104 protein-coding genes and 1 tRNA gene (1 of these 105 running past the window's edge) are annotated in these 115343 nt (G+C 38.8%); 41 read left to right on the plus strand and 64 right to left on the minus strand.

Annotation, left to right across the window (positions count from 1 at the left end; genetic code table 11):
- Positions 1-1905, minus strand: a 1905-nt coding sequence (locus GJ691_RS09390; RefSeq protein WP_246200155.1) for a DUF11 domain-containing protein, incomplete at its 3' end; no start/stop codon positions are given.
- A gap of 181 nt (positions 1906-2086) precedes the next feature.
- Positions 2087-14446, minus strand: coding sequence for a T9SS type B sorting domain-containing protein (locus GJ691_RS09395; RefSeq protein WP_343033473.1), 12360 nt, complete (start codon positions 14444-14446; stop codon positions 2087-2089).
- A 6-nt stretch (positions 14447-14452) separates the two neighbouring features.
- Between GJ691_RS09395 and GJ691_RS19810 the strand changes: the two genes are divergently transcribed.
- Positions 14453-14578, plus strand: a complete 126-nt coding sequence (locus tag GJ691_RS19810) for a hypothetical protein (RefSeq protein WP_281351230.1) — start codon at positions 14453-14455, stop codon at positions 14576-14578.
- 55 nt (positions 14579-14633) lie between these two features.
- Complete coding sequence (locus GJ691_RS09400) at positions 14634-15716, plus strand: hypothetical protein (protein ID WP_154366207.1); 1083 nt, start codon at positions 14634-14636, stop codon at positions 15714-15716.
- Between the two features lie 87 nt (positions 15717-15803).
- Here the strand turns inward: GJ691_RS09400 and GJ691_RS09405 are convergent, their stop codons facing one another.
- The 9 genes from GJ691_RS09405 to GJ691_RS09445 all read right to left on the minus strand — a co-directional run bounded on the left by GJ691_RS09405 (position 15804) and on the right by GJ691_RS09445 (position 24672).
- Positions 15804-16862, minus strand: coding sequence for a nucleoid-associated protein (locus GJ691_RS09405; protein WP_154366209.1), 1059 nt, complete (start codon positions 16860-16862; stop codon positions 15804-15806).
- Positions 16863-16931: 69 nt separating this feature from the next.
- Positions 16932-17429 (minus strand): IS1096 element passenger TnpR family protein, encoded by a 498-nt coding sequence (locus tag GJ691_RS09410; RefSeq protein ID WP_154366211.1) that lies wholly within the window; start codon positions 17427-17429, stop codon positions 16932-16934.
- A gap of 28 nt (positions 17430-17457) precedes the next feature.
- Positions 17458-18492, minus strand: a complete 1035-nt coding sequence (locus tag GJ691_RS09415) for a COX15/CtaA family protein (protein WP_154366214.1) — start codon at positions 18490-18492, stop codon at positions 17458-17460.
- Between the two features lie 116 nt (positions 18493-18608).
- Positions 18609-19442, minus strand: a complete 834-nt coding sequence (locus GJ691_RS09420; protein ID WP_343033476.1) for a type IX secretion system membrane protein PorP/SprF — start codon at positions 19440-19442, stop codon at positions 18609-18611.
- Positions 19443-19451: 9 nt separating this feature from the next.
- A complete protein-coding gene (locus GJ691_RS09425) occupies positions 19452-20882 on the minus strand; it encodes a CCA tRNA nucleotidyltransferase (RefSeq protein WP_154366218.1) in 1431 nt (476 codons plus the stop codon).
- 52 nt (positions 20883-20934) lie between these two features.
- Complete coding sequence (locus GJ691_RS09430) at positions 20935-21507, minus strand: L-threonylcarbamoyladenylate synthase (protein WP_154366220.1); 573 nt, start codon at positions 21505-21507, stop codon at positions 20935-20937.
- A complete protein-coding gene (locus GJ691_RS09435; protein WP_154366222.1) occupies positions 21508-22377 on the minus strand; it encodes an N-acetylneuraminate synthase family protein in 870 nt (289 codons plus the stop codon).
- On the minus strand, positions 22367-23545 hold the full coding sequence (locus GJ691_RS09440; RefSeq protein WP_154366225.1) for an acylneuraminate cytidylyltransferase: 1179 nt from the start codon (positions 23543-23545) through the stop codon (positions 22367-22369). Before GJ691_RS09440 ends, GJ691_RS09435 begins: the two co-directional genes overlap by 11 nt.
- Before the next feature lie 68 nt (positions 23546-23613).
- A complete protein-coding gene (locus GJ691_RS09445; protein ID WP_154366226.1) occupies positions 23614-24672 on the minus strand; it encodes a glycosyltransferase family 52 in 1059 nt (352 codons plus the stop codon).
- Positions 24673-24893: 221 nt separating this feature from the next.
- Here GJ691_RS09445 and GJ691_RS09450 point away from each other — a divergent pair, with 221 nt between their 5' ends.
- The gene (locus tag GJ691_RS09450) at positions 24894-25727 is read left to right on the plus strand and encodes a glycosyltransferase family 2 protein (RefSeq protein ID WP_154366229.1); all 834 of its coding nucleotides are present in this window, start codon (positions 24894-24896) and stop codon (positions 25725-25727) included.
- Here the strand turns inward: GJ691_RS09450 and GJ691_RS09455 are convergent.
- On the minus strand, positions 25709-26503 hold the full coding sequence (locus tag GJ691_RS09455; RefSeq protein WP_154366231.1) for a glycosyltransferase family 2 protein: 795 nt from the start codon (positions 26501-26503) through the stop codon (positions 25709-25711). The two genes, GJ691_RS09450 and GJ691_RS09455, sit on opposite strands and share 19 nt — an antisense overlap.
- Before the next feature lie 243 nt (positions 26504-26746).
- Positions 26747-27562: a 2,3,4,5-tetrahydropyridine-2,6-dicarboxylate N-succinyltransferase gene (locus tag GJ691_RS09460; protein WP_154366233.1), complete on the minus strand. Its 816-nt coding sequence runs from the start codon at positions 27560-27562 to the stop codon at positions 26747-26749.
- Between the two features lie 104 nt (positions 27563-27666).
- On the opposite strand from GJ691_RS09460, the gene ruvX reads away from it, so the two are divergent.
- Genes ruvX through GJ691_RS09475 form a run of 3 tightly spaced genes read left to right on the plus strand, consistent with a single transcriptional unit; the run spans position 27667 to position 29151 of the window.
- The gene (gene ruvX / locus GJ691_RS09465) at positions 27667-28077 is read left to right on the plus strand and encodes a Holliday junction resolvase RuvX (protein WP_154366234.1); all 411 of its coding nucleotides are present in this window, start codon (positions 27667-27669) and stop codon (positions 28075-28077) included.
- Complete coding sequence (gene def, locus GJ691_RS09470) at positions 28078-28668, plus strand: peptide deformylase (protein ID WP_154366236.1); 591 nt, start codon at positions 28078-28080, stop codon at positions 28666-28668.
- 57 nt (positions 28669-28725) lie between these two features.
- Complete coding sequence (locus GJ691_RS09475; protein ID WP_154366238.1) at positions 28726-29151, plus strand: DUF5606 family protein; 426 nt, start codon at positions 28726-28728, stop codon at positions 29149-29151.
- Between the two features lie 79 nt (positions 29152-29230).
- On the opposite strand, the gene GJ691_RS09480 is transcribed toward GJ691_RS09475, so the two are convergent.
- A complete protein-coding gene (locus tag GJ691_RS09480) occupies positions 29231-30847 on the minus strand; it encodes a family 20 glycosylhydrolase (RefSeq protein ID WP_154366240.1) in 1617 nt (538 codons plus the stop codon).
- 27 nt (positions 30848-30874) lie between these two features.
- The gene (locus tag GJ691_RS09485; protein WP_154366242.1) at positions 30875-31525 is read right to left on the minus strand and encodes a GDSL-type esterase/lipase family protein; all 651 of its coding nucleotides are present in this window, start codon (positions 31523-31525) and stop codon (positions 30875-30877) included.
- A gap of 293 nt (positions 31526-31818) precedes the next feature.
- On the opposite strand from GJ691_RS09485, the gene GJ691_RS09490 reads away from it, so the two are divergent.
- Positions 31819-32151 (plus strand): DUF2853 family protein, encoded by a 333-nt coding sequence (locus GJ691_RS09490; protein ID WP_154366244.1) that lies wholly within the window; start codon positions 31819-31821, stop codon positions 32149-32151.
- 102 nt (positions 32152-32253) lie between these two features.
- Here the strand turns inward: GJ691_RS09490 and GJ691_RS09495 are convergent, their stop codons facing one another.
- The 8 genes from GJ691_RS09495 to GJ691_RS09530 form a co-directional block, all read right to left on the minus strand.
- Positions 32254-32832 (minus strand): PepSY domain-containing protein, encoded by a 579-nt coding sequence (locus GJ691_RS09495; RefSeq protein ID WP_154366246.1) that lies wholly within the window; start codon positions 32830-32832, stop codon positions 32254-32256.
- Between the two features lie 173 nt (positions 32833-33005).
- The gene (gene arsB, locus GJ691_RS09500) at positions 33006-34055 is read right to left on the minus strand and encodes an ACR3 family arsenite efflux transporter (RefSeq protein WP_154366248.1); all 1050 of its coding nucleotides are present in this window, start codon (positions 34053-34055) and stop codon (positions 33006-33008) included.
- A 2-nt stretch (positions 34056-34057) separates the two neighbouring features.
- Positions 34058-34687 (minus strand): arsenate-mycothiol transferase ArsC, encoded by a 630-nt coding sequence (locus GJ691_RS09505; protein WP_154366251.1) that lies wholly within the window; start codon positions 34685-34687, stop codon positions 34058-34060.
- A gap of 19 nt (positions 34688-34706) precedes the next feature.
- A complete protein-coding gene (locus tag GJ691_RS09510) occupies positions 34707-35594 on the minus strand; it encodes an arsenite methyltransferase (RefSeq protein WP_154366253.1) in 888 nt (295 codons plus the stop codon).
- A 45-nt stretch (positions 35595-35639) separates the two neighbouring features.
- The gene (locus GJ691_RS09515) at positions 35640-35969 is read right to left on the minus strand and encodes an ArsR/SmtB family transcription factor (protein WP_154366255.1); all 330 of its coding nucleotides are present in this window, start codon (positions 35967-35969) and stop codon (positions 35640-35642) included.
- A 112-nt stretch (positions 35970-36081) separates the two neighbouring features.
- Entirely contained in the window at positions 36082-36807 is a 726-nt protein-coding gene (locus tag GJ691_RS09520; RefSeq protein WP_154366257.1) for a glutamine amidotransferase, read from the minus strand.
- Positions 36804-37718, minus strand: a complete 915-nt coding sequence (locus tag GJ691_RS09525) for an SMP-30/gluconolactonase/LRE family protein (RefSeq protein ID WP_246200156.1) — start codon at positions 37716-37718, stop codon at positions 36804-36806. Before GJ691_RS09525 ends, GJ691_RS09520 begins: the two co-directional genes overlap by 4 nt.
- Before the next feature lie 6 nt (positions 37719-37724).
- Positions 37725-39194 (minus strand): TolB family protein, encoded by a 1470-nt coding sequence (locus GJ691_RS09530; RefSeq protein ID WP_246200157.1) that lies wholly within the window; start codon positions 39192-39194, stop codon positions 37725-37727.
- A gap of 135 nt (positions 39195-39329) precedes the next feature.
- Here GJ691_RS09530 and mazG point away from each other — a divergent pair, with 135 nt between their 5' ends.
- The 5 genes from mazG to GJ691_RS09555 all read left to right on the plus strand — a co-directional run bounded on the left by mazG (position 39330) and on the right by GJ691_RS09555 (position 44088).
- Positions 39330-40118 (plus strand): nucleoside triphosphate pyrophosphohydrolase, encoded by a 789-nt coding sequence (gene mazG, locus GJ691_RS09535; RefSeq protein ID WP_154366261.1) that lies wholly within the window; start codon positions 39330-39332, stop codon positions 40116-40118.
- Positions 40119-40251: 133 nt separating this feature from the next.
- Positions 40252-41619 carry an MATE family efflux transporter gene (locus GJ691_RS09540; RefSeq protein ID WP_154366263.1) on the plus strand — a complete coding sequence of 456 codons (1368 nt, stop codon included), beginning with the start codon at positions 40252-40254 and terminating at the stop codon, positions 41617-41619.
- Positions 41620-41630: 11 nt separating this feature from the next.
- Positions 41631-41858, plus strand: coding sequence for a hypothetical protein (locus GJ691_RS09545; protein WP_154366265.1), 228 nt, complete (start codon positions 41631-41633; stop codon positions 41856-41858).
- Between the two features lie 5 nt (positions 41859-41863).
- On the plus strand, positions 41864-42433 hold the full coding sequence (locus GJ691_RS09550) for a phosphatase PAP2 family protein (protein WP_154366267.1): 570 nt from the start codon (positions 41864-41866) through the stop codon (positions 42431-42433).
- Positions 42430-44088, plus strand: coding sequence for an ArnT family glycosyltransferase (locus GJ691_RS09555; RefSeq protein WP_154366269.1), 1659 nt, complete (start codon positions 42430-42432; stop codon positions 44086-44088). Before GJ691_RS09550 ends, GJ691_RS09555 begins: the two co-directional genes overlap by 4 nt.
- On the opposite strand, the gene GJ691_RS09560 is transcribed toward GJ691_RS09555, so the two are convergent.
- The 4 genes from GJ691_RS09560 to GJ691_RS09575 form a co-directional block, all read right to left on the minus strand.
- Complete coding sequence (locus tag GJ691_RS09560; protein WP_154366271.1) at positions 44082-44957, minus strand: lysylphosphatidylglycerol synthase transmembrane domain-containing protein; 876 nt, start codon at positions 44955-44957, stop codon at positions 44082-44084. The genes GJ691_RS09555 and GJ691_RS09560 overlap by 7 nt on opposite strands.
- Positions 44938-45897, minus strand: a complete 960-nt coding sequence (locus tag GJ691_RS09565) for a glycosyltransferase family 2 protein (RefSeq protein WP_154366273.1) — start codon at positions 45895-45897, stop codon at positions 44938-44940. The genes GJ691_RS09560 and GJ691_RS09565 overlap by 20 nt, the downstream gene beginning before the upstream one ends.
- 170 nt (positions 45898-46067) lie before the next feature.
- Positions 46068-46628 (minus strand): DUF2911 domain-containing protein, encoded by a 561-nt coding sequence (locus GJ691_RS09570; RefSeq protein ID WP_154366275.1) that lies wholly within the window; start codon positions 46626-46628, stop codon positions 46068-46070.
- 21 nt (positions 46629-46649) lie between these two features.
- Positions 46650-47558 carry an aldose epimerase family protein gene (locus tag GJ691_RS09575; RefSeq protein ID WP_154366276.1) on the minus strand — a complete coding sequence of 303 codons (909 nt, stop codon included), beginning with the start codon at positions 47556-47558 and terminating at the stop codon, positions 46650-46652.
- 102 nt (positions 47559-47660) lie between these two features.
- Between GJ691_RS09575 and GJ691_RS09580 the strand changes: the two genes are divergently transcribed.
- Genes GJ691_RS09580 through GJ691_RS09590 form a run of 3 tightly spaced genes read left to right on the plus strand, consistent with a single transcriptional unit; the run spans position 47661 to position 50179 of the window.
- Positions 47661-48203 (plus strand): RNA polymerase sigma factor, encoded by a 543-nt coding sequence (locus tag GJ691_RS09580; RefSeq protein WP_154366278.1) that lies wholly within the window; start codon positions 47661-47663, stop codon positions 48201-48203.
- Positions 48187-48771, plus strand: a complete 585-nt coding sequence (locus tag GJ691_RS09585; RefSeq protein WP_154366280.1) for a hypothetical protein — start codon at positions 48187-48189, stop codon at positions 48769-48771. The genes GJ691_RS09580 and GJ691_RS09585 overlap by 17 nt, the downstream gene beginning before the upstream one ends.
- Positions 48752-50179, plus strand: a complete 1428-nt coding sequence (locus GJ691_RS09590; RefSeq protein WP_154366282.1) for a DUF4097 family beta strand repeat-containing protein — start codon at positions 48752-48754, stop codon at positions 50177-50179. The genes GJ691_RS09585 and GJ691_RS09590 overlap by 20 nt, the downstream gene beginning before the upstream one ends.
- Before the next feature lie 84 nt (positions 50180-50263).
- Here the strand turns inward: GJ691_RS09590 and GJ691_RS09595 are convergent, their stop codons facing one another.
- The 3 genes from GJ691_RS09595 to GJ691_RS09605 form a co-directional block, all read right to left on the minus strand.
- Complete coding sequence (locus GJ691_RS09595) at positions 50264-51463, minus strand: Gfo/Idh/MocA family protein (protein WP_154366284.1); 1200 nt, start codon at positions 51461-51463, stop codon at positions 50264-50266.
- Between the two features lie 312 nt (positions 51464-51775).
- Positions 51776-52453, minus strand: coding sequence for a peptide-methionine (S)-S-oxide reductase MsrA (msrA, locus tag GJ691_RS09600; protein WP_154366287.1), 678 nt, complete (start codon positions 52451-52453; stop codon positions 51776-51778).
- Positions 52454-52535: 82 nt separating this feature from the next.
- Positions 52536-53255, minus strand: coding sequence for a dienelactone hydrolase family protein (locus GJ691_RS09605; RefSeq protein WP_154366289.1), 720 nt, complete (start codon positions 53253-53255; stop codon positions 52536-52538).
- 295 nt (positions 53256-53550) lie between these two features.
- Between GJ691_RS09605 and GJ691_RS09610 the strand changes: the two genes are divergently transcribed.
- The 3 genes from GJ691_RS09610 (at position 53551) to GJ691_RS09620 (ending at position 56022) form a co-directional block, all read left to right on the plus strand.
- Positions 53551-53757: a hypothetical protein gene (locus GJ691_RS09610; protein ID WP_154366291.1), complete on the plus strand. Its 207-nt coding sequence runs from the start codon at positions 53551-53553 to the stop codon at positions 53755-53757.
- Positions 53758-54324: 567 nt separating this feature from the next.
- Positions 54325-54603, plus strand: a complete 279-nt coding sequence (locus GJ691_RS09615; protein ID WP_154366292.1) for a hypothetical protein — start codon at positions 54325-54327, stop codon at positions 54601-54603.
- Positions 54604-55764: 1161 nt separating this feature from the next.
- On the plus strand, positions 55765-56022 hold the full coding sequence (locus GJ691_RS09620; RefSeq protein ID WP_154366294.1) for a hypothetical protein: 258 nt from the start codon (positions 55765-55767) through the stop codon (positions 56020-56022).
- A 453-nt stretch (positions 56023-56475) separates the two neighbouring features.
- On the opposite strand, the gene GJ691_RS09625 is transcribed toward GJ691_RS09620, so the two are convergent.
- The 9 genes from GJ691_RS09625 to GJ691_RS09660 all read right to left on the minus strand — a co-directional run bounded on the left by GJ691_RS09625 (position 56476) and on the right by GJ691_RS09660 (position 69004).
- Positions 56476-58995, minus strand: coding sequence for a M14 family zinc carboxypeptidase (locus GJ691_RS09625; protein WP_154366297.1), 2520 nt, complete (start codon positions 58993-58995; stop codon positions 56476-56478).
- A gap of 99 nt (positions 58996-59094) precedes the next feature.
- Positions 59095-60309, minus strand: a complete 1215-nt coding sequence (locus GJ691_RS09630; RefSeq protein ID WP_154366299.1) for a sensor histidine kinase — start codon at positions 60307-60309, stop codon at positions 59095-59097.
- A 255-nt stretch (positions 60310-60564) separates the two neighbouring features.
- The gene (gene secA, locus GJ691_RS09635; RefSeq protein ID WP_154366301.1) at positions 60565-63927 is read right to left on the minus strand and encodes a preprotein translocase subunit SecA; all 3363 of its coding nucleotides are present in this window, start codon (positions 63925-63927) and stop codon (positions 60565-60567) included.
- A gap of 308 nt (positions 63928-64235) precedes the next feature.
- Entirely contained in the window at positions 64236-64460 is a 225-nt protein-coding gene (locus GJ691_RS09640; RefSeq protein WP_013994285.1) for a DUF2795 domain-containing protein, read from the minus strand.
- A 112-nt stretch (positions 64461-64572) separates the two neighbouring features.
- Positions 64573-65148 carry a cob(I)yrinic acid a,c-diamide adenosyltransferase gene (locus GJ691_RS09645; RefSeq protein ID WP_154366303.1) on the minus strand — a complete coding sequence of 192 codons (576 nt, stop codon included), beginning with the start codon at positions 65146-65148 and terminating at the stop codon, positions 64573-64575.
- 23 nt (positions 65149-65171) lie between these two features.
- The gene (locus GJ691_RS19525; protein WP_179955080.1) at positions 65172-65321 is read right to left on the minus strand and encodes a hypothetical protein; all 150 of its coding nucleotides are present in this window, start codon (positions 65319-65321) and stop codon (positions 65172-65174) included.
- Between the two features lie 95 nt (positions 65322-65416).
- On the minus strand, positions 65417-65695 hold the full coding sequence (locus tag GJ691_RS09650; protein WP_154366305.1) for a hypothetical protein: 279 nt from the start codon (positions 65693-65695) through the stop codon (positions 65417-65419).
- 244 nt (positions 65696-65939) lie between these two features.
- Positions 65940-67817 carry an ABC-F family ATP-binding cassette domain-containing protein gene (locus GJ691_RS09655; protein WP_154366307.1) on the minus strand — a complete coding sequence of 626 codons (1878 nt, stop codon included), beginning with the start codon at positions 67815-67817 and terminating at the stop codon, positions 65940-65942.
- Positions 67814-69004 (minus strand): Lnb N-terminal periplasmic domain-containing protein, encoded by a 1191-nt coding sequence (locus GJ691_RS09660; RefSeq protein ID WP_154366309.1) that lies wholly within the window; start codon positions 69002-69004, stop codon positions 67814-67816. Before GJ691_RS09660 ends, GJ691_RS09655 begins: the two co-directional genes overlap by 4 nt.
- 237 nt (positions 69005-69241) lie before the next feature.
- Between GJ691_RS09660 and GJ691_RS09665 the strand changes: the two genes are divergently transcribed.
- On the plus strand, positions 69242-69997 hold the full coding sequence (locus GJ691_RS09665) for a CDP-alcohol phosphatidyltransferase family protein (RefSeq protein WP_154366311.1): 756 nt from the start codon (positions 69242-69244) through the stop codon (positions 69995-69997).
- Between the two features lie 5 nt (positions 69998-70002).
- Here GJ691_RS09665 and lptB read toward each other — a convergent pair whose 3' ends face one another.
- The 3 genes from lptB to GJ691_RS09680 all read right to left on the minus strand — a co-directional run bounded on the left by lptB (position 70003) and on the right by GJ691_RS09680 (position 72643).
- A complete protein-coding gene (gene lptB / locus GJ691_RS09670) occupies positions 70003-70743 on the minus strand; it encodes an LPS export ABC transporter ATP-binding protein (RefSeq protein WP_154366313.1) in 741 nt (246 codons plus the stop codon).
- A gap of 80 nt (positions 70744-70823) precedes the next feature.
- The gene (gene tatC, locus GJ691_RS09675; protein WP_154366315.1) at positions 70824-71678 is read right to left on the minus strand and encodes a twin-arginine translocase subunit TatC; all 855 of its coding nucleotides are present in this window, start codon (positions 71676-71678) and stop codon (positions 70824-70826) included.
- The gene (locus tag GJ691_RS09680) at positions 71678-72643 is read right to left on the minus strand and encodes a KpsF/GutQ family sugar-phosphate isomerase (protein WP_154366317.1); all 966 of its coding nucleotides are present in this window, start codon (positions 72641-72643) and stop codon (positions 71678-71680) included. The genes tatC and GJ691_RS09680 overlap by 1 nt, the downstream gene beginning before the upstream one ends.
- 193 nt (positions 72644-72836) lie before the next feature.
- On the opposite strand from GJ691_RS09680, the gene recQ reads away from it, so the two are divergent.
- Positions 72837-75050, plus strand: a complete 2214-nt coding sequence (gene recQ, locus GJ691_RS09685) for a DNA helicase RecQ (RefSeq protein WP_411556610.1) — start codon at positions 72837-72839, stop codon at positions 75048-75050.
- A 73-nt stretch (positions 75051-75123) separates the two neighbouring features.
- On the opposite strand, the gene GJ691_RS09690 is transcribed toward recQ, so the two are convergent.
- The 6 genes from GJ691_RS09690 to GJ691_RS09715 all read right to left on the minus strand — a co-directional run bounded on the left by GJ691_RS09690 (position 75124) and on the right by GJ691_RS09715 (position 82623).
- Positions 75124-76461 (minus strand): carboxypeptidase-like regulatory domain-containing protein, encoded by a 1338-nt coding sequence (locus tag GJ691_RS09690; protein ID WP_154366319.1) that lies wholly within the window; start codon positions 76459-76461, stop codon positions 75124-75126.
- Between the two features lie 258 nt (positions 76462-76719).
- Positions 76720-77460, minus strand: a complete 741-nt coding sequence (gene rluF, locus GJ691_RS09695; protein ID WP_154366321.1) for a 23S rRNA pseudouridine(2604) synthase RluF — start codon at positions 77458-77460, stop codon at positions 76720-76722.
- 51 nt (positions 77461-77511) lie between these two features.
- The gene (locus GJ691_RS09700; protein WP_154366323.1) at positions 77512-78747 is read right to left on the minus strand and encodes a DUF3999 family protein; all 1236 of its coding nucleotides are present in this window, start codon (positions 78745-78747) and stop codon (positions 77512-77514) included.
- The gene (locus GJ691_RS09705) at positions 78731-81097 is read right to left on the minus strand and encodes a DUF2339 domain-containing protein (protein WP_154366325.1); all 2367 of its coding nucleotides are present in this window, start codon (positions 81095-81097) and stop codon (positions 78731-78733) included. Before GJ691_RS09705 ends, GJ691_RS09700 begins: the two co-directional genes overlap by 17 nt.
- 128 nt (positions 81098-81225) lie before the next feature.
- Positions 81226-82368 carry a serine hydrolase gene (locus GJ691_RS09710; RefSeq protein WP_154366327.1) on the minus strand — a complete coding sequence of 381 codons (1143 nt, stop codon included), beginning with the start codon at positions 82366-82368 and terminating at the stop codon, positions 81226-81228.
- Between the two features lie 15 nt (positions 82369-82383).
- Positions 82384-82623 (minus strand): hypothetical protein, encoded by a 240-nt coding sequence (locus tag GJ691_RS09715; protein WP_154366329.1) that lies wholly within the window; start codon positions 82621-82623, stop codon positions 82384-82386.
- 290 nt (positions 82624-82913) lie between these two features.
- Between GJ691_RS09715 and GJ691_RS09720 the strand changes: the two genes are divergently transcribed.
- From GJ691_RS09720 to GJ691_RS09745, 6 genes are all read left to right on the plus strand, one after another.
- Positions 82914-83774, plus strand: a complete 861-nt coding sequence (locus tag GJ691_RS09720; RefSeq protein ID WP_317664508.1) for a peptidyl-prolyl cis-trans isomerase — start codon at positions 82914-82916, stop codon at positions 83772-83774.
- Complete coding sequence (locus GJ691_RS09725) at positions 83725-85209, plus strand: peptidylprolyl isomerase (protein ID WP_246200158.1); 1485 nt, start codon at positions 83725-83727, stop codon at positions 85207-85209. Before GJ691_RS09720 ends, GJ691_RS09725 begins: the two co-directional genes overlap by 50 nt.
- A gap of 5 nt (positions 85210-85214) precedes the next feature.
- A complete protein-coding gene (locus GJ691_RS09730; protein WP_154366331.1) occupies positions 85215-86168 on the plus strand; it encodes an AAA family ATPase in 954 nt (317 codons plus the stop codon).
- A gap of 174 nt (positions 86169-86342) precedes the next feature.
- Positions 86343-88610, plus strand: a complete 2268-nt coding sequence (locus GJ691_RS09735) for an aconitate hydratase (protein ID WP_154366333.1) — start codon at positions 86343-86345, stop codon at positions 88608-88610.
- A 110-nt stretch (positions 88611-88720) separates the two neighbouring features.
- Complete coding sequence (locus GJ691_RS09740) at positions 88721-89278, plus strand: TlpA family protein disulfide reductase (RefSeq protein WP_154366335.1); 558 nt, start codon at positions 88721-88723, stop codon at positions 89276-89278.
- A 7-nt stretch (positions 89279-89285) separates the two neighbouring features.
- Positions 89286-89846: a TlpA family protein disulfide reductase gene (locus tag GJ691_RS09745; RefSeq protein WP_154366337.1), complete on the plus strand. Its 561-nt coding sequence runs from the start codon at positions 89286-89288 to the stop codon at positions 89844-89846.
- Position 89847: 1 nt separating this feature from the next.
- Here GJ691_RS09745 and GJ691_RS09750 read toward each other — a convergent pair whose 3' ends face one another.
- The 7 genes from GJ691_RS09750 to GJ691_RS09780 all read right to left on the minus strand — a co-directional run bounded on the left by GJ691_RS09750 (position 89848) and on the right by GJ691_RS09780 (position 95243).
- Positions 89848-90300, minus strand: a complete 453-nt coding sequence (locus tag GJ691_RS09750) for a sterol desaturase family protein (RefSeq protein WP_154366339.1) — start codon at positions 90298-90300, stop codon at positions 89848-89850.
- A 1-nt stretch (position 90301) separates the two neighbouring features.
- Positions 90302-91141, minus strand: coding sequence for a phytoene/squalene synthase family protein (locus GJ691_RS09755; RefSeq protein WP_154366341.1), 840 nt, complete (start codon positions 91139-91141; stop codon positions 90302-90304).
- 8 nt (positions 91142-91149) lie between these two features.
- Positions 91150-92607 carry a phytoene desaturase family protein gene (locus GJ691_RS09760; protein WP_154366343.1) on the minus strand — a complete coding sequence of 486 codons (1458 nt, stop codon included), beginning with the start codon at positions 92605-92607 and terminating at the stop codon, positions 91150-91152.
- Positions 92608-92628: 21 nt separating this feature from the next.
- Positions 92629-93531: a MerR family transcriptional regulator gene (locus GJ691_RS09765; RefSeq protein ID WP_154366345.1), complete on the minus strand. Its 903-nt coding sequence runs from the start codon at positions 93529-93531 to the stop codon at positions 92629-92631.
- Between the two features lie 342 nt (positions 93532-93873).
- Positions 93874-93957 (minus strand) — tRNA-Leu (locus GJ691_RS09770).
- 80 nt (positions 93958-94037) lie between these two features.
- Entirely contained in the window at positions 94038-94982 is a 945-nt protein-coding gene (locus GJ691_RS09775) for a L,D-transpeptidase (RefSeq protein WP_154366347.1), read from the minus strand.
- A 24-nt stretch (positions 94983-95006) separates the two neighbouring features.
- A complete protein-coding gene (locus tag GJ691_RS09780; protein ID WP_154366349.1) occupies positions 95007-95243 on the minus strand; it encodes a hypothetical protein in 237 nt (78 codons plus the stop codon).
- 170 nt (positions 95244-95413) lie between these two features.
- Here GJ691_RS09780 and GJ691_RS09785 point away from each other — a divergent pair, with 170 nt between their 5' ends.
- The 5 genes from GJ691_RS09785 (at position 95414) to GJ691_RS09805 (ending at position 99278) form a co-directional block, all read left to right on the plus strand.
- Positions 95414-96196, plus strand: a complete 783-nt coding sequence (locus tag GJ691_RS09785; protein ID WP_154366351.1) for an MlaE family ABC transporter permease — start codon at positions 95414-95416, stop codon at positions 96194-96196.
- A 34-nt stretch (positions 96197-96230) separates the two neighbouring features.
- The gene (locus tag GJ691_RS09790) at positions 96231-96980 is read left to right on the plus strand and encodes an ABC transporter ATP-binding protein (RefSeq protein WP_154366353.1); all 750 of its coding nucleotides are present in this window, start codon (positions 96231-96233) and stop codon (positions 96978-96980) included.
- 4 nt (positions 96981-96984) lie between these two features.
- Positions 96985-97965 carry an MlaD family protein gene (locus tag GJ691_RS09795; RefSeq protein WP_154366354.1) on the plus strand — a complete coding sequence of 327 codons (981 nt, stop codon included), beginning with the start codon at positions 96985-96987 and terminating at the stop codon, positions 97963-97965.
- 43 nt (positions 97966-98008) lie between these two features.
- Positions 98009-98398, plus strand: coding sequence for a DUF302 domain-containing protein (locus GJ691_RS09800; RefSeq protein ID WP_154366356.1), 390 nt, complete (start codon positions 98009-98011; stop codon positions 98396-98398).
- 136 nt (positions 98399-98534) lie between these two features.
- Positions 98535-99278, plus strand: coding sequence for a slipin family protein (locus tag GJ691_RS09805; protein WP_154366358.1), 744 nt, complete (start codon positions 98535-98537; stop codon positions 99276-99278).
- Between the two features lie 81 nt (positions 99279-99359).
- On the opposite strand, the gene GJ691_RS09810 is transcribed toward GJ691_RS09805, so the two are convergent.
- The 5 genes from GJ691_RS09810 to deoC all read right to left on the minus strand — a co-directional run bounded on the left by GJ691_RS09810 (position 99360) and on the right by deoC (position 102719).
- Positions 99360-99869 carry a hypothetical protein gene (locus GJ691_RS09810; RefSeq protein WP_154366360.1) on the minus strand — a complete coding sequence of 170 codons (510 nt, stop codon included), beginning with the start codon at positions 99867-99869 and terminating at the stop codon, positions 99360-99362.
- A 263-nt stretch (positions 99870-100132) separates the two neighbouring features.
- Positions 100133-100774 (minus strand): WG repeat-containing protein, encoded by a 642-nt coding sequence (locus tag GJ691_RS09815; protein WP_154366363.1) that lies wholly within the window; start codon positions 100772-100774, stop codon positions 100133-100135.
- Positions 100775-100800: 26 nt separating this feature from the next.
- On the minus strand, positions 100801-101253 hold the full coding sequence (locus tag GJ691_RS09820; RefSeq protein WP_154366365.1) for a DUF2267 domain-containing protein: 453 nt from the start codon (positions 101251-101253) through the stop codon (positions 100801-100803).
- Between the two features lie 111 nt (positions 101254-101364).
- Positions 101365-102063 carry a purine-nucleoside phosphorylase gene (gene deoD, locus GJ691_RS09825; RefSeq protein ID WP_154366367.1) on the minus strand — a complete coding sequence of 233 codons (699 nt, stop codon included), beginning with the start codon at positions 102061-102063 and terminating at the stop codon, positions 101365-101367.
- 11 nt (positions 102064-102074) lie between these two features.
- Positions 102075-102719, minus strand: a complete 645-nt coding sequence (deoC, locus tag GJ691_RS09830) for a deoxyribose-phosphate aldolase (protein ID WP_154366369.1) — start codon at positions 102717-102719, stop codon at positions 102075-102077.
- A gap of 179 nt (positions 102720-102898) precedes the next feature.
- Here deoC and GJ691_RS09835 point away from each other — a divergent pair, with 179 nt between their 5' ends.
- The 4 genes from GJ691_RS09835 (at position 102899) to GJ691_RS09850 (ending at position 108071) form a co-directional block, all read left to right on the plus strand.
- Positions 102899-103765, plus strand: a complete 867-nt coding sequence (locus GJ691_RS09835; RefSeq protein WP_154366371.1) for a universal stress protein — start codon at positions 102899-102901, stop codon at positions 103763-103765.
- Positions 103762-104607, plus strand: a complete 846-nt coding sequence (locus GJ691_RS09840; RefSeq protein WP_154366373.1) for a universal stress protein — start codon at positions 103762-103764, stop codon at positions 104605-104607. The genes GJ691_RS09835 and GJ691_RS09840 overlap by 4 nt, the downstream gene beginning before the upstream one ends.
- Before the next feature lie 168 nt (positions 104608-104775).
- The gene (pta, locus tag GJ691_RS09845) at positions 104776-106866 is read left to right on the plus strand and encodes a phosphate acetyltransferase (protein ID WP_154366375.1); all 2091 of its coding nucleotides are present in this window, start codon (positions 104776-104778) and stop codon (positions 106864-106866) included.
- A gap of 17 nt (positions 106867-106883) precedes the next feature.
- The gene (locus tag GJ691_RS09850) at positions 106884-108071 is read left to right on the plus strand and encodes an acetate/propionate family kinase (protein WP_154366378.1); all 1188 of its coding nucleotides are present in this window, start codon (positions 106884-106886) and stop codon (positions 108069-108071) included.
- Between the two features lie 49 nt (positions 108072-108120).
- On the opposite strand, the gene GJ691_RS09855 is transcribed toward GJ691_RS09850, so the two are convergent.
- Positions 108121-108489 (minus strand): hypothetical protein, encoded by a 369-nt coding sequence (locus GJ691_RS09855; protein WP_154366380.1) that lies wholly within the window; start codon positions 108487-108489, stop codon positions 108121-108123.
- A gap of 190 nt (positions 108490-108679) precedes the next feature.
- On the opposite strand from GJ691_RS09855, the gene GJ691_RS09860 reads away from it, so the two are divergent.
- The 4 genes from GJ691_RS09860 to GJ691_RS09875 all read left to right on the plus strand — a co-directional run bounded on the left by GJ691_RS09860 (position 108680) and on the right by GJ691_RS09875 (position 110604).
- Positions 108680-109009, plus strand: coding sequence for a YtxH domain-containing protein (locus GJ691_RS09860; protein ID WP_154366382.1), 330 nt, complete (start codon positions 108680-108682; stop codon positions 109007-109009).
- A gap of 6 nt (positions 109010-109015) precedes the next feature.
- Entirely contained in the window at positions 109016-109360 is a 345-nt protein-coding gene (locus GJ691_RS09865; protein ID WP_154366384.1) for a phage holin family protein, read from the plus strand.
- Positions 109361-109466: 106 nt separating this feature from the next.
- Complete coding sequence (locus GJ691_RS09870) at positions 109467-109676, plus strand: DUF6327 family protein (protein ID WP_154366386.1); 210 nt, start codon at positions 109467-109469, stop codon at positions 109674-109676.
- A 127-nt stretch (positions 109677-109803) separates the two neighbouring features.
- Positions 109804-110604, plus strand: a complete 801-nt coding sequence (locus tag GJ691_RS09875; protein ID WP_154366388.1) for a patatin-like phospholipase family protein — start codon at positions 109804-109806, stop codon at positions 110602-110604.
- Positions 110605-110682: 78 nt separating this feature from the next.
- On the opposite strand, the gene GJ691_RS09880 is transcribed toward GJ691_RS09875, so the two are convergent.
- Positions 110683-111150 (minus strand): Hsp20/alpha crystallin family protein, encoded by a 468-nt coding sequence (locus GJ691_RS09880; RefSeq protein WP_154366389.1) that lies wholly within the window; start codon positions 111148-111150, stop codon positions 110683-110685.
- A gap of 182 nt (positions 111151-111332) precedes the next feature.
- On the opposite strand from GJ691_RS09880, the gene GJ691_RS09885 reads away from it, so the two are divergent.
- Together GJ691_RS09885 and GJ691_RS09890 are read left to right on the plus strand one after the other, a co-directional pair.
- Complete coding sequence (locus GJ691_RS09885) at positions 111333-112034, plus strand: RNA polymerase sigma factor (RefSeq protein ID WP_154366392.1); 702 nt, start codon at positions 111333-111335, stop codon at positions 112032-112034.
- Between the two features lie 377 nt (positions 112035-112411).
- Positions 112412-112903: a Dps family protein gene (locus GJ691_RS09890; RefSeq protein WP_154366394.1), complete on the plus strand. Its 492-nt coding sequence runs from the start codon at positions 112412-112414 to the stop codon at positions 112901-112903.
- Between the two features lie 274 nt (positions 112904-113177).
- Here GJ691_RS09890 and GJ691_RS09895 read toward each other — a convergent pair whose 3' ends face one another.
- Positions 113178-114209, minus strand: a complete 1032-nt coding sequence (locus tag GJ691_RS09895; RefSeq protein WP_154366396.1) for a helix-turn-helix domain-containing protein — start codon at positions 114207-114209, stop codon at positions 113178-113180.
- Positions 114210-114442: 233 nt separating this feature from the next.
- Positions 114443-115343, minus strand: partial view of an ATP-binding protein gene (locus GJ691_RS09900; RefSeq protein WP_154366398.1) — the final stretch only. Its footprint extends 1664 nt past the window's final position; the window shows 901 of its 2565 coding nt (coding positions 1665-2565); its start codon lies off the right edge, out of view; it ends in the stop codon at positions 114443-114445.

A 115343-nucleotide genomic window follows, 5' to 3' on the forward strand; every position in this document is an offset into this window, starting at 1 on the left:
ATAAATATTGTCCAAACTGGCCTTTGTTACCAAGGTCAATGTTTCCAAATCCCCGGGATCCATACTGCCAACGTTCCAGTCGGGATATGTAAAAGATCCTTTTGATATGGATGAGGATATCAATTCGAGTCCCGTCGGTAAAACATCGGTCAATACCAAATTGGAAACAGGGTCTATCCCCAATGTTTCAACGGTGATCGTGAAGGTTACCGTATCCCCGTCATTTACCGTATTCAGGTCAGCGTCTTTTTTCAGTACGATATCCGGGTCACAGTAATAGGCGGTCAAGGGTTGGGAATCATAAGTACAGCCCCCTTTGGTCACACGAACATAATAATCCCCTGCGTCGGTAGGTGTATAGGTGGCACTATTGGCACCGGCGATCATGCTCCCGTTTTCGAACCATTGGTAATCGTCGAAATTTGGGTCCACTACCTCTACTTGTGCAGTAGGAAGGCATCCACCTCCTGTAACCTGAAGGTCTACTTCGGGAACTGTATCGAAACCTGAGAAATACCCGGCGATACCCCTGGCACCGTTAAACCCAATGAAGCCGACTGCGATAGGACCTGTTGATTGAACACTGACATCCCCGGTCAAATTGGGAATATAAAAGGTTTTCCATAAGCTTGTTCCTGCTACGGTCGAAGCAGTTGGCAGTGTTACCGGTCCAGAATCGTCGGTAACCTGAATATTGGCATCAGGGGTAGAGGTAGAGGCAATTATCGTCACCCCTCCAGAAAGGGTGAAGCCCGCTACATCGGTGATATCGGGAATATTGTCCATTACATCGGGTAGAAGACAGTTTACGGGAGCGACAAAATTCAATCCTTGGGTGTAAATAGCACTAGAACCCGCCATACATTGATATGCATAGGCGTCTTTTGAAGTAGTAACATACATATTGGCTCCTACAGAATTGGAAGAATAATAGCTGCTAGGTATTTCAAAATAATCCCCATTGTTAATTGTGGCAATGGGTGTTGTGGAGCCGTTTACATATATTTCAGTACCGGTTTGGGTACCAATGATTATAGGGAATTCTGTTTCACCACCAGTTCCGCCATTACCTCTAACAAAAACATATTCCTTACCTAATTTGTTTTCGGGCACTGGTTGGTCTATACCCGCATCCCTGTTGGATGAGTTAGCTTGTCTACCATAATTCAGGGACCCATTACTTATTACAATGTTCTTGTCTGCTACTATCGAAGCACCGATCCAACCTTGACTTTGAGCGGTACTGAACGTATTGCCCATGTAGGCCTCGAATACAAAGGATTCATTTTTATTTAAAATTATTTGGTAGGAGTCGTCAGTTATCCCCGCTTGATTACTGCCCAACCGAAATACACAATCTGTATCATAACCTGATAAGGTTACAGTGGTGTTATTTTCCATGGCCATGATTCCCAAGGTATTGGATTTTGATATATGTGTTCCCAAATTTGGGACACCGCCCCACTTAAATTTGGTACCCATGGCAGCCCTACCCTTTGAGGTTAAAGAAGCGGCTTGTGAACCCGAAATACCTCTATAATTTACATAAAACTCATCACCACTGGGAGCTTCAAACCGTAACCCGCACCCCTTTAATACAACACCTGTGCTGTCATTTACAACCAAAGTTATGTTGTTGTCGCCATTGGCTAAGTTATACGTGACCGGTGTTGTTTTGGATAATGAGAAAGTTGTGAGTGGAGTATTGGATGTTCCCAAATAAGCATTTACGGTGAAAGCAGTAGTTTCCGGTGTGGATAAATATACGGCTTGCTGTTGGATAGCCTGATTGTTCCCACCCTGTTTTAATGGGGGAAGATAATGTAGGTCACTCAACTGGGAATATCCCATATGAACAAAAGCCAATAGAAAAAAGGAAACAAAAAAGCTGAGTTTCATTTTCATGCACTTCAAAACTTTAATCTTAATAGTTACTCATTGTACTAAATAACGGTGCTTTTACAAGGAGTGCAATTATTAGTTGTGAAACGTTGTATTGCTGTTGTAAATGCATTGTAAGTATTGTTTAGAAAAAAACCTAAGGCAGTTTTTTTGATACTGCCTTAGGGATATTTTTTCTTATAATTTAGCGATACAAGGTAAAGTGACCTACGAATTCCCTTTCGTCCGCTTCACCGTTTAATTTGATAATATACCAATAGTCACCTGTTGGTAATTCAGTATTGTTATAAAGTCCGTCCCAACCATCTTGGTTATCCTGGAACCTGTAAACCTTACGGCCATATCTATCAAAAATATGAATATAGATATCAGGGTATATCTCGATGTTGATCGGTGCCCAAATATCTTTGGTACCATCTCCATTCGGAGTAAAGAAGTTGGGTATCTCAATATCAATGAACTCCATATAAATTTCCTGGGTAACACTACAACCGTTTTCATCGGTAACACGAACTTCATAAGTATCGGTTCTATTGATCATGTATGTGTTGTCATTACCATTTTCCACACCATCGAAATAGTAGGTGTATTCTTCTTTACCTCCTGTAGTAGTGGCCGTGATTTCGTTAATGCCTTCTTGTGTTACAACAAGTGAAAGGGGTGCGTATTCAATAACTTCAAAATCAAATGTACGTATACAACCATTGGCATGCGCTATTGTAACATAATGGTCACCAGCAGACATATTAGCGAAATCAGGTTCAAGAACAAAGTCGGCCGGATCCGTTGAATCCAATGCATAAAGCACATCATCACCAACGCTTTCATCTTCTAGGGTTATACTAAGGCTATTGTTGGGAGTATCACCGGTACATTCATATATGACCTCTGTCGTAGCATTAAGGTTAGCGCCAACTTCAACAGTAATTATGTCATTGGTTGAACATCCGTTGGCATCTTTTACAAATACAGTATAAAAGCCTGCCGAAAGGTTTTCATATAACAGTTTGTCTTCTACAAAATCACTTGATTCGTTTGAATTTAAACTTGTAAAATATGGTGCCGTTCCTCCGGTGATATCCAAGGTGATCGAACCATCACTACTCTCGAAACAAATTTCGTTCTGTACGGTGTAATCCATTTCTAAGGTAGTTGGCTCCGTTATGGTAAATTCAATCACTTCATAACAACCAAGACTGTCTTGTGCAATTACCGTATAATCCCCGGGACTTAATTCATCAAAAGTATTCTCCTCAACAAATTGATTGAGATTTGGGGAAATTGCATACAAGTAATCACCTGTACCTCCACTTAAATTAATGGTAATACTACCATCGTCCTCACCATTACAGGTAACATCCGTAATATCATAATCCAGTGCTAATGGTATAGGTTCATCAATAATTATGGCATTGGAGACGATTTCACAATCCCTACTTTGGACCCTTACATAATATGTTCCACTTGGGAGGTCCGCAAAGGTTCCATTCGTTTGGTTTGCCCTTATTTCCGTAGTTGATGCAGCATCTCCAAATAAAGCATATTGATAACTGCCAAGACCACCATCCGCGTTTGCAATTATCAATGCGGAACTATCCCCTGAGCAATTAACTTTTGCTGCTGTGGTATCCACGGTCATGGTCAAATCTTCGATAGCGTTTACTGCTATTTCGTTGGAAATTACGGAGACACAATTATAGTTGTCCTTAATGTAATACCTATAAGTGCCAACAGGCATGTTCTGGAACAAATTGGTGTCTGATCCATTGATTTCATTCATGTTGTTATAGGTAATGCCATCCTCACTCCATGTATAAGGAGCCGTTCCGCCAGAAGCAATAAGCAAAAGGTCTGCTCCTACAAGGCAACTATTTGGGTTTTCCGTGATTAATATGGCATCTACATCCGTTGGTTCTACAATTTCAACAATCGTAGTTTCAAATGAACAACCTATATCATCGGTTACACTAATGCTATAGAAGCCTGAGCCAAGTTCAGTAAAGTCTGGGCTCGTTTGTAAAGCAGAATTGCGCAACAATGTGGTACCTGAAATGTCATCATACGTATTAAGGCTGTAGCTGTAATTCGGGCTTATATTTCTTGTAGGGTCGATAATAAAAGAAATCGAAGCGTCAGTATCTCCAGTACATACTAATGTAGTATTCGTAACCGTACCTGTTAAGGCATCTGGTTCTACGAGCTCAAAGGCATCTGGAAATATTTGGGAACAACCAAGCGCATCAGTAACCTGTACATCATAATGGCCAGCTTCCAATCCTTGGAAAAGATTCGTATTCACTTGAAGGGCATTGTATGTGGAACCTGTTGTGACGTTGGTTAATACAATATCATATAAAGCTTTACCTCCAAGCGGGTTAATGTTTGCTGTTCCTTCATTATTGGAACAACCTACATTGGACGTATCTATCGTATCCAAGGTTATTGTGGCAGAAGGTGTCGTAATCGTAAATGTACGCTCTTGACTACATTCCGGGAATGCAGCCTGTACCGCCCTTACAATATAATTACCTGCTGCTACTGGTATCGTTGCAGACGTTCCTGTTCCGGAGAAAGTACCTTCATCATCTATTCTGGCAGTAGGCGTGCCATCTGCATTTAAAACTTCCCAGTCAAAATCACCTGTATAGGTGGCATCTGCAAAGGTTATTTGTATGCTACCGTCGTCACCAAAGCAAACAACATTGGATAATACATCAACATTTATGTCGAACGTATTGGGTTCTTCCACAACATGTTCTTTTGTGATCGAACATCCCGTCGTAGTATTTGTAATTTGGATGGTATGGGTCCCGACCTGCAGATCTGCGAAAATATTTGATGTTTGGGCCGTTCCAGAGGGTAATAGCCTATACTCGTAATTTCCAGGATTCGATGTATATGTGTTATTGTTTGTTACAACATCAACCCTTATTCCTTCACCGGTATTCGTAGTGGCGCAACTGATTTGGGTAATAACATGCGTTGAAGCGGAAATGAAGGGGTCATAAGGATCCACGGCAACTGTTTGCTCGCTACTACATCCATTGTCATCAATAACACGAACGATTACATCACCACCGGCAAAATCAGTATAGTTATATGTAGCGGTTAATCCACTCTGTAAGATCGTACCTGAGGCAAAATCTTCAAATTCATATCGGGAATATGATAAACTGCCACCTGTCAATGAAGATTCATCCAGGGTGATTATAGCATTATTTGTTGTGTTATCCGATGTACAACCAAATTGGGTTACAGTTGGCGTAGTAAATGCGATTACATTTGGCTGATCTACTACTATTGATGCCCTAGTAGTTACACAACCGTTAGGTCCTGTTCCTATAACATCATAAGATCCTGCAGATAAACCAGAGAATGAATTTGTAGTGGTGTCATATGTAGCTACATTAGGAACCAAAGAATATGATAAAGGATTATTTCCATTATTGACTTCTGCGATTTTAATAACTCCATCTGTTCCACCATTACAAGTTACATCTGTTGGTGTAGCGGTAAAGTCTGGCTGTATTGCCGCAGGCACCACAACTGTAAATACACGCTCACATTCCGGGTTCGATGTATTTGTGTCATAAATGGTAACCGTATAGGTTTCAGCATTGGAAATCATCTCAGTAGCATTAGTTGTAAATGGAGTCAAAGAAGCTATAGGATTTCCTAAAGAATCTTCAATCTCATAAGCATAATTACCGGAACCAGATGATGCGCTAATCAATATTTCTGCATCATTGGTACAGCCCAAACTTTCTTCTAAAGTAGCCGTAGCCTGTAATGTAGGATATACTTCAGTGGTGTGTGAGTCTGTACAGCCATTACCATCTTTTACGAAAATGGTATATGTGTTAACAGCTACATTTGTAAAAACACCACCGTTGTCTACATAAGTAGAGCCCCCATCAATCGAATACAATAAGGTTGAAGAATCGCCCACTGTGGTATTAACGGTTATTGTTGGCGATGTGCTACAATTATCAACTACGATACTATCAATGGTCGGGTTAGCGGCCAACGACATGGTTACGGTTCCTAAAGAATACGTACAACCATACTGATCCTCCACGGTTATATTATATGTGCCGGCCGGTGAATTGGCCGGGATTTCAATAGGGTTATCACTAGTTGACGTGATGTTTGTGAATGGTGATGGTCCTGTTATGGTGTAGAGGTAGATTCCCCCTCCACCGGTGATGTCAGGTATCTCTATTAATCCAGGGGTTTCACAAGAAATGTCCTGTATTGATGCAGGTGTGCCTGAAATTATATCCAATTCACTTAATATGGCATTCTCACTGGCACTGATACATTGTGATGTACCGCCGCCGTCTACCTCTTGAATTACAATATAGTATTCATTTGCAGGAAGATTGGTAACACTAATCGTGTCATCGGTAGGACCATTGGTCCCTGAATCTATAATAGTACCATTAATATCGTATAATGTCCAATCTCTATCAAATCCGGAAGGAGCAAAATTTGAAAATATGGTATAATCAATGATTCCATTTGAAGCTCCATTACAGGATGGTGTGATATCTGCTGTAATATCCATAGGGTTAGTGATAATATCATTGACGTTAACACTACTTTGCCTTACACAACCTACTGCATCCCTTACATAAAAGGTATATGTTCTACCTGGTATAAGTAGTGGGAAGGTATGCGTGATTCCAGAAGCATATTGAATGGTCCACGGATTTACAGGGGTTACCGGGTCAAAATTGGCCGGGTCATCTGAATAGGTGTATTCATAAGGTGCCGTACCATTCTGGCCACGAACACTTACTTGTAGTTCATTGCAGTTTACGATGATAGGTAATACAGTTATATCCAAATCATCTAAAGGATATGGAATTGTATATCTTTCAAAATCCGTTTGGCAAATGGTATTGCCACTAACATCGACAGTACGTATGGATGGATTTACCTCTTGCCCAGAAAGATATCCTCTAAATTCATTAGAAGTTTGCCAAGTTATCCCACCGTCACTGCTAAATTCAATTGTACCCACAGACGAAGGATAATTTTCAAAATCAAAACCAAATTCACTTGCCATTCCTGTACAATTTGCTGGGGTAATTCCTTTGATGTCAGCAGTTAGCTCATCAGGATTATTAATGGTTACATTAGGGGTTCTTGTAACCGTACAGCCACTTGCGTCTGTAATGTTGATCGTATAATCCCCTGGATTTAGGTTGTAAAATGTTCTTGTATTACTGATAACGGTAGTAACTGTTTCATTAGAAGCGCCAGCGTTATCTATATCTATAATTTCATAGGTATATGGTGCAATGCCGGATGTTACTTCTACCTCAATTGTTCCTAATCCGTCATGACACTCTGGGTCTGTCGGCGTTGCTGTAAAAATCAAGGGTGTAGCAGGGTTTACAGTTACCGTTTCCTTAAATTCACAATGTGGGTCGGCTGCACCGTTGTCCCACACATAAACATCATATGAGCCAGCATCTGCCGCTGCAACTGTAAATGAACTTGTACTACTGAAATCTACTGCTGTTACAGGGGTCGTTGTCGGAACAAAGGCGTACGCTAAGTTTCCATCACCACCACTGGCAGTAACCGTAATGTTACCATCTCCACAAGAACTAATATCCGTAACGTCTACCGTAGCATTTAAATTTGGCTGAATCACAATTGTTTCTATAGCTGAGGTACAACTATAAGCATCGCTTACTTCTACATCATAACTTCCATTCGGTAAGCCTGAAAAAGTATAAGTGGTATCGGTTGTTGGGGTAGGGGTCTGCCATGCACCACCATTTATCCTGAAGGTGTAGTCACCATTACCAGAAGTTACATTAACGGTAATCGTAGCATTGTTCGCTCCATCATAACATGTTGTGAATGATGTGTCAAAACCAATGGTTTCGGGAGCTGAGACCGTTACCGGAGCTGTTGATAATACCTCACAGCCATTCGCATCTTTTATACGTATCAGGTAATCTCCGTCGGTAACGTTGTTAAAGATGGTACTGGTTTGATAGGTAACCACGGCAGTACCTGAAGTATCCTCCAATTGGTATTCGTAACCAGGAGTACCACCAGTTGCCGAAGCTTCCAAGGTTGCACCAGTGTTGAAACATGTATACTCAGCCTTTTGTTGTAAATCGGGAACTATAGTTGCCGGAGCTGTCAAAGTTACAGATGTGGCCGAAGTTGCCGTACAAGTATTATCGCTTACCTTACGAACCATAATGTCATAGGTTCCGTCCGCCAATGTTGAAGGTGTGGTAAAGATGGCCGTTGATTCTGCGGCCCAATTCGTACCGCCATCGGTAGAATATTCATAACCGGTGACCGTATCGAAATTCTTCACTTCAAAACGGATACTACCGTCACTAGTACCATTACAAGTTGGGTTTGTGCTACCTAAAATACTTACACTGAATTCTTTGTTATCCTCCACAACGATTGTCAAATCCTGTGTGGTTTCACATACTTCAGGAATTTGGGAAGCCTGAATATCGTCCAAGACCAAGAAATTCCCATTGTCGCTATCCAAGTTGGTACGTAAGACAACACCAACGACGGTGTTTGATCCAGGATTGAAAGTTACTTCTCTTAAATGCCAGTCATCGGCATCATTGTTTTTAGGTATTGCCGTAGTAGCGGTACTGTTGATTACGTTACCTGAAGCATCTATAAGCTCTACAAGTACTTCAGGGTCGTTACCTGATGCACTGTTGATTAAAATATTGTAGGCATAAAAGGAGATGGTAATATCTTGGTTGGCCAAAACATCCAATCCGGTCCTGGACCATAAGACGTTATTGTTGCCAGCCGAGGTACTTACCCCTATGGCCATGAACCTGCCATCCGTTAAACCGGTACGGTCGTTAGGGCTTCTCCATGAGGTATTGGGGTTGGTAACGGTATTGGTCACTGCATATTCACCATTGACCAAAATACCTGCGGGGCCTAAGTTGCAAGCGGTGTTGGAGCCATCTTGCGGTTCAAAACAATATCCAGGGCCTATTTCTCCAATTTGAGTGGTTATACCTGTTCCAAAGTTTTCTAGGAATAAGGTGCTCTGGGTGGGTGTTATGGCGCTTGAATAGCCTATGGTCACTGTATGAGACCCGGCATTTACATTGTTGAACACATTACTGTCCTTAGGGGTATTCGTAGTACTGTCAATTGTGTAGGTGTAATCAAAGTCCGTGGTATTGCTCGGTGTAACGGTTATTGTTCCAGATCCATCACAAGCATAATCGATTGCGCTATCGAAACTTGGGTCGGCAACAGGGGCATCAACCGTTATTTCCATATCATATGTACAACCTAAATTATCTTTTATGGATAAATTATAGGTGCCAGCTGTTAATCTTTGTTCATTTACGCCGGTATATGACGAACCACCATCAAAACTATAGGAGTAAGGAGCTTGTCCACCATTGGCATTCAATATTTTCACTAAAGCTCCCGAAGGGTCGCAGGAGACATCTTCCACAATTGCCGCCGAAGCAGTCAATCTAAATGGTTGGTCAATCTCATACGTTAATGTTTCGGTACATCTTGATGTTGATGTACCACTAGAATCCCTTACTGTAATGGTATAAGATCCCGCATTCAAGTTATAAAATACATTTGTAGTTTGGAAAGTGGTACCACCATCCAGGCTATATTCATAAGGTGCCGTACCTCCGTTTGCTGTGATTGTTAAACTCGATGTTGAAGAATCTGCACATACAATATCTGTGTGGGATGCGGAAATGGTTACTGGACCCAAATCTTGTAGGGTGACACTATTTGAAAGTGTACTACAACCATTATCATCAAAAACGATAAAAACATATGCTCCAGCATCTGTACTGTCGGGAAACAAAAAGTCATTAGTGGTTTGTAATTCAGTTGTCGGTACATCATCCGCACTTGCGTATAATTCAACTCCATCTATACTCCATATGGCCATGTCGTAATCAGGGTCTGGGTTTCCACCATTTGGTGTTAAGGTTATCAAGCCTGAATTACAAGTAATGTTTTCTGTAACGCTTGCAGATAAAACCAAGTCGGGGTATTCATCAACAGTAATATTTTGGGTGTCTGTACATCCGTCTTCCGTTGAGGTAATTACAATATAGTCACCAGGAGGGACGCTATTAAAGGTAAAGGTGTTATCGTCAATCGCGACCTCTTCTTGAAAGAATGTTCCCGCGCCACTATTGGTGCCGTCATCTAGACGAAGTTCGTAACTATAATCAGGCAATACATTCAAGGCTTGTATTGAAATTGTTCCAAAACCAGTACAATCGGCAAGGGTGGTTTCAATATTTACTTGGTAATCCATTTCTTGGATACCGATATCCTCGGTTTCAAAAATACATGCATTATCAATCGGGTCTCCAGATATTGGGTCTAGGGTTGTGATCTGTACTTTATAAGTTCCACTGGTCGTAATATCGAAATTAGGTCCATTATTGTCTGAAAAAGGTATTACGATATTATTTGTAGTGGCATTTACAAGTTGATAACCATAACTAGAACTTGGATTTGTAATTCTTATGTTTCCAGAAGTGTTACATAAGATATCCGAAGAAATATAATCGATATCCAATGTGTTTTTGAAAACATTGAAGTAAAAACGACTGAAGCAACCATTTTCATAATTGATCACTACTCTATATTTACCACTATCGGTTACGGTATAATTATTTTGAATGGCAAGGTTTGTCCATGAACAACCGGAGTTGGTAGTGGCGCAATCATCACCTATATCCGTACAGCTTGTTTCATCCAATAGTTCCCACACGATACTTTCTGCATCGGTTATCCCTAATTGCAATGTGGCTTCATCATTTTCCCCACATAGGAATATATGTGGCATTTCACTACCGTCAATGGAACAGGATACGATTTCCCCTTGTAAATCATTATCTGTATTTACGTCTGAGTTCACTTGATTGAAGTATGTGATTATAGGGTTGGTCTGAGTGGATCCAAAACGTTCCACTGTAATAAGTTCAACTAAGTCGGCACATCCTGTAGCTCCACTTTTTTCTACAATGTAATTACCGATTTCAGTAATTACCAATGTACTCGGGTCACTATCGCCATCATCAATTGGTGTTTCCGTTGCATCTATTTGACCGTTTCCATTGGCATCTATGGCCCATGTGTACGTTGTAAACCCGGAACCTGCGGTCAAGGTGGCGAAGTCACCACATAATTGTACGGTTCTGGCTGTATTACAGTTTTCTAAGTCAGTTAATAAACTATTCGTTGCTACGGCCGGAGTTGAACTACAACTTGGGGTATTCGTTGATCCCGGTTCGTCACTGAAAGTGTTGGTATTGGTAACCCCTTGATAGGTAGAATATGCCAGGTTCTCTATGGTTTCGGAACATGCATTTACAAATGCAGAACAGTTTGATGAAAGTGTTACCGTAATACGGATAGTGTATTTAGGGTCATTGACTTCCACAAGGTTGTCCGGTATTTCAAAAGTAATGATGTTGTTAACCGCATCATGACTGTACGTTGCAAAGTCTAAAGCGCCACTAGTATCAATATTATCAACGGTTACATTGGCTGGCAATACATCTCTAATCGTAAAGGATGTAGCATTGTCATTACCGGTATTTTGGAAACGAATTACATAATCAAAGGTTTCGCCAAGGCTAATATCCTGTCCGTTTATATCATTACCGCTCAAATCTTCGGTGGTGTTTTCCAAGTTGATTTCAGGTGAGGTGACCAGGGTATAAGACGCACCGATTACTGCTCCGGTATTCGAATCGACTACAGGGGTGCCCGTACCATATTCTCCACCATCATCACCATCTGCACTGTTATCTTTATAAAACTCATCGGCATCGGTACAACCATTATCATCACTGTCCAAATCGAGATTGTTTGGGTATCCATCACCATCTGAATCAATACAAGTCTCAGGAACTAGAATGTTTATTTTTACATCGTCGATGAAATTACCGATAGAAATACTTCCATTGGCCGTAGATACGGCTTCAAAAACGAAAACGGTATTCGTTTGACCTACAGGTACGGTATAGGTTCCTGAATATAGCACCCAAGCCGTATTGTCCGTGGTCATTGTTTCTTGTACGGTGGCACTGGCAAGATCCGCCCCGATTCTCAATTGCATCACATCGGTGCCGGCTCTACCCCTGTGTCTTACCGACCAGCTCATTTCGGTACCTGGTGTTAAGCATAAGTTTTGGTATAGGGCACCATAATTATTGGCGTTAAGTTCTACGTGTTGGTTGCCATCATAGGAATTTACACCCGAGTACCCTGATTCCCAGATTTCAATTTTCTTATCGGTTGCGGTTGAAAACCATCCAGGAACACTACTTTCATCAAGAATCGCCATATTTGAAATGTCCGGGTCTTCAAAACTTTCGTTCACTATGGATTCAAAACAAAACGCACCTTCGCATTCATCACTATCATAAATACCGTCATTGTCGTCATCGACATCCACAATATCTATAACACCATCATTGTCAAAATCGTTGTGTACAATAATATTGGCCGACATTATATCTTCCGTGATGTTTTCATCAACTTGGTCCTGGGTATGGGTAACAGTATTGGTAACGTTAATCAATGGTGCTACGTCAATTTCATCACCCACTACCTCAAGCTCTAAAAATACAGGCTCTCCAGGTTCAAGGGTTCCAATATTCCAAACTGTGCCGTTCCAGGTTCCCGTAGTAGTGGAACCTTTGACAAGTGTTAAACCGGCAGGAATGTTATCTGTTAGTTGTAAGTTGGTAACAGGTTCAAAGTTTTGATTCTCTACTCTAATTGTAAAAGTCGCGGTCTCCCCTTCAACGATTTCGGGCTTGTCCACTGTTTTATTTACAACGATATCCCCTTCACAGTAGAAAATAGTAATGGCTTGTGAATCGTAGGTACAAGGCCCTTTTGTTCCTCGAACATAGTAGTCACCCGCGATTGTTGCGGCATATTCGAATGTATTGGCCCCTTCAATCAATTGGCCGTCAAAAAACCATTGGTATGCATCAAAATTGTCATCTGAGGCCTCGAAAATGGTCGACCCAGAGAAACAATCCCCCACGGTACCCCCATTAATTTCAAGGACTACCTCTGGTACGGTATCAAAACCTGAAAAATAACCCGCTACACCTTGGGCCCCATTATATCCAAAAAAACCGATAGCCATTGGCCCGGTTGATGTTACGCTGATGTCACCATCTAGATTTGGAATAAAGAATGTTTTCCAGTCATCGGAACCTGCCACTGCATCGGATGCTGGTTTGGTGATTTCCACCCCATCTTGGAAAACCTTAATGTTTTCATCCGGCGTATTTACCGATGCGGTAATCGTTAAACCTCCGGTAACCGTGGATCCGGCAATGTTACGAATGTCCGGGATATTGTCCATTACATCTGGCAAAAGACAGTTTACGGGAGCAACAAAATTCAGTCCTTGCGTGTACAAGGCACTTGACCCTGCCATAGATTGATAAGCATATACATCTTTTGATGTTTGTACAAGCATATTTGCACCTACTGTATTAGAAGAATAATAACTGCTCGGTATTTTATAGTACTCACCATCATCTATCGTTGCTATAGGTGTAGTACCACCATTTACGAATATTTGTGTGTTATCAGCGATGGCAATGACAAGTGGAAATTCCGTATACCCGTTCGAATTACCATTACCCCTTACGAAAACATATTCCTTACCAAGTCTGTTTTCAGGAACAGGTTGGTCAATACCGGCATCCCTATGGCTTTGGCCAGATTGACTACCGAAGTTTATCATCCCGTTACTTATGACTATATCTTTATCCGAATCGATCGATGCACCGATCCAACCATCCTCATGTGCTGAGGTCGGAGAAGTACCGATATAAGTTTCAAAAACAAAAGACTCGTTAGCATTAAGTGTTATGGTATAAGAGTCAGCAGTTATACCGGCCCTGTCGCTGCCGACCCTAAATTCACAATCAGAATCATAACCTGATAATGTTACCGTTGTATTATCCTCAGTTGCCATGATACCCAAAGTGTTTGATTTAGAAACATGACTACCTAGGTTCGGAACACCTCCCCATTTAAACTTGGTGCCCAAGGCTTGTCGGCCCTTGGCAGTTAAAGAAGCTGCTTGTGAACTGGATTTTCCCCTGTAGTTTACATAGAATTCTTTACCACTGGGAGATTCAAATCGTAGACCACTATTGTCAAGAACGACCCCGGTATTACTATTGTCTACCAATGTAATGTTATTGTCCCCATTACCCAATGTCCAAATCACCGGATTGAGATTGTCAATATTAAAAGTGTTTATGGGAGAAGTATTTGTACCTCTGTATACATTTACCGTAAACGCGGTTGTTTCAGGAGTTGACAAATATATGGCTTGGTTTTGTATCCCTTGATTATTTGCCCCTTGCTTCAAAGGTGGTAGATAATGCAGGTCACTTAACTGGGCAGAAACCTTAATGCTTGCTAAAAGGACAAAAAGAAAAAGGAGAATACTCCTTTGATAGTTTGGTTTGGTTATAATGCTTGTATACACGAGGATATGGAATTTATACTTTACTACGAAAAAACCACCTTTTATTGGGATTTGCAGATAATTGTTGCCAATCAAAAAAAACAATATGTAAACGCTCTTATCGGTGTGGTTATAGATTTGTCCATAGCCTGAAATAATTGGTTTAGCACAGCATATGTTTTTTGTATCTTTAAACCAAACAAAGGCTATGACAGAAGAAAAATTAATGTCGAAGAAGAAACCGGCCTATCCGGTCAGTAAGGCGTTGGATGCTTATTTGGAAAGATATAGTAGAAAAATAGTGATACCCATTTGTTATGACGATTTACTGCGTTTTATAGGTTCAGTTGTAGTTTATGACTCCAATGATGAGGACACCCTTTGGGTAAGGGTGTATTATAATGAATATGACCGTCAAGAAATAGATACGAGTTTAAAACGGGTGTATTCACTTTTGCTTTCAGATGGTAGTGGACATATTGATCAATATTTGAATGTTGATTCGGTTGATTACTGTACTTTCGGTAATTCCAAACCTTTTAGAATTAAGGTCAGGAACGTGCTCAACGATAACTTTACTTATTTCTACGTGAAGAAGGCAGATGCTTCCAGAATCTATGGTTTGGAGTTAGAGCATATGCTTTCCCCATATAACCTCAATTTTTTGGTTTATGAAGATACCTTGATCGAGGAGCATATTGCCGGCATACCCGGTGATGTGTTCATTAAGGAAATGTTGCCCAAATGCACCGAAACGGAAAAAGCCCAATTGGCGAAAGAGTTCGTAAAGTTCAATGAGCGTTGTATGATCAGGTTGTTGGGTGACATGCGTTCTTATAATTATGTTATCGTGGCCACTCACGATTTTGATCATGTGGTCTATAGGATCAGGGCCATAGATTTTGACCAACAGTCTTTTGAAGGTAAATTGAAGGTCTATCGCCCGCAGTTTTTCAAAGAGAATTTTCAAATGGTGGAGTTGGTTCGAAAGAAATTGCTCAAAGATTCCATTGATCAGTATAAGTTAGAGGAAAGATCTATTGTCGCCAAACGTATTTTGAGTTCGGGAAACCGAATAAAATTATTGGATAAAGTCTGTAAAAAGGACGTGATATCATTGCCGGAAAATGTAGAAATGCTAAAAGGTCAGATATACGAGCTTACTAAAGATATACAATTTAAAAAATGTACTACCATGGGTGAAATCCTGGATCTGGCCTTGGATTTTGTCAAGCGAAACTATAAGGGGGTAAGTATGAAGCAGATCCTAGAGCACAAGATCAAAATATAAAATGGTATCATATCCCAAATAATAATATTAAAACACATGTTAATTTGTGTCTTTTTTATTATTTGGGATTTTATCGTTCAAAAGGTCTTAGCTTTTTTCCTCTTTATTGAAGTAGACCAGATAATAATACATTTGTCTTTCCTCATCCCATCCTTTTTCAACGAACTTTTCTGCTGACTCAGGATTTATAAAGTCCATTTTTATTTGGATATTGGTGTCCAGATTAATGACGTTCTTTATCTTTTTTCGTGCATCGGATACCGCTTTATTGGCGATGTCGAATGTTGAGACATCCTCTATACTGTATTTAGGTCCTTTCTCGACCTTATAGTGTTTAAATTCAGGTATAAGTTCCGGGTTCTCAAGGACCTCATTTAAAAAGTTGGTTTCTTCAAAAGCATCATTTTTGGCAAAGTGGTTAACCGCCTTGTTCATGAATAGCACCTCTTGTTGTTTGTCCTCTGCGGGTAAAACGACATCCTTAGCAAAATTCTGGCAGAATTTAAGATAGTTCTTGGTATAGAAATTTTCATCGGCAAGGGCATCAACATCCAAGAAGTTCTCTAACCAATATTTGGCATCATAACGGTTACTGTCAACAGAAAGTACCTTGTAGCCTTCTTCTTTGTTGACATTGAAAATAAGGCAGCCTTTGTCCAATTTATTAATATTGATCCCTTGCTGTACCACAAGGTCCAAATTACTTTCTTTTTCTTCGAATTGAAGAAAATCTTGCTTTAATTCGCTCTTGAAAATACCTACTGCATCTACTTTTTTGTTATCCAGTACAACATCGGATAAATAAGCAACATATACTTCCCCGCTTTTTATGTGTGGATGGTTTGATTGATCAAAAAGATGTGTTGCGATTCTTTTCGATTGATCGTGCACACATGCTGGATCATTAAAGATTTCAGTAACTATTTTATGTATTTCATTAAACTCCACGTCTACTTCGTTGGTAAGTTTAAAGTAGTTTTCTTCTTTTTCCCTAAATGGTTTAAAAAAATATTCTTTTAATAGTCCAGTCGTCTCATCATTAAGACTGAAAGGTTGGGCAGATAAAAATATACCTTCATTTTTATTCTTATTGCCTACTCGGTGCAAAGAAATACTTTCGATATGGGTAGGGTATAGATTTATCATTGTAATTAAGGATTAATGGTTAAACGTTGTTTTTTGTGGGTAGATCGTTAGATATGAACGGTTAGGAATTTAGTTCCAGTTTTCATCAAAATCAAGATCGTCGTAGTTTTCAAAAGTGTCATCAAAATCGAAGGCCGTGTTTTCAGCCTCGAATTTTTTTTCTGGTGGTGATTCCGGTAATTCCCCAAAACTGAAAAGAACATTCGGGTATGCCCTACCGGATTCCTTTTCTGTAATATCGGCCAATTCAACAAAGAACGTCCACATATTCAAAAAATCATAAACGTAAATCAACTTGGGGGTTTTTTCGGTAAGAACATCCTCTAAAAAGGTTTCGTTCATTAACCTAACGTCATCCCCCCCTTCACTCATATCAAAAAGAGCGATTTCCTCATCCTGTTTCCAGTCTTCATCACAGGTGTAAAAAGAAGCCATTTCAGTACCTAGAAACCCGAATGACTGGGCAATGGTGTTATGGAATTCTTCCATTGAATTATGTGCCTCAATTTCAATATCCCTAAAGATATCCTCATTGGCGTCCAAGATAATCCGGATTTTATATATCATTGACTCTAATTTTTGAAAGAGAGCAAAGTTACAAAGTTTTATGACTTCTATCGGCATTATAAGATTCCAATACCAAATAGAATTGGATACCGAATAAAAGAGAGGCCAAAACCAAATGCATGGTCTGACTCATAAAAGGAAAATCCCAATAGAACATGGCCATTCCCGAAATAACCTCAATAAGAAGAATGCTCAATACCCAATTGATTTTGGTAAGGCCCAAATTCAAATTGTAGATTCTGTACGCCAAATAAAGATTGAATAAAACCACCAAAATGGAAAATGAACGGTGAACATAAAATGCAATAAGCGGTTTTTGCAACCATAAGTTTTTGGCCGATTCACCTACAAGCTCAACTTGCTCATCCACAAACTGCCTAACTTGTGTGCCCAAAACTATTTGAATGAGGGTTAATACAAAAACTATGGATAGCAATACCATGGTTTTAGAATCGAACCCATGGTTTTTTCGTTTGTCTTTTGATATGAAGATAAGGTAAAGTAGCATGGCAACAATCAGTAATGCCATGACCATATGCACTGTAATCCTGATAGGTTCTAGTACAGAATAAACAACTGTTGCTCCTAACCAAGCCTGGAATCCCATGCCGAAAACCACTAGCCAGGATAATAGTGTCACCCTTTTTTTCTTTTTCCAATATCCAAAGGATATAATGGCCAATACCAAGGTGGCCAAACCAGCTAAAGCCCCGAAAAGACGATTAATGAATTCTATCCAAGTGTGCCAAGGGTTAAACTGGGCGTAGTCATGTTTCGTATAGGGTTCCCAATGATCCAAATTAAGCTTATCGCTACTGGCAAATTCCTCTTTTGCAACTTGTAATGATTCGTTCAGGATTATTACCTGTCCTTTTTGGTATACTTGTCCAGGTTTCCATTGTAGTTGGGATTCTTCAGTAGGTGGTATTAGATGACCAAAGCATTTTGGCCAATCCGGACATCCCATCCCACTTCCGGTCATACGAACAACAGCACCTGCAATTATCACCAAATAAACCAATACCAATGTGATTTTAGCTATTGAATGGTATTTTTTGAACATGTGGCAGAGTTAAGGACTACAAAATTAATGTTCTTTTCCAATTTTCATATACATTGAAGGATAATCCTATAAAAAAAGGGGCCAAATGTGCCCCTTTTTAATTTACTTAAAATCAGTTATTCTATGACAACAAATTCAGACCGCCTATTGGCTTGGTGTTTGACTTTTGAACAAGGTACGTTATTGCTACATTCATTCGTCAATTTGGTTTCACCAAATCCTTTTTGAACCAATCTATCAGGATTTATCCCTTTTTGGATAAGATACTCTATGGTCGAATTCGCCCTTTTTTGGGATAGGCTTAAATTATAACTATCAATGGCCCTTGAATCTGTATGTGAACTTACTTCTATTCGTACTTCAGGGTATTCATTCAAGAAGGTGATGATTTTCTGTAAGCTTATTTCAGCATCCTTTCTTACATTGAATTTGTCAAAGTCAAAATATATCGGTTTAATATTCAGATATGATATAAGTTCGGTATTAATTGGGGTTTTTCTTGTCTTCTCCAAAGCAAAGTCAACACCCGAAGTATCTTGGGCTTCTATAGCGGTAAATGTTTTATCATCCGTTTCATAATCCGATTTAGAAGCTACGATTTTATAGTCACTACCTACACAATTGCCCTTAACGTCGAAAGAACTATCCGTTTTCGTTTTTGTTTCGGCAACAATTTGATCGTTACTGTCAAAAATAACTACATCTGCACTATAAAGCGCATCACCGCTTTCTTTGTCATAGGCAAAACCAAACATAAGTTTATCACTTATTTGAAAGCCGAACAAAGCACTTACAGCGGCATCCCATCTATAGGCAGCACCAAGCGTAAATTTATCGTTCAACATGAAATTCGCAGAAACATCTAATTTCAAGGGAGCTCCTTGTTCGGCTTTTAATAATGAGGCCGGTTTAAATCGATGGATTGTGGTAATATTTACTTTAGGGAATATTGAAAAAAACTAATCGGATATTGGATTTAAACCTAATTCTTTTGCCTTGGTTAGCATGAATTCTTTTGCGTCCTTATGGTCGTTTGGGATTTCTCCTTCAAGAATCGCTTCCTTGATCGCAGCTTTGATAATGCCTATTTCCTTTGAAGGTCTTAGGTTAAAGGTTTTCATTATTTCTTCCCCTGAGATGGGTGGTTGAAAGTTTCTAACATGATCGCGTTCTTCAACTTCTATGATTTTCTCTCGAACGATCTTGAAATTGTTTTTGTACTTTTTCTGCTTTTTTGTGTTTTTGGTGGTAATGTCGGCCTCACATAGTGTCATAAGGTCATCTACATAATCGCCTGCATCGAAAATAAGTCTACGAACTGCGGAATCCGTTGCGAATTCTTCGGCCAGGACAATAGGCCTAGAACTCATCAAAACCAATTTCTGGACGTATTTCATTTTGTCGTTTAAAGGAAGACGCAATCTTTTAAATAGTTTAAAGACCATTTTTGAACCCACAAATTCATGGGCATGGAATGTCCAACCGATTTTTTTATGGAATTTTTTGGTAGGTGCTTTTCCAATATCGTGTAATAGAGCGGCCCATCGTAACCAAAGGTTGTCAGTTGTTTTGGATATATTGTCAACTACTTCAAGGGTATGCCAGAAATTATCTTTGTGGCGCTGGCCTTCAACTTCTTCAATACCTTCCAAGGCGGTTAATTCGGGTAGGATATAATCCAGAAGTCCGGTTTTGTGCAATAGGGATAAGCCAATGGACGGCTTTTTGCTAGCGATTATTTTATGGAGTTCGTCAACGATTCGTTCTTTAGACACAATCTGGATTCGATCTTTATTTTCGGTTATGGCCTGCAACGATTTCAATTCGATAATAAAATCCAATTGCGTGGCAAAACGAATGGCTCGCATCATGCGTAATGGATCATCGGAATAGGTTATTCCAGGTTCTAAAGGGGTTCTGATGATTTTGTTTTCCAGATCGCCTATTCCATCAAAGGGGTCCAAAAGATCTCCGAAATTTTTGCTGGAGAGTGAAAGGGCCAAAGCATTTATGGTAAAATCACGACGCTCTTGATCCTCTTGTAATGTGCCATTTTCTACAACGGGTTTTCGACTATTTCGGTCATAGCTCTCTTTACGTGCCCCTACGAACTCCAACTCCATATCACCATACTTTATCATGGCTGTTCCGAAGTTCTTGAAAATTGATATTTTAGGATTTCCTGATAGTTTTTGTGTTACTTTCTTTGCTAATTCGATTCCACTACCAACGGCCACAACATCAATATCTTTGGGGTTGCCTCGTTGAAGAAAATAGTCACGTACAAAACCACCAATAACATAACAATCGACCCCAAGCTCATCTGCTGCCTCTGAAAGGATTCTGAAAATCGGGTTTTGTAGCGCTCGCTTATGGTTTTGTTGTGGCATTTTTGAAGGCATCTGGACTCCGCTCAATATTATAGCGAATACTGTTCGTTACTTACTCCCGGATTATTTTAACCGTTCCATCATTTCCTAATTTGATAATCGATGAAGGTGGTCCGTTTTTTTTATCGTGGTGCAAATTTACGATATAGGCGACACCTTTTAAAATAGGGTCGCCGATTTCATCGAAACTACGTGGGGTGGCTTGGCCCGCTAGATTTGCTGAAGTTGAAATAATTGGTTTTTTGAATTTGTTGATCAAATACTGACAAAATTTGTCTGAAGCTACCCGTATGGCCATGGTATTGTCTTGGGCAATGGCATTTTTTGCCAAGCCTATAGGGTTGTCATAGATGATAGTCGTAGGTTTGGTCGCTAAATCTAAAATGTCGTATGCAACATCAGGTATGTTTTCTACATGTCTTTCGAGCATGGCATCATTGGCTACCAAACAAATCAGAGCTTTGGAATCTTCACGTTGTTTTAATTCATAGACCTTTTTTACTGCGTTTTCATTCGTGGCGTCACAACCAATGCCCCAAACCGTATCGGTAGGGTAAAGGATGAGCCCACCACGTGATAGGGTTTCGATACTATTTTTGATCTCGGCACTAAAATCGGAACCCATTTATTTTTTATATTTTAGTTTCACCCTTTGTACATTTTCGATGTCCAAAATATCCTTTTGTTTATAAGTTAGGGCCTTGAACGTGGCTTGTAGGTCTCGACATAGTTTTCTAAGTCCCATTGGCTCCAATGAAGCTGAATGATCCGTGCCTTTCCACGTGCGGTCCAAGGTAAAATGCCTTTCTATAATGTGGGCACCTAATGTGTATGCGGCGATATCAACGGCGATGCCAAGATGATGCCCCGAAAAACCAATACTTTTTACTTTGGATTCGTATTTTTCTTTTAGTTTTAGAATATCAAGTAAACAGATATCCTCAAAAGGTACCGGGTAACCAGAGGTACAATTGTAGATTACTAAATCTTTATTTCTTTTGCGTTCGGTAAAAAAATCTACTAGGATTTCAATCTCACTTTTAGTAGTCATTCCAGTAGAAATATGAATTTCCCCTTTGTAGTTTTTACAAAGCCAATCCAACATTTCGAAATGGTTGTTACAAGCAGACGGGATTTTTATGAAATCGGGATTGAGACTTGCAATTTCCTCTGCTGAGGTTGTATCCCATACTGAAGTCGAATATGTAATACCGACTTCTTCACAGTAATCCTTTAAAATTCCGTGCTGGTCCAGGTCAAATTCCAAAAACTCTCGATGTTCACCATAAGTGTTGCCATAAGAATTGGCAGGATTAGGATGCGGTGTATTGTATTGTTGGTCTGTTAACAACTCTTTGTTGTTTCTTTTTTGAAATTTAACAGCATCTGCATTTCCGAATATTTTGGCCATGTAAATCATTTCTTTGGCGATTTTCATGTCACCTTTATGGTTACATCCAATTTCAGCAATAATATAAGGTTTCTTATAGTTCATCGAATCTTTGATTATAGTTTATTATAAATTCAGAAGCTTCTCTAATGGCTCCTTCGGCAGATTTATGGTTAAGTGTTATATCTGCATAGTATTTGATTGGCTTGGTGGCGTTTGAAGGGCAAAAAGACCAACCGCATCTTAACATATTGCTCAAGTCGTTAATGTCGTCCCCGATATATGCGATTTCTTTAGGGGATATATTTTTTTCGGTACAGATTTTTTCTAAAAAAGAATACTTGTCCTTTACTCCAAGATAAACATTTTTTATTTTAAGCTTTTTCATTCTTTGCTCCACGACCTTTGAATTTTCGGAAGTCATTACCATAAGTTTTACGTTATGTTGTCTTATGATTTCAAGCCCCATGCCATCTCGCATATCAAAAGTCTTGGAGAACTCACCATCTTTACTTATAACAATTTTTCCATCAGTGAAGACCCCGTCAACATCAAGGATTAAATAGTTTATTCTTTGGACCGATTTAGAAGTCTTGAAATTTGAGATAAGCAATTGTTCTACTAACTGCCAATCTGTTTCAGAATCAATCTCTACTAATGTATCTTCCGACATTTCTAATATACCTATGTTACCACTAAGTCTGTTCTTCGATTTTAATAGAGACGTTTTTTTAGTGCAATAAACCGCCCCGTTCTCAATGAGTAATCCATCAAAATCTTGTCTTCTAGGTCTTTTGTTATAATCATAGTTAAGACTGTTTCCGTCTTTTGACCAAATGAATCTGTGTGTTTTTACAACACTCAGGACAGCATCCAAGTTATTGTTTGTAAGCTTCGCCAAGGCTTGGTTTATATCGGCCCTTTTCGTAAGGGGGGAAGTTGCCTGCAGCAAGCAAAATATATCAAATTCATTATTGATCATAGAGCTAAACTCCATTATTGCATCCTCGGTTGAGGAGGTGTCAGATGCATTTTCGGCAGAGCGCTTTACACAAGAGACTTTTGGAGACCATTTAAAATGCCGGTCAACGTAATCGATAATTTCATCATCATCCGTAAAGACAAAAACCTTATCTAGATTTGAAAATATTGCTTCTGTAAGTACCCAAGTGAATAAAGGTCGACCTAATAGTTTTTTTTTGTTCTTGTTCGGAATACCCTTAGAATTTTTCCTTAATGGTATAAACCCGATTTTATTGTTTGTTTGACCCATGAATGTTGTTTTGAGTGCTAAAAATCACCTGGACTTTATTGCCTTTGGATTTAACTTAAATGAATGATTTATTTAAATTGATTCACCGTTTGCTTAATTTTATTTTTCCATCTTTTTGTAGTGTAATAATCACTGAATTTATCACCTACGATATACTTTTCACCAATGATATCGATATTATTGATCGAAGTAGAAAAAAGTGTAAACCCCTTGTCGAAATAAACGTCTTTACCAAGGGATAAAATTTCCAAAGGAAAACTTCCGCCAAAGATAGTTATACTTTTAAAATACTTACTGTAATCCGTAGTTTCCCTTGGGTGCATCTTTAAAACAATGTGAAAACCGTCTTCAATTGAAGTAATGATTTCTTGGTAAATAGCGATCTTGTCCGTTTCTGAGGCTACAATATTGTTCTCTGAAATGGGTTGGGTAATAATTATGGCGTTTTTGCCAGGTTTTAAATCGGAAATGGGTTCGAACGCAAAAGTATCGAACACCTTTTTTTTGGCTTCATTGTTTAAGTTCGCTATGACTTTCAATGCATTTAGTTCCTTTGTTTTTTTACGAAGTTTTTTTGGTAATTTATTCGGAAATTGGGCATAAAACGTTTTGATCCTACGGTCATCCCCACCTTCCAGAGGTTTTTTTGTGATGTTGTTCCTTAAGAAAATCTTCCACGATGTATGTATTTTTCTGTAGTCCCGGGCGCCGTCCTCTATACCGTGAAAAGATTTTTTCGGATACTTATATAAAAAGTAACTCTTAGCTGAGCATGGATTGGAAATTATGATTTGGCTTTCAGTTATAAAAGATTCTTCTTTAACCAATTCGGGCATTATCTTTTCCATATATGGTACTATCGAGTACCTCCTGAAAAAAAGGGAATTGATTTTTCCTATACCCTTTTTCTGAATATCAAAAGTTGGGATTAGATATACTTTTCTAAAAAAATGGGATTCTAGAAATGGTATCATTTTTTTGTCAATACCCTTTCTGTCCAATAAAAATAAAATGTTGTCGCCTACAGCGTTCACATCATAATTTGAATCTTTGAGGATATAGATGATCGATAGATAAATGTGGTATATTGAATTTGAAACAAAAGTCCTTTTTATTGCATTGTCCATATGTATTGTTGGGGGGTCTTAAATATGTTTTGTTATCAAAGAAATACATCAATTTTATATATCGATGCCATGGTTTATTGATGTTGATTTAATTTCATCAAGGTAATTTAGCCTATTAAAAAAGGTTTTTGGTGAACTTTGAACGTGAATTGATTAAAACGCTCATGAATTTATGATGTTCATGGGCAAAGATATATATTAAACTTTTATATTTTTGCAAGATGATTTCGAAGCAGACATTGACCCCGAAAATATCAATAATAATTAGCACTTATAATTCCGAAGATTGGTTGCAAAAAGTGCTTTGGGGATTTAATTGCCAAAGCTTCAAGGATTTTGAAGTAGTCATAGCCGATGATGGTTCCGGGCCAAAAACCAAGGAACTTTTGGCCAAAATGTCGGAGGAAGTGTTTTATCCTATTGTACATGTTTGGCAAGAAGACGAAGGGTTTCAGAAATCCCGAATTTTGAACAAGGCAGTAGTTGCGTGTGAAGCGGAATATATTATTATGACCGATGGTGACTGTATACCAAGGGAAGATTTTGTCCAGGTACATTATATTAATAAGGAGCCTGGATATTTTATTTCCGGAGGTTATTATATGCTGCCAATGAATATTTCCAAGATAATCGATAAAGATGATATAGAAAAACAGAACTGTTTCAATATTCAATGGTTAAAGGAAAAAGGTATCCCAAAAACTTTCAAGAACAACAAACTTACGGCAAGAGGGTTCTTATCAAAGATTTTTAACACCTTTACTCCGACCAACGCTAGTTGGAATGGTCATAATTCATCCGGTTGGAAAAAGGACATTGTAAACGTCAATGGTTTTGATGAGCGAATGCAATACGGTGGTCAGGATAGGGAATTGGGTGAGCGTTTGTTTAATTTCGGTATTAAATCCAAACAATTGAGATATAGTGCCGTTTGCGTGCATCTAGATCATAAAAGAGGATACAAGACCCCGGAATCAATAGCGAAGAACATGGAAATAAGAAAAGAAACTAAAAGTAAGAAATTGGTTTGGGCACATCATGGCATTACTAAGTAGTATGCCAATTCATTCTTTTTTTCCAAACGTTTTAGTTCTTTACAGTATTCTAAAACCCCCAAAGCGTTTAAATGGCTGATAATAAAACCTTTTCTTCCATCTAAAAATCCAAGACGCAAAAAGAAATGGTTAAAAAACTTCCATGTTGGTTTGGCCAAAAGTATAAAGTAGTTGAATTTCTTCTCACGATAAAATGCTTCTTTGGCCTTTAAACGACCATAACTTAGCATTTTACCTTTGTAATCTTCGTAATTCTTATAGCAGTAGTGGGTTAACCTTTCTGTGAAAATTCCAGATTTTCCTTCAACCACAAGGGTTTCATGAACTATTTTCTTGTCTGAAAACTTGGCTTTGCTTTTTCTGAATAAGCGATAATTCTTGTCGGTTTGCCAGCCACTATAACCTAGGCGTTCATTCTGAAACATAAAATCCCTGTAAAACCAATAAGCCGCAATATCATTTTCAGTTTCAACCTTTAAGGAGATTTCATTTTTTAATTTTTCGGAAACGACTTCGTCAGCGTCCAAAAATAAAACCCAATCATTACTTGCCTGTTTTAAGGCAAAGGATTTTTGAGCTGTGAAATTCGAAAATGGGTGTTGGATTACCTTTACCTTTGGATGGTTTAAAAGATACTCATACGTACCATCCGTACTATACGAATCCACTACGATAATCTCATCTACAAAAGAAATGGATTCGATACATCTTTCAATGTAACCCACTTCATTGTAAGTAATTACTAAGGCAGTTACTTTTTTTTTGGCTATTGGCATAGGTTCGATTTTATTGGGTGGTTAGGCCAATCGATATTTCTAAGTAACAGAAAAAAAACGAAAATAGTATGTGAAATACCTAAAATTCCTACAAATTTTCCTGTTTGGCCACAAAAGTACATATTATTTGAGTTATTCGTAATTGGATAAGGCTGCTTGAATCAATATATTTATTAACAACTAAAAAAACAAAAACCCTACTCTTAAGTAGGGTTTTGTAATTATAAATTTTTATGTAGGATGTTAGACCGCTACATCGTACTCACGAAGCGCATCGTTCAATGATGTCTTTTTGTTGGTACTCTCCTTTCTTTTGCCAATGATCAAAGCACAAGGTACTTGAAAGTCACCTGCAGGGAATTTTTTAGTATAACTTCCTGGGATAACAACAGATCGGGCAGGAACAACACCTTTTGTTTCTACAGGTTCATCACCTGTAACATCTATAATTTTCGTGCTCATGGTCAAAACTACATTTGCGCCTAAGACGGCTTCTTTTTCTACCCGAACACCTTCGACAACAATACAACGTGACCCGATAAATGCACCGTCTTCAATAATTACCGGAGCGGCTTGTAAAGGTTCGAGTACACCTCCGATACCAACGCCACCACTTAAGTGTACGTTCTTTCCGATTTGGGCACAACTACCAACAGTGGCCCATGTATCGACCATAGTGCCTTCATCTACATAGGCACCGATATTTACATAACTGGGCATTAAAATGGTCCCGGGTGAAATATATGCGCCATGTCTTGCAACGGCATGGGGAACGACACGAATGCCTTTTTCCTTATATCCTTTTTTTAATGGGATTTTATCGTGGTATTCAAAAATACCCGCTTCCAAGGTTTCCATTTTTTGAATGGGAAAATACAATACGACCCCCTTTTTTACCCATTCATTGATCTGCCAACCGTTTTCACTAGGTTCGGCACAGCGTAGTTCGCCGGCATCCAATAAATCGATTACCTGTCTAATGGCTTTTTGGGTAGCGGCCTCTTTTAGTAATGCCCTGTCTTCCCATGCTTTTTCTATTGTCTGTCTAAGTTCAGTCATTTTGCTTCTTAAAATTTACACAAATATAAGGGCAGAAACCTTAATTGATCCTGTGTTTTTATAGTTATAACAATTTATGGTTTATTTTTGCCAAAAACTTGGATTTGGGAAGAATCGTTGCTTTGGATTATGGGAAAAAACGCACTGGAATCGCAATTACAGATGAATTACAGATAATTGCTTCTGGGCTTACTACCGTAAAAACCCCTGAACTCATTGCTTTTTTGAAAAAGTATGTTTCCGATGAGAATGTTGAGCGATTTGTGGTCGGGGAACCCAAGCAAATGGATTATACCCCTTCTGAGGCAGAGGAGTTGATTACACCTTTTTTAAAACATTTAGGAAGAACATTTCCCGATATTCCCATTGAAAGGCAAGATGAGCGTTTTACCTCAAAAATGGCTTTTCAGTCCATGATCGATGGAGGAATAAAAAAAAAACAACGCAGAAACAAAGCGTTAATCGATGAAATAAGTGCAACCCTGATTTTACAGGCTTATATAAATAGAAAATAAATGGTATTACCTATTGTCGCTTATGGTGACCCCGTGTTACGTAAAGTAGGAAAGGAAATTGAAAAGGATTTTCCCAAATTGGATGAATTGATCGAAAATATGTGGGAGACCATGTACAATGCAAGTGGAGTAGGATTGGCTGCTCCGCAAATAGGCTTGGCTTTGCGGCTTTTTATTGTCGATGCCACTCCCTTTGCTGAAGATGATGAACTCACCGAGGCTGAGCAAAACAGAATAAAAGGATTTAAGAAAGTATTCATCAATGCCAAGATAGAAGAAGAGACAGGTAGCGAATGGAATTTTAACGAAGGTTGCCTTAGTATACCTGATATACGTGAAGATGTTTCCCGTAAGGATACGATTACCATTACTTATGTAGATGAGAATTTTAAGAAGAATACCGAAACCTTTGATGGGGTATTGGCAAGGGTCATCCAACATGAATATGATCATATTCAAGGCATCTTGTTCACCGATAAGTTATCCTCTTTGAAAAAGAGATTACTTAAAGGTCGATTGGCCAATGTATCCAAAGGAAAAGTAAATGTGGAGTATCGTATGCGATTTCCGAATATGAAAAAAGGCAGATAATTTAACGTAGTTATTTGTCTAAATGTAGCATCTTTGCAACTGAAATTTTTTTAAGGAATGAGTTTAGAGAAAATATTATCAATAGGAGGAAAACCTGGTCTATATCAATTACTGACCCAGACCCGTTCAGGTTTTGTGGCTGAATCGTTGTTGGATAATAAACGTATTACCATAAGTGCACATAGCAATGTTAGTGTATTGTCAGAAATAGCGATATATACCTTGGAAGAAGAAATACCCTTAGGCGAAGTATTTCAAAAGATACTGGTCAAAGAGAAAGGTGGTAAGACCGCGATTGGACATAAAGAGGATAAGATTAAATTGGAAGAATACTTTTTCGAGGTGTTGCCCAATTATGATGAGGACCGTGTATACCCAAGTGACATAAAAAAAGTGATACAATGGTACAATATTCTTCATGAGAACGGAATTACCGAATTTATAAAGGATACGGATTCTGAGGATTCCACGGAAGAAGAATAAAAAAGATTACATAGAACTATTAAAAAAGCCCTGACCTTATTAAGTCAGGGCTTTTTGATTTAAATAAGTCCTTGGGTACTTAGTCTTTCTTTATTTCTTTATAACTGTATTTGCTCTTTTTCCAATCGATCAATGGAGATGCATAATATTTGACATCCATGCGGTCCAGATAGGGGGCTTGGTTGGCCAAGCGTAGCTTGTAGTTTTCCCAATTGCGATTTTCCTTGGATGTCCAGCTGAGTTCGGAATAACCAATAACGCGCGGGAATGCCAGATATTCCAATTCACCCATATTACTGATGGTTTCTGACCATAAAGGAGCCTCAACACCGAGAATGTTCTCCATGGGTATACCCTCGTATTCCTCGGGTGTCCAAACATAAGCGGAATCGACAGGGATATACGCTGCCCAGTGCAGCCCATGTTTTGAAAGGGTGTCATATTGCATGTCCAAATAGGCCCTTTTAGCAGGAGAGAGAATGATCTTCATGCCTCTTTTAACCGCCTTTTGGGCATTGTCTCCACTAGACCAATATTGTGATATGGAACTGGAGTCAACTTCGGCAGAAGCGATTTCATCCCAGCCGATCATTTTTTTTCCGTGCTTCTGTACAATTTTCTCTACTTTTTCAACAAAATGGATATAGTCGTTTTTTTTGGTGACGTGGCTTTCATCACCACCGATATGAAAATAGGGGCCAGGAGTTATTTCGGAAATCTCACGAACAACATCATCGATAAAAGCATACACCGTATCCTTTCTCGTGTCAAAAGTGCTAAAACCTACTCGTGTACCTTCATAAAGTTTAGGGGTTTTACCATTTCCGTTTAAAAATGGATAAGAGACCGATGCGGCATTGGTATGCCCGGGCATATCTACTTCAGGTATAATGGTCATATGATGTTTGGATGCATAGGCAACGATTTCTTTATAATCTTCTTGGGTATAAAAACCACCGGCTTCACCACCGACTTCCGTGCTTCCACCGATTTCGGTCAATTTCGGCCAAGATTTTATTTCGATTCGCCACCCTTGGTCATCGGTCAAATGTAAATGCAGGATATTGATTTTATAGTAAGCCAAAAGGTCTATGTATTTTTTTACGTCGTCAACACTGAAGAAGTGCCTGGCCACATCGAGCATTGCCCCTCTAAACCCAAAAGTTGGGTTGTCAACGATTTTTCCAGAAGGTATTGGCCAAATTCTCTGCTCTGCCAGGGTGTCATTGCTTTGCTCGGGAATAATCTGCCGTAATGTTTGGATTCCCCTAAAAGCACCTTCTGCGGTATTTGAGTTTATGATAACCGAATCCGGATTAATATAAAGCTCGTAAGATTCGGGTGCGTTAAGTTCAAGGCTATCTGATCGGTTTATGTAAATGATGCGCTCAATAGGATTGGTTCCTGCCTCATTCACCGGAACATCCAAATCTATTTTAGCTTTGATCTTGTCGGCCAAAAACTGCCCAATTTCAAAAAAACCTTCATCCTTTTGGTTGGTGTAGATAGCTGTATGGCGATCTAAACCAAAGGTTTTGTTCGTCGCAATTATCTTCAGTGGCTTTGGAATGAGGTTTTCTTTTGACAAATCGGTAGGTGGAAAATCAATTTGTTTTTTTTGTTCTTTCTGGCAAGCCGTAATGATTGCACTGATAAATAATACGGTCAAGACTCTCGTTACAATGGATCTTATCATAATGCTATTTCTAAATCTAATATTAACTTATTGGTCTACAAATGGTTTTAATGTGGAATACCAAATTTCATATCCTTTAGGGTTCATATGTAATCCGTCTTCGATAAATAAATCAGGGATTAATTTTTTACTGTTTAACATGGGGTTCCAGATATCCGCATAACGTAATTGATCATCTTTTTTGCATAACTTTTTGAATTTTCGATTCAAACGTTTGTAATTGCGTTTTAAGAACCATCTGGATAGGCTGGGCTTGGTTGAAATAATAATAATTTGGGTCTTGGGATTGTTGACCTTGATTTTGTTTATTATCTGGGTCATCGTTTTCATTATCGCCCTTATTTTTGTTCCTGAGGCAATATCATTGTCACCTTCATAAATGAATATTTTGTAAGGATTGAACCTAGTGATCAATTCGTCGGAATATGCCAATAGATCTTTGGCTTGTGACCCTCCAAATCCAGTGTTGACTATTTGATGTTCAGGAAACCGGTCTTGTAGATCTTTCCAGATTCTAATACTGGAACTGCCCGTAAATAATACCGTTTCGTTACTGGGATTCCACAGGGTGTCGTATTTATTTTGAATAAGTGCCACTTCATTTTCAAAAGGAACGGAATCTTGGGAATTCCCAAAAAAGGCAATGAAAATAAAAATTGAAGATATCAAAAATCTCATTCCGGTAATTTGATTCCTAAAGATAGGTCTATTCTTTTAAAAATTAGATACGGAGCAATCCAATTTATCGAAAATATCCCAAAATCAAGAGGGGAATTAATGTAAATGCCGGTTGTGATTTTAAACTGATTCTAATTGAGATATCTCTTATGAGGGAGTATTTTGAAATTGGCCCTATATTTTCAATGGTTAAGAAAAATATCTCCGCTTCATTCTATTTTATTGATCTAGAAAGCTTTAACTTTCTAGTACTATTCAAAACACAATTAATTTTAATCTAAAATTCAATTATCATGAGTGATTTAGCGGAAAAACTTGCTAAGCTTAAAGACACTGCAGAGAGTCAGTTGAAAGAATGTGGAGTTACTGATATTGACCAAGAACTATTGCAAACCTTAGTGAATCGTTTGCGAACAATGATCAACAACAAGGACGCTACATTGGTTTCTGGCAAAGATGCTTCTGAATTGGAAACGGTTCGAAGGAATTTCGTGCAAAAGAAACTTGGTATAACCGACAAGGAAAAAGCCATGGCGGCCATTCATAAAGTAGTCGAAAAAATGTCCGGAATCAGGATGAAAAGTAGACCTGCTTTTTATTATCTAGTACAACAGGAATTAAGTTAAAACGTAATTAAAGGGTTTTAATATAGGCAGTCTATATAAGGCTGCCTTTTTTTTATGGGGTTGATATCGACCTTAAATGAAAATGTATGTTATTGTGTTGTATTAAACACGTGATTTACTTCTTCTCATTCTTTTGGGCCCATACCAGAGCCAAAATCCGGTAATCGTAAAAATAAGAAGGGCTATACCCATTATTGAGGTGTAAATAACTTTTATCAATCCGCCCGAGGTATTAAAATACTTATCCAGAATAGAGCCATCGTGAATGTTCTCTATAAAATCGCTATATCTTTTGTCTACATGCAGAACATCTCCGGTAGCACCGTCGAGTTGTATGCCCCAAAAATGGTCGGTAAAAACGAACTTAACACTCCCTTTTTCCTTTCTTATGTCAATTCTGTCTATTTCAGTGGATATATTGGGTGATACTGAATCTCGAAGTACTAGTACGGCCTTTGTATGTAAGCTGTCAATAGGTAACCATTTTTTTAAATCCGTTGATGTGCCCACATAGGTTTCGGGCATCAAAACTCCATTACTATGTTTTTTCCATCCCAAAAGAAATCCGGTTACCGATATAAAAAAGAAAAAAATGAATAAGGCCGCACCTGTGATACGATGAATTTTTCGAAAGATCCTAAGGGTTCTGGCTTGTTTTGTTCTTTTATTCGCTTGGGTCATATTTTCTTTTGCGCCAATCAGTTTTGTATTGGATTATAAACTTAGCTCTTTTCCTGATAGTAGGGGTTTTTTAATTGAAGAAGGCACAAAAATATGGTTTTGTGGTGGACCGAAAAAAACACTGGCAAAAAAGCCAGTGTTTTTCTTTATGTCCAGTTGCCTTTCATTCGATTTTAAGCTGTGGCTTTCAGGTAATATTTTTTGCGTAACCAGAATGATACCCTAACCAATAGGATTAAGGCAGGAACCTCAACCAAAGGCCCAATGACCCCTGCAAAAGCTTGTCCAGAGTTTAGGCCGAAGACCGCAATGGCCACGGCAATGGCCAATTCAAAATTATTGCCCGCTGCAGTGAAAGCAACAGAGGCTGTTTTGTCATATTCCGCTCCCATTGCCTTAGTAAAGAAAAAGCCAATAATGAACATAAGGCTAAAATAGACAAGAAGCGGTATGGCTATAATAAGTACATCCATAGGGATTTGGACGATTAATTCACCTTTAAGAGAGAACATGACCACAATTGTGAATAATAGGGCGATCAATGTCAAAGGGGAAATAGTTGGAATGAATTTTTTCGTATACCATTCCTCACCTTTGAGCTTAACCAATAGTAATCTACTTAGAATACCTAATAAAAAAGGTATGCCCAAATATATCGCTACGCTTTCTGCAATAGTTCCGATTGAAATATCAACGATGGCCCCTTCGAACCCAAAATAGGGAGGAAGAACGGTAATGAAGATCCAGGCATAAAAACTGTAGCCGAATACTTGGAAAATACTGTTCAAAGCTACCAATCCTGCGCCATACTCGCTACTGCCTTCTGCAAGATCGTTCCAAACAAGGACCATGGCAATACATCGGGCCAGACCAATTAAAATAAGTCCTACCATATATTCCGGATAATCCCGTAAAAAGGTAATTGCTAATATGAACATTAAAACCGGCCCGATAATCCAATTTAATACTAGTGAGATGGACAAGATCTTGGTATTTCTAAAAACTTTTGGCAAAAGAGAATAATTCACCTTAGCCAAAGGAGGGTACATCATTAGTATCAAACCGATTGCGATGGGAATATTCGTGGTTCCACTACTGAAAGAATTTATAATATCGGGAAATGTAGGAACAAAGTAACCAATACCAACTCCTATGGCCATGGCGATAAAAATCCAAAGGGTTAAATAACTGTCGAGAAAGCTCAATTTTTTATTACGTGCCATTTTTAACAATTGATTTGGGAGAAAACATAAAATAATTCGGTGGCGATTTGAAGGCTTCTTTCAGTATATTCTTCGGCCTGCTGTGGGGTATTGTCGAAAGCCTTCGGGTCTTCAAAGGTTATGGGGATTCGCTTTTCCGCACCAGCGATAAAAGGGCAGCCCCCATCAGCTTGTGAGCAGGTCATGATTGCTGCAAACCCAGATTTCGGATTGAATTCACTATCCAATTTTTTTGAAAATCCGATGACGGGGTGTTCGTTAGCGGCATATTTAATACTATAGACCGGATTTGCCTCTTGGGAAAGTTGCTCAATTTCAAAACCTGAATTGCGTAATGTTTCAGCTACCATAGGAAAAAGGGCCGTAGCCTCTGTGCCTCCGGAATAGCATTGTACATTGGATATACCAAAATGATATGCTAGGGTTTGTGCCCAAATTTGCGATAAATGGCTTCTGCGCGAATTGTGTGTGCAGATAAAGTTTATGCGTATTGACTGGTTATCGTTGGCCTTTGATTGAATAAAATCGATCAAGGGTTGTAGGGTTTCTTTTCGTTCGATGGAAATTGTGTCGATGTCGAGCGTTGAAACAATTATCGCTATCTTTTCGAATACGGAATGTGTGGTTGTCATTTTTTATTCTGTTTTACCATTAACAGCAACCGCTATTTGGGTTGCATGATTGTTTTGCTTGAATTTCAGAAAGGTTTATTTTTTCTTTTTCTTGTGGAGTCCCATGTTTTTCAGCATAGACCGTAATACTGAAAATACCGGTTTCACCTTTATTAAAGGTTTTCACCTCTTCTGGGGAAAGATATTTGCCCAAGATATCTTCGGGAATTACTATAGGTTTTTCTTTTTGGATCGTTAAGTTTTGAAAACCTTGATCGATCATTATTTGTAGGTATTCTTTTTTCTGAATCGCACCTGCAACGCAACCGGCATACATTTCGGCATCCTCGCGAAGGGCATCTGGAAGTTCGCCGACCAAAACTATGTCGGAAACACTAAAATGCCCACCGGGTTTTAAAACCCTGTACATTTCGGAAATTACTTTTTTCTTATTGGGAACAAGGTTCAATACACAGTTACTAACAATCACATCGGCAATATTGTCGCTTACGGGCATATCATCAATATCACCCGTTCTGAACTCTACATTGTTATATCCCAATTTTTCAGCATTGATTCTTGCTTTTTCGATCATGATCGGAGTAAAGTCTATTCCGATTACCTTTCCTTCCGCTCCCGTTTCATGTCTAGCTACAAAACAATCATTTCCAGCTCCTGAACCTAAGTCGATAACGGTATCCCCTTTTTTGATTTTTGCGAATTGTGTGGGAAGTCCGCAACCTAGTCCCAAATCGGCTTCTTCGGCATAACCATTGGTTTCTGAATAATCGTCCATCATAATATTGTATACCTTATTTGATGGAGTAGTGGCCCCGCAGCATGAAGATGCATTTTCAGCTTTACCTTGTTCTGCGATTTTTGCATATCGTTCCCTAACGATATTTTTCAATTCTTGTTCTTTTTCCATGTATAATATGTTATTGCGATAAATCGATTGATTAATAAAAAAATATCAGCAACATTTTTTGTTGGCGATATCCTGGTCTAAGAATTGTAACATTACTTTCTTCATATTGGTCCAATTTTCTTCATCGATACAATAGCAGATACTTGTTCCCTCTACATTACCCTTGATTAATCCTAAAAGTTTCAATTCTTTCAAATGTTGTGAAATGGTAGGTTGGGCCAGTCCTATCTCTTCTACCAAATCCCCACAGATACAGCCTTCGATTTTAAACAAATGTTGTAAAATCGCTACTCTTGCAGGGTGTCCAAAAGCTTTGGAAAACAATGCGATTTCATTCTGAAGGTCAGTGAACATTTCAGTTTTCGTTAGTCCCATTTTTTTATTTTATAAGTTCATTGCAATATTACGATTATATATGAAAAGGGCAAAAACTATTGAACTTTTTAACTCATCTTGTTGGTTTAACTCTTCCGTTTGGTAATTAATACTACTTATACCGCTCAACAAAGCGTTTTAAAATAATCTTGGGTATCGGCGTATCGGTCTTTTTAATACGGGTGATCAGATTATTAGCTTCTTCTGCAGGGAAATAACCATGGTTCTTGTAGATATTTATTCGTAATATAAATTCGTTGGCATCGGCCTCGGGATGGAATTGGGTTGCGTAGATATGCTGTTTTATCCGGAACATTTGAATAGGACAGGTTGCTGAGGTAGCCAATAGGACCGCGCCTGGAGGTATGTCATCACATGCTTCTTTATGGCCTACTAGAGCGGAAAAAGTCTCAGGAAGGTTTTTGAGGAGGGGGTCTTCCTTCCCTTCTTCCGTAATCCTTACCTCAACGCTGCCTATTGGTTCTGAAAAGGTAGTTGAAATGGCGGCTCCACAATAATTACCCAAAAGGCCATTGCCGGAGCATGCCCCAAGAAAAGGAAAATCCCTATCAACAATATCATCGAAAAGGGTTTTGAAAAAGGCTTCAATGTTTTTTTGAACAAGACTTTTTTGAAGGGAAGGTGTACTTATATCGAACGGACTGCCTCCTACAATGATTCCTGTATAATCGTTCAGGTCAATTACTGGAATGGCTTTTTCCAAGCGAATACGCTCTACATCATTGGGACTCAATCCACCCACCTGCAAAATAGCATTAAACTCACTATCGGCGGTTTCGTCCTCGGGACGAAGCTGTAAAATAAGCAACTTTTTCAATAGGCTCCCTTTACATTCATATCCAGAATATAAACCGAATTCATGGCCGTAATAAAGAGCTTATTATGTTCTTTGCCACCGAAGGTTACGTTCGCTGTCCATTTTTGGTCAATGGGGATATGGAGGATCTTATCGCCTTTTGTATTGAAAACGGTAACGCCATCGCCTGTGAGATATACATTTCCTTTGTGGTCCAATGTCATTCCATCGGAACCCATGGCGGTAAAAAGTTTTTTATCGGTTAGACTACCGTTCTCATTAATCGTATAGGAATAGGTCTTATCGTCTCCGATGTCCGCAATATAGAGGGTTTTGCCATCAGGGCTCCCGATTATGCCATTAGGGCGTACAAAACCATCGGCAACGATACTAAGGTCCTTTCTGTCAGGGGTCAGATAATAAACCCTACTGGCTGCTTGTTCCGGTTCCTCATGTGTCCACCATGGTCTTTTATAAAATGGATCGGTAAGGTAAATTCCACCTTTGGGGTCGATCCATAGGTCATTGGGGCCATTCATTTTTTTATTGTCGAAACCATTGACCAAGACGGTTATATTCTTTTGTTCGTCAATGCGCCATAGTTCGTTCTTTTCATCGGCACAGGCGATAAGATTACCCTCATGGTCAAAATAGAGTCCGTTTGAACGTCCTGAGGGTTTTAAGAAAACTTCCAAGGTGTTATCACTTGCAGACCATTTAATGATTTGGTCGTTGGGTTGGTCGGTAAAAAACACATTGCCTTCCTTGTCGGCAGCTGGACCTTCGGTGAATTCATAAGCAGATGCGATTAAAACAGGTTTCGCGTCATTGGCTATAATCGAATTTTCTTGGGAAGTGGCGGAAAAGCACGCAAACAAAAGAAAAAGTAATCCGTACGGCATACGGGAAGAAAGGATTTTAAAGGTTTTCATCGTTTTTTATTTAACAGGATGATAACTCACAAATGCCAATTTTTGGCTATCGGGTGACCAAGAAGGTACGTTTATGGTTCCCTGACCTCCGAACAACTTCGCCAAGATAATTACTTCCTTGGTTTTTAAGTTCATCAATCGCAGCATAACATCCTTATTGGGAGGGTGTGCACCTGCCGGCACATCGGTATTGAAAGAGACATAAGCTATCCATTTGCCATCAGGGGAAGGGTGGGCAAACCAATCGTTGTAATCGTCCGTTGTAATTTGCTCCTGATTGGATCCATCGGTTTTCATCCGCCAGATTTGCATGGTACCCGTTCGTGTGGAATTGAAATAGATATACTGGCCATCAGGGGAATAATCCGGGCCATCATCTAGTCCTTCAGCTGAGGTCAGGCGTATTTCTTTTCCTCCTTCAAAAGGAATAGTATAAATATCATAATTGCCATTGCGCTCGGCACAATAGGCTAAAGTTTTCCCATCGGGAGACCAACCATGCCAGTATGAAGGGGCAAGGGGAGTTATTTTTTCAGGTTTTCCGCCTTCAATAGGAAAGGAATAGATCATTGAGTTCCCGGTTTCCGTTTGGTCACTGATGACCATTTGCGTACCGTCCGGGGATATACCATGGTCATTATTGATTTTTTTGGCAAATCCAGTTGGGATCATTTGCGGTGTACCCCCTTCAATATTGATTTTGTATAGAAGTCCGTCACTATTATAAATCAATCTTTTCCCATCCGGTGTCCAATTGGGGGCTTCGATATGGCTTTTGGTATGGTATATTTCACTTCGGTTCAAGGAAGCAATATCGAGGATTTCCAAGCTGCTTTCAACCTTCGTGACCGTATCGATTGCCTTTAAGTTTTCCTTGATCACAACGTTCTTGAATTTTATGGTTTCAAGAACCTCATTGTTATGGGAACAAACACCGAGGCCTACATAAAAAGGGGCGGTAAGTTCCAATCGCAGGGATCCACCCGTAATTTCCAGCTCTTTTTTCGTTGAACCGGTGTACATGGTAAAGTAATTCCCGACTTTTTTTAATTGGATTTTAATAGGGGCCAAATGATTGCTTTTTATTTCATGGGTCATTCCTCCCTTGGCTTCCCTAAACTGCATAGCAGTGAGGCCGTCGCCATGAAGGGCAATATCGACATAAGGGGCATCGGGTTCTAGGTTTTGACGTATCATTAAACAGGCCTTACGGTGGGGGTCAACACCTTCATCCATCATTTCTATGAGGGCGGAGAGGGATACGTTGCCCGACATTTTTTTCCAAACAAAATGGAATTCATCCGTATTGAACCACATATTGGTTCCGCTCCCAGAGATGGTATAGGTGTTGTCAGTTGCACTATAACTTGCCCAACCTTTGTGGTGAACATTGCCGATATCACTGTGATTGTCAAATATTCCCAATTGACCTTGGGAGGGAGATTGCCCAGCTACCATTGTCGTAATAATAACCATAAATATAGTATGAATAGGTTGGAATTTCATTGCTTTCTTGAGATGGATTTGCACGTTATAAGTTAGTTAAAAAATGTGTATTAGGGTCCTTAGAAATAAACTAATTGTATTCGTACTTTTGCCAAAAGCAAATCAATGAATTCTAGAGCACTTCAGTTAAAGGCCTTTGACCGACTATTGACCATAATGGATGAACTTCGTGAGCAATGTCCGTGGGATAAAAAGCAGACCATGCAAACATTGAGGCATCTTACCATTGAAGAAACCTATGAATTAGGGGATGCTATTTTAGAGGACGATTTGGTCGAGGTCAAAAAGGAATTGGGCGATGTTTTGCTTCATATTGTTTTTTATTCAAAAATCGGATCGGAAACCAATGACTTTGATATCGCTGATGTCTGTAATAGTATCTGTGAAAAATTGATCAATAGGCACCCTCATATATATGGCGATGTAACCGTAAAAGATGAGGAGGAGGTAAAACGGAATTGGGAGAACATTAAACTGAAGGAAGGCAAGAAAAGCGTTCTGGAAGGCGTGCCAAAAGGTTTGCCAGCTTTGGTGAAGGCAAATCGTGTACAGGATAAGGTCGCTGGCGTTGGTTTTGATTGGGAGAAACCCGAACAGGTCTTCGAAAAGGTACAAGAGGAACTTTCCGAATTACAATCGGAAATAAAATCGGGAAATGCCGATAAGATGGAGGCCGAGTTTGGCGATGTATTGTTCTCCATGATCAATTATGCACGTTTTCTCAACGTAAATCCAGAGAATGCCTTGGAGCGTACCAATAAGAAATTCATCGGCCGATTCCAATATTTGGAGTCCAAAGCCAAGGAAGCGGGGAAATCTTTGAAGGACATGACCCTTGGTGAAATGGATGTCTTTTGGGAAGAAGCCAAAAGCGCTTTGGAAAGGCCATCTTAGTCGATATTTTTAAAGGGAGGTCAAAAAACACCCGTTATGCGGTCAATATCCCAATTATCCTGTTAACGATAGGGTCATACCCTGACCAAAGGACGCTTCACGCATTACCAATAATTTATAACCATAGATTACCTTGTTAAAACAATATACCAAAGAATTCAAATACAATATCAGATTGTCTGTTCCTGTCATACTGGGCATGTTAGGGCACACCTTTGTAGCCTTAGCGGATAATATAATGGTCGGCCAATTGGGGACCGCGGAATTGGCAGCAGTCTCCTTGGGAAATAGCTTTGTGTTTATTGCCATGTCGTTCGGTATTGGTTTTTCCACATCGATTACACCCTTGGTCGCCGAAGCTGATGGGGGTGGAAATAAGGCTGATGCAAAAAGCGCTTTAAAACATGGCTTGGTGTTATGTACGGCCTTGGGATTGTCGCTATTCGCAATCATTCTATTGTTAAAACCCCTCATTCATATGATGAGGCAGCCACCTGAGGTGGTTGACTTGGCAATGCCATATCTTGACCTTGTTGCCTTTTCTTTGGTACCCTTGATTATTTTTCAGGCCTTTAAACAATTTTCTGAAGGATTGTCACAGACAAAATATCCAATGTATGCCACGATAATTGCCAACGTGGTGAATATCACCTTGAATTATTTATTGATTTTCGGTTCTTTAGGATTTCCTAAAATGGGTATCGTAGGGGCTGCCATTGGTACTTTGGTTTCTAGATGTATGATGGTATTGTACATCTGGTTCTTACTTCGGGGCAAAAAGAAATTCCATGATTATGTCACTGGATTCAATTTCAGGAAGATTGAAAAAAAGGTGATGCAAAAAATCATAAGTCTAGGGTTTCCATCGGCGCTTCAAATGTTCTTTGAAGTGGCTATTTTCACTGCTGCGGTTTGGTTGAGTGGGGTGCTGGGGAAAAATGCACAGGCCGCCAACCAAATAGCCTTGAATTTAAGTAGTATGACTTTTATGTTCGGAACGGGACTGGGGGTGGCTGCCATGATTCGGGTAGGTAATCAAAAAGGATTGCGCAATTTCAAGGAATTAAGACGTATAGCCCAATCAATATTTTTATTGACCCTGATCGTGGAAGTTGTTTTTGCCGCTTTATTTTTATGGGGCAGACATTGGTTCCCTACGATTTACCTCGATGTTGACGATGCTCAGAATCTGGCGGACAATACCGAGGTGATTTTCCTTGCGGCCCAATTGTTGTTGGTTGCGGCTTTCTTTCAGATTTCTGACGGAATACAAGTTGTGGTATTAGGAGCCCTCCGCGGTTTGCAAGACGTGAAAGTACCCACTTTGATTACATTTATAGCGTATTGGGTCATTGGTTTCCCAATTTCGTTTTATTATGGATTATATACAGACCTCGGGAGCACGGGTATTTGGATTGGGTTGCTAACAGGTTTGAGCGCATCGGCGATTATGTTGTATCTTCGATTTAATTATCTAACCAAAAAATTGATTACAGATTAATACATAAATACATGGAACTACCAAAATTCATTTTAGGTGATAATACCGATCTTCCCAACGCCATATTCGTAATACATACTGAATATCCTAGGTTCATTATCAATCTTGAGGATGATGAAGTGGAATGGTTTGAGGATTTTGTCAAGGAAGATGAGAAAGACCTGGAATACGAGGCAGAAAGCCTTATAGAAGCAGCTACTGCTTTTTATGACCGTGAAGTGTCCCGCTACCAAGAATAATTCCTATGCTCGACGAACTTATACAGCTGGATAAGGAAGTGTTTCTTTTTCTCAATGGCTTGGGAACCCCGACTTGGGACGGGTTTTGGATGTTCATAACCAATAAATTGAGTTCAATTCCTATTTACCTCGTACTGCTCATTTTGGCATACCGCCAATTAGGATTAAGAAAGATGTTCGTTGTATTGGCCACCGTTGCCATTTTGATATTGGTCAGTGATCAATTGGCGAATTTCTTCAAATATGGGGTTCAACGGCTTAGGCCTTGTTATGATCCAGAGGTTAGTAGCCTTATGCGTTTGGTCAAGAATTCGTGTGGTGGCAAGTTCGGGTATTTTTCTGCCCATGCTGCCAACTCATTCGCGGTGGCCTATCTCTTTACTTTTTTATTAAAACCGAAATTCAGGTTCATAGGAATCTTTTTATTCCTTTGGGCATTGATGGTGGCATATAGCCGAATATATATTGGAGTACATTTTCCGTTGGATGTGTTCACGGGCATCGTTATAGGTTTAGGTATGAGTTGGCTATTTACAAAGTTGTATATCTTTGCACTTCATAAATTTCAATTATGATTTCAAATACCAGATATTGGTTTTTGTTGATTCTTATAGTTCTGGTATATGTTGCCGGAATGTTCGTAACCCTTTTTGAAAACGATTCGGCACAGTTCGCTGTTATGGCCATGCGTATGGTCCAGGAGAATGATTTTTTGAGTCTTTTCAAAGGTCCGGAAGAATATTTGGACAAGCCGCATATGCATTATTGGTTGGCGGCTCTATCCTTTAAGATTTTCGGTTTGCATGATTGGGCCTATAGAATACCTGGAATATTGGCGACCTTATTAGGGGCATATAGCTGTTTTGGCTTAGGCCGGTTGCTTTACGATAATAGGGTAGGCAAGATAGCAGCCTTGATTTTTATGACCAGTCAGACAATCGTATTGGGAGCCATTGATGTTCGTACCGATGCCGTGTTGACCGGTTTTGCGGTTTTCGCCATTTGGCATTTGGCGGCCTATATTGAAAAAAATTCCCTAAAACATATGGTTTTGGGTGCTTTTGGGGCTGCAATCGCATTTTCAACCAAAGGACAAATCGCACTTTTGGTCATTGGCCTACCTATACTCTGTCATTTGGGTTACACTCGAAAATGGAAAATGTTCCTTAATTGGAGGGTAATTATAGGACTATTGGTTTTTGCCCTTTTCATAACCCCCATGTTGTATGCGTATTATCACCAATTTGATTTGCATCCAGAAAAAATCATAAGGGGTAAAGGCAATAGGAGTGGTCTCTTCTTTATATTCTGGGAACAGAGCTTTGAACGTTTGAGCGGAGAAGGTGTAGGTAAGAACAGTAGTGATTATTTTTTCTTTTTCCATACATTCCTTTGGGTATTTCTGCCTTGGACTATCATTGGTTTGGTGGCCTATTGGCAAAAGGCCAAATCGATGGTGAAATCGAAATTTAAGTACGTGGCTGGTCAGGAATTTTTGACTTTGGGCGGAATTACATTGATTTTCATTATAATCAGTTTTGCGCAGTTCAAATTACCGCATTACCTGAATATTACGATACCATTGTTCGCAGTGCTTTCCGCAGGGTATTTATTCGGTTTGTATACCGATAAGAAGAAAAAGCTGAAAAAGATATTGTTGGGCTTTCAGTATTTTATTCTCGGGGTAGTATTCATCGCCGCTATTTTGATCTATTTTTATGTGTTCAAGACCGAGTCGTGTTATAGCTATATCTGGCAATCGGCCATAGGTGTTTTCATTATTTATTATTGCCTAAAGCATGAGTTTTATTTTTATAAGATAATTACTATAGGAGCGATAAGTTCCGTTCTATTGAATGGGGTATTGAACATGCATTTTTATCCTTCCTTGTTGGAATACCAAGCAGGATCAACCATGGCTAAGACCATTGAGAAGAATAATATAGACACGGATAATATTTATAAGATTTCCCAAGCACATACATGGGCGTTGGATTTTTACAACCAAGAACCGGTAAAAATTGCATCGGTAGGTGATTTAAAATATCGCAAGGATATTTGGGTGTATGCCAGCGACAAGGAATTGGATATACTGAAGGATTCCGGTTTCGATTGGGATAGGCAATTGACCGAAAAACAATTTCGAATAACGAGGTTGCAGGGAAAGTTCCTAAATCCCAATACCCGAAAGAAAGTGCTCAATAAAATGCATTTGGTGCATATTTATTGATCTGCCGTTTTCAGTTTTATTTTTTTAAAGTGATAGAAGATTCCGAAAAGTGAAACCAAAGCGGTAATCAGAAAGAACACCATACTTACACTTATCGATGTGTTTTCATTTAATGCGAGAAGGGTCGCCCCATAAAAGAAGGTCACTTCACGACTTCCGATACCACCGATAGTCAACGGTAATACCGATACGATTGATGAGATTAAAAAGATGAAGAGGTAAGGAATGCTGTTCGTATCGATTTTAAGCGCGAGTAAAATAAAAACTACACAGATCAATTGGGCCAATTGTACTAGTGCGGATAGACCAAAAGATTTCCAAAAAACAGGTAAGACAAAATTGAAAAAACGTTTGTTAAGGAACCAAAAAACTACAATCGATAAGACACTTAGTATCCCTATGGGAATATCGTAAGTGTTGAGCCAGGTGTTCTCCAAAAGTATTCCCAAAATACAAGCGTAGATGAATAACAATAACAAGCCACTAAGTCTGTCAAGCACCAGCACCGAAACGACTTTTTTCGTACCCACTTCGAATTCTTTTTTTATAAGATATCCCTTGTAGGCGTCACCACCTATTCCGCCAGGAAGAAAAAGGTTGTAGAACATGCCCAAAAGGTATAATTCAAGATTGCTTTTTTGGGTGAGTTTTACGTCAAGCTCGTGAAAATACAGGTTAAGACGAACAGATGCCAAAATCTTGGATGTTATAAAAAATAGAATCGCCGCGATTAAATAAACAAAGTCCGAATTCTTTACAATCTGAAGGACTTCTTTAAAGTCGACCTTCGTAAAGATGAAATAGATAAGAATTACACTTATGGCAATTTTAGCTATTGTTATCAGTTTTTTACGCAATCCCGTCTCCAACCGTTACTTTTTTAATTCTGTAAGGTCTTTTCTTTTGTGACTCGTAATAAGTGCGTATTAGGAGTTCCATAACAATACCTATGGTAAAGACCTGGATGCCTGCCAAAATGAACATAAGTCCGAAAATCAAAAGCGGGCGTGTCCCAATATCTTCTCCAAAACCATATTTTACAATAAGTAAGTAAATGTTTATACCTACTCCCAAAAGAATCATCAAAAAGCCGAAAATTCCGAATAAGTGAATCGGTCTTTGAAAATATTTTCGGATAAAGAGAAGTAACATCATGTCTGCCACGACTTTGAAAACACGCTCCAGTCCGTATTTTGAAACCCCGGCATTTCGGGCATGGTGTTTTACGGGTACTTGTTTTATCTGTGCGCCTTCCAAATGGGCGAGTAGGGTTATGAAACGGTGCATTTCCCCGTAAAGGTTCAAATCTTTTGCTATATCCCTTGTGAATACTTTTAGGGCGCAACCATTATCTTTTATGTCCAATTTGGTAACCCTCCGAACCAAGAAATTGGCAATCTTTGATGGAATTTTTTTGACCAAGGAGTCTTTTCTCTTTTGCCTGATTCCGGTGATTACATCATATTCATCATTTACGGCATATGCCAACATTTCAGGAATATCACTAGGGTCATTCTGTAAATCCCCGTCCATGGTTATGATATATTCCCCTTCGGCATAATCTAACCCAGCTGCCAAGGCCAGACTTTGGCCATAGTTTTTCTTTAGTTCAATTAGATGAACCTTGTCATCATTCATGTTTTTGACCACCTTACGGGTATCGTCTGTAGAGAAGTCGTCTATGTAGATGATTTGGTATTGGTAACCAACAAGACTTTCATGGATCTTTTGGGTCAATAAGACCACATTATCCTCTTCATTATAAAGAGGAACAACAATAGAAAGTAAAGAATCTGTGATAGGTTGCATGCCGTTGATTTATGATGGCGCAAATTTATGCTTTTTATTAGTGAAACCCTATTCTCCCCATTTATCTTTAAAAGGGTGGGTCAAATGAAAGCACTTGATCTTCTTAGGACATAGATTCATACCCGCAAAGTGATGTCTTTTAAGGTCTTGTTGGAATTACCATGTTTAAATTATTCATTAATGGGCACTTTTATTTTGGTTCTGTCCCATGAAAGAACAAGGTATAATTGTTCGCTGTCCTCGAATGTAATGGAGAGTTGTTCTTGAACAGTGGTCGTTTGCTCTGAAGGTACTTGGACTACAACAACATCGGTTTCAGGGTTTCTTGTCGTTTCCTTACCGCCACTTAGGATGGTAACACCCCAATCGGGGATTTCATTGTTGAAGATAACCTTCCAGCTATCCTTTCCGGGTTGGGTCCAAAAAGAATATGTTCCTGCAGCTAGGGTTTTATCAATGATCTTAATGTCCTTGGCCGTACTGAACGTAGTTGGTTCATTGGCACCTGTACGCCATACTGCATCGTAGGGAACCAGTTCGCCGAAAATAATACGGTCCTTTTTAAAAGGTCCTGAATAATTGATAGAAAGGTCCATTCCGTTTTTTGTATAGGAATTCGTGATTTCTGGACTATTTTTTTTGGTCTGCTCTTTCATATATGGCATGCCGACAAAAATGACCAAAGCCACCAATGCTATTAGGATGAGTAATACCCATTTAATTTTTTTCATCTTGTTTTTTTGAAATCCCTTCTAAGTTACTAAATCAAACTTAAAGACAGATGCATTTCGATAGGTTTCATTGGGCCGAAGCACACTACTGGGGAAATTGGGTTGATTGGGGGCGTCTGGAAAATTCTGGGTTTCGAAACAAATGGCAGGGAAATCCTTTGGTGTATAAACGACCAATCCACGTTGGTTGGTGTTTACTTCCATTGAAATTCCTGATTTTTTGGAATATACCATAGCTGCGAAACTGCTCTCGTCATTTGTGGCAAACGGAGTATCAAATCTCGTTTTTCCTATTTGACGCTCGGAACTAAAATCTTTCTCAGTACCCTTTACTGGTATTAATTTTCCTGTTGGTAATAGATTTTTATGGGTCTCTACGATTTTAGGGCAATTCAGCTTAAGAAAATAATGGTCAATACTGTTTTCACCGTCCAGCTTAAAATAAGAATGGTTGGTCAGGTTCACGACTGTTGAAAGGTCGGTCTTGGCCTCGTGGATAATGTAAAGCTCGTTGTTCTTTATTTTGTAGGTTACGGAGGCTTTTAAATTTCCGGGGTAACCCTCCTCTAAATGTTTGCTGAAGTATGAAAGCCGAACAAAGGGTTCATCTCCATGGTGTACTTCTTCAATTGTCCAATATTTTTTACCGAAACCTTGTCGGCCACCATGTAAATGAATACCATCAATGGTCGGCAAAAGGTAGTTCTTGAAATCAAGGGTGAAACCACCGTTGGCGATACGTCCGGCATATCTCCCTACGCATGCCCCTAAAGAAGCCGTGTCGTAGGGATATTTACTCGGAAAGTCATATCCTACGACCACATTCGTATATCTGCCTTCATCATCTTTCACCAATAATTTTTGGATAATCGCACCATAATCCAATACGATCAAGGTGATGAAAGGGTTGCTTATCGTAACTTGTTTCAAGAAAATTGAATTTTAAGTAGCAAAATTAACTGTTTTTGCAACATTGACCTATTAATATCGTCCTTAGGGAAACAAACGAATAAAACCAACACCGAGCACATAATGTTTCATATTGATGTGGTAGAAAAATGCAAGGCCAATAACCGGAAGGCCCAAATGCAACTTTACAAACAATATTGTGAGGGCATGTTCTGTGTGGCCATGCGCTATGTTCAAAATGCGGACGATGCCGAGGATGTTATCCAGGAGGCATTTATAAAAGCATTCCAGAAAATACATCAATTTAAAGGAGAGGTGACTTTTGGGGCCTGGTTAAAAAGGATCGTCATAAATAAGAGTATTGATTTTTTAAAAGCCAAACGACAACGTTGGGTGGAGTTGGATGAGAATATGTTAGAGATTTCAAGAGAAGATGATTGGACTGTAGATAATGAAATCGGCATTGATCAAGTGAAATCGGCAATAAGCCAACTGCCCGAGAAATATAAATATGTAGTACTGATGTTCTTGATCGAAGGTTTTGATCATAAAGAAATCTCACAGGTCTTAAAGTTGACCGAGACCACTAGTAGAACACGATTATTACGGGGCAAAAGCTATTTAAAAGAATTATTAAAAGAAAAGACCAATGGCACAAGACCTTAGAAAGTTATTCGAAGAGGAACAACGTAAAGAGCACTTTGTTATGAACAGGGGGCATGAGAAACGGTTTATGGATCGTTTGGATAAGGAGCTCAGGCAAGATAAGAAACCATCCTTCTTTTTTCTCAAGATAGCCGCCACCATTCTTGTCTTAATAGGTTTGGGCACTATGTTTTTTATCCAAAGAAACAAAGCGAACATTCCCACTACGGTTGTAGATAAGAACACGAACGTAGAAAATAAGACCGGTATTTCTTTGGGAGACCTTTCCCCCGATTTAAAAAAAGTCGAAAGTTATTACGTAGCCCATATTAACCTTGAATTGGCAAAATTGGCGGTTTCCGATGACAATAAGGAGGTCGTGGATGGTTATATGGAACGTTTGGCCGACCTGAATTCGGAATATAAGAACTTAACGACCGAGCTCAACCAAATCGGACCTAATGATCAGACCATTTCCGCACTTATAAAAAACCTACAGATGCGCTTACAATTATTACAACAATTAAAAATGAAGTTGAACGAATTACAATCATCAAAAAACGAGCAGTATGAAACCAATGCAATTTAAATCGATTGCCATGATCTTTCTCCTTTTAACACTGGGGATTTACGGGCAAGAAAAACAGAAGACCATTAATGAGGTGTTCAATGTAAATTCAGAAACAGTTCTCGATATCAATACCAGTAATGTAGATATTGAATTCGAGACTTGGAATAAGGACCAAATTGCCATAACGGCGACCATTGTCCTCGATGGGGCAACGGAAGAAGAAGCATCCGAGTACTTTGATCAAGATGCTATCGAAATTGTCGGTAACAGTAAAAAGGTATCTATTACAACCGGAGTTGAAAACACCTGGTTTATTAAACACTCCGTTGGTGGATTGGAGCATCTTAATATAGAGATTCCCGATTTTGAGTTTGAGATGCCCGAAATTCCAGAGGTGCCGGAGATGCCAGAAATGCATTTGGATTTATCCGATATGCCGATGCCTCCTGTCCCCGAGGTTGAGTTTGATTATGAGGCTTATGAAAAGGAGGGTGAAAAATACCTTGAAAAATGGCAAAAGAAGTTTGAAAAGGGTTTTGATAAGGAATATGAGAAAAAGATGGAAGCATGGGGAGCTAAGATGGAAGCAAGGCAGGCCGCCATGGCAAAACGCCGTGAAGCGATGATGGAGAAAAGGGCCGAAGCTCACGAAAAGCGAATGGAGGTTAGGGAAGAGGCCATGGAAAAACGTGCTGAACAAATGGAAGAGCGAGCAAAAGAGATGGAAGAACGCCGAGAACGGATTATTGAAAAGCGGGAATTACATGCAAATGAACCCCATATTTTTTATTATTCCACCGATAGGGGCAATAAACGGTTCAAGGTGAAAAAGACCATTAAAATTAAAATGCCGAAGGGAACAAAGATCAATATGAACGTACGCCATGGAGCCGTGAAATTAGCAGAGAATACAAAAAACATCAATGCAAGGTTGTCATATTCCACTTTATGGGCCACGACCATAGATGGGGAAGAAACCACGATAACCACTTCGTATTCGCCAGTGCAGGTAGAAAGATGGAACTGTGGGTTGTTACAGACTTCCTATTCTGAAAAAGTGGATTTGAACGAGGTGCTTAACTTAAGGTTAAGCACCACATCTTCGGATGTTAAGATCCATAGGTTGTTGGAATCTGCGATAATCGACAATAAAATGGGTCCGATTATGATAGACTGGGTTTCCAATGATTTCAAGGATATTGATATATCCTTACAGAATGGCGAGTTAAGGTGCAATTTGCCAAAAACCGATTTTGTGATTGCGGCAAAAAGTACGCGTTCTAAATTAACGTACCCCCAAAACCTAAAGTTGAACACAAGAAAAGAGAATAATACCGTTTTTTACGAGGGATATCAAAAGAAGGGGAATAGTGCCCGATCAATAAAAATCAATTCAAAATATAGCGATGTGGTCTTAAAGGAATAATCACCATTAGCTACGTTTCAAAATCAACCCAAATCTATCTTATAAATTTCCTATTCCCATACTTCATCCAATAAGAACCTTTCATTAAATCGCTTGAACACTAGGAAGTTTTTTCCAATGTACGATTTCTTCGTTATACATGGCATCAAGTCCCATTTGAACACAAATTGCGGCATTCGCCCCTGTGGTAATGTTGGAAACCGGATCTGTATTGTTTTGAATACTATCCCTAAAATCATGTAATGCCTGTTTACTGGCATCCTCATGTTCAATATTAAGTGCATAGCCTTTTCCTTCATCCCATTTTACGGTAGCTCCGGAAACACCATCCACTTCTCCCAATTCTTTATTTTTCTTTCCTTCAGGGTAAAACCAAGCTTTGGCATAATCCAGGACAATGGTGCCTTTGTCACCGATGGCCTTAATTTGATAACCGTCCATGGCATTACTGGTTAAGCAAGTAAAGGTGGCTTTTACACCACTGGGGTAGGAGTATAGCAGGTGGATATTGTCATAGGTTTCGCGCCCATCTTTCCAATAATCAACGCCACCCATTCCCACAACTTTATCTGGAGTGGATTCGGTTACCCAATTTGCAAAATCGATTTGATGTGAGCAAAGCTCAGCGGCCAATCCGCCAGAGAATTCACGGTACATTCGCCAGTTTATAGCGCGTTCCAATTCAGGACTCGGAACTTCCCGTCTCCAATTCCCGTTTCTGTTCCATTGGCATTCAAAGGCGGCAATCTTGCCGATCATTCCTTTTTTTATCATTTTGACCACATGGGTATATAATCTTGAACTGTGGTATTGATGTCCCGTCTGGAATATCTTATTAGAGGATTTTACTTTCGCGGCTAGGTGTTCAATACCGTCGTATCCTTTCGCCATTGTTTTTTCACAATACACATGTTTGCCAGCATCCAATGCGTCCATTGCGATTTTTGAGTGGGTATTCAAAGGGGTAGAGACCAAAACGGCATCAATATCGGGATTGTCCAAAAGCTTGCGGTAATCCTTATAACCTTGGGCTTTTCCTTCTACTTTGCTGAGTCCGTTCTCTAAACGGAATGGCAGGGTGTCACAACAGGCGATAACATTGAATTTGTCCAATTCATTTATAAGTGGCGTAAGTCCTGTTCCACGGTCACCAGTACCGATAATCCCAATGTTTACCGTGTCATTGGCACCCCTGAAATTATTGATGTTTCCGAATATTGATGACGATGTGGCCACTGCTGCAGTCGCCAAACTACTTTTAACTACAAATTCCCTGCGTTTCATGTATTACAATTTTGCTTAAATGCTTATTTGAAATTCCTTTTTCCTGTTTTATATAGCTTTTGATTACTTAAAGCATCAGGTTTTACTGATTGTTATTTTGTTTTATTTGGTTATGAAGAATTCTTTTCCATTTTAGAATGAATGAAAAAGGGCGTTTCCATTTCTGACAGATTTGGGCCGGGTGATTTGGGTTTGCGGTTTTCCATCGGAGAATCAATGATTGATGCCTTAAAGGTAGTGGCTTAAACTCAAAAATAAAAAAAAGCGACCCGTTAAAGTCACTTTTATATTCATTCAGGTAAAACTGATATTTCAATGTCCTCCTTTTTTCATCAATTCGGGATATTTTGCTTTGAACCTTTTGTATCTTGGAATGGAAATATTGATGATATAAGGGTTGTTCGGATTTAATTTTTCATAATCTTGATGGTAATCTTCAGCGTCATAGAATTTGCGGAATTTTTCAACTTGTGTGACTATTGGTGAATTGTATACCTTATCTTTTTTCAATTGCTCTATATAGTTTTCGATAATCTTTTTTTCTTCCTCATTGGAGTAAAAAGCTATGGAGCGGTACTGGGCGCCATGGTCGGGTCCTTGGCGGTTTAGTGTTGTTGGGTCATGGGAACCGAAGAATACTACGACCAAGGTTTTAAAATCGACAACTTTTGGATCGTAATAAACCTTTACGGCCTCTGCATGGGTGGTAAGTCCGCGACCAACTTGTTCATAGGTAGGGTTTTTTTCGCTTCCACCGGAATAACCGGAAATCACTTCTTTTACACCTATAACATCTTCATAAATGGCCTCTACGCACCAAAAACAGCCGCTGGCGAAATAAGCAACCTCATATTTTTGTAGATTATCAGGTGTTGGTTTACTTATTGTTTGGGCGTTGGGAGGGTCATGTGCTTGTTTACTTTTCTTTACGTTGGATTCACAGCTGGTAGAGAATAAAATGGTAAGTGTCAAAAGGATCGATTTTATCATAGTGTATCTTTTTTTTCTTTAGTTGTTGAATTTGATGGTAACTTACAAAGTCAAGATTCATTACAGCAATGCCATAGTATGTTCAATCAAAAATCTCTTTGAAAAAAGAGGTCATTGCATGCCACGATCGCTTATTGGATTTTGGTTGAAAAAACAACCCTTTTTCGGGGAATTTGGCTTTGGGGTTCGTAAAAGCATGCCCTGTACGACCGTAAACATGAACACTCCAGTCGGCAGCAAGTCCGTTCATCTCTTGGGAGAGTTTGACCATGTCATCGGGTAAGGCCATAGGGTCTTCCCAGCCATGTAATACGAGTATCGCACTTTTTATTTTCTTATTCGGATGTGGGTTTGGGGGATCCAACAATCCATGAAAACTTACTACCCCTTTTATGTCGGATCCTGAACGGGCAAGATCCAAGACACATTTGCCACCGAAACAGAATCCTATAGCTCCGATTTTTGAAGCATTCACCATCCCATGTTTTTTCAATGTATTGACCGCCAATAACATTCGGGATAGTAATAATGGCCTGTTTTGGTCAAGTTCATCCATTAGTTTTTGTGCCTCTTCAGGACCGTTGGCCCTTCGTCCTTTGCCATAATTGTCTATAGCGAACCCAACATAACCTAATTTGGCCAATGCTTCGGCTTTTTGAACTTCAAATTCTGATTGGCCACTCCACATATGGGAAACCAAAATGCCCGGTTTTTGTTCCGTATACGAATCATCCCAAGCAATCACCCCTTCAAATTCATTGTTCAGGGCATCTTTATAGGTTAGCTTTTCCTTTATGATCATGAAATTGGTTTTTAAGAGAGTGAAATATAGAATAAAGTTGTTTTTATAGGCGTTGGTTTTTTCTTAAAAAATTGATGTTTATTACGTTTTTTTCAGTCAATTATGTTATAAATTTCTTAAAATTAGGATAAATAGGGCTATTGTTCATGAATACTTAATAACTATTTTGGTAATTGTTATGTTTTAGATATTTTTTGCTGTACGTTCGGCCTTTGTTTTACGACTACTATGCTACGGTGAGAGAAGTATGGAGAAAAGGAAGCACCTAACATTAACTTAGAATTTAATTAAAATTATGGGAAGACCCGCAACGAAACCGACGGAATTAAGAGACGGCTTTTATATAGAAATCAGAAATAGAGGATCAAAGACCGGAGTTAAAATCCGACGGGATACAAAGGAACAAATGCTTATGGCCATTAAAGAGTATGAGGCATCAAAAGATGTGGTTGTTATAGGCGAAGTAAGTAAAGGTAAGATTTTGGACAATGCGGTAAAATAAGACCGGTTTTCATTTCTTTATCGGATTTTCAAAATCCCGATCCATTAAAAAGTCCCTTTAAATTACAAAGTATCAAAAATTGATTTTAAGTGCTGTGATGTTCAATGGACATTTTCAGCACTTAATCCTTTTTGTGCTATACCCAAATAAAGTGTATTGGTATTCATTCTAGGATATATGCACTTCCTCTAATAGTTTTTGTTTTGTAAGCCTAATGTTTCTTAAAAGGGAAGCGAACTTTTGTGGTTTATTCTGAATGAACACGATTTTCCGGAGCATTACATTTAGAGTGCCTTTCGAGAATTTAAATGGTTTATGTTTATAACACCTTAGAATATCGATGAGATGGATTATTCGCTTAAAAACGGTGATTTTCCGCTTGTATTGTTCGATGAACGGCATGTAAACATCGATAAACGGTAAATATAGAATTTGTGTTTCAGGGGTAAAGTTAGGTATTTCATCGATATTTGAGCCTTTTGTCTATGAAATGCTACATTTAATCGAATAATTGGATGTGAAAATGGGGTATGTGGGTTTTCTAGGTAACCAAACTTACTATAAACTATGCGAACCCTTTTCTTACTTATAATCTTATTATTCACAGGATCTATATCCTTTGCCCATTGTGTAGGTCCTGTTGATCAAATGAAAACAATAGAAGAGGGTTCTTCACTAACTTATTCAAATTTGACCAACGTGCAAAATCTGGTTTCCAATGTTGAGAGAACTAGACTAAGGCATCCGAAAAAGAACAATGCTATAGGTATATACAGGTTTAAGCATACTAAAGTGAAAAGGGCACTTGCCTTTAGGGCTAAAAAGGATAAGCCATTGTTGGCCTAAACCCAATAGATTTATATTGGGAAATTATAGGTCATACATACTTTCAGAACTTGTAATTTATCCTTTATTCAAACTATTGTTTATTATCCATTGGGCTTATCAAGAAAATGACGATACAGTGATTTTTTTTTAAAGCTTGTTCACTCCATATAAACTGAGAATCGATGGGACTTAATGATCCCTCAATGTAATCCAGTTAAAAGTTCCATTGGTTTTTCATAAATTACAAATCGTCAGAGGTCAATACTAAGGCATTTCACTTCTTTCCAAGAATTTTGGGATAACTTTTCTTCCATAATACCTGCTAAAGGTATATTTAAACTATGATTGGAAATTAGGGGAAAGCCTAATTGACGGATGTGTTGTTCTTTATTTCCGTTTCCCAAAAGGTGTTTTTACTTTTATCCTTCCATAGGGTTATAAATGTTTTGATTTATAGACCTAATGAAAGTTTAGAGGGTTTTATAAATACAATTTTAGTATTATCCTATTTAATGTATTTACATACATTCTTTTTGGATTTTTTTGTCCACTGATGAATAACAAGTAATAACAGAAAGGCCGTGCTATATTTAATGATGAGATCGATTTTTAATAAGTCCTGTAAGAATAAAAACAATAACGCTGGCGGCAAAAATCATTGATGCATTTGCGATAAAGTAAATAAATGGTTCCATGGGTTCTCGGTTTTTGATTAGCAATAGATCTTATAGAGGGGATGTTTTTAAGGTAAATTAATAGCTGTTCGTTGATTAACCGATCGCAATTGTATGAATTGTTGTTCTTATTGTATAAAATGTAAGAAAACGATAACCTTTTTTATACCCCATCTCTAAATTATACTACGCAATTTGATATTTTAAAGTTTCCCCAGAAGGTATGATGATATACCTTTTCAGGTAATTATGGCAATTGAATTCAAGATTCTTATTATATTATTTTAACGGTTTTTATATCAGCCCTTGTAAAAAACCACTCACGAATACCGATTAAAAGACTATTTGTTCGGTAAGGCGTTTCAGGTGTTGAAAACGTTTGTCGAACATTTTGTGCACTTCACCCATTCTTTTTCCGATAGCCGAAAAATAAGGTGTTTTCACCGTTTTGTGAACCTGCCTCAGTGTCGTTTGGAGTTAAATTTATGTAACCCAAGTCGATATTATGAAAGCTATTTTTACCTTGATTTTCGTTCTTTTTTTCGGTCTTACCGCTTTTGCTCAAAACACCGATGACAATGTTACAGTGGAACCTATTAAAATGGATATTGTTTTGGATAGTGGGATTATCGTTATTGATTCTGCTAAGGAAAATAAAATCACTTCGGAAAAAAGTGTTGCACGTTTATATAAATTCAAAAATTCCAGAGTAAAGAAGGCTTTGGCTTTTTCAACGAAAAAAGACAGACCTAAGTTGTCTTAATACGTTAGGGTTTTTATTGAATACAAGAAAGTTCCCCTTTTTTAATTTTTAACCTAAAATATAAAGCTTATGTTACTTTTTATTCTTTTGCTTCCGGTTGCTTTGTTAGTGTTGAATATGGTCATATTCCCTAAAACAAAAGGTTTTTTGCAGCCATTGAAAGTACGTGTTAAAAAATAGCTTTAACCGTTTTACAATGCAGCAATTAGTAACAGCTAATCATCTGCCTTTTGTTCGTAATTCCCTTTTGGTTCTTGGCTCACATCGTAAATGTTGAACGTTACATTTACTTAAAAATGTGAACCGTGCACAAAGGGGCAACAGATGGTGCTTGTTTCATGGGCTGTCATTAAATGCACTTTTAGGGAGTTACGGTATGGCTCCTTAACGGAAGGGTTAATAAAATTTTGTTTTTACATAAGTATAGGGTGTTTTGGTATAAGAGCCATTGTATTATTCCCTTGAAGGGACTTTTATTTTATCTCCCAAAAACAAGGCATTCAAGAATAACCGGTTCGTCCCATACCAAGAACCCCTGAAATTTGGATTGTCGGCAAAGAGTATTACCCTGCCCGACCCAACTTTACTCACGATAAGTGATGCCGATGGTTTAACATATTGCTTCATATTTTTTGTGGTAAGGAAACCATCTATATGAGGTTCCTTCGCATATTTCCCAACAGTTGCATATTCATTTTTACTTGGCGTCAACCAGACCGTATTGTTTTTGTAAACAGGAATGGCGTTGTCATGATAGCCGAAGGCCAGAGGGTGGGTAGTGTCAATATCCATCTTCAGTATAACCCCACCTACACTTTCTTTACCTAAATTTTCGTCGGAATCTACATAAGGTTTGCGGGTAGCGATTGCTAGCGTGTCTTTTTCAGGTTTCGTCAATTTTTCTTTTACCAATTTTTTGTCAATGGCCCATTTAGAGGCTGTGCCGATGGTTATCAATGTATTGCCTTTACCTACCCAGGTTTTTATTTTATCCTGTTGCTTATCGGTAAATTTATATTTACCCGAAACCATGACCAGGGTTTTATATGAATCGATTTTTATTTTGTCAAAATTCCGCATGGGAATTTTCGTTATCGGCATATGTACCCTATTATCCAATAAATGCCAAACCTCCCCAGCTTCATATGAGCGAACCCCATCGCCAATAAGCATTGCGATCTTTGGTTTTTTTATGGGTGAAATAAAACGGCTTCCTAAGTCGATTCCATTTAAGTTGAACCCTGAATTTACACCGAACATTGGAACTTGAAACTCTTTTTGAGCTGCTTGGATCAGTTTATATGTAGCATCGGCATCCTTTTTTTGCAAGCTTACGGGAATGACCAAAGCGCCATAATTGAACGATTTGGAATCTGGGCCCACTTTTGTGGTAAAGGGTTTAAAAGACGACGATATCGTCAATCCATTTTTTTGAAGGTAATTCAGTGCGGCTGGGGCATTGTAATCATCCCAATCTATGATATAGGCATAATTGGATTTTTCAACGGGAGAAACTTGGATGAGGTCTTTTGTTGTAGTGATTCTGTCTCCCAAATTCAAGCTGGTTGTGGGCTTATACTTCATATTATAGAAATTACCTACAGACCATGCAGAAGCGTCATAATAAACACTGTCTCTATATTTTGAATAGGTCTCGAACATGGTTTGCACCATTCTGTACTGTGGTTGTTTCGTAGGTACCACGTATGTATCGTTAGATTTATATACTTCTATATTATGTAATAGTAACTTGTCAATGAAAGCCTTGGTTCTATTTTGGTCATGTGCATCGTTAAAAGTATATCCCTTGATTTTACTTTTACTTGCCCTGGAAATGGCACTTTTAAAGAAGTCTTGTTGGTATTTTCGCATATAAGCCTTGTTTTTAACCGCGGTTTTTACCGTGGTTATGCCCGAGGTGTATTGGTTGCGGATCGTGAACGGAAATGTAATTTCCCCAAAGGCAGTTGTTTGCTTATGCCCACGAGAGCTGGCCTGTTCGAACAAAAGACCCAATCCGCCCTGAAGATCGGGATAAGATGACCCATAACCGGGATACGTGCCGTCAAAGGCCTCCTTGGTAAAATAAAAACTACCGATACTGTCCAAAGCCTTGGCAAATTGTTCCCCGAACATATTGTTGAGGTCCTCATAATTTTCTTTGGGCATTATCGGATCTAAGGATCCATTGGCTTTCATGGGCTCAAAGAAATAGGTGCTTTGTGTGCCCATTTCGTGAAAATCGGTAACCACATTAGGATACCATTCATGGTACCATGTTAATTTACCCCTGCTTTCAGGGTTAATGCCCAATAGCCAGTCCCGATTAAGGTCAAACCAATAATGATTGGTACGACCACCAGGCCAATACTCATTATGCTCGGCATCCTGCGGGTCGGCCACAAGTGGATTTCCTTGGTAGGAATTGGCATATTGGGTATGACGATCACGACCGTCGGGATTGATTGTTGGGTCGATGAATATCACGGCATTATTTAAATATCCCAATATTTCCGGATTGTTTGAAGCGGCAAAAGTATATGCCGTTAATAAGGCAGCTTCAGAACTGGACGGTTCATTTCCATGTACATTATAAGCCAGATTGATGAAAATAGGGACATCATCGTAGTTTGAAGCATTGTTGTCAGGGTTTGTGAATGCCAAATGTTGGCGTTTCAATTCATCAAGGTTCGATAGGTTTTCCGGACTTGTAATCGTTAGGATTACCAATTTTCTTCCTTCATGGGTCTTGCCATAATAATGAATGGAGGCCCTTTCGGATACTTCCGCAAGTTTTTCCAAATAGGCCACTATTAAGTCGTGCCGGGTGTGATGCTCGCCAATACCATATCCTAAAAATTCTTCGGGCGAAGGTATATCGGCATTGAAAGGATGGAATTTTTTGAAAAAGTAATCTTGACCGTAAAGTGTAGAACCACAAAACAGCACCAAAAGGAGTAATTTTTTAAGCATGGAAGGTTTTTTAATTAGTCCCTTAAATATAAGGAATAATAAGAAAAAAGAACCCTATGGTCTTTAATACCGCGGTATTCACAAAATTAGGGGTAAACCTTAAGCAACTGCATTAAAATGCTTGCCTACTTCGTAGAATTTGATAATGTAGTTTGTTCCTTTTTTCGTAGTATCCTTAATGATGCTCCCTTTAAGTTGGCGGGCAAGGTTGTGGATTAGTTTTAAACCAAGTGATTTGGTGGTTTTGTGATCAATGGTATCCGGGAAACCTACACCGTTGTCACCGATTCTTAGTTCATACCCATTCTCTTCGCCTTGCTCGATCGAGATGCTTATTTCTCCATCTTTTTGATTGCAAATGCCATATTTCAAGGCATTGGTAATTGCTTCGTTTATCAAAAGCCCCAAGGGTATGGCCGTATCAATACCTAATTTAATATCCGGTATATCTATATTTAGTTTTACTTTGTTATCGGCACCTTTTAAAGATCGTATCAGAAATTCGCTCAATTCCTGTACATAGGATTTATACTCTATTTTAGATAGGTCATCGCGCATATACAGCATCTCATGTACCATTGCCATTGAGATAACCCTGTTCTGGCTGCTTTTGATGATGTTTTTCATTTTCTCATCCTGTATGCTTCTTGATTGCAGGCTTAAAAGACTGGAAACGGTTTGAAGGTTGTTCTTTACCCGATGATGTACCTCGCGGAGCAAAGTTTCCTTTTCTTTGATTCGTTTTTCAATCTCATTTCTAGATTTATAAAGATTGTGGTGGGCCTTTAATAGGTTCTTGCCTAAAACCCCACCCAAAAGATAGACCGAAAAAAGAATACTGAATAGGCTAAAGAGATCTCTTGAGGCTTCCGGTACGGCATTGAAAGTGAAGGTATATGCTGGAAGGGTTTCCAGATACATTAGACATACGATCGTCAGGTTTAGGTAAAGGTATATCTTCCCGTATAGTTTTGTGGTTACATAACCGGTGAATACGATAAGTGCCAAAACGAATATAAAAGGGCTATTGATCCCTCCGCTGTAAAGTGTAATGAAAGTGCCACATATTAATCCGATAATTGAAGTGATATTATAGGTGACCGTTATGTTGTTATGTAATTTAAAGGCTAAGGTGTTCAAAAGGTTGACAACACCAAATCCAAAAAAAGCATAAGGTAATATTTCGTTGATATTAAGGGTGTAAAGGCAAAGGAATCCAAAAATGATGGCGAATATTGAGGAGAAATAATTTACCCTCAATGTTAATTTGACTTTATCCACTAAGCGATATTCATCTTTGACGGGCATTTTCATAATCGAAACTTTTGGCTCTTTAATAGTGAATTACGATCTGGTAATGAAAGGTAATCCCTATTGGATCAGGGTTATTTATGGTAAATCTAAATATGTTTTGGGTTTAAATCAACATCAAACACGAAAATTAAGCTAGAGTGATCGATTTTAATTTAAATTATTTAACCGAATTACCATTATTGAGGGGGCGTACTTTTTTTGTAACCAAAAAAAAGCGACCGATAATGGTCGCTTGTAATTTTGTCGAATTGGGTATTAATCTTCTGTCAAGACCCATTCCCCTTTATCAAGTAATGGTTCGGCTTGTTTATACTTGACCGTTTTGCTTTGACCCGACATTACATTTTTTATGGTAACGCGTTCGTTACGTCCTATCTTAGGGCGCTCACGAACTATGGTTTCCGTTATTTGTGGTCTTTGTCCTTGGGTTTGGCCTGCGGCCCTGTTTTTGGCGGCCAATTCGTCGCTATTGGGAATTTCTTCCTTGCTGGTCTGTAAGTTTTCTTTTGGTCTTCTTAAGTTACCCGCATTTTGAATTTCATTCGGATTCTCAGTTGGTAGTTCTCCTTTGAACAAGAAAGAAACAACTTCTTTGTTGACTTTATCGATCATTTCCTTGAAAAGTTCAAATGCCTCGAATTTGTAGATCAATAAAGGATCTTTCTGCTCGTGAACGGCCAATTGTACCGATTGCTTCAATTCATCCATTTTACGTAAATGGGTTTTCCAGGAATCATCTATGATCGCTAGCGTAATGTTCTTTTCAAAATCGGTGACCAATTGTTTACCGTCAGATTCATAGGCATCTTTTAGGTTGGTCACTACATTCAAACTTTTTATTCCGTCGGTAAACGGAACTACGATACGTTCGAACTTATTGGAGTTGTCTTCGTAGACTTTCTTTATTACGGGAAATGCTGTTGCGGCATTTCGCTCCATCTTATCTTGATAGAATGCGTAGGCGCCCTTGTAAATGGCATTGGCAATCTCAGGAACGGTCATTTTTCCAAACTCTGCCTCGCTTATAGGGGAGGTGATAGAGAAGAACTTGATCAACTCAAATTCAAAGTGCTTAAAGTCCATCGCACCTTTATTGGTTTCAGCAATAACTTCACAGGTGTCATAGATCATATTGGCGATATCCACTTTTAAACGTTCACCTTGTAGGGCGTGGCGTCTTCTTTTGTATACCACCTCACGCTGAGCGTTCATAACATCATCATATTCCAATAAACGTTTACGAACACCGAAGTTGTTTTCTTCAACTTTTTTCTGGGCACGTTCAATAGATTTTGTCATCATGGAGTGTTGTATGACCTCACCGTCTTCCAAGCCCATCTTATCCATCATCTTTGCAACACGATCAGAACCGAATAGTCGCATAAGGTTATCTTCCAAGGAAACATAGAATTGAGAACTTCCTGGATCACCTTGACGACCGGAACGACCTCTTAACTGTCTGTCTACACGTCGGGAATCATGACGTTCTGTTCCTATAATGGCCAAACCACCGGCTTTTTTAACTTCATCGGTCAGTTTAATATCCGTACCACGACCCGCCATGTTGGTTGCTATGGTAACCACCCCAGGATTTCCGGCTTCAGCAACAACATCGGCTTCTTTCTTATGTAATTTCGCATTCAATACATTATGTGGTACTTTTCGGATGTTAAGCATTCGCGATAATAATTCTGAAATCTCAACTGAAGTCGTACCGATCAATACAGGTCTACCTGATTGTGACAATTTAGTGACCTCCTCGATAATGGCATTATATTTTTCGCGCTTTGTCTTATAGATCAAATCGTTTCGGTCATCTCGTGCAATGGGACGGTTTGTAGGTATCTCCATGACATCCAACTTGTAAATTTCCCAGAATTCCCCAGCTTCGGTTATAGCGGTACCTGTCATACCTGAAAGCTTTTTGTACATCCTGAAATAGTTCTGAAGGGTAACCGTGGCAAAGGTCTGTGTCAAAGCTTCAATCTTTACATTTTCCTTGGCCTCAATGGCTTGGTGTAAACCATCTGAATAACGACGACCGTCCATAATACGACCGGTCTGCTCATCAACGATCATTACTTTGTTGTCCATGACCACATATTCCACATCTTTTTCAAAAAGGGTATATGCCTTTAATAATTGGCTCATGGTATGTATACGCTCACTCTTGATCGTAAAGTCCTTAAATAGTTCTTCTTTGAGTTCGGCCTCTTTTTCAATCTCCAGGTTTTGTTTTTCGATCTTAGCTATTTCGCCGCCAATATCGGGCATTACGAAGAAATCCCTGTTTTGTTCCCCTGAGATATAATCGACCCCTTTATCGGTCAATTCAATTTGATTGTTCTTTTCATCGATTACGAACAATAGGTCTTCATCTACCTTGGGCATTTCCCTATTGTTATCTTGCATATAGAAATTCTCGGTTTTCTGCAATAATTGCTTTATACCTTCTTCACTTAAATATTTTATCAATGCCTTATTTTTAGGCAAACCTCTGTATACACGAAGTAAAAGGAATCCGCCTTCTTTGGTGTCACCTGCAGCAATAGCTTTTTTTGCCTCGGCCAATACACCGGTCAAATGTTGTCTTTGTTTTTGTACAATATCGTTGACCTTTGGCTTAAGCTCGTTAAATTCATGACGGTCACCTTCCGGTACCGGTCCCGAAATGATCAAAGGGGTACGTGCATCATCGACCAAAACTGAATCGACCTCATCGACAATGGCGTAATGATGCGGTCTTTGGACCAAGTCGGCGGGTGTATGCGCCATATTATCCCTTAGGTAATCGAAACCGAATTCGTTATTGGTGCCGTAAGTGATATCCGCGTTGTACGCAGCCCTACGGCCTTCCGAATTAGGTTTATGGTGGTCTATACAATCTACTGAAAGACCATGGAATTCGAATATCGGGGCCATCCAGGCACTATCCCTTTTAGCCAGATAATCGTTCACCGTTACCAAGTGTGCACCATGGCCCGATAAGGCGTTTAGGTACATAGGTAGCGTAGCGACCAAAGTTTTACCTTCACCAGTCTGCATTTCAGCGATTTTGCCTTGGTGCAAGGCGATACCACCGATCAACTGTACGTCGTAATGTACCATATCCCATGTGACTGCCTTCCCGGCGGCATCCCAAGAGTTTTTCCAAATGGCCTTATCGCCATCTAAAGTAACATAGTCCTTTGTGCCGGATATTTTTCTATCGAATTCTGAAGCGGTAACTTCCAAATTTTCGTTTGCAACGAACCGCTTTGCCGTTTCCTTCACTACGGCGAATGCTTCTGGCAGGATATCGTTCAATGTTTTTTCGGATATTTTATAGGCCTCGTCCTGCAGTTTGTCTATCTCGGCATAAATGTCCTCGTTTTTGTCAATATCGGTTGAGGCATGCACTTGCTCGGTTAGTTCGGCGATCTTATCATCCAACTCCTTGCGGTCGGCCTTGATCTTTGCTTTGAATTCATCTGTTTTCGCCCTTAGTTCATCTAGGCTTAAACCTTCTAAAGCAGCTTCAAATGACTTTATTTGTTTAAGAATGGGTTGTAGTTCCTTTACGTCTTTTTTTGATTTGTCGCCGACAAATGCCTTAAGTACTGAATTTAATAAACTCATATTTCTTCCTATTATGGTATTGAAAGTGACGGGAAGCGTCTGCTTTCTATATTTTTATCTCCTTTATTTTAAAAAATAACCTTTTAAAGGGTTGTTGCAGGGGTAGGGCAAAAGGTGTTCCAATCTTTTGAACTTATGGGTGAAGACCTATTTTACTGCCAAATTTACCGAGAAAAATCCCAATAGGTTTTATTTTTCTGCGAAGTTAACATTTTGAATGCTAATTTCTTCCTTTTTGTATGGCCAGTGATGATAATATATTCATAAAAAAAAGTCTCCGAAGAGACTTTTTGATACATTTAACTTGTTTAATATTCATCCTCGTTCCAGAGGTAATCTTCTTCTGTAGGGTAATCTGGCCAAATTTCTTCGATGGACTCGTAAATTTCACCACCCTCTTCTTCCATAGACTGCAAATTTTCTACGACCTCTAAAGGGGCACCCGTTCTAATTGAATAATCGATTAGTTCGTCTTTTGTTGCCGGCCAAGGTGCATCACTCAAATATGATGCTAGTTCTAAAGTCCAATACATTTTAATAGATGATTTTAAATTTTTGCAAAAGTAATTTTTATCTTGAAATAGCCAAGATTTTTTACAATTATTTATGCTATAATAGTTTGATAACGAAGAAAATCGGAAATTATTAGTCCTTTTTTTCAGGAATCCATTTGATTTCCTTCGCCTTTAAGTCATTGGTCAACTTTCGTGCCAAGACAAAAAGGTAGTCAGAAAGTCTATTTATGTAAGACATCACATTCTCATCAAAAGGTTCTTTTTCGAAAAGTTCGGTGGCCATACGTTCCGCTCTACGACAAACCGTTCGTGCTATATGACAGTATGACACTGTTGTATGTCCGCCAGGAAGTATAAAATGGGTCATGGGTGGCAAGGATTCGTTCATTACGTCCATCTCGTTTTCCAAAAGTTCAATGTCCGAATCGTTTATTCTAGGAATGTTCAAGCGTTCTTTTCCGTTTTTTAAGAGGGCCTTATCTGGGTCGGTGGCCAAAATTGCCCCCAGTGTAAATAACTTATGCTGTATAAGGGTGAGTAGGTTTTTGGTGTAAGGGTCTATTTCCTGATCCCGGATAAGGCCTATCCACGCATTCAGTTCGTCGATGGTGCCATAACTATCTATCCTTATGTGGTTTTTAGAAACCCTAGTGCCCCCAAAAAGGGCCGTAGTTCCTTTGTCACCTGTTTTAGTGTATATTTTCATAATGTACAGTATTGTTCTTGGGGTTAATTTTCTTTTTCCTTTCTGTCTTCACGGCGATAATCTTCCATGAATTTTTTTGATTTTCGCTTTTTTGATTTGTTCCTGTTCAACATCAAGAAAAACAAATAAATGATTACAAGAATCCCTAGAACTGTATAAATCGGATATTCCATAATTTTTAACTTAGATAGCCTTTCAAAAGTGGATTGGAGGTTCTTTTCTCCACATTGTTCGGCAATAAGGTAATTTCAATGATAAAGTTACGGGTTTAAATTCTAATCTTAAAATGTTCCTTTGCTTGTTCTTTCCTGAAAAATAGGGCGCCGCAGTTGAACATATCAACCGAAACCGTTACGTTTTCATTTTGTTTGAAAACTTCCCAGACCTGGGTATTTTTCTTGTTTTTATAGAGGTCCCTAATTAGGACCATCGTGTCGTTATGATATGTTTTTTCCTTAATGATCAGTGTAAATAATTCATTGTTAGGTGAATCCATGAAGATGAGGTCTTCCGGTTGGTTGAATTTGATTTGCGGGAATGACTTCATTATCAAATTTTCAAGGGAAGGATCTTTTGGGACAATTCGAATATTTTCAACCTTAAAATACGCAAGGCTCTTGAGTAATACTTTTATATGCTTAGGTCCTCTGATTTTAGATTTTTTATACAGGCATTTCGTAACGAAGTTATAAATGAAAGGTGAATGTACACCATGTTGGTTCGTGGCACTAAAAAGAAATTTGATATAGCTGATAAAACGGTACAAGATATGTTTTTTGGGTGTTTCAGGATTATTCCATCATGGCGGAAAGTTCAAACCAACGTTCGGTCTTTGTTTCTATGGCTTCCGAAATTTCTTTCAGTTCTATGGATAACGCATCTATGTCTTCGCCCGTAAGACCGCTATCGGTGAATTTGTGTTGTACTTTTTCTTTCTTTTCCTCCAATCGTTGAATTTCTTTCTCAAGCGATTTATATTCTTTTTGTTCCAAATAGGAAAGTTTGCTACCGCTACTTTCCTCTTTCCATGAATTCTTAGGGCTATTGTTTTCAATGATCTTGTCTTTTTCCGATCTGCTTTCGGCCACTTGGCTATCCTCATAGGCTCTGTAATCAGAGTAGTTGCCTGGAAAGTCCTCGATAACCGTATCACCTCTAAAAACAAATAAGTGGTCAACGATCTTATCCATGAAATAACGGTCATGGGATACTACCATAAGACACCCGGGAAAATCTAAAAGGAAACTTTCCAGAACATTCAGGGTCATGATGTCCAGATCGTTGGTAGGCTCGTCCAAAATCAGGAAGTTAGGGTTCTGTATGAGGACGGTACATAGGTATAATCGCTTACGTTCACCACCACTCAGTTTTTCGACAAAATCATATTGCTTCTTACGGTCGAACAGAAAACGTTCCAACAATTGTTGGGCAGATATTTGTTTTCCTTTTTTTAAGGGAATATAATCGCCGAACTCACGAATTACATCAATGACCTTTTGGCCCTGCTTAATCTCGATACCTTTTTGGGTGTAATATCCGATTTTAATGGTGTCTCCAATAACCACTTTACCACTGTCCGGCTGGTCTGCTCCCGAAAGAATATTAAGGAAAGTAGACTTTCCGGTACCGTTTTTCCCGATTATACCAACCCGTTCACCTTTAGTGAAAGTATATTCGAATTGGTCTAAAATTGGTTTTCCGGGAAAGGATTTTGATATTTTGTGAAGCTCCAGGATCTTACTCCCGATGCGCTCCATGTTTATTTCCAATTGTACCTCATGTTCAATGCGACGTTGATGGGCTTTTTCTTTTATGGCTTGGAAATCATCTATTCTCGACTTTGATTTTGTTGTACGGGCCTTAGGTTGCCTACGCATCCAAGTCAATTCTTTCTTAAAGAGCAACTTTGATTTATGCTGCTCAACAGCCTCTTGTTCCAATCGGGCTTCTTTTTTTTCTAGATAATAAGAATAATTACCCTTGTACGGGTATAGTTTTCCCCCGTCGAGTTCAATGATCTCATTACAAACACGTTCCAAGAAATATCGGTCATGGGTAACCATGAACAGGGTTATGTTTTCCTTGGAAAAATATTGTTCCAACCATTCGATCATTTCCAAGTCTAAATGGTTGGTAGGTTCATCAAGAATCAAAAGGTCGGGTCTGTTGATAAGTGCATTGGCAAGTGCCAAGCGTTTTTTTTGTCCGCCGGAAAGGAGTCCCACTTTGGCATGTATATCTTCTAACTTGAGTTTAAAGAGAATCTGCTTGTATTGGGTCTCAAAGTCCCACGCATCATAGCGGTCCATAGCCTCAAAGGCCTTTTGGTAGGCTTCTGCCTCCTCAGGGTTTTCAAGTGCCTTTTCATAGGCCAGAATAACTTTTAGAATGTCATTGTCAGAAGCGAAAATAGTTTCCTCAATGGTTAGGTCAGGATTCATGTCAGGTTCCTGTTCAAGAAAGGAAACGCGGGTTCCCTTGCGGTAATTCACCAAACCGGAGTCAGGCACGTCCTTACCGGAAAGTATATTCAGAATCGAGGTTTTTCCGTCCCCGTTCTTGGCGATCAATGCAATTTTTTGATCCTTGTTTACCCCAAAGGATATGTCTTCAAAAAGGACTAGTTCACCATATGATTTTGCTATATTTTCAACAGAGAGGAGGTTCATATTTTAGAAATGGGGTTTTGTTGGTTTTTATATCGGTATAGAAATGAATACCGGGTGCCCAAAGCCAATAAAATCGGAATAAGCACTGGTGAAAAAATCTGGACGTTCAACAGCCATAATATTATAACTGCCAAAATTAGTATTATTAAGAATAGGAAGTATTTGGAAGCCCATAATGGAAGTGGCTTTTTGCGACATACCATAAACGCGAATATCAAATTCAGGGGAAAGGCCCATAGGATGTTCAAATTATTGGCCGTTGCCGAATGGTCTGTTAAAAACCAAAGGAAGAAGATGACGATTCCAGCAATTCCAGTTAAAAGGAACAATACAAAGTCGATACTTTTGGTTCTACGGTTTTTCTTAAAATCCAAAACTGTTAAGGTAACCACGATAATCAGTAATGCCAGGGTCCAAAACAAGGGTGTACTTATAAAACTGCTTTTGTGTTCATGGGAACCGGGTTTGTAAATGCTTGTTTCTTTGGGTGCAATGGGCTTGTTATCCAATTGGGCACTGTTCAATTGTTGCATTATATATTGTGGCAAGAACATATGTTCTTTAGGTGTGGCAACATCATCGATAACCGCACCGAGGGCTAAGTCAATACCGAAAGAGGACCATGAATTAAGTGGCATATTAAGGCGAATAAGCTCACGATGGGTGTACTGTTTATCTAAAAAACCTTCATTGAACACCAACTTTTCATGGTAAACGGAATCTAGAACATCCCAAATTTTAGTTGCGCAGTTGTTATAAAAGAAATCATACGGGTAGGCCCTGTTTTCAGGAAGGTAATTGTTCTCCAAAAATTGGAACAGTTCATTCCTTTCAGATTGGCTGAGTTGTAAAACCTGTTCGTTTACCCAACGTTTATCATGTTTGTATTCCCGTATGAAATTGGAGAACTGTTGGCGGGCCAGCATGTAATCCAATTTACCTTGTGCGAACTTTACATAAAAATTATCCGAATAAAAATCGAAAACGCCATAGTTGTATACCACATCTATACCAATGGCTGGGTCCTTAACCCTAAAAGCACTATGGCCAAAGGTCGAGTATAATTGGTCGCCCGGCCCACAGGTCAGTACGCTAATTTTAGATAATGGGGTCAGTTCCGGAGTTTGGGAGTGTGCCACCAGTGATGTCAAAAGCAAAAGGAATGTAACGAACCTTTTAAACGGCATAATTTGTTATTAAGGATTTACGGTGGCAAATATCTGAATAAATTGTTTAGAAGTAGGTTTTATGTTAACGGTTCTTAATTGGTTGAATCGTCATTACCGATTTCAAAGGGCAAATGCTTTTTTGTTATTTTGATAAGTGCTACAGATGTCTTATTTATTCCAAGGGGTTTATTATTTGAATGGGCCATCGGACAAGCTTTCATGAAATTTGTATTATTTTTACATAAACAACTTTTCATGAAACGTCATATTCCGAATTTTATCACTTTAATGAATGTTTTTTGTGGAAGTGTGGCCGCTGTATTCGCTGTTTTAAACCAGTTGGAACTCGCCGCATTTTTTGTTTTCATGGGAATTGTACTTGATTTTTTCGATGGATTTGCAGCTCGTATCCTAAATGTAAAGAGTGAATTGGGATTACAGTTGGATTCGCTCGCCGATGTCATCACCAGCGGACTTGTACCCGGAATAGTAATGTTTCAGTTATTGGGAATGTCTATGAGTGGAGGTTGGAATGTGAACCTCTCTTCTGAAGCGGCTCATGATACTTTTTGGGTAGGCCTTAAAGTTGCCCCTTTACCTTTCTTGGGGTTTTTGATCACCCTGGCATCTGCCTATCGTTTGGCCAAATTCAATATAGATGAAAACCAAAAGGAGTCTTTCGTAGGATTGCCCACGCCGGCCAATGCTCTATTGATTTTGTCCTTACCCTTGATATTGCTCTACCAGAACAATGATATTTTGAACGGTATCATCCTGAATCAATGGTTTTTAATAGGCATAACCCTGTTAAGTGCATATTTGTTGAATGCCAAGATCGAGTTGTTCGCCCTAAAATTCAAGACTTGGAATTTCAAGGATAATTCACAACGTTATATTTTCCTTATCGTGAGTCTTGTGCTATTAATGACCATGAAGTTTTTGGCCATACCCGCGATTATTGCCTTTTATGTTTTAAGCTCTGCAGTCGGAAATATTTCCAGCAAAATTTAAATGGACTAAAAATCCAACTTCTTTTTACGTAGCTCAAAGTTTTGACCTAGGTATACTTTACGTACCATTTCGTCGGCTGCAAGGTCTTCGGGTACACCGGATTTTAAGATACCACCTTCGAACATCAAATAGGAACGTTCTGTAATGGCCAAGGTTTCCTGTACATTGTGGTCAGTAATCAATATTCCGATGTTCTTGTCTTTCAAATGGGCAACGATACGCTGAATATCCTCAACGGCGACAGGGTCTACCCCGGCAAAAGGTTCATCTAAAAGAATGAATTTTGGGTCGGTAGCCAAGGCCCTAGCGATTTCCGTTCTTCTGCGCTCCCCACCGGAAAGTAAATCGCCCCTGTTTTTTCGAATATGGCCAAGACCGAATTCCTCAATGAGCGATTCCATTTTCATTTGTTGTTCTTTTTTGCTCAAGTCTGTCAATTGCAAGACACTAAGGATGTTCTTTTCAATACTCAGTTTTCGAAAGACAGAAGCTTCTTGGGCCAAATAACCAATACCGTTTTGCGCTCTTTTGTACATAGGGAAATTTGTAATCTCCATGTTATCTAGATAAATATTACCGCTATTGGGTTTTATAAGGCCTACGATCATATAGAACGATGTTGTTTTTCCTGCACCATTGGGGCCGAGAAGACCAACGATCTCACCTTGGTTTACCTCAAGGGAAATACCTTTTACAACTTGTCGCCCACGATAGGCTTTCATTATATTATCTGCTCTGAGCTTCATATACGACTATGGATAAAATCAAACATTACTCCCCAAATCTAAATTTAAATACTGGGTGTTGGAATCTTCTTTACGGTTTTTTAACCTTTTTTATTTTTATTTGCGGCCAATTTGGCTTCCTTTTTTGCTTCGGACTTCAATACCATTTTAGATATATAGATGCTTACTTGGTATAGTATAAGTACGGGTACAGCCACTATTATCTGGCTTGCTACGTCTGGTGGTGTGATTACTGCCGATACGATCAACACGATAACCAAAGCGATCTTCCGGTATTTTTTCATGATTTCCGGAGTAACCAATCCTATTTTGGTCAAAAAGTAGATTAAAATGGGTAATTCGAAAAGTATACCACAGGCGATTACCGAAGATCGTACGGTGGCGATATAAGATCCTATATCGAATTCGTTCAGAACCAATTCACTTACTTGGTAGGTTCCCAGGAAGTTGATTGAAAGTGGTGCAACAACGTAGTAACCGAAAAGTACACCCAAGAAGAACAAAAACGAGGCGATAAGGATAAAACCTCTGGAGTTCTTACGTTCCTTTTCGTACAATCCCGGACTGATGAATTTCCACATTTCATACAGTACATAAGGAAACCCAACTATGAAACCGGCCCAAATTGAGGTCCAAATATGTGCTGAAAATTGCCCCGCCATTAAACGGCTTTGAATGGTGAATGGCAGTTTTTCGGCACAAAAAGCCGAGTCTATGCCAAAGAAGGTTGCAATGTCGCAAAACAGGCGATAGGTTGGGAAATCCATTTTTGAAGGTCCAAAGATAACCGTATCAAAAATGAAACTCCTCATTACGAAAGCTACGATTCCTATTAGTACAATCGCAAAAGTACTTCGGATCAAATGCCACCTCAATTCTTCAAGATGGTCAAGAAAAGACATTTCGTTTGGACTCTTTGCAGCGGTTTTTGCCATTATAGTATGCCCTCGTTAATTAAATTATGTAAATGAACAACGCCTTTATAGTCACCATTGTCAACAGCCAATAATTGGGAAATTTCATTCTCCTGCATTAGCTCAAGAGCTGTAATGGCCAGCTTTTTGGTTTCTATGGTTTTAGGACCATGTGTCATGATATCCTTAGCTTTTAAACCGTTTATGTTCTCGTATTTGTTCAACATTCTACGAATATCCCCATCTGTGACAACACCTACAAGTTTTCCGTTATCGATTACGGCCGAAACGCCCAACATTTTTTCTGAAATCTCCACAATGACCGTGCGAACGTCTGTTTCGATGTCTACTTGAGGTTTCATATTGGTCTGTACAATATCGCCGACAGTAAGGTAAAGTCGCTTTCCTAATGAGCCGCCTGGGTGGTATTTGGCAAAATCTTTACTGCTGAATCCCTTTAGCTCTAGCAAGGAAATGGCAAGGGCATCTCCCATGACCAATTGCGCCGTGGTACTTGTTGTCGGTGCCAAGTTGTTGGGACAGGCCTCTTTCTCTACATAGGTATTCAATATGTATTTGGCTTGTTGTGCCAGAAATGATTCGGTATTGCCGGTCATCCCGATCAATATGTTTTTACCTCTTTTTATCAAGGGAACAAGCATTTTGATCTCTGGTGTATTCCCGCTTTTGGAGATACAAATAACCACATCTTCATCTTGTATGGTGCCTAAATCCCCATGTATCGCATCGCCGGCATGCATAAAGACGGCCGGTGTGCCCGTGGAGTTCAGGGTGGCTACGATTTTGGTCGCTATAATGGCACTTTTGCCAATGCCCGTAATAATAACCCGGCCTTTCGAGTTCAAAATATGGTTTACCGCTAGTGCGAAATCCTCATTAAGCAAATGGGCCAAATTTCCAATGGCCTTACTTTCCGTCTCAACGGTCTTTCTTGCTATACTAAGTATGGTGTCAGAATTGTTCAAGGTATATTTTAGGTTAAGGATTGTAATCCTAAAAGAATGTCATATATTTAAGTTTACAAAATTACATAAACTATATTTTATAGAATAGTTATGTTTTAAAGGATGTTAGGTCATAATTTGTTTCATAGGCCAAAACACCTTATCTTGATTAAATATTGTATGATGACCTTAGGTCATTGAATTAAAAAAATAGATGGCAAAACAGGCAATGGGGCTTAATGATATGGATATACACGCCTCGTTAAAAAAGTATTTTGGTTTTTCCCAATTCAAGGGACTCCAAGAAGATGTAATCAGTAATATCGTTCAAGGAAATAACACTTTTGTTATAATGCCGACAGGTGGAGGTAAATCGCTATGTTACCAATTACCGGCTTTAATGCAAGAAGGTACCGCTATTATCGTCTCCCCTTTGATCGCTTTGATGAAAAACCAAGTCGATGCCATTCGTGGCATTTCCGATCACCATGGCGTAGCCCATGTACTTAACTCTTCCCTTAATAAAACAGAGGTTAAGCAAGTTAAGAGCGATATAGAAGAAGGTATTACCAAGCTACTGTATGTGGCTCCGGAATCACTTACTAAAGAGGAATATGTAGATTTCTTAAAGTCGCAAAAAATTTCCTTTGTAGCGGTAGATGAGGCCCATTGTATTTCTGAATGGGGGCACGATTTTAGACCTGAATATAGGAACTTGAGGACCATTGTTAGTCGATTGGGGGAAAATATCCCCATTATTGGTCTTACGGCCACGGCTACCCCTAAGGTCCAAGAAGATATTATCAAAAATTTGGGGATCAACGATGCCAAAGTTTTCAAAGCTTCGTTCAATAGGCCCAATCTTTTCTATGAAATACGACCTAAAACGGCCAATGTGGATGCCGACATCATTAGGTTCGTAAAACAGAACGAAGGTAAATCCGGTATTATTTATTGTTTAAGTAGAAAACGGGTAGAAGAACTTGCCCAGGTGTTACAGGTTAACGGTATCAGTGCGGTTCCCTACCATGCAGGTTTTGATGCCAAGACAAGATCAAAATACCAGGATATGTTCCTTATGGAAGATGTTGATGTGGTCGTTGCGACCATCGCATTCGGGATGGGTATAGACAAACCCGATGTACGTTTTGTTATACATCATGATATTCCTAAAAGTATAGAGAGTTATTATCAGGAAACCGGCCGAGCCGGTAGGGATGACGGCGAGGGGCATTGTTTGGCATTCTATTCTTATAAGGATATTGAGAAGTTGGAAAAATTCATGTCCGGTAAACCTGTTGCGGAACAGGAAATCGGGAATGCACTTTTGCAAGAAGTCGTTGCCTATGCGGAAACTTCCATGTCCCGAAGAAAATTCATGCTCCATTATTTTGGGGAAGAGTTCGATGAGGTGAACGGGGATGGTGCCGATATGGATGATAATGCACGAAATCCGAAAGAGAAACAGGAAGCCCAGGACGATGTGTTGAAAGTCTTGCGTACTGTTGAGGAAACAAGTGAAAAATTTAAATCCAAAGAGATCGTAAAAACTATAATTGGGCAGGTCAATGCCTTGATCTCTTCACACAAGGCCAATGAAAAATCGGTTTTCGGTATTGGGGCAGACCAAAGCGAAAACCATTGGATGGCACTAATACGTCAAATGTTGGTCGCAGGACTTATAAAGAAGGAAATAGAATTATACGGTATTCTTCATTTAACCGATAAAGGGAAAGAATTTCTGGCTAAGCCGGTTTCTTTCATGATGACCAAGGACCACGAATATAGTAAGGAAAGGGATGAAGCCATTGTAAGTGCCTCTAAAGGTGGGGGAGTGGCCGATGAAAAGTTGTTGAAACTCCTAAAATCCTTACGCAAAAAACAAGCCGATTCATTAAGTGTACCTCCGTTTGTGGTGTTCCAAGATCCATCATTGCAAGATATGGCCTTGAAGTACCCTATTTCAATGGAGGAAATGTTGAATATTTATGGGGTTGGGGAAGGTAAGGCTAAAAAATACGGAAAGCCATTTATTAAGGCCATCGCGACCTATGTTGAAGAAAATGATATTATTCGACCAGATGATCTTGTGGTAAAAAGTACCGGGGCAAACTCCGGTCTAAAACTTTATATTATCCAGAATGTGGACCGTAAATTGGATTTGGAGGATATTGCCTCTGCGAAAGGACTTGAGATTCCTGATCTTATAAAGGAAATGGAACAAATCGTTTATAGTGGAACTAAGTTGAATATAGGTTATTATATTGATGAGGTTTTGGATGAGGACCAACAGGAAGAGATCCATGATTATTTTCTTGAAGCGGAAACTGATAATCTTGAAGATGCCATGCAAGAGTTCGATGGCGAATACGAAGAAGAGGATTTGCGGTTATATAGACTCAAATTCATTAGTGAGGTTGCCAATTAAATAGTCCCTCACATTATAAAATAAAAAACGCCCTGATATCTTCAGGGCGTTTTTTTATCCGTTCATATTTTATTCAAGGAGCAGGGCTTCCAGCGGCTTTGTTCTTTGATTTTTTAAGCTGGCGTTGGATTTTCTTGATGGCAGATTCTATAGATTTTTCTGGTTCAATAATGTTGTATTCGCCCCAGAAATCAGGGTCTGCAAAACCTACGGCCTCATCGCCCAAGATAATCGAGGTTTTAATTCTGTCCCTAGCCTTCGGCATTTCGTTGGTTAGGTTCTTTTCCCAATCGGTTACGGCCATTTCACAAGATAGGCTGTAAACTGAATTGAAGAGTTTTTTGTCCCAATCTATTTTGAATTCCAATAGTACATTGCTGTAACCATAATACCATTTGCCGTTTTTTTCCCGATAATCGACCCTATAGGCTATTTTATTGGGCCATACCTTGGCGTTTGCGGGTTTTTTTCTAACGAATAGTTTGGCAGCCTCGTATTTGTCGGTGATATTCAAGGAGTAAATAGCGCTGGTAAGTATCTTACGTTCGGCATCGATAAATAATTGGCCTTTATATAACTGTTCCGCAATACCCGGTTTTTGGGTAAAATTGATTACAAATATTCGGCGATCATCCACACGGGTTGAACGGTCAAAACTGAAATTGTACATACCAAGTGATTTTTCCTGGAAAATATATTCCGGATACTTCATTATATCCACATAAAGAGCGTTGAACGGTCCTCCTTGCAATTTAAGGGCTACGGTGTCAAGTTTGTTGTAATCAGTGCTTTTACGGGCTTTGTATAGCTTAACCCCATCTTTTTTATTGGAGTTGTAAGGAGATTTGTAAATGTTTACTACAGCCTCGGAAAGGGAAACGTTTTTCTTTCTTTTTTTTATGGTCTCCCTATAAAAAGCGGTCATTAAAGTAGGGTCACTGAAGTAATTCTGTCCTCTACCTTTTAAGGTTTCCCGAACTAATTCCTCGGCATCCTTAGGTACGCTTAAGCTTACTTCCCCAAGCATTTCAACAAAAACATCCAAATAAATCTTGTTGTTCTCTTCTTGGAATTGGGAAAGGGGTATAGATTTGTTTTTGTAACCTAAGAAAGCCACTATGACATTGCCCTCCTTCATTGATTCGGGGACCTTTAGGGCAAATTCACCTTCGGTATTGGAAATTGTGCTAATATTGGTGTTTTCTACCGTTAATGTGGCAAAGACCAAAGGTTTTTTAGAGTCCGAATCCATTATTTTGCCTTTGTATTGGTCAAAACCGATTTCTTGCTCTTGATCCTCTTGTTGAAAAAATGCCGATGCCTTTGGAGTGCCTAACGAACCTATAAAAAACAGGGCGAAAAGGATATGTTTGAGTGTCTTCCTCGATATTTGATGTGAATGATTCCTCATGATGGACAATTTTATGTTGAGTCGTTTATTGAACTTATACAAGTTAGTGATATTTAGGTAAATAAGTTGTTAAAAATTGATTATAATCAATGGGTTAAATGCGTGTTCGTTACTATTTTAAGACATTTGCCTAAAGATTCATAAATTAAATGTGGCCAGACAATGACTTTCGTCAGTATGTCTTAGCACTCAATATAAAATGAGTAGCAATAATCATGGGTTTTTCTGAGAAGTCCTAATGGATTGTCTATTCTATGCTCAAGAAATGTCGTCATGCGTTTTAGAGGAAGAAGAAACAAGCCTGTTTATTTCCTTCAATTCTGCCTGGGTAAGATCTCTCCATTTTCCTACCGGAATATCCAACTTAACATTCATGATTCGAATGCGTTTGAGCTTTTTTACGTCGTATCCCAAATATTCGCACATGCGGCGAATTTGTCTGTTTAGACCTTGTGTAAGTATAATCTTGAATTGGTATTTGCCAAGACTTTCAACTTCACATTTACGCGTAACGGTATCCAGGATCGGTACGCCATTGCGCATTTTATTCAGAAAATCTTGTGTTATCGGTTTGTTGACGGTAACCAAATATTCTTTTTCATGATGGTTTCTCGCACGAAGTATCTTATTTACGATATCACCGTCATTGGTTAAGAAAATAAGTCCTTCACTAGGTTTGTCCAGTCTGCCGATCGGAAAAATGCGTTTTGGGTAGTTGATAAAATCTATGATATTGTCTTTTTCGACCCTAGTGTCAGTGGTGCAAACAATTCCGATAGGTTTGTTAAAGGCGAGATATACCGGTTGCTCTTTCGGTTCCGATATTAGTTCCCCGTCTACGCGCACTTCATCCCCAGGTACGATTTTAGTTCCCATTTCGGGGACCGAACCGTTAATGGTGACCCTGCCTTGGTCTATTAGTTTATCGGCCGCCCTTCGAGAACAATAGCCTACTTCACTTAAATATTTATTGATTCGTGTTTGTTTGGGTGCTGACATTTGTACCGTTATTATTTAACAATACAAATTTAGGCTTTTCAATCCCAAAAATCAGGATTCCTTTTTCGACATCATTTTTAGGGTGAAGCCCCCTATTACCAATATAACGATTGCCATAACAGACCAAAGCCAGATTTTGTTTTCGAATAAGGGGGCTATTTGTTCTTTCCCGTTTTTTGGGATATGTATTTCGGGACCAAGGTCAACCCTGATCAATGAAGTGGGGATGCTTTTTGAAGTGTGCACAATATCATAGTTTGGTGTTTCGGCGTTTATATTGCCATAGACCAAAAAATAATCCCTTTTATCTGTAAACCTTGCCTTTAAATAATGCTTATAGCCTTTTACTGACATGTTGGTTATGTTCAAGGGCTGATTGTCATGGTCATCAATAATGATCCGTAGATTTTTGGCCATTACCGAATTAAAGTTGAATTCATTTTTTTCGATTGAGTTCAGGGTTCCTCGGAAAAGTGTACGGTAGGTGAATTTTATTCCTTTGTCAGTGGGGACACTGTCTTGGGCATATTGAACCTGAAAAGAGCGATAATAGTCATAATCATTGGGGATGTCCAAGTTCAAAAAGCTGATAGGCTGTCGTTGTTTGAGGGCAATCTGAACTATGGTCTGCTTTTTTTCCTTGTTTCGGGAAATTTCATAATCCCCGATTTCGGCCATGTTATATTGGGCTTCAATTGTTTCGTGTAAATATATTTTGGCATCAAGTAATTTGGGGGCCACATCGCTTTTGAATGAAATTCGGTAGTAACGGTATTTTGAATTAGGGAACTTTAAATGCGAAAAACGATAATCGGTCTGCTCATTTTTTATGGATAGTATGCGGGAGTCCTCAAGAATCGTGAACCACTTAGATTGTTCTTGACTGCCTTCCAGCTTTACTTTCCAATCAAAATTTTCATTTTTGAAATTCAATAAGATTTCATTCAAGGTTTTCGTGGTAGGTACTTCGAAAGTGAAATAATGGGTATTGGCCCTACTGACTGTATTGATCAAAGAAAAAACAACTTCTTTTTGAACGTGCTTTTCCTTTTTTACATTTAATAGGTATGGGGCTTCTATGGTGTCTTTTGTTGATACACCATAAATTCGAAGATCCGATAAATTGTCAGATAACCCATTATAAACAGAAGTTGGCAACTCTAGGGCGTGCCATTTTTCCGTAATACCTGAAATCTCCCTCTTTTCGCTATAATCCCCAATTTGGGCAAAGGTTGTACCGCTGATAGTGAGTAATATTGTAAGAAGAAGTTTAGTTCGTTTCTTCATCGGATATTCTGTTTTTGTACTTGTTGTATAAAAATGATATGATCAACAACAAGATACCCAAAGAAACAAAAACTATGGTTTTGGAAATGGTGTTGAGTGATGCGATATCGTAGAAAAATAATTTGATCAGGGTAAAACCGAAAAGGATCATGGCCACAAGGCGTAAGAATTTTTTGTTTTGCCAAATACCCAATATGACCATTAGTAAAGCGTATGATCCCCAGAGGATACTAAGACCTAGTTTATAACTCTGGTGTGATCCGGCCATATGCATCCAATGTAATAATTCACTACTGGCCACCCATAAGATGGTCATATGGAGTAAGATCTCGAATGGAATCTTAAAGTTTATTTTAAGGAAGGGCTCTCGAATCAATTTATAGAGGCTCACCAATAACAGGGTTAAAAAAGCAAAGGCAATATACCGTATCGTAATGTTGAAGAAACCTATTTCGTAGTATTCCGATAAGTTCTGATCAATATAACTTTCCCTTAATTCACTTAAAGTATACAAGCCCATGGTCAAGAACACAAAAATTGCGAATAGACCAGCAGTGAGCGAAACTATACCCAAAACTCGATTGTGGATTTTCTTAATATTCGCAAAAATCAAAATTGAAATGAATAATAGGGAGTAATTAATTAGCCAAATGTTTCCGGTATCCCTCAAGTCGGTATTGTGCTTAAGATAGTCGTACCCATTTTCCTCAACTATAGGTATTTCGGAGCCTATATACAAGGTTTCCCAATAATATTGTATTTCTAAATAGAAACCCATGAACAACACAAAAAGCAATATACTGGGTATGGCAAATGACATGATTTTTTGTATCGTATTATTTGGGGCTACTGTATTTTCTTTCTTGGTGTTTGTGTTCAGCCAATTAATAAAGCTAAAAGCCCCAACGAACAATAAGGAGCTTAGAAAAGTCATATTTAGGACAGGTGACATCCCTTGGTCAAGGCCTATATTATCAAAATAGCCCAGTGTCCAATCATGGAATAAACTGAATAAGGCCAATATCATGAGTGGATAAGACAGGTTCTCATAAACGATAACATTCTTCTTACGGCCTATCCAAAATAGTAAAGCGGCTTCAAAGGCCCATAAAAGGGTTACCCAGTTGCCGTCTAGTTGAATGGGGATGGCGATGGTCAAGAAAACCAACACTAATCCCGAAACCAAATAATACAGGTTATTATCGGCCAATTTTTTCTTGTGGATAATCAAACTGACCATAAAATGTAATATGGCGTTGCCGAGTGCAAATACACCTAAAAGTTGTTCCCCTGTCTCGCTTTCTGAAAGCAGTCCGTAACCCAATCCAAAAAATATGAACGAGTTGGACAAGAGTAAGACAATATCCGATTTTTTGAATTTTTCGGACGCTTTCAGTTTATATGATAAAAATGTAGCATAGAAAATAAGAAAGAAAAGGAGGGAGAACATCATTGCTATCGTACGTTGTTCGTTATAGGCATAGGAGAACGCCAGCCAGCTGCCAAAAATCAACCAAGTAATGATAAACGATGAATAATATAGGGGCTTCCAATATTTTTTATAGGCTATGAAGAGGATTCCTATATTGATTATGGCCATATAGCTAAAAAGAATCTCTGGACTGCCAGAGTCGTTGCTTAAAAGAAAAGGTACCGCATAAGCACCAACGAGCCCTATATGCGCTATGATCTGTTTGTTGTAATTCAGGGAGGCAACAACGCCGAAAACCGTAAAAATGAGCATGAGGATAAAAGTCATGATCTGCGGGAACAGCCCATAAAAACTATAGGCGGCAAAAGTTATGAAATATAGGATGGCAAGGGCTCCACTGACCAGAACGGCACTGTAATTTTCATATTTTACCTTTAGTTTAATGCCAAAACCGAGTAAGCATAAACCGGCCAAATAACCTAAAATGATTCGCGTCAACGGACTTATCAAATTATTGTCTATTGAATATTTGGCGCCAATGGCCACCCCTAAAACAGTGATGATTATGCCTACTTTGTTTATCAGGTTCTCACCAATGAATTTTTCCCAATTCGATTTTGTCTTTGGCTGCTTGAAAATACTGATGGGTTCTTCTTGCTTTGGTCGTGGTGCATCAATAGGTTCTTGTAGGTATTCCTTAATAGGTTCGTTTGCAGGGGAGCTAGCCATTTGGGGCTGTTCTTCCTTGGTCGGCGATGGGTTGATCGTCCCAACCTCTTTTATGCCGCCACCGGCTTTTTTCAATGCCTCTATTTCCTGATAAAGGGACATGAGTTCTTTGGCAAAACCTTCTTGCTTGCCCAGTAGTTTTTCTAATTTATTATTGAGCTCTTCAATGCGATTATTTTGGTCTGGCATATAGTGGATTTACTTACCCTAAAATACGTAAAATACTGGTTTCGGTTTTAGGCTAACAATCTAACGGTAATATCCTGGATTTATTGATAAAGTCTTAAGTAATGCGACTAGGGTTTGTTTGGTGTAGCCTATTTATTTTTTGCAGATACTTCAAATGAATGGATTTCCTGGCCCAATGCCGCTAAGAAAGGAATGCCGATATGGTCATATTCATACGTGTTATCATTGAAAATCTGATTGCTGTTAACCAGTAGGGTAGCAGTGAGTAAAAATTCAACATTGTTTTTTCGGTCATTGATGTATGCACAATCCGTCAATGTGCCATATGCATAACCAACCTTGTTGAGAATATTTATGTTTTCGGGCATTTTCGACTTCTTGTCACCGAACATGAAGAACTTTACATAACTGTCATAGAATTCCTCGGAGTCATATCCGGCCTCTTTAGGCAACAATTGCATGGTTTTGAGTAAAAATTCCCGTTGATCGGAACTTAAATCGAATCGTTCGTTTTCTTTGAAACAGTTAGGAAAAATAAGTCTTTTCAAAACGTTGTGTTGGGCATTGATCGGGTAATGGTTTTTTAAACCAAAATCAAAGGGTTCATGAATCAATTCGTTTTCTTCGTAATAACCGATTCCTTTTTTAATACCATTTAGTTTTAGAGGAATGGCAGACGTATTCACGGTTTTTTCCAACATGGTCGTAGTACTGTCATTCAAATATACGATTAATGGTTTGGTGGTGATTTCATAGGGTTCGTCAGTTGACAAACGGTGGGAAATACGAATGGAGTCCAATCCTTTTTCCTTCAAGGATTTGTTGATGAAATCCTGGCCTAAAAATTCGAATAAGCGATTATTGGCGGCATTGTCGCTTACCACGAATATTTTTGTGATATCAGCTGCGAATGTGGTTTCGATCGTATCCCCTTCTACATAATAGTGGGTGTCCCTACTGAGTGCGTCCAATTTGTTCAATTTCTCCAATGCTAAAACTGCTATGGGTAATTTAACCGTACTGGCAGGATAGAAGTAGTTGTTGCTGTTCACTTGAAAACCATTGTCTTTAAAAATCACACTGTCCTTGGTCCTTTTTATTTTGGTGAATTTAATTTGGACCTCATATCGTTGTACGCTATCAATGATATTTTTTATTCTTGGGTCATTGGAATTCAATGCATAATCAAGGGCATTCTGGAATTGAGGTTTTTTTTCACAGGCACTTATAAGGCTAAAAAGGCATAAAAGGGATAGTAATTTTTTTGTCATTGTCGCCAGTGTTGTCTATTCTTGGAATACTTCTGCACGATGTGGTTTTAGGGAGTCCCGAACCTTGAGCATATCTGTTTCCTCTACAACCATATAGGCTAGGCTATGCATGTCATTGATTGTCTGGTGCCCAGTAATGTTAGGTTCAAATTTTTCCAGAATAATATATTCTTTTAAATGTATTTCATGGTGTTCTGCCGTTTTTGCGCCGGTTGGACCCCGAAAATCCCAGATAAGTTTAATTTTTCTGTTCATAAAGCTTTGTGCTGGTAAAAGATTTATATGTTCATTGCTCTAAATTACTTCTTTTTGGATAGTTGGTCTAGCTTTTTGGTTTTTCTACATAGAAATTGGGTTTAAGGTCTTTTTCCTTGAAAACGATTGTTGGGGAGTAGAAGTTTTAGGAATTGATATTGGTTTTTTCGATTTGACTGGTATTTATGGTTTTAGGTTTATAAAATGTGTTAATGAAAGCCTATATACCTTGTTTAACATATAGTATTTATTATTTTTGCAGGATGCATTTTAATTTCAAAATTACTCGATTGGTCAAATTTTCATGGGTGCTTTTGGCCATTTTTATTGTGTCATGTAACTCTTTGTTCAAAGAAGGTCACGATGAAGAGCCAATTGCCAGAGTAGGGGAATTGTATTTGTACAAAGATGATATAGCTCCGCTTTTGACCGCCAATATGAGTAAGGCCGATAGCACTTCTTTTGTAACTGATTATATCAATAATTGGGCATCTAAGCAATTGTTGCTTTCAAAGGCAAAGATCAACCTGTCTGAAGAGAAACTTGCCGAATTCGATGCTTTGGTGAATACTTATAGAACGGATTTGTATACCAGGGCGTATAAAGAGGCCTTGGTTCAACAAAGCAGTGATTCAGTTGTTAGCCAAGCGCAATTAGAGGCATTCTATGAGAAAGAAAAAGAGAATTTTAAACTAAAGGAAAAATTGATCAGCCTAAGGTTTGTACACTTGCCCCTTCAATTTATGGATAAGGAAACGGTTGTTGGTAAATTGAAGAATTTCAAGAAAGATGATATTAAGTATCTTGATTCCATAGGTGTACAATTCAAAAAATTGAATTTCAACGATTCCATATGGGTCAGTGCCTCCAGGGTTCGAGAAGAAATACCCCCATTGACCCTTGAAAACCAAGATAGATACTTAAAAAAATCACAATTTTTTGAATTGCAGGATTCATTAGGGGTATATTTGGCAAAGATTACGGGAGTGTTGGAAATCAATGATGTTGCTCCCTTATCCTATGTGGAACCGTCCATTCGACAAGTACTTCTCAATCGCAGGAAATTGGACTATATTCGAAAATTGGAAACAGAAATAATAGATGAAGCTATTAAAGAAAAAGAATTTGAAGTCTATGTACAAGACAACTAAGATCACCCTTTTATTATTCGTATTGTTCATATCGGGAAATACCATAGCACAGGTTCCCGATGAAATCCCCGATACGCAAATAGAGCCACCACTTCCAGAATTACAGGCAGATAAGGGCGTTGTAAAAGATTCAACCTCCAGGTTCAAAAAGGTTAAATTAGATGGTATTGCAGCTGTTGTGGGGGATTATGTGATTTTGGAATCGGATATCGAAAAAACCTTGATCGATCTTAAGAATCAAGGAGCCATGTCAGAGGATATCACCCGTTGCGGTTTGTTGGGTAAATTAATGGAAGATCGTTTATATGCCCACCAAGCGGTCCAGGATAGTTTGTTGGTTTCAGACGATGAAGTAAGTTTAACCACTGAAAGACAGATCCAATCCTTTGTGGCACAAATGGGTTCTATGGAGAAGTTGTTGAAATTCTATAAAAAGGAAAATGAGGCAAGTTTAAGGGAAGATATCAATAAGATCAATAAACTTCGTATGCTTTCGGAAAAAATGCAGAACAGTATCATTTCCGAAATAGAGATCACCCCTGAAGAAGTACGTCAGTTCTTCAATAAGATACCAGAAGATGAACGGCCGGTTTTCGGTGCGGAAATGGAAATCTCCCAAATAATTAAACAGCCAAAGGCAACTGAGGTAGACAAGCAAAAGGTTATTGATAAACTGAACGCCATTAAGGCAGATGTAGAGGAGAATGATGCTAAGTTCAGCGTAAAGGCCATTTTGTACTCCCAAGATCCTGGGTCTAAATCAAAAGGTGGTTTTTATAGTATTACCAAGGATACTGGTTTTGATAAAACCTTCAAAGATGTTGCATTTAGTCTTCAGGAAGGTGAAGTTTCCGAACCTTTTGAGACCATGTTCGGTTTTCACTTGATCTATATTGAAAAAATAAGGGGGCAAGAGTTGGATTTACGCCATATCTTGATTACTCCGGAAATATCCCAAGAAGCCTTGGACAGTGCTAAGAAAGAATTGGATACCATTAGAAAGCAGATAATGGATGGTAAGTACTCTTTCGCGGATGCCGCTAGAAATTTCTCCGATGAAAAAGAGACGAAATTCGATGGTGGTTTGTTACGTAATCCGATTACTTATGATTCTAGGTTTGAATTAACCAAAATGGACCCAACCCTTTATAATCAAGTCAGGAACTTAAAGGACAATGAAATTTCATATCCTATATTGGAACAGGATCCAAGAGGTGGTGGGCCCAAGTACAAAATCTTGAAGGTCACCAACAGATATGATGAACATGTCGCGGATTTTGCCAAGGATTATACAAGGATACAGCAACTGGCATTGACGGAAAAGCAATATAATGCCATTAAAAAATGGATGGCCGAACACATAGAAGAAACCTACATTAGCGTAAATGAAGCCAATAAAGGTTGTGAATTCGCAAATAATTGGGTTAAGGAATAATTTGGATGTCAGACGTAGCCGCAATTAATAATCTTGTACAAAAACATGCAGCCCTTAAAAAGGAAATAGCAAAGATTATTATTGGTCAACAGGAAGTGATCGATTTAATATTATTGTCCGTTTATACTGGTGGGCATTCTTTATTGATCGGTGTGCCCGGGTTGGCAAAGACCTTAATGGTAAATACGATTGCCCAGACTTTGGGACTCGATTTTAAAAGAATACAGTTTACGCCCGATTTAATGCCCAGCGATATCTTGGGGAGCGAGATCCTGGATCAGAACAGGAATTTCAAATTTATAAAAGGACCTGTTTTTTCCAATATCATACTTGCCGATGAAATTAACAGGACCCCTCCGAAAACACAGGCTGCATTGTTAGAGGCCATGCAAGAAAGAGCGGTTACCATTGCAGGTCATCAACATAAATTGGAATTACCCTATTTTGTATTGGCTACCCAGAATCCTATTGAGCAGGAAGGGACTTATCCTTTGCCAGAAGCCCAATTAGATCGTTTTATGTTCGCCATTGAACTAAAATATCCATCCATAGAAGAAGAGGTAGCTGTAGTTAAGGCGACCACTTCCGATGATACGGTGGCGATAAATGCGCTATTTAACGCGGAAGAGATTCTAGAGGTCCAACATCTGATACGCCGAATACCTGTGCCTGACAATGTGGTTAATTATGCAGTTACCCTAGTGAACAAAACAAGGCCCAATCTGGATACGGCACCTGATTTCATAAAACAATACCTTGATTGGGGAGCAGGTCCAAGGGCTTCGCAGAATTTGATTTTAGGAGCAAAGGCCCATGCGGCAGTTAATGGAAAATTTTCGCCCGATATAGAGGATGTACAAGCCGTTGCCATGGGAATTCTTCGTCATAGGATCATAAAGAACTATAAGGCAGAAGCTGAAGGTATATCCGAAGAGGATATCATTAGGAAGCTTTTTTGATTTTGTTTCCTACATCGCTTATATCAATTGAATACTTTTCAATGTTTTTTTATTTAAGTTGCCATTGTTATTGGCAAATGATAAAAATCATATTAATCCTTAAATAAAAATTTTATTTGCGAGGCGGATTTTATTAATTTCGCTGAATTACTTTAATTCTAAATATTCAATATAATGGCGTTTGACATCGAGATGATCAAAAGTGTTTACTCCAAAATGGCTGAGCGGGTTGATAAGGCCCGTGAAATAGTCGGTAAACCACTTACCCTTTCTGAGAAAATTTTATACTCCCACCTTTGGGATGGTGAGCCTTCCACGGCTTTTGTTCGCGGTAAGGATTATGTAGACTTTGCCCCTGACCGTATTGCTTGCCAAGATGCGACCGCGCAGATGGCTTTATTACAGTTTATGCAAGCAGGGAAAGCCAAAGTTGCTGTACCTACTACGGTTCATTGTGATCACTTGATCCAAGCGAAGAGTGGTGCTACTGCAGATTTAAAGATTGCAAATTCAACCAGTGCAGAGGTATTTGATTTTTTAGAATCCGTTTCAAATAAATATGGAATCGGTTTTTGGAAACCCGGAGCAGGGATTATTCACCAAGTAGTCTTGGAAAATTATGCCTTCCCTGGAGGAATGATGATCGGTACCGATTCACATACCGTTAATGCAGGTGGATTAGGAATGGTGGCCATTGGTGTCGGTGGTGCGGATGCTGTTGATGTAATGGCCGGTATGGCATGGGAATTGAAATTCCCAAAATTGATCGGGGTTAAATTGACAGGAAATATTTCCGGTTGGACGTCTGCCAAGGATGTCATTTTAAAAGTTGCCGGAATCCTAACGGTTAAAGGAGGAACGGGAGCAATTATCGAGTATTTTGGTGAAGGGGCGAAAAACCTATCTTGTACCGGTAAAGGCACCATCTGTAATATGGGTGCTGAAGTAGGGGCTACCACCTCAACTTTTGGTTATGATGATTCAATGGAGCGTTACCTAAGGGCAACCGATAGAAACGATGTGGCCGATGCAGCTAATGCAGTTAGGGGTTATTTGACCGCTGATGATGAGGTTTATGCAAATCCCGAACAATATTTTGACGAGATCATAGAAATTAATCTTGATGAGTTAAGACCACATTTGAACGGACCTTTTACTCCCGATTTAGCTACGCCAGTAGGTGAATTAGGTAAAAAAGCCAGAGAGAACGATTGGCCACTTCAAGTAGATTGGGGATTGATCGGATCTTGTACCAACTCTTCTTATGAAGATTTGTCCCGTGCCGCATCAATAGCAAAACAAGCTGTTGATAAAAAAATAAAGCCTAAATCAGATTTTGGTATAAACCCAGGGTCTGAACAAATTAGATATACAGCTGAGCGTGACGGACTTCTTGAAACTTTCGAGAATCTAGGAGCCACTGTTTTTACGAATGCCTGTGGACCATGTATCGGTCAATGGGATCGTAGTGATCTAAAGGGGGAAGAGAAAAACACGATCGTTCACTCGTTCAACCGTAACTTCTCAAAAAGGGCAGATGGTAATCCAAATACCCATGCATTCGTTGGTTCACCTGAAATGGTCGCTGCCATTGCAATTTCCGGAAGATTGGATTTTGATCCCATGCACGATACTTTGATCAACGAAGATGGTGAAGAAGTTAAATTAGATGAACCAATGGGTATAGAATTGCCACCTCAAGGTTTTGCTGTTGAGGATGCAGGTTATTTAGAGCCCGATGAGGATGGTTCAGGTGTTGAGGTAAAGGTAAGTCCTACTTCAGAAAGGTTGCAATTGTTGGATCCTTTCGTGCCAATTACTCCAGAACAGTTACAAGGGGTTAAATTATTGATAAAGGCATTCGGTAAATGTACTACAGACCATATTTCCATGGCCGGACCATGGTTACGTTTCCGTGGGCATTTAGACAATATCGCAAATAATACCTTAATAGGCGCGGTCAATGCCTTCAATAAGAAAACCAATTTTGTCAAAAATCAATTGACCGGGGAATACGGTGGTGTACCCGATACCCAAAGAGCTTATAAAGCCGCAGGTATTAAATCAATTGTTGTAGGTGACCATAACTATGGGGAAGGTTCCTCAAGGGAGCATGCAGCCATGCAACCTAGACATTTGGGAGTTGCTGCTGTTTTGGTAAAATCATTTGCAAGAATCCATGAGACCAACCTTAAGAAACAAGGTATGTTGGGATTGACATTTGCCAATGAAAGTGATTATGATTTGATTCAAGAAGATGATACTTTCAACTTTGTGGATATTGCTGACTTTGCACCAGGAAAACCGTTGACCATTGAGGTGGTTCACGCAGATGGTTCAAAAAACACAATCATGGCAAACCATACGTATAATGATTCCCAGATAGGATGGTTTAAAGAAGGTTCTGCCTTAAACGTTATAAAAAGGGAGAATGCTGCCTAATCAATATACCAACAAGGGATATTCGTTTTATTTCGAAAAATGACTTTTTAATTGATAAAAACTCCCGATTTTCATCGGGAGTTTTTTAGTTTTGGATAAATCCCCATGTAATGAAAATCAAAAGAAAAACTGTTCTTAACATTTTACTGTTTGCCATTGTCCTATCATTCTTCGTTACTCCTTTAGGGCACTTTGGAAAGGTTTTTTTGAATCGTCTTTTCGCCTCTTCACCGGACATAATCAACAAAGATAACAGAGAGAAGATCCTATCGTACAACTGGAAACTTAAAGATGCCGATTGGGATTTCTTTGATTTTGGACAATCTAAGGGAAATGTGGTTTTCATCAATTTTTGGGCATCTTGGAAACTACCCTCTGAGGCAGAATTCGATGGTATTCAGAAATTATATGATGAATATGGGGATCGTGTTGATTTTTATATGATCACCAATGAAGAAAGACAGCCCGTTGAAGAATTTATGCGGCTTAAAAATTTTACATTTCCCATTACCTACCAGATAATCGGTGAACCGGCCCCATTGTATATTTTGGAGCCGCCTGGTTCTTATATCATTGATAAAAACGGTTATATAGTTGTTAAGGAAAGCGATATAGCGGATTGGGATTCGAAAAAGGTAAGGGAATTGTTGAATGGCTTAATAAAGTAAGACTCCAATGAAGTTCAAAAAAATAAAATGGTTGAATATAATCATTATTTTAGGGATAGTCGTATTACTATTTACTCCCATTGGGCGTTATGCACGTGGTTTTGCAGGTAGATTATTGTCTTCCGGTTCGGCAGTTATGAAACGCGAATTGAATTTGGGTGTTGATGATTATAACTGGGAACTGACAGGTTTGGATGGTCAAAGTTTTAATCTAGAAGAAGCCAAAGGTAAGGTGGTTTTTATAAATTTTTGGGCAACTTGGTGTCCACCTTGTATTGCTGAGATGCCAAGCCTTCAAAAATTGAATGATCGTTATGGGAACAAGGTCTTTTTTTTGTTTATTGCCCAAGATGATCGTGATAAGGTTTCCGAATTTATAAAGAAAAGAGGTTACGACTTGCCTGTTTATTATTCCAATTCCGATGCTCCCAGTTTACTTTCTTCCAAGACATTGCCCACAACATATGTTTTGGATAAAAACGGTAAAATAATTGTAGCGCAATCCGGAGCTGCCGATTGGGACAGCGAAGAAGTACATAAAGTCCTTGATGGGTTGTTAGGGCAATAATTTATTTCTTTTTAAAATATTTAAAGGGTACGAATAACATTCCGAAACATTCTCCATGTTCTTTTCCTAAATGTTTGTGGTGCATTTTGTGCGCCCTTCGAACACCTCTTGAATACCAATTGTTCGCATTTCGGAACATTTTAAAGCGCTGGTGTATAAAAATATCATGGACCATAAAATAAGCAGCGCCATAGGCCATTATCCCAAAGCCAATAGGCCAACCATACCAGAAATCGGTATTCGCCCCTGCGTAGAAAAACGACATGCTCACTACGGCATAGAAAATGAAAAAGGCATCATTACGTTCAAACCAGGAATCATGGTCCTTTTTATGGTGGTCTTTGTGGAGACTCCACAGAAAGCCGTGCATTATGTATTTATGGGTGAACCATGCCATGAACTCCATAAAACAGAAAACAGCTAAAAAAACACCTATGCCTATAATTATATTCATCTTAAACCAAATTTAGTTTAAAATTGACATAAGACTTCGCTAAAAGTCCGAATTTTTGGTAATCAGGAACCCTGATGCGCACTTGACGAATTAAGGAGGACGGAGTATTTTCCAACTTGCCCAATAATCTATTATAATATTTGTAAGCCGTATATACCCCTAATTTAGCTTCCCTAGGTAGCTGTTGGATGCCTGCATAGCTTTTTTGAAAATCTTGCTTTATTTCGTTTATGATTCTAGTTTTCGATTCTTCATCCAACTCATTTAAATTGGTGTTTGGAAAGTAAGAGCGGTGCAAGACTTCGAAATCCGCCTTTAAATCTCTTAGAAAATTCACTTTTTGAAATGCCGAGCCCAAAGACATTGCCGCATCTTTGAGTTGTTCGTACTTCTCAGTGTCCCCCTTTACAAAAACCATTAAGCACATAAGTCCGACCACGTCGGCAGAACCATAAATATAATCTTTGTATTCCCTTTCACTGTAATAGGTGTTCTTGGTTAGGTCCATTCTCATACTTTTCATGAATGATGCCACCAAATGATGTGGAATGTCATATTTATGATAGGTATGTTGAAATGAATTTAAAATTGGGTTTAAACTGATTTTGTTCGTTAGGGCAGCTTCAAGACTTTTTTCAAAATCATTTAAAAGTTCTTCACTGTTATATTCATGAAAGCTATCGACGATTTCATCTGCAAACCGTACAAAACCATAAATATTGTAGATGTCGGGGCGTATCGATGCTCCTAACATTTTTGTGGCAAGTGCAAATGAAGTACTGTAAGTCTGGGTAACGATCTTACTGCAATCATAGGATACCTTATCGAATAATGCCTTCATAATTTGCGTTATTTTTTATTTGTGATTAATTCAGAGACCAATTTACCAGAGATCAAGGAAGGTGGTACACCGGGTCCTGGAACGGTCAACTGACCTGTGAAATATAAATTTTCAACCTTTTTACTTTTTAATTTTGGGCGTAAAAAAGCAGTTTGGGTCAAAGTATTTGCCATGCCATAGGCATTGCCTTTATAAGAATTGTACTTTTCAATGAAATCATTGACGCAGAACGACTCATAAAACAAGATGCCGTCATTTACCTTTTGCCCTGTCCTTGTTTCCAATCTGTCCATGATAAGGTCAAAATATTGTTTTCTCAGTTCCGGTGTGTCTTCCAAACCAGGAGCAATGGGTATCAGGAAGAAACCGGTCTCAGAGTTTGGTGGAGCCATGGTCGAATCGGTTATTGAAGGAAAATTTGCATAGAACAAAGGCTCCTTTGGCCATTTTGGTTTGTCGTAAATATCGTATGTATGTTGCTCAAAATCAGTGTCGAAAAATAAATTATGATGTTCTACGTTTTTCAATTTCTTATTAAAACCCACATAAAACAATAGAGAAGAGGGAGCAAATGTTCTTTTGTCCCAATAATTTTCACTGTATTGTCTGTATTTTTTATCTAGTAATGTTTCTGAATGATGGTAATCGGCTCCACTAAGAACAAAATCAGCATCAATATCAACTCCGTTGACCGTAATACCTATGGCTTTACCATTGTCGACGCGAATTTTTTCAACAGGATGGTTTAGATTGAAATCCACTCCTAATTCTTCTGCCAAGGAATGCATGGCTTTAATGATTTCGTACATTCCGCCTTCTGGGTGCCATGTGCCCAAACCAAAATCGGCGAAATTCATAAAACTATAGAAAGATGGGGTGTTGCTCGGTTTTGCCCCCAAGAAAAGCACCGGAAATTCTAAAGTGGATATCAACTTAGGGTTCTTGAACTTTTTTCGGACTTCCCCACTTATCGTTTTAAAAAACTGGTCTACTTTGGTAATGGTGTCCTTTGTAACTAATTCAAAGGGTGATAACCCAGGTTTCAATACGACCTTATTGATTGCGATATCATAGTTTTCTTGGGCATTGGATATGAATTTCCTTAGATGAACGGAACTCCCTTTTTCTATTCTTTCAAATTCAGTACATATTTTATCCATCGTATCCCCAATGGTTATCGTTTCGTCTTCGAAAAATATTTTATAAGCTGGACTTAATTTATGTAAGGTATAGTAGTCACTTGTTTTTTTTCCGAAATCGGAAAAGAACTTATCGAATATATCGGGCATCCAATACCAACTTGGTCCAAGATCGAAGGTGAATCCTTCCTTTGTCATTTGACTTGCCCTACCTCCTACGGATTTGTTTTTCTCGTAGACTGCAACATCAAAGCCCCACTTCGATAAATAGCAAGATGCAGATAAAGAGGAGAAGCCTGAACCGATAATGACAACTTTTTTGCTCATTTATATTAGTTTGTACTGTGGTTATTGTTCCTTTTTTATCAATTCCTCTATAGAATCGAATATTTTTATGTTCGGCGCCAAGCTCTCTGTATTCAAAAGCTGTGTTTGTCTACCCATTAACCAAACTTCACATGAGTTGTCTTTTAAAATGGTTTTGGACAGTTCATCAATGTATTTGTTTATTTTCTCCTTTGGGGGGGCAACTGTGAAGTAAGATATGAAATAAATGTTTTCAACGAAACCAAAAAGCTCTTCTAGATTGTCCAAAGGTATAGATTGTCCTAAGTAAATGGTTTTGTAACCATGTAAGATCAATTCGTAATTCAGGTATAGTAACCCTATTTCATGTATTTCTCCTTCAGGAAGGTATAATACGAAAGTTTTGTTGGTTTTTACAGGTAGATTCAGTTGTAATTTTTCGATATTGACCTGTATTTTTTGTTTGATCAAACCGGTAATAAAATGCTCATGGGCAGGGGTTATGGTATCGGTTTGCCAGAGCAGCCCTAATTCGGTCAATAAGGGAATAAAATAGTTTTTGAAAATATCCCGGAATGAATGGTCTGCCAATAAATTATTGAATGTGAGCGCGAATTGGTTCTGATCAAAATTGATCATTGCCATTTTAAAGGTATTCAATACGTGGTTCTTACTATTTTGAACGGCTACTATTTCTTGAACCTTAACAGGTATTTCGGATTCTTTCAGGTCTGCTATCTTAGAAATTTTATACCCGTTATTATACAAAAGTGTAATGTTCAATAACTTCTGTAGGCTAGCGAGACTATAGGTCCTTATGTTCGTAGATGTTCTTTCAGGCGAAAGTAATTCATATCTTTTTTCCCAGATTCGTATGGTATGGGCCTTTATTCCCGATAGGTTTTCTAAATCCCTAATGCTAAAATGTTTTTTTATATTGTTCATCTTTATAGGAAAAAGTTTAAACAAATATATAATTTATTTAATACGAATGTTAAAAAGGAAAGTTAAATTGTTTAAATAGTGTTTTTTATAACCTTTAGTATCAAGAGTAAAATGGATTGTAAAAGTTATTGGCATTATTAAAAAAGAAAACTGGCAAAGTCTCTTTTTATAAAAGATATAGAGTAGTTCGAACTTTTTCCTTTTTCGACCTTATGACGGTTTGATCTTTCTTTGATATTTTTTTGATTGTCCTTTGTAAAAAGTATCGAGATCCTCTGAATAAAGTATGAAAGTGAAGTATGTCAGACATAAAAAAAGCTTCCCGTAGCTTGGGAAGCTTTGTGCCCACGACTGGAGTCGAACCAGCACGTCCTTGCGAACACTACCCCCTCAAGGTAGCGTGTCTACCAATTCCACCACGTGGGCATAAAATTGGTCTGCAAATATAGGAAGGTGCAATAGAAGATAAAATTTATTGACGTTTTTATTTTATCCATCTGAAGAATTCAAGAATCAAGATGGTAAATGTCCTTGAACAGTAGTAGGTTAGAATCTTTACTTTCCTTAGACTTTAAATCATAGCGGATATGCAAAGGCGTTCCTATTGGACAATGATAGTAGATAATCCAAGCATCCCCTTCCTTAACACCTATGCAGCCATTTGAATAGGCCTTTTTCAAGGTTTTCGGGTTTGTGGTTGGGTGTATTAATTGCCCGTTTCTTACGCCGTTTACCTCTGTTTCTATCCATGGAATTTGTGGCATTAATGTGGTCTTCCCGTCATCCCTTCTGGTATATTCGAATTTTTTTCCGTCAACGGGGTTATAAAAGTCCGGGTTCCTTCTAAATCCTACAATATGTCCGTAACCGGTTTTTGTCCTAAGGTCTGTAACCCGATCACCCATTTTTAAGTATCTACTTCTGTTTTGGCCTATTCTGACCGGTAAAGAATGTAGCATAACCGAATCTTGATAGATCCGTAATTTAAACTCCGGTAGGTTAATGTCGATACTCGTACGGGCAAATGATGATAGAATAATTTCAGCTTTATGGGCATCAGGGACAATTATTGTGTCGTAAGGCCTTAAAACCACCATCTTTCGTTGATCATAAACAAAAGAATCCTTTTCCTTCATATAATAATAATCGGTATGGGAAAGAGTGTCGATAATCCATGGATTGGCCTTTACAAGCAGGTGTTCTGAAAGTGGGTAATCGGTAAGGCTGTCATAAGCCGTAACAAGGGAGTCCATAAAATTAAAATATCCGGCAATTTGAACAGTGTCGGTAATCGGAATGCGTGCTACGTATCTTGGTTTTTCGAATAAGGCTATGGCCTTAAAGGTAGATTCGACCTTTTTAACGGTTCTGATTTCCAGTATTTTCGCTATTGTTATGCTAATAAGAAGTAATAACAATAAGGAAAGGGTATATGTAAGTTTTTTGGTCATTTGGTCAATTTTGTTGGGGTTATTTTATGGTTTCATGTTTTTGTTCAAGTGTTGCGTATCATTGATCACATAAAATCCCATGTTCATGAGCTCTTTTCTTACCCTGTCAAGAACAGTATGTTGGGTGTAATCAAATGATATCAGTCCATCATTTATATCAACCTCTACATTATAAATGTTTTTAAGGGTAAGAAGTCTTTCTACGATTTCCTTGGCATTTAGTTCATGGGCCGTATGTTGAATTTCGAAAGTTGTTCTCATGGTTTCTGTATTCTGTAACGAAGTTATTTTAAGTTAAAATTTCTTGAAATGAGCTATATCATTAGTAGGCCGAAATTAATTCGACCTAAATAAAGGTATGACCGTGGTCATTTAAGAAATGTATCATTACAAGTAAATTTGATAAGTTCCTTTTAAGAACATCAACTGAAATGGCCTATGTACATCATACATCCGAAAAGCTAAAACAGTTCTTTATAGAAATAGGGGAGTTGTCCTATTTTGCCATTCGGTACTTTAAGGAATTTCTGAAACCGCCGTGGGAATTCAAAGAACTGCTGCGACAATGTTATCACATGGGAAACAGGTCGCTTGTTCTGGTTGGTGTAACCGGTTTTATCATCGGTTTGGTGTTAACCTTGCAATCGAGGCCAACTTTAATGGAATTCGGTGCTGTTTCCTGGATGCCCAATATGGTGGGCATATCTATTGTTAGGGAAATAGGCCCGGTTATTACGGCCCTGATATGTGCCGGTCGAATTGCCTCTGGGATTGGGGCCGAATTAGGGTCAATGCGCGTAACAGAACAGATTGATGCCATGGAAGTCTCAGGAACCAATCCCTTTAAATATTTGGTGGTAACACGAATAACGGCGACCACCTTGATGCTACCGTTATTGGTGATTTTTGGTGATATGGTTGCCCTATACGGTTCGGCTTTGGTAGAAAACCTTAAAGGTGACGTTTCTTTTCAGCTGTATTTCAATACGGTTTTCGATGCCTTGGAATTCGGGGATTTGATACCGGCAACCGTTAAGTCTTTTTTCTTTGGATTTACGATCGGTCTAGTGGGGTGTTACAAAGGGTATTATAGTAAAAAAGGAACGGCAGGGGTCGGTGTCGCGGCAAATACGGCAGTGGTGACCGCATCATTGTTGCTTTTCGTAGTGGATTTTATAGCAGTTTTCGTATCGGATATTTTTTATGATTTATGATATGGACGAACAACATAACATTGCTAAGCAAAAAATGTCAAAGAATAAACTCGAAGCTGTCATAGAGATTCGGGATCTACGAAAGAGCTTTGGCGATAACCATGTCCTGAACGGGTTTTCAATGACGCTTTACAAGGGAGAGAACCTAGTGGTCATGGGAAAATCGGGGTCGGGAAAATCAGTGATGATCAAATGTTTGGTGGGGTTAATGTTGGCCGATAGCGGATTTCTTGCGGTTATGGGCAAGGAAATAAAAACTTTGGACCGAAAAACATTGGATGCCCTACGCTCGGATATCGGTTTTTTATTTCAAGGTAGTGCATTGTATGATTCCATGACCGTTCGGGAAAATTTGGAATTTCCGCTACGTAGGCATAAAGAAAAGTTGGGCAACATAAAAGATACCCTGCCATTGGTGCATGAGGCTCTGGAAAATGTGGGGTTGGCGCATACTATGGATCTTATGCCATCTGAACTATCAGGAGGAATGAAAAGACGAGTGGCTTTGGCAAGGACATTGATCTTAAAACCAAAGATCATTTTGTATGATGAGCCAACCAGTGGGTTGGATCCCATAACCTCAAAAGAGATCATTCAACTGATGCGAAATATTCAGAAAATGTACGGCACTTCCTCATTGATCATTACACACGATGTGGATTGTGCTAGGGTAATATCGGAACGTATGGTGCTTTTGGTCGACGGGGTTAATTATGCGGAAGGTACTTTTGATGAATTATCAAAATCGACCGACCCAAAAGTAGAAGCGTTCTTTAAAAAGTAAAGTCATGGCAAAAACAACGTTGGAAAATTTAAGATTGGGAATTTTTGTGGTAATAGGCACGGCCTTACTGGTTGTTGCTGCCTACTTAATCGGAAACCGACAAAATATGTTCGGTAAAACCTTTACGATCAGTGCTGTTTTCAATAATGCAAACGGACTCCAAATAGGGAATAATGTTCGTTTTTCAGGTATTCAAGTTGGTACGGTAAAGGATATTGAAATGTTGAACGATACGACCATACAGGTTTATATGGTCATTGATGAAAAGGTGCAACGTCATATTAAAAAAGATGCCGTGGCCACTATTGGTTCCGATGGGTTGGTGGGTAGTATGATCCTTAATATATTACCGGGAAAAGGTGTGGGGCCTTCCATTGTGGAAGGGGATGAACTAAGGTCTTACAGTCGAATTGCCACCCAGGACATGTTGAGTACTCTGAATACTACCAATGAGAATGCGGCAATATTAACCTCAAATCTGGTACATGTAACCCAAGCCTTGACCAAAGGAAAAGGTACAATGGGGCTATTATTGAACGATACACTTTTGGCGACCGATTTAACACGAACTATTGCCCACTTAAAAAATGCCAGTCGTAATGCCGATCAAACTATTGGAAAATTGAACGTTTTATTAGATCAGGTCGATATGGAACATAGTGTGGCCGGTTTACTTTTAACCGATTCGATCCATGGGGGCAAAGTTCAAAATGCACTTACCAATTTAGAAAAGTCCAGTGAGGAGATGGCCAAAATGATCAAGAATTTAAACCTGGTCGTTGATGATGTAAAAGATGGGAAAGGTACGGTGCATTATTTGGCCAATGATACCATTCTGGTAAATACTTTGGATAATACTATAAAGAATATAGAAGAAGGATCCATTAAATTCAATGAGAATATGGAGGCTTTGAAACATAATTTCCTTACCAGAAGGTATTTTAAGAAGTTGGAGAGAAAAGAACAAGAGATTAAAAAAGACTAAATATCATGGAACAAAACCCATGAGTACATAAAAACAAGGACAAATGGACTATTACTTTTGTAAAACGCTATCTGATACTACTTTTGAGACTGCAATAGAAAAAATAACGAATGCTTTGAAAGAAGAAGGATTTGGTGTACTTACCGAAATTGATCTTAAAGCAACCTTTAAGAAGAAACTGAATGTTGATTTTCCGTATTATAGGATTTTGGGAGCTTGTAATCCCGAATTTGCCCATAAGGCCCTATTGGCTGAAAATAAAATAGGGACCATGCTCCCTTGCAATGTTATTGTACGGGAAACAGAGAAGGGGGACATAGAAGTTGCCGCGGTAGATCCCATTGCTTCAATGACAGGGGTCGGAAATTTTGATTTGGCGACTATCGCAGAAGAGGTAAGGGGTAAACTTAAAAAAGCAGTAGAAGGTTTATAGTACGCGTATTTCGGGAATTGCAGTTTTGCTGGTTTTGTTCTGCCCTGATTAAGATCATTACAGGGTTATGGTGTTGGTCGTATTTTTAGAGAATCGCAAGTTGATTGCGTACCTATCTTAACTTAAAACTAAAATCATGAATCCACTGTATCTGTTTTCGATTATCATCATACTATTTCTATTGGCCGGTATCCGAATAGTCTATGAATACAAAAGGGCGTTGAAATTCCGATTCGGGAAGTATGTAAGAACGCTTCAACCTGGTTTTCGATGGATCATTCCACTTGTCGAGACCATTCAGGTGGTCGATGTCAGGGTCATAACCATTAATATCGTTTCTCAAGAAGTTATGACAGAGGACAATGTGCCATGTAGTATCGACGGAGTAGTGTTTTTTAAAATAAGCGATCCCGAGAAAGCCGTTTTGGAAGTAGAGGAGTATAATTTTGCCATTACCCAACTTGCCCAAGCGGCATTGCGTGATGTATGTGGTAAGGTAGAACTGGACACGATTCTCTCCAAAAGGGAAGAAATGGGCAAGAACATCAAATCTATCGTTGAGACCGAAACCCATCATTGGGGCATTGAAATCATAGATGTAAAGATCAAGGATATTCAATTACCCGAGAATATGAGACGAATGATGGCCAACCAGGCCGAGGCTGAACGATCCAGAAGGGCAAGGGTCATTTTGGCGGAAGCAGAAAACCAAGCGGCGGCAAAACTTTTGGAAGCCGGACTTCAAATCGATAAATCACCCTCAGCCATAAAACTAAGGTTGTACCAAACGTTATCGAATATTGCGGCGGAGAAAAATTCTACCATACTTTTTCCATTTCCTGAAGAAGTCTTACCTAGGCCAAAGAAAAATGAAAATTAAGGTTTGGCCTTTTATTCCATTGGTTCATCCGATAGAAAGATTATAGGTCGTGGGTAAATTTTGGTCAATTGGTAACAAGAGCTATTCTTTTATACTAACGGTGATCGATGCCCCTTTTTCATCCCCAAGAACCATGACCGAAACGTTTTCTTTTTGAGCGGCAAAATGAATTCCGGAGCCAGCTATTGTTGTGAACTTGATAGTGAAGTCTTTTTCTTCCAATTTATCCTTGTACGCTTTAATATTGTCTTGGTTTACATCTTCAAATAGGATTGTCCAGCTTTTACCGCCAATCATTTCCTGGGTGTTTACTACTTCAATTTTGCCCGAGGTGAATTCGGGTACATGGCTAGGGATGTCATTTGGCCAATTTTGGGCAGTGGCATCGGTAGTGAAGGTTCCTTCATCGGTTTTAATTACGATTTTTTCATCATCCAAATCTACATCTGCGTCATTGCCAATAGATTTTTCGATAAGCTTTTCCTGGGTTTTTTCCACAGCTTGCTTGCAGGAAAGGAATAGGACCATTGTTGATAAAAGAAAGGCCATGGATACCAATACCTTTGTTGAATTTGATAACGGATTTTTCATGAATATGATTTTATATGAATGTGTGTTTTTTAAAGGAGATAATAGCTAAAGCGACTTTGTAGTTGGATCTTGCTTGTGTTCTTAAGTAATATTTTAAGGTATTCCAGGAAAAGCGGTTTTAAGAATTCATGATTGGGTATGATCTGGTGTAAGCAATACACCCAAAAAACTTATTAGCTAAAATTAATTGGGTGCTTTGCTGTTTTTTTGTATACGTAAAAGCATGGTTTCAAAAGAATTAATGCTCTTGTTAAAGGGCTTGACTACAAGTAGGAATTTAATTTTTTGGTTTCCCATTTGTTGTCTTTCGTTTTGAATATCAGAAGGTCATCACCGAACAATTTGGCCCTTAATTCGGGAGTTTCATATCTTCTTTTGGCGGTCAAAATGTGTTCCCTTTCACATATGGGCCATATTATTTCACCGTTTGTATTTACGACTACTTCTGTAAAGATATAATCGATCACACCTAGTTTAATTTCATTTTGACCTTGGAACGCCTCCCGAACATAGATACCGACCGCATTTTTATGATCGAATTCCGTGATATTCAGGTACTCGGGTTCTATTACGGTTTTACCCGTTTTATCAATGAATCCATAGAAAGGGATATCGTTCACTTTTAGTTTTTGGATCATGCATAAGCCGTTTTTGAATTTCGGATATCTAATACCCAAAACACCCTCTTTGCTTGCGTCGGCATTGGTATTCCAGACCAAGTCATCCCTGAAGTCGATGACAAGTTTGGCACTTTCGTCGATAAAGCCCCATTGGTGGCCTATACGAACTGCTGCCATACCTTCACTAAATGGGGCTATTTCATCGTATGAGGTGTTTTCTGTCTGCGCGTGTACTGCTATGGGAAAGACCAATAGCAATATAAGAAGTGAGTTAATTATTTTCATGTTGTTATATTTTAAAATTCGAATTCTTAGAACATGATATTGGAATAGATCATGGTTTTCAAATCTTTGGGCAATCCGTCCCTAATATCTTCCATTTCACCTAGTGATATATATTTTCTCAGTAAGATAAAAGTGGTGTCTATATACTGTTCCGCAACATCATCGCTATATTCAAAATCGTTGATGGCCGAAACACCATCATGTTTTCTGACCAAATCAATGAAATCGGCCATTTTTTTTATTTTGGGACGTTCCTTTCTAATCGTCCACCCATTTACGTAGACGGCTTTTAGGAACATAGGGAATTGCGCTATAAGCTGTAAAGATTCCTCGACAGGGATAATATCCCGTAAGGCATGTAAAATTGAAGATAGTATTCTACCTGCTTTATCGGTGTCTTGGCCAAGGTTCATTTCCTTGGTATAGTTTTTAAGGAAGGTGTTGCCTTCTACTGCGAATTGATTGAAATTTAGTGCCATGATCATGCTTTTTAGGATTGCATAAAGTTGGCAACTAATAGATTAATCGGAAATGACCTAGGTCATTCCAGATGGGTTATTTTAAATCGGAATTATTTGGTTTTGTGGTGTTTAAGTAATGTTCAGGGCTATCTCTATCATTTCGTTGAATGAGGATTCCCTTTCTGCCGCCGTTGACTGCTCCCCGGTAACCAAGGAATCTGAAATGGTTAGTATCGCCAGGGCCTTTACATTGTGTTTTGCCGCAAGGGTATAAAGACCGGCCGCCTCCATTTCAACACAAAGAACACCATATTTGGCCCATAGTTTATAGGCTTCCTTGTCATCTTCATAAAACTCATCTGCAGATAGGACATTACCTGCTTTGATCTGGATATTCTTTTTTCGGGCATATAAGCAGGCGTTCATGAATAGTTCAAAATCGGCAGTGGGTGAGTAATCGGCATTTACGAAACGGGAATTGTTTATGCCCGATGTGGTAGAAGCCGCCATGGCCAAAACGATGTCACGGATCTTGATGTCTTTTTGGTAAGAACCTGCAGAGCCTACCCTGATCAAGTTTTTGGCTCCATATTCACTGATCAGTTCATTGTAATAGATCATGGCCGATGGTATGCCCATACCACTACCTTGAACAGAGATTTTCTTGCCTTTATATAAGCCGGTGTAACCTAACATTCCGCGCACTTGGTTATAGCATATCGCATCATCCAAGAACGTTTCCGCAATCCATTTGGCACGTAAGGGATCGCCTGGCATTAATACTGTTTCTGCGATGTCTCCCTTTAATGCTTCGATGTGTACGCTCATATTCGATATTATTAATTTGTTGCTGCGATTGCTATTCCGGATGAGGTGCCTATTCTGGAAACCCCCAAAGAAATATATTTCAGGGCAGTGGCCCTATCTTTTACTCCACCTGAGGCCTTTATTTTTGCCTTGTCACCAACTACTTCCTTCATCAACTTTACGTCTTCGAAAGTAGCTCCACCAGTACCGAAACCAGTAGAGGTCTTAACGTAATCCGCTTTTGCCTCAACGGCCAATTCACAAGCCTTTCTCTTTTCCTCTTGGGTCAAATAACAGGTCTCGATGATCACCTTTAGGACTTTGTCCCCAATGGCTTGTTTTATTTTGGATATTTCCTGTTTTACCCATTCCGACTTACCTGATTTTAACCAGCCGACATTAATGACCATGTCAATTTCATCGGCCCCGTTCTTTATACCTTCTGAGGCCTCAAAGACTTTTGCTTCAGTACTCATGGATCCTAGAGGAAAGCCGATGACTATGGCAAGTTGCACCTTGCTGTTCTTCAATTGTTCTTTTGCCAATTTGGTATAGCAGCCGTTTACGCAAACTGCTTTGAACCCATATTCTTTGGCCTCTTCGCATAATTTTTCAATATCGGATGGTTGTGCGGTCGCCTTTAATACGGTATGGTCTATATAATCTTTGATTTGCATGGGAATGAAATGTTTTTTTAATCTGATGGCTCAAATGGAATCCAACCCCAAAGATACAAATACAACCATGATGTTTTCTATGATATTGGTCATTAAAATTCTTTATGTGATTGGCTGATTCATATCATGGACAAACTTTGATTTAGGCTTTACTTTTGGTTATAATAAAGGTGTTTTTTATGAAAACAATACTCATACCTACCGATTTTTCAAAAAATGCATGGAACACTATTGCCTACGCAATGGAATTTTTGAAAGAGGAACGTTGTACCTTTTACTTTCTACATACCTATACACCAGCATTCTATCGAATGGATTATATAATCGGGGGACCTGAATTCAGTGCAATACCGGATAAGGGGGTAGATGATTCGGTACAGGGGTTGGAAAGGACCTTAGAGGCCGTAAAAGCAAAATTCAATAACCCCAAACATATATATAAAACCATTTCGGCATTCAACGAACTGACCGATGAGATCAGTGATCTGAACATAAAAAAAGATATAGACCTGATTATTATGGGTACCCAAGGGGCTTCGGGGGTTAAAGAGATTTTTTTGGGTACCAATACGGTTCATGTAATAAGAAAAAGTAAGGTGCCGGTTCTTGTGATTCCTTCAGGATATTCGTATCAAGGAATTAAACATGTATTGTTCACAGCGGACTATATTTCGGATTATGATAGGAACCAATTGTATGTAGCTATAGAAATCGCTAAGATGTACGATGCGGAAATCACCGTCTTACATATAAAAGAGGAATATGACCTAACAAAGGCCCAGGAAGAGAACAAAGCACTTCTAGGTCTTTATTTGGCCCAGATTCCCCATGTTTTCAAAGAAGAAAGGGGAACTTACATGCCAGAGGCCATTATTGATTATTTAGACCGGAACGATTATGAACTGCTTGTCATGATGAACAGAAAACATTCCTTTTTTGAACGAATGATGAAAAGACAACATGTTGACCAAGTAGGTTTTCATGTTCAGATACCGTTCTTGGTTATACCAGATGTTACGAAAAACACCAAAAAGTCCTTACAATGAAAACCGTTCTTTTACCCACCGATTTTTCAGACAATGCATGGAATGCCATTTTCACGGCCCTTAAAATTTTCGAGACTGCGGATTGTAATTTTGTGTTATTGAATTCATATGAGCCCAAAATCACGAACCTCTTGGGGAATAAGAGCAAAGAACGGTTGGGTGTTATTTATGATTCCCTATCAAAAAATTCTAAGGCACAGCTTAAGAAGACCATCGAATATTTGAACACGCACCACGAAAGAAACAACCATAGTTTTGAGTTCAAGTCCATCTCGAACAATTTGGAAAGTGCCATCAATGAAGTGGTAGGTGAAAAAGACGTGGACCTTATTGTCATGGGTACAAAAGGTGCAACCGGTGCCAAGGAAGTTTTTTTGGGCAGTAATACGGTTCGGGTCATAAAAAAAGTACGTAAGTGCCCCATAATTGCCGTTCCTGAGGATTATGACTTCAAAAAACTTAAAAAGGTGGTCTTTCCTACAGATTTTACACACACTTACCTTAAGCGGGAACTTAGGCCTTTGGTTGATTTGGTCAGTTTATGGAAGGCTGAAATATACATTCTTCAAATCGCCCAAGAAAATCAATTGGATGAAGACCAAAGGGAACATATGAAAATGCTGTCCAAATATTTAAAAGGTGTGGATCATAGCTTCCATACCGTCGAGATGTGGAACAATGTCTCGGAAGCCACAGCGGAATTCGCTAAAAAAAACAATGCTGATTTTATCGCCCTAATACACTACCCACATACATTTATGGAAAAATTGACAAGGGAACCTGTTGTTCGAAAAATAGGTTTTCACACTAAAATACCTTTGCTCATATTACCGGATATTTAGAATTGTTGGTTTCATGTAGGTTTAATTTACTTCTTGTTAAAAAAGGTAATATTATTCTATTGATTTATGGGATAAAGTAATGAAATTCGTTAGTTTACATAATAAATAAGGTAAATTTCTTTAAAGGTTAGAGAAATCTTAAATTTGCCATAAATTTTATCATTGCTAATGAGCAAAGCGATTTATATTGCCACTACGGAGCCAAATAGTGGTAAATCAGTAGTTTCCTTAGGTTTAATGCAAATGCTTCTAGGGAAAGCGGCAAAAGTAGGTTATTTCAGACCTATTATAGATGACTATCCCAACGGGGCCAAAGACAATCATATTACAACGGTGATTTCCTATTTTAATATTCCCATGGAATATGAGGATGCCTATGCCCTTACCCGGAGTCAGGTAAATGAAAAGAACAATAAGAACAAAGAAGACGAAGTTCTCGATACGATCATTGAGAAGTACAAGGCAATTGAAAAACGCTTTGATTTCGTTCTCGTTGAAGGTACCGATTTTTCCAGTGAAGGTTCGATCACCGAATGGGATATAAACGTTCTTATGGCCAAAAACCTTGGTATACCCACCATCATTTTGGCGAGCGGCGTTGGTAAGACCTTAGGTAAGTTGGTGAACAATCTTTATATGGCCTATGATTCTTTTAAGGATAAAGGTGTCGAGGTACTTATGGTGGTTGCCAATAAGGTGCAACCAGAAAATATTGAGATCGTCAGAAAAGGCCTTAAAGCCCAATTGCCGGATAATGTTCTGATAGGAGTGGTTCCTATGAACCCTGTTTTAAGAAACCCGACCATAAAGGAAATTGTTGAGGTGTTGGATGGGGAAGTGCTTTTCGGCGAAGAATATTTAAATAACCAAGCCGGTCATTTTGGGGTCGGGGCCATGCAGCTTCGAAACTATTTGACCCATTTGAAAAAAGATGGACTGGTAATTACACCAGGGGATAGGGCAGATATAATCCTTGGGGCGCTACAGGCAAACCTATCGGCGAATTATCCGAATGTTTCTGGTGTTATATTAACCGGAAACTTGGTGCCAGAGGATTCAATAATTAAATTGATCGAAGGTTTATCGGATATCGTTCCTATAGTTTCGGTAAACCAAGGTACATTTTCGATTACCAACAAGATAGGTGCCATTAAACCACGTATCTATGCGGAGAATTTACAGAAAATAACCGCTTCTATCAATGATTTTTCCAAACACGTTCCCGAAGAAGAGCTTGCTGAAAGGTTGATAACCTTTAAGGCAAAGGGTATTTCTCCCCGAATGTTCCAATACAACTTGTTGAGCAGGGCAAAATCGGATATTAAACATATTGTACTGGCAGAAGGTCTTGATGAACGTATATTGAATGCCACAAAACTTTTGGTAGATTCAAATGCCGTTAAGATCACCTTGATTGGGGATCCAGAAAAGATAAAAGAGAAGGTTTCCCAAATGGACCTGGATTTGGATTTAAAAAAGGTCAATATAGAAGATCCGACTTCATCAGAACATTTTAATGAATATGCAGAAGAGCTTTATAGGCTTAGAAAGCATAAAGGGGTTAATTTGGCCATGGCAGAGGATTTAATGGAAGATGTTTCCCACTTTGGCACCATGATGGTGCATAAAGGCCATGCCGATGGTATGGTGTCAGGAGCCGTGCATACCACAAAACAAACCATTCTTCCTGCATTGCAGTTGATCAAGACCCGCCCGGATGTATCGGTCGTTTCTTCGGTCTTTTTCATGTGTTTGGAGAATCGGGTAACAGTATATGGGGATTGCGCCATTAACCCTAACCCTACCGCGGAACAATTGGCAGAGATTGCAATTTCCTCCGCAGAGACCAGTACTGCTTTCGGTATAGAACCGAAGATTGCCATGCTTTCATATTCATCAGGGGATTCAGGTGTAGGGGAAGATGTGGATCGTGTGCGTAGGGCTACCAAAATAGCGAAAGAAAGACATCCTGAACTAATACTTGAAGGTCCTATTCAGTATGATGCGGCAGTTGATGCCAAGGTAGGTAAGGTTAAATTACCGGACTCCAAGGTAGCAGGTGAAGCCACCGTATTTATTTTTCCAGATCTGAATACAGGTAACAATACGTATAAAGCCGTTCAAAGGGAAACAGGGGCATTGGCCATTGGTCCGGTTTTACAAGGACTCAATAAACCTGTAAACGATTTGAGTAGGGGATGCACCGTAGACGATATTTTCAATACGGTGATCATAACGGCCATACAAGCACAAGATTAATCCAGTAAAAAATAATAATGAAAGTTTTAATATTGAATTCGGGAAGTTCATCGATTAAATTTCAATTGATTGAAATGCCCGAAGAAAGAGTGATCTGTTCTGGACTTGTGGAAAGAATCGGGTTGAACGATGCCGTAATTACCTATAAAACGGATGTGGATAAATATACGCAGACCCTAGCCATTGAGAACCACCATGTTGGTTTGGAAATGGTCGCTGCATATATCATGGATCCAGAAAAAGGGGTTGTAAAGGATGCGAGTGAAATTGAAGCCGTAGGCCATAGGGTGGTTCACGGTGGCGATGCGTTCTCGGATACCACACTCATAACCTCAGAAGTAAAAGATAAAATAAAGCAATTCGAGAATTTGGCACCGTTGCACAATCCCCATAACTTAAAGGGTATTGAAATTGCAGAGGATATTTTTCCAAAAGCGAAACAGATTGCGGTTTTTGATACGGCCTTTTTCCAGACCATTCCCGTAATGGCCCGTAAATATGCCATACCAAATAAATTCTATTCGGAGCATGATATAAAAATGTACGGCTTTCATGGTACCAGTCATAAGTATGTGAGTGAAAAAGCCAAAGAATATTTAAAATCTTCTACACGAAATATCATTTCCGTTCACCTCGGTAATGGCTGCAGTATTACCGCATTGAAAGATGGCAAAAGTATTGATCATAGCCTCGGATTCGCACCGAGTAACGGTCTGATCATGGGGTCACGAAGTGGTGATATAGACCATTCCTTGATTTTTTACTTGGTAAATGACCTAGGGTACGATTTAGATACGGTAAATAAAATGCTTATCAATGAGAGTGGTATGTTGGGCCTTACCGGTTATAGTGACCTAAGGGATATTGAAGCCGAGGCAGAGAAAGGAAATAAAGAATGTCAACTGGCACTGGATATGAATGTTTACCGAATCAAAAAATATATTGGTTCATATGTAGCGGCTCTTAACGGTTTGGATGCCATTATATTCACTGCTGGTATAGGTGAGAATTCTGACTATATCAGAGGCCATGTGTGTAAGGATATGGATTATTTCGGCATTGCGTTGGATGAAACCAAAAATGGGGTAAGATCAAAGGAAATTCGTGAAATAAACTTGCCTACTTCAAAGGTTAAGGTTTTGGTTATACCTACCAATGAAGAACTTGAGATTGCCAAACAGAGTTATGAACTACTCCATTCTTAAGTAGCTTTATTTTTTATTCCGTAAAATACCTAAATACCCCCATGAAGGTTCAATTACTTCCTTTGGGGGTATTTTTATTGCTTCTTCCACGGTTGGCATTGTGCTCTTCGTGATATTTACGAATATTCTCTTCTTGATAATTTTTTACGCGTTCGTACCTGTGACGTGTCAAGTCTATGTTCCTATATCTGGGAGGTAGTTCCCTACGCCTCACCCAGACTCCACCATCCAAGTACAGGTATGTTTGGGCCGATAGGTCATAATAAACGCTGAATTCAGGAAAATAAACATAACGTACGACCTCTAAACGATTGGGGTAAAACCAATTGGGGGGACGATAATTTGGCCTTGATGAAATTACTACAGGGCCACAACTGAACATAAACAACAGTCCTAACAAAATGCTTAACTTTTTCATGATATTTACTTTTCTACCTTAAAATAAATCCATGTAGGGTTAAGAAGTAATGATCTACATCATTTAGATGTAAAATCCCATGAGCAGTGGGCCAAAGAAGCCTGTCAGAATGATTTAAATCATTCCGATTTGATAAATGGAGCCCTACATTCGTTATCGTAATTCAATATTCACCTTAAATATTTTAATCATGACAAACGATAGTGGAAACATCATGTTGGCCTTATTGACAGGAGCTGCGATAGGAGCAGGGTTTGGAATACTTTATGCACCTGATAAGGGTACTAAAACCCGTGAGAAAATAAGAGAAAAAGCTTTGGATACCACACACGAAATTACCGAACGTGTTACCCATGCCAAAGACGAACTGACTAAAACCGCCAACGAGAAAAAGGTTGAGTTCGAACAAAAGTTAGAGGACACTTTATCCAATATGAGTTATAAGGCCGATGATATCATCGCGACCTTGGAACGTAAGTTAGAAGAATTGAAAAAGAAAAATGCACAACTTCAGAAATAACGCCATATGGGTTTTGATGATTTAAAGAAGGATCTAATAGAGGCCGATGTCGATATTAGGTCCTATCTAGAGAACAGCGAGGAATATTTTAAACTGAAAATATTCAAGGCCCTAATGCGGGCGGTAACTTCATTTACCCATTTTTTTCTTTTAGGGGCCCTTTTGGTAATGGGTCTGTTTTTTATTTCCCTGGCACTTTCTTATGTAATCGGTGATGCAATGGGAAATACACTTTACGGCTTTTTCATTGTTGGTGCTTTTTATCTGGTGGTTGCTGTGTTATGCTATATTTTCAGGGGAAGGTTGGATCGCCCCTTACTCCGAAAATTCTCTAGATATTATTTTGAATAAAGTCAAAAGTACCCTATTTGGTATTCGATACCCAAGAAGGTTTCAATAGCAGTGAAATGGGTATATCGATACGTTGTGGTAAATCATGAATTAAGAGTTTGAACAGATGAAGGAATACAGGTCTTTTACAGAAATAGATAGGCAATTGAAAATATTGAACCTTCAAAGGGAGATAGATTTGGAACACTTTAAATTAAGCCTGAATCGATTTAGAACCGATTTATATCCTACACAATTATTGGGAGGGTTCAAAGGGATAATACAAAAAACCGTGATTACATTTATTTTACAGAAGTTGCGAAAAATAAGGCGGTAGAAATTCGTCGGTTATCCATATACTCCCGCACCTTTCACAATTTAGATTCAAATACAATTGTAAAACTATTGACTTTCAATTTTTACAGCCGTATATTTAGTCTCTTGGCTAAATAAATGGTTATGATATGAATATTGGATTGGCGCTATCCGGAGGCGGTGTTCGAGGGATTGCCCACATCGGCGTAATAAAAGCACTGGAAGAACACGGTATTTCTCCCAATTATATTGCCGGGACAAGTGCTGGGGCCATAGTGGGAGCTCTATATGCCAATGGTAATTCCTGTAAAGAGATACTCGATTTCTTTAAATTGACCGATGTTTTCAGCATCAACAAATTTGCCCTTGGTAAACCCGGGATCATAGATACCGAGAAGTTGTATGATAGTTTTAAGGTGATTTTAGGGACCGATGATTTCCATGTCCTGAAAAGACATTTATATATAACCGCAACCAATATTATCGACGGTACGTTACATATTTTCAATGAAGGTGAGCTTATTAGACCAATTTTGGCCTCAGCCGCATTTCCTGCAGTATTTACTCCAATTCAAATAGGGGAAGACCATTTTATAGATGGCGGAACTTTGAATAATTTTCCCGTTGATCTGATTACGGAACAATGTGACAAGATCATTGGGGTTTACGTGAATCCGTTCGAGAAGAAAAACATTAAAGACCTAAAACATTCTTTCAGCGTTCTGGACAGGGCCTACAAGATACGATCGGCCCATGATTCCATATCAAAGTTCAAAGATTGCAGTGTGGTGATCAGTCCTAGGGAATTGAAGAAAGTAGGTACTTTTACCGTAAGGGATATGGATGCCGTATTCAATTTGGGTTATGAGGCGGCCATGGCCAAATTAACCAAGGAAAAGGTAGCTGAGATTCTTGGGGAATGGAAAGATCCCCGTGATGGTAAAAAATAAAACCCCTAATCCCATTTACTATAATACATGGACGCTTTTAGATTGGGAAAAGGGGCGTGATAGAAACAATCGTTGAAACTATCCTATTTCAACAACTTTAGGTTTGTGTTTTTTGGCAACCTCCTTTTTGTCGAGTTTAAAGCTTAAAATACCATCATTGTATTTCGCTTTAATTTCTTCATCCTTCACATTCTCTGGTAATTGTAGTGATCTTTCGAAGGCATTGTAACTAAATTCCCGACGGGTATAATTATCTTTTTCTTCTTCGTCTTCGGAAGTTTTTTCCGCAGAAATGTTCAAACAGCCATCATCAATGGTAATATTGAAATCTTTTTTGTCAAAACCGGGCGCTGCCAGTTCTATTTCATAATGGCCTTTATTTTCCTTTATGTTAAGGGCTGGTTCCCCTTTTCTTCCATTCCAAAAATCATCATTTATTAATCCTTGGTTCCAAAATCCCTTGTCGAAAAAATCCTCCATATCAAAGAAATCAGAGGTAACTAGATTTCGAAAAGGTCTCTTTTTGTTGAATTTTACTAGTGACATAATACTTTTTTAGGTTAAACATTCATTTGAACACAAAATTAATGGTGATAGGGAAGGTAAGGAATGATGTGGGTCAGTCGCACAAGGTTTTTCAATACTGATCTTTATCATTTTATTCGGTGATAAATGATGGTAGATTTAAGAAAGTGAAAAATGATTGTTAATTTCTAAAACAGCACATCATGATAGTAAAACAATTGGCCCAGCATAAAGAAGAGAACGATTTTGAGCAGTTCTATACTAAAATATCGACCTTGGAACCCGATTTAAAAAAATTTATGTCAAGAAGTTTAAAGGCTGCAGAGAACCAGGCCGCTGTTGACAGGGGGTTCTATAACGCAGATGAACTCTTAGATGAGATTTACCTTGAGGTTTTTAAGGAGTTCGCGGATTATATGGATGCAGATAAATTAAAAACCATTCTTTTCTCAAAAGCCATCCAGAAAATCGAGGAAAAAAAGATCATAGAACAGGAAACCCCAGAGTATGTAAGTACGGAGAAAATGCTTAAGGACGAGATGAATGCCTTGGATGAAAAATTTACCACACAGGCAGATGGAGATTTGATATTGAACACCGAACTTGATGACATCTCGTATAAGCAAACCATGGAGCGTCCGAATAAATTGATTTTGGATACTACCTTGGAAGAACAATTGATCAAGAAGTTGGATATTGACGATTCCCTTTTACCTTCAATGGAAAGACGTACCACTTTTGGTGCCCTATTCAATAATATTCCTCCAAGAAGTAAGTCCGTTTTAGAGCTGTTCGCCTTTGGTAACCGTAGTGAGCGTGAAATTTCTGAAATTTTGGAAGTGCCCGAAACCATTGTGATCAGTACGGTTAGGAAGCTTAAAGAACGATTTAGGCTTATAGAATAGATTTGTTGGGCCTTGTGCCAGGGTTTATAGATTTGACGTTCCGAAAATAAAAAAGGGAGGCCCCACGCCTCCCTTTTTAACTTTATAGATCCTCTTCCCCAAGAGGATCCTTATCACATACTCATAAGACAAATGTATAGGTCTTCCCAAGTTGGGGGTAACGTTATAACATTGAAAATTGCCACAATCGATTAAAACGGTTTTTAAAATTATTCACAAGTGATAGCTATTCTTCTTTCCCTTCAATAATGAAAATTCAGGGTCGGTAAAATTTGGTGAATCCCATGGATTTTATTTAGGTCAATTATAAAATCCATAACGTCAATGGCTAAGGGAGTTTACTTCTAAATTTGGGTATAACCTTAAAAATAAATATTATGCAAAGTACAGAAACCGCCATTGGCATTAAAAAAGACAATAGAAAAGAAGTAGTGAAAATGTTGAAGCAGCTACTTTCAGATGAGTATATCATGTATACCAAGTATAGAAACGCTCATTGGAACGTTGAGGGTCATGATTTTCATAGTAAGCATGTCTTTTTTGAACAAGAATATGGCAAGTTAGAGAATACGATAGATGAAGTCGCTGAACGTATACGAATGCTGGGTTTTTATGCCCCAGGAAGTATGCAACAGTTTTTGGAGCTATCCGAACTAAAGGAAAACGGACCCACATCAAACGATAGTATAAGTTTTATGGAGGTGTTATTGGAAGATCATAATACTATTATCAAATTCATTAGGGAAAGTATAGGGGAGAATGCCGAAGCGCACAATGATGAAGGTACGGCAGATTTCATAACCGCTATAATGCAAATGCACGAGCAAATGGCCTGGATGCTGCGCTCTTCATTAAAAACCTTTTCATAGTCTAAAGCTTATCATTACAAAAAAAAACAGCATCAAGGAATTTTCCTTGCTGCTGTTTTTTTACCCATACTCTTTTTAATTTATTATAGCCGTTAAGTTGATAATGGTATAGCGGTATATCCTAATTTCAATGGGCACTGGGCCTTTTAATCATGATGAACGCCTACTCAACCAGTATTCTTTTTCTGACCTTTGTGTTTAGATGTAGAACATGTATGTAAAAAAAAAATCCGTCGGTGAGACGGATTTTTTTTGATTTTGCTTGAATGATTTATTATGCCGATAAAGCGATTTCGTTTTGATTGTCTTGATAGTATTTTGGACTACAATTATACTTTTCCTTGAATATTTTGGAAAAATAGCTTCTACTGGTCAATCCTATGGTGTAAACGATTTCCGAAATATTTAGGTCCGTAGTACGGATTAGGTTTTCGGCTGTTTCTATACGTACGTTTCTTATATAATCAGAAACGGTTCTATTGTGTAATAATTTAAAACCTTCCTGCAACTTGGCGGGTGACATCCCTGCTTTTTTGCTCAATCCCTTCATACTGTATTTTCGCTCGGGATAGTTTTGGATAAAATCTGACAACTCTTTAACCATTTCCATTTCATTCTTACTTAATGACCCGGTCTCATTCGATAAACTTCTTACATCTTCTTTATGTTGTTGCACTTCCAGGGCCAGCATTAAGTGTACTATCCCTTTTACCAGAAGCCTCCTGACTATACCTCGTTGCTTTATGGCTTGTAACTTTTCCATTTTTTCGGTTATTTTTAAATTATAAGAACCGACGTAGGCAAAAATTTCTTTTCCATCTTTGGGCATAAAGGTTTCCAAAAGTTGTTTCTGCAAAAGGTTTATATTATGGTCCAGTCTTCCATTTTCATGGGTGTCAACGGAAATATATGAAAACCGGATGCGTTGCTCTTTCTTGAAGAACAATGCCGTATCCCTACTAGGGTCACAAGCAAAAATGCCGGTTTGAAATTGGTTAAGATTCCTTTTAGTCCCTTTTAGGTCAAAGCTATGTTGCATTTGCCCTTGGGCACAATACAGAAAATAAATAGGATTGGTATTTGGGGTATGGTTAAGAATAGTGGTATCCTGATTAAAAGTAATATCGTATTCCAAGAAAGAAATGGTCTCGTTGACTTCGATCCCGGTAATCTCGCCCTGTACCAAGTCATTGTCAAGGCTCAAATTATATTCTTTAGGAAGACTTTTCAATTCTCCCCCAAAATCCGATTGTAACTGCTTAAAGGTTTCTTCAATGCTGTTTGTTTTGAGTTCTGTGATTTTCATGGCGTTGTTTTTTAAGGGTTCCTGATTCTTTAATCAATTTGTTGATACAAAGTTCGTCATCGACCCCGCTTTTGCCGTTATACAATTATTGCATTCTGTTATATAATTATCGGAAATACCTAAACAAAAAGTTAAATTCTTTTCTTTTAGGCCTGTTTAAGGGGCAATATAAGGAGGCTTATAAAAGTCAATAGAGGTAGGTGGAGTGTTGTTTTATATGAATTGCACCGGTTTCATGCAGGCAGATACACGCGAAAAGTAGTTCCTTTGCCCAATTCACTAGTAGCACCGATATAACCATCGTGGTTTTCTGCGATTTTTTTGCAAATGGCCAGCCCTATTCCCGTACCCGAGTATTCATCACGTTGATGTAAGCGCTCAAAAAGCCCGAATATTTTTTCGGCATGTGCATTGTCAAAACCAATCCCGTTGTCGGTCACTGAAAGTTTGTAGTAGTTTTTGCTTTTCTTATCAAAGTCTTCCCGAATTTTATTTCGTGGTATTTTTTTACAGTCGATCAATATCTTCGCAGGTTCTGATGTGCTTCGGTATTTTATGGCATTTGATATAAGGTTGTTCAATAGTTGATCCATTTGAAAAGGTATGGCATTTATCCTTGGAAGCTGGTTCACATTTATTTGCACCCCGGTTTCGTTAATGCGTTCTTCAAGATCGGCGAGTACTTCATTGGCTATATCATTTAAGGATACTTTTTTAAATTCGTCCTTGGTTTTGTTAAGACGGGAATAGGCCAATAAGTACTTAATCAGTGTTTGCATGCGGTTTGCGGCCTTGCTCACTTTTTCAAAATAGATCTTTCCTTTTTCCGAGAGGCGGTCTTGTTCAGCTTCTGAAATGCGTGAAACGAACAATTGTATTTTACGCATGGGTTCTTGAAGGTCATGGCTGGCCACTCGGTTGAACGATTGTAATTCTGCATTGGACCGTTCCAATGCCTCGTTTTTGTTCCTTAATTCCTGTTCGGCCAAAATATTCTGGGTAACATCCTGGACTACACCGAGCGATACCGGTCTTCCCATTCGCTGGGTACTTCTTCCGTTCAATGACAAATGCTTAACCTTGCCATCTTTGGCGATGATCCTGTACGAATGCACATTGGAAGATCCTTTTTCG

This window comes from Maribacter luteus (genome assembly GCF_009674825.1).
Classification (GTDB): domain Bacteria; phylum Bacteroidota; class Bacteroidia; order Flavobacteriales; family Flavobacteriaceae; genus Maribacter_A; species Maribacter_A luteus.

What these genes read in the sequence shown, in the direction of transcription:
- secA (WP_154366301.1), bottom strand. Translation starts at nt 63,927, where the DNA reads ATGAGTTTATTAAATTCAGTACTTAAGGCATTTGTCGGCGACAAATCA.
- GJ691_RS09820 (WP_154366365.1), bottom strand. Translation starts at nt 101,253, where the DNA reads ATGGCACTAAATTTCAATCAATTCGCAGTAGAAGGCAACACCTTCCTT.
- GJ691_RS09700 (WP_154366323.1), bottom strand. Translation starts at nt 78,747, where the DNA reads ATGAAGAAACGAACTAAACTTCTTCTTACAATATTACTCACTATCAGC.
- GJ691_RS09865 (WP_154366384.1), top strand. Translation starts at nt 109,016, where the DNA reads ATGGGTTTTGATGATTTAAAGAAGGATCTAATAGAGGCCGATGTCGAT.
- GJ691_RS09495 (WP_154366246.1), bottom strand. Translation starts at nt 32,832, where the DNA reads ATGACCCAAGCGAATAAAAGAACAAAACAAGCCAGAACCCTTAGGATC.
- GJ691_RS19525 (WP_179955080.1), bottom strand. Translation starts at nt 65,321, where the DNA reads ATGGAATATCCGATTTATACAGTTCTAGGGATTCTTGTAATCATTTAT.
- GJ691_RS09840 (WP_154366373.1), top strand. Translation starts at nt 103,762, where the DNA reads ATGAAAACCGTTCTTTTACCCACCGATTTTTCAGACAATGCATGGAAT.
- GJ691_RS09890 (WP_154366394.1), top strand. Translation starts at nt 112,412, where the DNA reads ATGCAAAGTACAGAAACCGCCATTGGCATTAAAAAAGACAATAGAAAA.
- GJ691_RS09460 (WP_154366233.1), bottom strand. Translation starts at nt 27,562, where the DNA reads ATGACTGAACTTAGACAGACAATAGAAAAAGCATGGGAAGACAGGGCA.
- GJ691_RS09405 (WP_154366209.1), bottom strand. Translation starts at nt 16,862, where the DNA reads ATGATAAATCTATACCCTACCCATATCGAAAGTATTTCTTTGCACCGA.
- GJ691_RS09815 (WP_154366363.1), bottom strand. Translation starts at nt 100,774, where the DNA reads ATGAAAATAATTAACTCACTTCTTATATTGCTATTGGTCTTTCCCATA.
- GJ691_RS09480 (WP_154366240.1), bottom strand. Translation starts at nt 30,847, where the DNA reads ATGATAAGATCCATTGTAACGAGAGTCTTGACCGTATTATTTATCAGT.
- GJ691_RS09595 (WP_154366284.1), bottom strand. Translation starts at nt 51,463, where the DNA reads ATGAAACGCAGGGAATTTGTAGTTAAAAGTAGTTTGGCGACTGCAGCA.
- GJ691_RS09545 (WP_154366265.1), top strand. Translation starts at nt 41,631, where the DNA reads ATGGAACTACCAAAATTCATTTTAGGTGATAATACCGATCTTCCCAAC.
- GJ691_RS09505 (WP_154366251.1), bottom strand. Translation starts at nt 34,687, where the DNA reads ATGACAACCACACATTCCGTATTCGAAAAGATAGCGATAATTGTTTCA.
- GJ691_RS09515 (WP_154366255.1), bottom strand. Translation starts at nt 35,969, where the DNA reads ATGGGACTAACGAAAACTGAAATGTTCACTGACCTTCAGAATGAAATC.
- GJ691_RS09885 (WP_154366392.1), top strand. Translation starts at nt 111,333, where the DNA reads ATGATAGTAAAACAATTGGCCCAGCATAAAGAAGAGAACGATTTTGAG.
- GJ691_RS09710 (WP_154366327.1), bottom strand. Translation starts at nt 82,368, where the DNA reads ATGACAAAAAAATTACTATCCCTTTTATGCCTTTTTAGCCTTATAAGT.
- GJ691_RS09415 (WP_154366214.1), bottom strand. Translation starts at nt 18,492, where the DNA reads ATGTTCAAAAAATACCATTCAATAGCTAAAATCACATTGGTATTGGTT.
- GJ691_RS09570 (WP_154366275.1), bottom strand. Translation starts at nt 46,628, where the DNA reads ATGAAAAAAATTAAATGGGTATTACTCATCCTAATAGCATTGGTGGCT.
- GJ691_RS09735 (WP_154366333.1), top strand. Translation starts at nt 86,343, where the DNA reads ATGGCGTTTGACATCGAGATGATCAAAAGTGTTTACTCCAAAATGGCT.
- GJ691_RS09455 (WP_154366231.1), bottom strand. Translation starts at nt 26,503, where the DNA reads ATGCCAATAGCCAAAAAAAAAGTAACTGCCTTAGTAATTACTTACAAT.
- GJ691_RS09580 (WP_154366278.1), top strand. Translation starts at nt 47,661, where the DNA reads ATGTTTCATATTGATGTGGTAGAAAAATGCAAGGCCAATAACCGGAAG.
- GJ691_RS09785 (WP_154366351.1), top strand. Translation starts at nt 95,414, where the DNA reads ATGGCCTATGTACATCATACATCCGAAAAGCTAAAACAGTTCTTTATA.
- pta (WP_154366375.1), top strand. Translation starts at nt 104,776, where the DNA reads ATGAGCAAAGCGATTTATATTGCCACTACGGAGCCAAATAGTGGTAAA.
- GJ691_RS09440 (WP_154366225.1), bottom strand. Translation starts at nt 23,545, where the DNA reads ATGGGTCAAACAAACAATAAAATCGGGTTTATACCATTAAGGAAAAAT.
- GJ691_RS09590 (WP_154366282.1), top strand. Translation starts at nt 48,752, where the DNA reads ATGAAACCAATGCAATTTAAATCGATTGCCATGATCTTTCTCCTTTTA.
- GJ691_RS09625 (WP_154366297.1), bottom strand. Translation starts at nt 58,995, where the DNA reads ATGCTTAAAAAATTACTCCTTTTGGTGCTGTTTTGTGGTTCTACACTT.
- GJ691_RS09510 (WP_154366253.1), bottom strand. Translation starts at nt 35,594, where the DNA reads ATGGAAAAAGAACAAGAATTGAAAAATATCGTTAGGGAACGATATGCA.
- GJ691_RS09895 (WP_154366396.1), bottom strand. Translation starts at nt 114,209, where the DNA reads ATGAAAATCACAGAACTCAAAACAAACAGCATTGAAGAAACCTTTAAG.
- GJ691_RS09800 (WP_154366356.1), top strand. Translation starts at nt 98,009, where the DNA reads ATGGACTATTACTTTTGTAAAACGCTATCTGATACTACTTTTGAGACT.
- GJ691_RS09780 (WP_154366349.1), bottom strand. Translation starts at nt 95,243, where the DNA reads ATGAGAACAACTTTCGAAATTCAACATACGGCCCATGAACTAAATGCC.
- GJ691_RS09880 (WP_154366389.1), bottom strand. Translation starts at nt 111,150, where the DNA reads ATGTCACTAGTAAAATTCAACAAAAAGAGACCTTTTCGAAATCTAGTT.
- GJ691_RS09690 (WP_154366319.1), bottom strand. Translation starts at nt 76,461, where the DNA reads ATGAGGAATCATTCACATCAAATATCGAGGAAGACACTCAAACATATC.
- def (WP_154366236.1), top strand. Translation starts at nt 28,078, where the DNA reads ATGGTATTACCTATTGTCGCTTATGGTGACCCCGTGTTACGTAAAGTA.
- lptB (WP_154366313.1), bottom strand. Translation starts at nt 70,743, where the DNA reads ATGAAGCTCAGAGCAGATAATATAATGAAAGCCTATCGTGGGCGACAA.
- GJ691_RS09855 (WP_154366380.1), bottom strand. Translation starts at nt 108,489, where the DNA reads ATGAAAAAGTTAAGCATTTTGTTAGGACTGTTGTTTATGTTCAGTTGT.
- GJ691_RS09610 (WP_154366291.1), top strand. Translation starts at nt 53,551, where the DNA reads ATGGGAAGACCCGCAACGAAACCGACGGAATTAAGAGACGGCTTTTAT.
- GJ691_RS09665 (WP_154366311.1), top strand. Translation starts at nt 69,242, where the DNA reads ATGAAACGTCATATTCCGAATTTTATCACTTTAATGAATGTTTTTTGT.
- GJ691_RS09765 (WP_154366345.1), bottom strand. Translation starts at nt 93,531, where the DNA reads ATGAACAATATAAAAAAACATTTTAGCATTAGGGATTTAGAAAACCTA.
- GJ691_RS09555 (WP_154366269.1), top strand. Translation starts at nt 42,430, where the DNA reads ATGATTTCAAATACCAGATATTGGTTTTTGTTGATTCTTATAGTTCTG.
- GJ691_RS09875 (WP_154366388.1), top strand. Translation starts at nt 109,804, where the DNA reads ATGAATATTGGATTGGCGCTATCCGGAGGCGGTGTTCGAGGGATTGCC.
- GJ691_RS09750 (WP_154366339.1), bottom strand. Translation starts at nt 90,300, where the DNA reads ATGAATATAATTATAGGCATAGGTGTTTTTTTAGCTGTTTTCTGTTTT.
- GJ691_RS09475 (WP_154366238.1), top strand. Translation starts at nt 28,726, where the DNA reads ATGAGTTTAGAGAAAATATTATCAATAGGAGGAAAACCTGGTCTATAT.
- mazG (WP_154366261.1), top strand. Translation starts at nt 39,330, where the DNA reads ATGAATTCTAGAGCACTTCAGTTAAAGGCCTTTGACCGACTATTGACC.
- GJ691_RS09425 (WP_154366218.1), bottom strand. Translation starts at nt 20,882, where the DNA reads ATGCCACAACAAAACCATAAGCGAGCGCTACAAAACCCGATTTTCAGA.
- GJ691_RS09410 (WP_154366211.1), bottom strand. Translation starts at nt 17,429, where the DNA reads ATGATATATAAAATCCGGATTATCTTGGACGCCAATGAGGATATCTTT.
- GJ691_RS09775 (WP_154366347.1), bottom strand. Translation starts at nt 94,982, where the DNA reads ATGACCAAAAAACTTACATATACCCTTTCCTTATTGTTATTACTTCTT.
- GJ691_RS09400 (WP_154366207.1), top strand. Translation starts at nt 14,634, where the DNA reads ATGACAGAAGAAAAATTAATGTCGAAGAAGAAACCGGCCTATCCGGTC.
- GJ691_RS09745 (WP_154366337.1), top strand. Translation starts at nt 89,286, where the DNA reads ATGAAGTTCAAAAAAATAAAATGGTTGAATATAATCATTATTTTAGGG.
- GJ691_RS09550 (WP_154366267.1), top strand. Translation starts at nt 41,864, where the DNA reads ATGCTCGACGAACTTATACAGCTGGATAAGGAAGTGTTTCTTTTTCTC.
- GJ691_RS09655 (WP_154366307.1), bottom strand. Translation starts at nt 67,817, where the DNA reads ATGAACCTCCTCTCTGTTGAAAATATAGCAAAATCATATGGTGAACTA.
- rluF (WP_154366321.1), bottom strand. Translation starts at nt 77,460, where the DNA reads ATGTCAGCACCCAAACAAACACGAATCAATAAATATTTAAGTGAAGTA.
- tatC (WP_154366315.1), bottom strand. Translation starts at nt 71,678, where the DNA reads ATGGCAAAAACCGCTGCAAAGAGTCCAAACGAAATGTCTTTTCTTGAC.
- GJ691_RS09725 (WP_246200158.1), top strand. Translation starts at nt 83,725, where the DNA reads ATGAAGCTATTAAAGAAAAAGAATTTGAAGTCTATGTACAAGACAACT.
- msrA (WP_154366287.1), bottom strand. Translation starts at nt 52,453, where the DNA reads ATGATAAAATCGATCCTTTTGACACTTACCATTTTATTCTCTACCAGC.
- GJ691_RS09730 (WP_154366331.1), top strand. Translation starts at nt 85,215, where the DNA reads ATGTCAGACGTAGCCGCAATTAATAATCTTGTACAAAAACATGCAGCC.
- GJ691_RS09435 (WP_154366222.1), bottom strand. Translation starts at nt 22,377, where the DNA reads ATGAACTATAAGAAACCTTATATTATTGCTGAAATTGGATGTAACCAT.
- GJ691_RS09645 (WP_154366303.1), bottom strand. Translation starts at nt 65,148, where the DNA reads ATGAAAATATACACTAAAACAGGTGACAAAGGAACTACGGCCCTTTTT.
- GJ691_RS09835 (WP_154366371.1), top strand. Translation starts at nt 102,899, where the DNA reads ATGAAAACAATACTCATACCTACCGATTTTTCAAAAAATGCATGGAAC.
- GJ691_RS09740 (WP_154366335.1), top strand. Translation starts at nt 88,721, where the DNA reads ATGAAAATCAAAAGAAAAACTGTTCTTAACATTTTACTGTTTGCCATT.
- GJ691_RS09795 (WP_154366354.1), top strand. Translation starts at nt 96,985, where the DNA reads ATGGCAAAAACAACGTTGGAAAATTTAAGATTGGGAATTTTTGTGGTA.
- GJ691_RS09430 (WP_154366220.1), bottom strand. Translation starts at nt 21,507, where the DNA reads ATGGGTTCCGATTTTAGTGCCGAGATCAAAAATAGTATCGAAACCCTA.
- GJ691_RS09650 (WP_154366305.1), bottom strand. Translation starts at nt 65,695, where the DNA reads ATGAAGTCATTCCCGCAAATCAAATTCAACCAACCGGAAGACCTCATC.
- deoC (WP_154366369.1), bottom strand. Translation starts at nt 102,719, where the DNA reads ATGCAAATCAAAGATTATATAGACCATACCGTATTAAAGGCGACCGCA.
- GJ691_RS19810 (WP_281351230.1), top strand. Translation starts at nt 14,453, where the DNA reads ATGGAATTTATACTTTACTACGAAAAAACCACCTTTTATTGGGATTTG.
- GJ691_RS09860 (WP_154366382.1), top strand. Translation starts at nt 108,680, where the DNA reads ATGACAAACGATAGTGGAAACATCATGTTGGCCTTATTGACAGGAGCT.
- deoD (WP_154366367.1), bottom strand. Translation starts at nt 102,063, where the DNA reads ATGAGCGTACACATCGAAGCATTAAAGGGAGACATCGCAGAAACAGTA.
- GJ691_RS09760 (WP_154366343.1), bottom strand. Translation starts at nt 92,607, where the DNA reads ATGAGCAAAAAAGTTGTCATTATCGGTTCAGGCTTCTCCTCTTTATCT.
- GJ691_RS09450 (WP_154366229.1), top strand. Translation starts at nt 24,894, where the DNA reads ATGATTTCGAAGCAGACATTGACCCCGAAAATATCAATAATAATTAGC.
- GJ691_RS09615 (WP_154366292.1), top strand. Translation starts at nt 54,325, where the DNA reads ATGCGAACCCTTTTCTTACTTATAATCTTATTATTCACAGGATCTATA.
- GJ691_RS09810 (WP_154366360.1), bottom strand. Translation starts at nt 99,869, where the DNA reads ATGAAAAATCCGTTATCAAATTCAACAAAGGTATTGGTATCCATGGCC.
- GJ691_RS09715 (WP_154366329.1), bottom strand. Translation starts at nt 82,623, where the DNA reads ATGAACAGAAAAATTAAACTTATCTGGGATTTTCGGGGTCCAACCGGC.
- GJ691_RS09805 (WP_154366358.1), top strand. Translation starts at nt 98,535, where the DNA reads ATGAATCCACTGTATCTGTTTTCGATTATCATCATACTATTTCTATTG.
- GJ691_RS09640 (WP_013994285.1), bottom strand. Translation starts at nt 64,460, where the DNA reads ATGTATTGGACTTTAGAACTAGCATCATATTTGAGTGATGCACCTTGG.
- GJ691_RS09530 (WP_246200157.1), bottom strand. Translation starts at nt 39,194, where the DNA reads ATGGTTATTATTACGACAATGGTAGCTGGGCAATCTCCCTCCCAAGGT.
- GJ691_RS09445 (WP_154366226.1), bottom strand. Translation starts at nt 24,672, where the DNA reads ATGGACAATGCAATAAAAAGGACTTTTGTTTCAAATTCAATATACCAC.
- GJ691_RS09620 (WP_154366294.1), top strand. Translation starts at nt 55,765, where the DNA reads ATGAAAGCTATTTTTACCTTGATTTTCGTTCTTTTTTTCGGTCTTACC.
- GJ691_RS09850 (WP_154366378.1), top strand. Translation starts at nt 106,884, where the DNA reads ATGAAAGTTTTAATATTGAATTCGGGAAGTTCATCGATTAAATTTCAA.
- GJ691_RS09755 (WP_154366341.1), bottom strand. Translation starts at nt 91,141, where the DNA reads ATGAAGGCATTATTCGATAAGGTATCCTATGATTGCAGTAAGATCGTT.
- recQ (WP_411556610.1), top strand. Translation starts at nt 72,837, where the DNA reads ATGGCAAAACAGGCAATGGGGCTTAATGATATGGATATACACGCCTCG.
- arsB (WP_154366248.1), bottom strand. Translation starts at nt 34,055, where the DNA reads ATGGCACGTAATAAAAAATTGAGCTTTCTCGACAGTTATTTAACCCTT.
- GJ691_RS09565 (WP_154366273.1), bottom strand. Translation starts at nt 45,897, where the DNA reads ATGCAACCTATCACAGATTCTTTACTTTCTATTGTTGTTCCTCTTTAT.
- GJ691_RS09660 (WP_154366309.1), bottom strand. Translation starts at nt 69,004, where the DNA reads ATGCCGTTTAAAAGGTTCGTTACATTCCTTTTGCTTTTGACATCACTG.
- GJ691_RS09605 (WP_154366289.1), bottom strand. Translation starts at nt 53,255, where the DNA reads ATGATCATAAAGGAAAAGCTAACCTATAAAGATGCCCTGAACAATGAA.
- GJ691_RS09630 (WP_154366299.1), bottom strand. Translation starts at nt 60,309, where the DNA reads ATGAAAATGCCCGTCAAAGATGAATATCGCTTAGTGGATAAAGTCAAA.
- GJ691_RS09490 (WP_154366244.1), top strand. Translation starts at nt 31,819, where the DNA reads ATGAGTGATTTAGCGGAAAAACTTGCTAAGCTTAAAGACACTGCAGAG.
- GJ691_RS09485 (WP_154366242.1), bottom strand. Translation starts at nt 31,525, where the DNA reads ATGAGATTTTTGATATCTTCAATTTTTATTTTCATTGCCTTTTTTGGG.
- GJ691_RS09870 (WP_154366386.1), top strand. Translation starts at nt 109,467, where the DNA reads ATGAAGGAATACAGGTCTTTTACAGAAATAGATAGGCAATTGAAAATA.
- GJ691_RS09525 (WP_246200156.1), bottom strand. Translation starts at nt 37,718, where the DNA reads ATGAAAACCTTTAAAATCCTTTCTTCCCGTATGCCGTACGGATTACTT.
- GJ691_RS09585 (WP_154366280.1), top strand. Translation starts at nt 48,187, where the DNA reads ATGGCACAAGACCTTAGAAAGTTATTCGAAGAGGAACAACGTAAAGAG.
- GJ691_RS09790 (WP_154366353.1), top strand. Translation starts at nt 96,231, where the DNA reads ATGTCAAAGAATAAACTCGAAGCTGTCATAGAGATTCGGGATCTACGA.
- GJ691_RS09705 (WP_154366325.1), bottom strand. Translation starts at nt 81,097, where the DNA reads ATGCCAGACCAAAATAATCGCATTGAAGAGCTCAATAATAAATTAGAA.